At 68.0% G+C, this 110158-nt stretch carries 111 protein-coding genes, 1 tRNA gene and 3 pseudogenes (2 of these 115 running past the window's edge); 48 read left to right on the top strand and 67 right to left on the bottom strand.

From position 1 onward, the window contains the following. Positions 1-306 carry the 3' portion of an ABC transporter substrate-binding protein gene (locus NBE95_RS16110; RefSeq protein WP_289895252.1) on the top strand. 690 nt of this gene lie to the left of the window's left edge, so 306 of the gene's 996 nt are visible here — the last part of the coding sequence; its start codon lies beyond the left edge, outside the window; the stop codon is at positions 304-306. A 40-nt stretch (positions 307-346) separates the two neighbouring features. Then, positions 347-955 carry a YitT family protein gene (locus NBE95_RS16105; RefSeq protein ID WP_289895251.1) on the top strand — a complete coding sequence of 203 codons (609 nt, stop codon included), beginning with the start codon at positions 347-349 and terminating at the stop codon, positions 953-955. Positions 956-962: 7 nt separating this feature from the next. Here the strand turns inward: NBE95_RS16105 and NBE95_RS16100 are convergent, their stop codons facing one another. Together NBE95_RS16100 and NBE95_RS16095 are read right to left on the bottom strand one after the other, a co-directional pair. After that, complete coding sequence (locus tag NBE95_RS16100; RefSeq protein WP_289895250.1) at positions 963-1307, bottom strand: ArsC/Spx/MgsR family protein; 345 nt, start codon at positions 1305-1307, stop codon at positions 963-965. Positions 1308-1409: 102 nt separating this feature from the next. Next, positions 1410-2705 (bottom strand): DUF3422 domain-containing protein, encoded by a 1296-nt coding sequence (locus tag NBE95_RS16095; protein ID WP_289895249.1) that lies wholly within the window; start codon positions 2703-2705, stop codon positions 1410-1412. A 188-nt stretch (positions 2706-2893) separates the two neighbouring features. Here NBE95_RS16095 and NBE95_RS16090 point away from each other — a divergent pair, with 188 nt between their 5' ends. Both NBE95_RS16090 and NBE95_RS16085 read left to right on the top strand, forming a co-directional pair. Further along, on the top strand, positions 2894-3403 hold the full coding sequence (locus NBE95_RS16090; RefSeq protein WP_019351923.1) for a L,D-transpeptidase family protein: 510 nt from the start codon (positions 2894-2896) through the stop codon (positions 3401-3403). A gap of 148 nt (positions 3404-3551) precedes the next feature. Further along, a complete protein-coding gene (locus NBE95_RS16085; RefSeq protein WP_289895248.1) occupies positions 3552-3821 on the top strand; it encodes a hypothetical protein in 270 nt (89 codons plus the stop codon). Positions 3822-3890: 69 nt separating this feature from the next. Here the strand turns inward: NBE95_RS16085 and NBE95_RS16080 are convergent, their stop codons facing one another. From NBE95_RS16080 to NBE95_RS16055, 6 genes are all read right to left on the bottom strand, one after another. After that, a complete protein-coding gene (locus NBE95_RS16080; protein ID WP_289894029.1) occupies positions 3891-5330 on the bottom strand; it encodes an NAD(P)(+) transhydrogenase (Re/Si-specific) subunit beta in 1440 nt (479 codons plus the stop codon). A 13-nt stretch (positions 5331-5343) separates the two neighbouring features. Continuing rightward, positions 5344-6918: a Re/Si-specific NAD(P)(+) transhydrogenase subunit alpha gene (locus tag NBE95_RS16075; protein WP_289894028.1), complete on the bottom strand. Its 1575-nt coding sequence runs from the start codon at positions 6916-6918 to the stop codon at positions 5344-5346. A 95-nt stretch (positions 6919-7013) separates the two neighbouring features. Continuing rightward, complete coding sequence (locus NBE95_RS16070; RefSeq protein ID WP_289895246.1) at positions 7014-7694, bottom strand: D-lyxose/D-mannose family sugar isomerase; 681 nt, start codon at positions 7692-7694, stop codon at positions 7014-7016. 13 nt (positions 7695-7707) lie between these two features. Beyond that, a complete protein-coding gene (locus NBE95_RS16065) occupies positions 7708-8151 on the bottom strand; it encodes an isoprenylcysteine carboxylmethyltransferase family protein (protein WP_289895245.1) in 444 nt (147 codons plus the stop codon). After that, positions 8148-10298, bottom strand: a complete 2151-nt coding sequence (locus NBE95_RS16060) for a malate synthase G (RefSeq protein ID WP_289895244.1) — start codon at positions 10296-10298, stop codon at positions 8148-8150. Before NBE95_RS16060 ends, NBE95_RS16065 begins: the two co-directional genes overlap by 4 nt. Before the next feature lie 169 nt (positions 10299-10467). Further along, complete coding sequence (locus NBE95_RS16055; protein WP_289895243.1) at positions 10468-11103, bottom strand: hypothetical protein; 636 nt, start codon at positions 11101-11103, stop codon at positions 10468-10470. 154 nt (positions 11104-11257) lie between these two features. On the opposite strand from NBE95_RS16055, the gene pepN reads away from it, so the two are divergent. Then, a complete protein-coding gene (pepN, locus tag NBE95_RS16050) occupies positions 11258-13801 on the top strand; it encodes an aminopeptidase N (protein WP_289895242.1) in 2544 nt (847 codons plus the stop codon). A 53-nt stretch (positions 13802-13854) separates the two neighbouring features. After that, complete coding sequence (locus NBE95_RS16045) at positions 13855-14760, top strand: 1-acyl-sn-glycerol-3-phosphate acyltransferase (RefSeq protein WP_289895948.1); 906 nt, start codon at positions 13855-13857, stop codon at positions 14758-14760. Between the two features lie 131 nt (positions 14761-14891). Here the strand turns inward: NBE95_RS16045 and proB are convergent, their stop codons facing one another. Together proB and obgE are read right to left on the bottom strand one after the other, a co-directional pair. Then, on the bottom strand, positions 14892-16004 hold the full coding sequence (gene proB / locus NBE95_RS16040; protein ID WP_289895241.1) for a glutamate 5-kinase: 1113 nt from the start codon (positions 16002-16004) through the stop codon (positions 14892-14894). Then, positions 15992-17023 (bottom strand): GTPase ObgE, encoded by a 1032-nt coding sequence (gene obgE / locus NBE95_RS16035; protein ID WP_289895240.1) that lies wholly within the window; start codon positions 17021-17023, stop codon positions 15992-15994. The genes proB and obgE overlap by 13 nt, the downstream gene beginning before the upstream one ends. A gap of 142 nt (positions 17024-17165) precedes the next feature. Here obgE and NBE95_RS16030 point away from each other — a divergent pair, with 142 nt between their 5' ends. The 4 genes from NBE95_RS16030 (at position 17166) to eno (ending at position 21127) form a co-directional block, all read left to right on the top strand. Further along, entirely contained in the window at positions 17166-17504 is a 339-nt protein-coding gene (locus tag NBE95_RS16030) for an SMR family transporter (RefSeq protein ID WP_019352067.1), read from the top strand. Between the two features lie 62 nt (positions 17505-17566). Beyond that, positions 17567-18982 carry a protein adenylyltransferase SelO gene (locus tag NBE95_RS16025; protein ID WP_289895239.1) on the top strand — a complete coding sequence of 472 codons (1416 nt, stop codon included), beginning with the start codon at positions 17567-17569 and terminating at the stop codon, positions 18980-18982. 18 nt (positions 18983-19000) lie between these two features. Next, on the top strand, positions 19001-19783 hold the full coding sequence (locus tag NBE95_RS16020) for an endonuclease/exonuclease/phosphatase family protein (RefSeq protein ID WP_289895238.1): 783 nt from the start codon (positions 19001-19003) through the stop codon (positions 19781-19783). Between the two features lie 66 nt (positions 19784-19849). Continuing rightward, positions 19850-21127, top strand: a complete 1278-nt coding sequence (gene eno, locus NBE95_RS16015; RefSeq protein ID WP_289895237.1) for a phosphopyruvate hydratase — start codon at positions 19850-19852, stop codon at positions 21125-21127. 48 nt (positions 21128-21175) lie between these two features. On the opposite strand, the gene NBE95_RS16010 is transcribed toward eno, so the two are convergent. From NBE95_RS16010 to cysS, 3 genes are read right to left on the bottom strand one after another with little or no spacing between them, the layout of a single operon-like run. After that, positions 21176-21991 (bottom strand): squalene/phytoene synthase family protein, encoded by an 816-nt coding sequence (locus tag NBE95_RS16010; RefSeq protein WP_289895236.1) that lies wholly within the window; start codon positions 21989-21991, stop codon positions 21176-21178. Then, entirely contained in the window at positions 21988-23610 is a 1623-nt protein-coding gene (cimA, locus tag NBE95_RS16005; protein ID WP_289895235.1) for a citramalate synthase, read from the bottom strand. The genes NBE95_RS16010 and cimA overlap by 4 nt, the downstream gene beginning before the upstream one ends. A 32-nt stretch (positions 23611-23642) precedes the next feature. Next, a complete protein-coding gene (cysS, locus tag NBE95_RS16000; RefSeq protein WP_289895234.1) occupies positions 23643-25031 on the bottom strand; it encodes a cysteine--tRNA ligase in 1389 nt (462 codons plus the stop codon). A 155-nt stretch (positions 25032-25186) separates the two neighbouring features. On the opposite strand from cysS, the gene NBE95_RS15995 reads away from it, so the two are divergent. Further along, entirely contained in the window at positions 25187-25528 is a 342-nt protein-coding gene (locus NBE95_RS15995) for an MmcQ/YjbR family DNA-binding protein (protein ID WP_289895233.1), read from the top strand. A gap of 81 nt (positions 25529-25609) precedes the next feature. Here the strand turns inward: NBE95_RS15995 and NBE95_RS15990 are convergent, their stop codons facing one another. The 6 genes from NBE95_RS15990 to rmuC form a co-directional block, all read right to left on the bottom strand. Further along, a complete protein-coding gene (locus NBE95_RS15990; RefSeq protein ID WP_289895232.1) occupies positions 25610-26095 on the bottom strand; it encodes a pore-forming ESAT-6 family protein in 486 nt (161 codons plus the stop codon). A gap of 97 nt (positions 26096-26192) precedes the next feature. Beyond that, on the bottom strand, positions 26193-27290 hold the full coding sequence (locus NBE95_RS15985) for an ABC transporter ATP-binding protein (RefSeq protein WP_289895947.1): 1098 nt from the start codon (positions 27288-27290) through the stop codon (positions 26193-26195). 65 nt (positions 27291-27355) lie between these two features. Next, positions 27356-28162 (bottom strand): ABC transporter permease, encoded by an 807-nt coding sequence (locus NBE95_RS15980; RefSeq protein ID WP_289895231.1) that lies wholly within the window; start codon positions 28160-28162, stop codon positions 27356-27358. After that, positions 28159-29028, bottom strand: a complete 870-nt coding sequence (locus NBE95_RS15975; RefSeq protein ID WP_019351361.1) for an ABC transporter permease — start codon at positions 29026-29028, stop codon at positions 28159-28161. The genes NBE95_RS15980 and NBE95_RS15975 overlap by 4 nt, the downstream gene beginning before the upstream one ends. Positions 29029-29137: 109 nt before the next feature. Further along, positions 29138-29563, bottom strand: a complete 426-nt coding sequence (locus NBE95_RS15970; protein ID WP_289895230.1) for a secondary thiamine-phosphate synthase enzyme YjbQ — start codon at positions 29561-29563, stop codon at positions 29138-29140. Next, on the bottom strand, positions 29560-31023 hold the full coding sequence (gene rmuC / locus NBE95_RS15965; RefSeq protein WP_289895228.1) for a DNA recombination protein RmuC: 1464 nt from the start codon (positions 31021-31023) through the stop codon (positions 29560-29562). Before rmuC ends, NBE95_RS15970 begins: the two co-directional genes overlap by 4 nt. Before the next feature lie 141 nt (positions 31024-31164). Between rmuC and NBE95_RS15960 the strand changes: the two genes are divergently transcribed. Continuing rightward, entirely contained in the window at positions 31165-31713 is a 549-nt protein-coding gene (locus NBE95_RS15960) for an NAD(P)H-dependent oxidoreductase (protein ID WP_289895227.1), read from the top strand. Between the two features lie 61 nt (positions 31714-31774). Here the strand turns inward: NBE95_RS15960 and rpoD are convergent, their stop codons facing one another. The 3 genes from rpoD to NBE95_RS15945 form a co-directional block, all read right to left on the bottom strand. Then, entirely contained in the window at positions 31775-33769 is a 1995-nt protein-coding gene (gene rpoD, locus NBE95_RS15955) for an RNA polymerase sigma factor RpoD (protein WP_289895225.1), read from the bottom strand. Between the two features lie 139 nt (positions 33770-33908). Next, positions 33909-35837 (bottom strand): DNA primase, encoded by a 1929-nt coding sequence (dnaG, locus tag NBE95_RS15950; RefSeq protein ID WP_289895224.1) that lies wholly within the window; start codon positions 35835-35837, stop codon positions 33909-33911. A 16-nt stretch (positions 35838-35853) separates the two neighbouring features. Further along, positions 35854-36462: a TetR/AcrR family transcriptional regulator gene (locus NBE95_RS15945; protein ID WP_289895223.1), complete on the bottom strand. Its 609-nt coding sequence runs from the start codon at positions 36460-36462 to the stop codon at positions 35854-35856. Positions 36463-36562: 100 nt separating this feature from the next. Between NBE95_RS15945 and NBE95_RS15940 the strand changes: the two genes are divergently transcribed. Further along, positions 36563-36913 (top strand): hypothetical protein, encoded by a 351-nt coding sequence (locus tag NBE95_RS15940; RefSeq protein ID WP_289895221.1) that lies wholly within the window; start codon positions 36563-36565, stop codon positions 36911-36913. Between the two features lie 10 nt (positions 36914-36923). Beyond that, positions 36924-38087, top strand: a complete 1164-nt coding sequence (locus NBE95_RS15935) for an alpha-hydroxy acid oxidase (RefSeq protein ID WP_289895220.1) — start codon at positions 36924-36926, stop codon at positions 38085-38087. Positions 38088-38106: 19 nt separating this feature from the next. Here NBE95_RS15935 and NBE95_RS15930 read toward each other — a convergent pair whose 3' ends face one another. Continuing rightward, positions 38107-39099: an acyltransferase family protein gene (locus NBE95_RS15930; RefSeq protein ID WP_289895218.1), complete on the bottom strand. Its 993-nt coding sequence runs from the start codon at positions 39097-39099 to the stop codon at positions 38107-38109. A 180-nt stretch (positions 39100-39279) separates the two neighbouring features. Between NBE95_RS15930 and NBE95_RS15925 the strand changes: the two genes are divergently transcribed. The 3 genes from NBE95_RS15925 to gluQRS all read left to right on the top strand — a co-directional run bounded on the left by NBE95_RS15925 (position 39280) and on the right by gluQRS (position 42204). After that, positions 39280-39906 (top strand): 50S ribosomal protein L25/general stress protein Ctc, encoded by a 627-nt coding sequence (locus tag NBE95_RS15925; protein WP_289895216.1) that lies wholly within the window; start codon positions 39280-39282, stop codon positions 39904-39906. A gap of 115 nt (positions 39907-40021) precedes the next feature. Further along, positions 40022-41362, top strand: a complete 1341-nt coding sequence (gene trmFO, locus NBE95_RS15920) for a methylenetetrahydrofolate--tRNA-(uracil(54)-C(5))-methyltransferase (FADH(2)-oxidizing) TrmFO (RefSeq protein ID WP_289895215.1) — start codon at positions 40022-40024, stop codon at positions 41360-41362. Continuing rightward, complete coding sequence (gluQRS, locus tag NBE95_RS15915; protein ID WP_289895214.1) at positions 41359-42204, top strand: tRNA glutamyl-Q(34) synthetase GluQRS; 846 nt, start codon at positions 41359-41361, stop codon at positions 42202-42204. The genes trmFO and gluQRS overlap by 4 nt, the downstream gene beginning before the upstream one ends. On the opposite strand, the gene hisI is transcribed toward gluQRS, so the two are convergent. After that, on the bottom strand, positions 42193-42552 hold the full coding sequence (gene hisI / locus NBE95_RS15910; protein WP_289895213.1) for a phosphoribosyl-AMP cyclohydrolase: 360 nt from the start codon (positions 42550-42552) through the stop codon (positions 42193-42195). The two genes, gluQRS and hisI, sit on opposite strands and share 12 nt — an antisense overlap. Before the next feature lie 59 nt (positions 42553-42611). Here hisI and NBE95_RS15905 point away from each other — a divergent pair, with 59 nt between their 5' ends. Continuing rightward, positions 42612-43049: an iron-sulfur cluster assembly scaffold protein gene (locus NBE95_RS15905; protein ID WP_289895212.1), complete on the top strand. Its 438-nt coding sequence runs from the start codon at positions 42612-42614 to the stop codon at positions 43047-43049. A 323-nt stretch (positions 43050-43372) separates the two neighbouring features. On the opposite strand, the gene recG is transcribed toward NBE95_RS15905, so the two are convergent. The 4 genes from recG to NBE95_RS15885 all read right to left on the bottom strand — a co-directional run bounded on the left by recG (position 43373) and on the right by NBE95_RS15885 (position 48926). Further along, on the bottom strand, positions 43373-45484 hold the full coding sequence (gene recG / locus NBE95_RS15900; RefSeq protein ID WP_289895210.1) for an ATP-dependent DNA helicase RecG: 2112 nt from the start codon (positions 45482-45484) through the stop codon (positions 43373-43375). Continuing rightward, positions 45460-47742, bottom strand: a complete 2283-nt coding sequence (gene ligA, locus NBE95_RS15895; RefSeq protein ID WP_289895209.1) for an NAD-dependent DNA ligase LigA — start codon at positions 47740-47742, stop codon at positions 45460-45462. The genes recG and ligA overlap by 25 nt, the downstream gene beginning before the upstream one ends. 99 nt (positions 47743-47841) lie before the next feature. Next, positions 47842-48558, bottom strand: a complete 717-nt coding sequence (ctrA, locus tag NBE95_RS15890; protein WP_289895208.1) for a response regulator transcription factor CtrA — start codon at positions 48556-48558, stop codon at positions 47842-47844. Between the two features lie 83 nt (positions 48559-48641). Continuing rightward, the gene (locus NBE95_RS15885) at positions 48642-48926 is read right to left on the bottom strand and encodes a DUF1153 domain-containing protein (RefSeq protein ID WP_289895207.1); all 285 of its coding nucleotides are present in this window, start codon (positions 48924-48926) and stop codon (positions 48642-48644) included. Between the two features lie 167 nt (positions 48927-49093). Here NBE95_RS15885 and mnmA point away from each other — a divergent pair, with 167 nt between their 5' ends. Next, entirely contained in the window at positions 49094-50263 is a 1170-nt protein-coding gene (gene mnmA, locus NBE95_RS15880) for a tRNA 2-thiouridine(34) synthase MnmA (RefSeq protein WP_289895206.1), read from the top strand. A gap of 2 nt (positions 50264-50265) precedes the next feature. Here mnmA and NBE95_RS15875 read toward each other — a convergent pair whose 3' ends face one another. Then, complete coding sequence (locus tag NBE95_RS15875; RefSeq protein WP_289895204.1) at positions 50266-50673, bottom strand: SufE family protein; 408 nt, start codon at positions 50671-50673, stop codon at positions 50266-50268. 204 nt (positions 50674-50877) lie between these two features. Between NBE95_RS15875 and NBE95_RS15870 the strand changes: the two genes are divergently transcribed. Then, positions 50878-51321 (top strand): hypothetical protein, encoded by a 444-nt coding sequence (locus NBE95_RS15870; RefSeq protein ID WP_289895203.1) that lies wholly within the window; start codon positions 50878-50880, stop codon positions 51319-51321. A 319-nt stretch (positions 51322-51640) separates the two neighbouring features. On the opposite strand, the gene NBE95_RS15865 is transcribed toward NBE95_RS15870, so the two are convergent. Further along, positions 51641-51715, bottom strand: a tRNA-Val gene (locus tag NBE95_RS15865). A 43-nt stretch (positions 51716-51758) separates the two neighbouring features. Then, positions 51759-52625 (bottom strand): NAD(P)-dependent oxidoreductase, encoded by an 867-nt coding sequence (locus NBE95_RS15860; protein ID WP_289895202.1) that lies wholly within the window; start codon positions 52623-52625, stop codon positions 51759-51761. Between the two features lie 128 nt (positions 52626-52753). Here NBE95_RS15860 and NBE95_RS15855 point away from each other — a divergent pair, with 128 nt between their 5' ends. Further along, positions 52754-55213, top strand: a complete 2460-nt coding sequence (locus NBE95_RS15855; RefSeq protein WP_289895201.1) for a penicillin acylase family protein — start codon at positions 52754-52756, stop codon at positions 55211-55213. A gap of 60 nt (positions 55214-55273) precedes the next feature. Continuing rightward, the gene (locus NBE95_RS15850) at positions 55274-56221 is read left to right on the top strand and encodes a nucleoside hydrolase (RefSeq protein WP_289895200.1); all 948 of its coding nucleotides are present in this window, start codon (positions 55274-55276) and stop codon (positions 56219-56221) included. Positions 56222-56366: 145 nt separating this feature from the next. On the opposite strand, the gene NBE95_RS15845 is transcribed toward NBE95_RS15850, so the two are convergent. The 8 genes from NBE95_RS15845 to pyrH form a co-directional block, all read right to left on the bottom strand. Then, entirely contained in the window at positions 56367-57257 is an 891-nt protein-coding gene (locus tag NBE95_RS15845; protein ID WP_289895199.1) for an OmpH family outer membrane protein, read from the bottom strand. Further along, positions 57257-59593 (bottom strand): outer membrane protein assembly factor BamA, encoded by a 2337-nt coding sequence (gene bamA, locus NBE95_RS15840; RefSeq protein ID WP_289895197.1) that lies wholly within the window; start codon positions 59591-59593, stop codon positions 57257-57259. Before bamA ends, NBE95_RS15845 begins: the two co-directional genes overlap by 1 nt. 104 nt (positions 59594-59697) lie before the next feature. Beyond that, positions 59698-61026, bottom strand: coding sequence for an RIP metalloprotease RseP (rseP, locus tag NBE95_RS15835; RefSeq protein ID WP_289895196.1), 1329 nt, complete (start codon positions 61024-61026; stop codon positions 59698-59700). Further along, positions 61023-62195: a 1-deoxy-D-xylulose-5-phosphate reductoisomerase gene (gene dxr / locus NBE95_RS15830; RefSeq protein ID WP_289895194.1), complete on the bottom strand. Its 1173-nt coding sequence runs from the start codon at positions 62193-62195 to the stop codon at positions 61023-61025. The genes rseP and dxr overlap by 4 nt, the downstream gene beginning before the upstream one ends. 4 nt (positions 62196-62199) lie before the next feature. Then, complete coding sequence (locus NBE95_RS15825) at positions 62200-63054, bottom strand: phosphatidate cytidylyltransferase (protein WP_289895193.1); 855 nt, start codon at positions 63052-63054, stop codon at positions 62200-62202. Further along, positions 63051-63785 carry a polyprenyl diphosphate synthase gene (gene uppS, locus NBE95_RS15820; RefSeq protein ID WP_289895192.1) on the bottom strand — a complete coding sequence of 245 codons (735 nt, stop codon included), beginning with the start codon at positions 63783-63785 and terminating at the stop codon, positions 63051-63053. The genes NBE95_RS15825 and uppS overlap by 4 nt, the downstream gene beginning before the upstream one ends. A 4-nt stretch (positions 63786-63789) precedes the next feature. Next, positions 63790-64353, bottom strand: coding sequence for a ribosome recycling factor (gene frr / locus NBE95_RS15815; RefSeq protein ID WP_289895191.1), 564 nt, complete (start codon positions 64351-64353; stop codon positions 63790-63792). Positions 64354-64433: 80 nt separating this feature from the next. After that, positions 64434-65168 carry a UMP kinase gene (gene pyrH, locus NBE95_RS15810; RefSeq protein WP_289895190.1) on the bottom strand — a complete coding sequence of 245 codons (735 nt, stop codon included), beginning with the start codon at positions 65166-65168 and terminating at the stop codon, positions 64434-64436. A gap of 85 nt (positions 65169-65253) precedes the next feature. Here pyrH and miaA point away from each other — a divergent pair, with 85 nt between their 5' ends. Both miaA and NBE95_RS15800 read left to right on the top strand, forming a co-directional pair. After that, a complete protein-coding gene (gene miaA, locus NBE95_RS15805) occupies positions 65254-66156 on the top strand; it encodes a tRNA (adenosine(37)-N6)-dimethylallyltransferase MiaA (protein WP_289895189.1) in 903 nt (300 codons plus the stop codon). A gap of 99 nt (positions 66157-66255) precedes the next feature. After that, a complete protein-coding gene (locus NBE95_RS15800; protein WP_289895188.1) occupies positions 66256-67338 on the top strand; it encodes an AraC family transcriptional regulator in 1083 nt (360 codons plus the stop codon). A gap of 444 nt (positions 67339-67782) precedes the next feature. Here NBE95_RS15800 and NBE95_RS15795 read toward each other — a convergent pair whose 3' ends face one another. Next, positions 67783-68553, bottom strand: coding sequence for an RlmE family RNA methyltransferase (locus tag NBE95_RS15795; protein WP_289895187.1), 771 nt, complete (start codon positions 68551-68553; stop codon positions 67783-67785). A 1-nt stretch (position 68554) separates the two neighbouring features. After that, complete coding sequence (locus tag NBE95_RS15790; RefSeq protein WP_289895186.1) at positions 68555-69679, bottom strand: Ppx/GppA phosphatase family protein; 1125 nt, start codon at positions 69677-69679, stop codon at positions 68555-68557. Between the two features lie 133 nt (positions 69680-69812). On the opposite strand from NBE95_RS15790, the gene NBE95_RS15785 reads away from it, so the two are divergent. From NBE95_RS15785 to NBE95_RS15765, 5 genes are read left to right on the top strand one after another with little or no spacing between them, the layout of a single operon-like run. Further along, positions 69813-69977, top strand: coding sequence for a hypothetical protein (locus NBE95_RS15785; protein WP_289895185.1), 165 nt, complete (start codon positions 69813-69815; stop codon positions 69975-69977). Beyond that, on the top strand, positions 69977-71158 hold the full coding sequence (locus NBE95_RS15780) for a VWA domain-containing protein (protein ID WP_289895184.1): 1182 nt from the start codon (positions 69977-69979) through the stop codon (positions 71156-71158). Before NBE95_RS15785 ends, NBE95_RS15780 begins: the two co-directional genes overlap by 1 nt. Positions 71159-71185: 27 nt before the next feature. Continuing rightward, complete coding sequence (locus tag NBE95_RS15775; protein ID WP_289895183.1) at positions 71186-71872, top strand: M48 family metalloprotease; 687 nt, start codon at positions 71186-71188, stop codon at positions 71870-71872. Between the two features lie 54 nt (positions 71873-71926). Further along, positions 71927-73126: a hypothetical protein gene (locus NBE95_RS15770; protein WP_289895182.1), complete on the top strand. Its 1200-nt coding sequence runs from the start codon at positions 71927-71929 to the stop codon at positions 73124-73126. Further along, complete coding sequence (locus NBE95_RS15765; RefSeq protein ID WP_289895181.1) at positions 73123-74481, top strand: cytochrome P450; 1359 nt, start codon at positions 73123-73125, stop codon at positions 74479-74481. The genes NBE95_RS15770 and NBE95_RS15765 overlap by 4 nt, the downstream gene beginning before the upstream one ends. A 61-nt stretch (positions 74482-74542) precedes the next feature. Here NBE95_RS15765 and NBE95_RS15760 read toward each other — a convergent pair whose 3' ends face one another. The 3 genes from NBE95_RS15760 to NBE95_RS15750 are packed head-to-tail and all read right to left on the bottom strand — an operon-like array spanning position 74543 to position 77953. After that, positions 74543-76015, bottom strand: a complete 1473-nt coding sequence (locus tag NBE95_RS15760) for a carboxypeptidase M32 (RefSeq protein WP_289895180.1) — start codon at positions 76013-76015, stop codon at positions 74543-74545. Continuing rightward, entirely contained in the window at positions 76012-77157 is a 1146-nt protein-coding gene (gene ctaA, locus NBE95_RS15755; RefSeq protein ID WP_289895179.1) for a heme A synthase, read from the bottom strand. Before ctaA ends, NBE95_RS15760 begins: the two co-directional genes overlap by 4 nt. 55 nt (positions 77158-77212) lie before the next feature. Continuing rightward, positions 77213-77953 (bottom strand): RNA methyltransferase, encoded by a 741-nt coding sequence (locus tag NBE95_RS15750; protein ID WP_289895178.1) that lies wholly within the window; start codon positions 77951-77953, stop codon positions 77213-77215. Between the two features lie 75 nt (positions 77954-78028). Here NBE95_RS15750 and NBE95_RS15745 point away from each other — a divergent pair, with 75 nt between their 5' ends. The 3 genes and pseudogenes from NBE95_RS15745 to NBE95_RS15735 all read left to right on the top strand — a co-directional run. Beyond that, on the top strand, positions 78029-78640 hold the full coding sequence (locus NBE95_RS15745) for a thiamine phosphate synthase (protein ID WP_289895177.1): 612 nt from the start codon (positions 78029-78031) through the stop codon (positions 78638-78640). A gap of 188 nt (positions 78641-78828) precedes the next feature. Then, entirely contained in the window at positions 78829-80388 is a 1560-nt protein-coding gene (gene guaA / locus NBE95_RS15740; protein WP_289895176.1) for a glutamine-hydrolyzing GMP synthase, read from the top strand. A 153-nt stretch (positions 80389-80541) separates the two neighbouring features. Beyond that, positions 80542-80742, top strand: a pseudogene (locus NBE95_RS15735) (Arm DNA-binding domain-containing protein); the annotation flags it as partial. A 354-nt stretch (positions 80743-81096) separates the two neighbouring features. Here NBE95_RS15735 and NBE95_RS15730 read toward each other — a convergent pair. Further along, positions 81097-81312, bottom strand: a complete 216-nt coding sequence (locus NBE95_RS15730) for a DUF2274 domain-containing protein (protein WP_289895175.1) — start codon at positions 81310-81312, stop codon at positions 81097-81099. A 3-nt stretch (positions 81313-81315) separates the two neighbouring features. Beyond that, positions 81316-81546 (bottom strand): annotated as a pseudogene (locus NBE95_RS15725) (TrbI/VirB10 family protein); the annotation flags it as partial. Here NBE95_RS15725 and NBE95_RS15720 point away from each other — a divergent pair. Continuing rightward, a pseudogene (locus NBE95_RS15720) lies at positions 81544-82338 on the top strand (IS3 family transposase); the annotation flags it as partial. The pseudogenes NBE95_RS15725 and NBE95_RS15720 sit on opposite strands and share 3 nt — an antisense overlap. A gap of 117 nt (positions 82339-82455) precedes the next feature. Here the strand turns inward: NBE95_RS15720 and NBE95_RS15715 are convergent. Continuing rightward, positions 82456-83355, bottom strand: a complete 900-nt coding sequence (locus tag NBE95_RS15715; protein ID WP_289895174.1) for a LysR family transcriptional regulator — start codon at positions 83353-83355, stop codon at positions 82456-82458. A 102-nt stretch (positions 83356-83457) separates the two neighbouring features. Here NBE95_RS15715 and NBE95_RS15710 point away from each other — a divergent pair, with 102 nt between their 5' ends. From NBE95_RS15710 to NBE95_RS15695, 4 genes are all read left to right on the top strand, one after another. Then, on the top strand, positions 83458-83928 hold the full coding sequence (locus NBE95_RS15710; RefSeq protein ID WP_289895173.1) for a hypothetical protein: 471 nt from the start codon (positions 83458-83460) through the stop codon (positions 83926-83928). Positions 83929-84086: 158 nt separating this feature from the next. Then, a complete protein-coding gene (locus NBE95_RS15705; protein WP_289895171.1) occupies positions 84087-84776 on the top strand; it encodes a type 1 glutamine amidotransferase domain-containing protein in 690 nt (229 codons plus the stop codon). A gap of 303 nt (positions 84777-85079) precedes the next feature. Further along, positions 85080-85910: an alpha/beta hydrolase gene (locus NBE95_RS15700; RefSeq protein WP_354670372.1), complete on the top strand. Its 831-nt coding sequence runs from the start codon at positions 85080-85082 to the stop codon at positions 85908-85910. Positions 85911-86028: 118 nt separating this feature from the next. Continuing rightward, positions 86029-86778 (top strand): alpha/beta hydrolase, encoded by a 750-nt coding sequence (locus tag NBE95_RS15695; RefSeq protein ID WP_289895168.1) that lies wholly within the window; start codon positions 86029-86031, stop codon positions 86776-86778. Between the two features lie 208 nt (positions 86779-86986). Here the strand turns inward: NBE95_RS15695 and NBE95_RS15690 are convergent, their stop codons facing one another. The 5 genes from NBE95_RS15690 to NBE95_RS22430 form a co-directional block, all read right to left on the bottom strand. Continuing rightward, on the bottom strand, positions 86987-87421 hold the full coding sequence (locus tag NBE95_RS15690; RefSeq protein ID WP_289895167.1) for a hypothetical protein: 435 nt from the start codon (positions 87419-87421) through the stop codon (positions 86987-86989). Positions 87422-87505: 84 nt separating this feature from the next. After that, entirely contained in the window at positions 87506-87856 is a 351-nt protein-coding gene (locus NBE95_RS15685; RefSeq protein ID WP_289895166.1) for a hypothetical protein, read from the bottom strand. Positions 87857-87914: 58 nt separating this feature from the next. Further along, complete coding sequence (locus tag NBE95_RS15680) at positions 87915-88418, bottom strand: N-acetyltransferase (protein WP_289895165.1); 504 nt, start codon at positions 88416-88418, stop codon at positions 87915-87917. Beyond that, the gene (locus NBE95_RS15675) at positions 88415-88855 is read right to left on the bottom strand and encodes a hypothetical protein (RefSeq protein ID WP_289895163.1); all 441 of its coding nucleotides are present in this window, start codon (positions 88853-88855) and stop codon (positions 88415-88417) included. Before NBE95_RS15675 ends, NBE95_RS15680 begins: the two co-directional genes overlap by 4 nt. A 322-nt stretch (positions 88856-89177) precedes the next feature. Further along, positions 89178-89582: a sigma factor gene (locus NBE95_RS22430; protein ID WP_354670360.1), complete on the bottom strand. Its 405-nt coding sequence runs from the start codon at positions 89580-89582 to the stop codon at positions 89178-89180. Positions 89583-89764: 182 nt separating this feature from the next. Between NBE95_RS22430 and NBE95_RS15665 the strand changes: the two genes are divergently transcribed. Then, entirely contained in the window at positions 89765-90022 is a 258-nt protein-coding gene (locus NBE95_RS15665; protein ID WP_289895161.1) for a hypothetical protein, read from the top strand. Positions 90023-90332: 310 nt separating this feature from the next. Here the strand turns inward: NBE95_RS15665 and NBE95_RS15660 are convergent, their stop codons facing one another. Beyond that, the gene (locus NBE95_RS15660) at positions 90333-90671 is read right to left on the bottom strand and encodes a LysR substrate-binding domain-containing protein (protein ID WP_289895160.1); all 339 of its coding nucleotides are present in this window, start codon (positions 90669-90671) and stop codon (positions 90333-90335) included. Positions 90672-90758: 87 nt separating this feature from the next. Between NBE95_RS15660 and NBE95_RS15655 the strand changes: the two genes are divergently transcribed. After that, positions 90759-92114 (top strand): IS1380-like element ISPme1 family transposase, encoded by a 1356-nt coding sequence (locus NBE95_RS15655; protein ID WP_012112698.1) that lies wholly within the window; start codon positions 90759-90761, stop codon positions 92112-92114. A gap of 191 nt (positions 92115-92305) precedes the next feature. Here NBE95_RS15655 and NBE95_RS15650 read toward each other — a convergent pair whose 3' ends face one another. After that, positions 92306-92902, bottom strand: a complete 597-nt coding sequence (locus NBE95_RS15650) for a LysR family transcriptional regulator (RefSeq protein WP_289895159.1) — start codon at positions 92900-92902, stop codon at positions 92306-92308. A gap of 106 nt (positions 92903-93008) precedes the next feature. Between NBE95_RS15650 and NBE95_RS15645 the strand changes: the two genes are divergently transcribed. The 3 genes from NBE95_RS15645 to NBE95_RS15635 all read left to right on the top strand — a co-directional run bounded on the left by NBE95_RS15645 (position 93009) and on the right by NBE95_RS15635 (position 95565). Beyond that, on the top strand, positions 93009-93650 hold the full coding sequence (locus NBE95_RS15645) for a nitroreductase family protein (RefSeq protein ID WP_289895157.1): 642 nt from the start codon (positions 93009-93011) through the stop codon (positions 93648-93650). Continuing rightward, positions 93647-94540, top strand: a complete 894-nt coding sequence (locus NBE95_RS15640; RefSeq protein ID WP_289895156.1) for an EamA family transporter — start codon at positions 93647-93649, stop codon at positions 94538-94540. The genes NBE95_RS15645 and NBE95_RS15640 overlap by 4 nt, the downstream gene beginning before the upstream one ends. Before the next feature lie 215 nt (positions 94541-94755). Further along, a complete protein-coding gene (locus tag NBE95_RS15635; RefSeq protein ID WP_289895154.1) occupies positions 94756-95565 on the top strand; it encodes a GNAT family N-acetyltransferase in 810 nt (269 codons plus the stop codon). Here NBE95_RS15635 and NBE95_RS15630 read toward each other — a convergent pair. From NBE95_RS15630 to alr, 6 genes are all read right to left on the bottom strand, one after another. Further along, positions 95562-96497, bottom strand: coding sequence for a hemolysin family protein (locus NBE95_RS15630; RefSeq protein WP_289895153.1), 936 nt, complete (start codon positions 96495-96497; stop codon positions 95562-95564). The two genes, NBE95_RS15635 and NBE95_RS15630, sit on opposite strands and share 4 nt — an antisense overlap. Beyond that, entirely contained in the window at positions 96494-97018 is a 525-nt protein-coding gene (gene ybeY, locus NBE95_RS15625; protein WP_289895152.1) for an rRNA maturation RNase YbeY, read from the bottom strand. The genes NBE95_RS15630 and ybeY overlap by 4 nt, the downstream gene beginning before the upstream one ends. After that, the gene (locus NBE95_RS15620) at positions 97011-98108 is read right to left on the bottom strand and encodes a PhoH family protein (RefSeq protein ID WP_289895151.1); all 1098 of its coding nucleotides are present in this window, start codon (positions 98106-98108) and stop codon (positions 97011-97013) included. Before NBE95_RS15620 ends, ybeY begins: the two co-directional genes overlap by 8 nt. 115 nt (positions 98109-98223) lie before the next feature. Then, a complete protein-coding gene (locus tag NBE95_RS15615) occupies positions 98224-98961 on the bottom strand; it encodes an ATP-binding cassette domain-containing protein (protein ID WP_289895150.1) in 738 nt (245 codons plus the stop codon). Further along, complete coding sequence (locus tag NBE95_RS15610) at positions 98961-99719, bottom strand: ABC transporter permease (protein ID WP_289895149.1); 759 nt, start codon at positions 99717-99719, stop codon at positions 98961-98963. Before NBE95_RS15610 ends, NBE95_RS15615 begins: the two co-directional genes overlap by 1 nt. Then, positions 99716-100735 carry an alanine racemase gene (gene alr / locus NBE95_RS15605; protein WP_289895148.1) on the bottom strand — a complete coding sequence of 340 codons (1020 nt, stop codon included), beginning with the start codon at positions 100733-100735 and terminating at the stop codon, positions 99716-99718. Before alr ends, NBE95_RS15610 begins: the two co-directional genes overlap by 4 nt. A gap of 155 nt (positions 100736-100890) precedes the next feature. Here alr and NBE95_RS15600 point away from each other — a divergent pair, with 155 nt between their 5' ends. Continuing rightward, positions 100891-101283 carry a hypothetical protein gene (locus NBE95_RS15600; RefSeq protein ID WP_289895147.1) on the top strand — a complete coding sequence of 131 codons (393 nt, stop codon included), beginning with the start codon at positions 100891-100893 and terminating at the stop codon, positions 101281-101283. Positions 101284-101323: 40 nt separating this feature from the next. On the opposite strand, the gene miaB is transcribed toward NBE95_RS15600, so the two are convergent. After that, positions 101324-102655, bottom strand: a complete 1332-nt coding sequence (gene miaB, locus NBE95_RS15595; RefSeq protein WP_289895146.1) for a tRNA (N6-isopentenyl adenosine(37)-C2)-methylthiotransferase MiaB — start codon at positions 102653-102655, stop codon at positions 101324-101326. A gap of 69 nt (positions 102656-102724) precedes the next feature. On the opposite strand from miaB, the gene NBE95_RS15590 reads away from it, so the two are divergent. Beyond that, the gene (locus NBE95_RS15590; RefSeq protein ID WP_289895145.1) at positions 102725-103054 is read left to right on the top strand and encodes a TfoX/Sxy family protein; all 330 of its coding nucleotides are present in this window, start codon (positions 102725-102727) and stop codon (positions 103052-103054) included. Here the strand turns inward: NBE95_RS15590 and NBE95_RS15585 are convergent. Beyond that, entirely contained in the window at positions 103051-103518 is a 468-nt protein-coding gene (locus tag NBE95_RS15585) for a DUF2380 domain-containing protein (RefSeq protein ID WP_289895144.1), read from the bottom strand. The two genes, NBE95_RS15590 and NBE95_RS15585, sit on opposite strands and share 4 nt — an antisense overlap. Before the next feature lie 163 nt (positions 103519-103681). Here NBE95_RS15585 and NBE95_RS15580 point away from each other — a divergent pair, with 163 nt between their 5' ends. After that, on the top strand, positions 103682-105043 hold the full coding sequence (locus NBE95_RS15580) for an aminotransferase (RefSeq protein WP_289895143.1): 1362 nt from the start codon (positions 103682-103684) through the stop codon (positions 105041-105043). Between the two features lie 67 nt (positions 105044-105110). Here the strand turns inward: NBE95_RS15580 and NBE95_RS15575 are convergent, their stop codons facing one another. Both NBE95_RS15575 and NBE95_RS15570 read right to left on the bottom strand, forming a co-directional pair. Continuing rightward, the gene (locus tag NBE95_RS15575; RefSeq protein WP_289895142.1) at positions 105111-105488 is read right to left on the bottom strand and encodes a pore-forming ESAT-6 family protein; all 378 of its coding nucleotides are present in this window, start codon (positions 105486-105488) and stop codon (positions 105111-105113) included. Positions 105489-105608: 120 nt separating this feature from the next. Further along, a complete protein-coding gene (locus NBE95_RS15570; protein ID WP_289895141.1) occupies positions 105609-105878 on the bottom strand; it encodes a DUF3572 domain-containing protein in 270 nt (89 codons plus the stop codon). Between the two features lie 114 nt (positions 105879-105992). Between NBE95_RS15570 and NBE95_RS15565 the strand changes: the two genes are divergently transcribed. From NBE95_RS15565 to NBE95_RS15555, 3 genes are all read left to right on the top strand, one after another. After that, on the top strand, positions 105993-107396 hold the full coding sequence (locus NBE95_RS15565) for a diguanylate cyclase (protein ID WP_289895140.1): 1404 nt from the start codon (positions 105993-105995) through the stop codon (positions 107394-107396). Positions 107397-107529: 133 nt separating this feature from the next. Then, complete coding sequence (locus tag NBE95_RS15560) at positions 107530-107949, top strand: DUF983 domain-containing protein (protein WP_289895139.1); 420 nt, start codon at positions 107530-107532, stop codon at positions 107947-107949. Positions 107950-107990: 41 nt separating this feature from the next. Next, entirely contained in the window at positions 107991-108668 is a 678-nt protein-coding gene (locus NBE95_RS15555) for an NUDIX domain-containing protein (protein ID WP_289895946.1), read from the top strand. A 34-nt stretch (positions 108669-108702) separates the two neighbouring features. Here NBE95_RS15555 and NBE95_RS15550 read toward each other — a convergent pair whose 3' ends face one another. The 3 genes from NBE95_RS15550 to NBE95_RS15540 form a co-directional block, all read right to left on the bottom strand. Next, positions 108703-109473 (bottom strand): enoyl-CoA hydratase-related protein, encoded by a 771-nt coding sequence (locus tag NBE95_RS15550; RefSeq protein WP_289895138.1) that lies wholly within the window; start codon positions 109471-109473, stop codon positions 108703-108705. Between the two features lie 67 nt (positions 109474-109540). Continuing rightward, a complete protein-coding gene (locus NBE95_RS15545; RefSeq protein WP_289895137.1) occupies positions 109541-110005 on the bottom strand; it encodes a cytochrome c-type biogenesis protein in 465 nt (154 codons plus the stop codon). 6 nt (positions 110006-110011) lie between these two features. Next, on the bottom strand, positions 110012-110158 hold the 3' end of the coding sequence (locus NBE95_RS15540; RefSeq protein ID WP_289895136.1) for a heme lyase CcmF/NrfE family subunit. 1815 nt of this gene lie beyond the right edge of the window; 147 of the gene's 1962 nt are visible here — the last part of the coding sequence; the start codon falls outside the window, past its right edge; it ends in the stop codon at positions 110012-110014.

Below are 110158 nucleotides of genomic sequence, written 5' to 3'. Positions count from 1 at the left end.
CGCGGCTGGCACGAGGCCGTGGCCCGGCCCGAGGAGAGCGCCCGGCTGCTCCTGGGCCCCGATCCCGACGACGGCGCCCTGCGCCGCCAGGCCGGAATGCTGCGCGGCATCGCACCGCTGCTTTCGCCCAGCGGCGCCCTGGACGAGGCGGCATATCGCCGCACGGTCGCGGCGCTGCGCGCCGGCGGTGCCCAGGCAGTGCTGCGCCACGAGCCGAAAGACGCTTTTACCAATGAAATCAGCGATCTGGCGACGCCGTCCGAGACCACGGCCAGCACCGGGGCCAAGGCCACCCGAACCCCCTGACCCCTTGCCGCGGCGCAGCAGGCGGGGCATCACGGGGCGCATGAGCGACAATGGTTCCCCCGCCCGCCACAGCGTCATCGAGGATGCGCAAGGCCTCGCCTATGGCAGTTTCATGGCCGCCGTCGGCGTGCTGCTGCTGACGCATCTGGGCTTCGTCACCGGCCAGACCGCCGGGCTGGCGATCCTGATCTCTTATGCCACCGGCTGGGGCTTCGCGCCGGTGTTCTTCGCGGTGAACCTGCCCTTCTACTGGCTGGGCTACCGACGGCTGGGCCTGGCCTTCATGCTGAAATCCTTCATCGCCGTGGGTGCCATGTCGATTCTGGTGGCGCTGCTGCCGCACGGGCTGGAATTCGGTCCTGTCCATCCGGCGGTCGGCGCGCTGCTGGTGGGGCTGCTGACCGGCTCGGCGCTGCTGGCGCTGTTCCGCCATGGCGCCTCGCTGGGCGGGGTGGGCATCGTCGCGCTTTACCTGCAGGACGCCACCGGCTTCCGGGCCGGCTGGACGCAGCTGATCTTCGACGCGCTGATCTTCGCCGTGGCGCTGACGCTGCGCGACGAGACGACCGTGGCCTGGTCCTTCCTGGGCGCGCTGGTGCTGAACCTGGTGATCGCCATCAACCACCGCCGCGACCGTTACATCGTCTGAGCGGCGGCTAGGCCGCCACCCCCAGCGCGCGCTTGACGTTCGCGGTCCAGCCCAGCAAGCGCTTGTCGTCCTGGACGATGGCCGGGCGCTTCATCAGCGAGGGCTTGGCCGACAGCATCTGCAAGGGCGTGCCGGCGCGTTCCGCCTCGGACATGCCGCGCCAGGTCAGGCTGGCGCGGTTGACCAGCTTCTCGCCGAAATCCGCGATCATGCGCCGCCATTCGTCCTGATCCAGCGGCGCCTTGGCGACGTCGCGGAACTCGACCTGCCAACCCGCCGCCTCCAGCTCGGCCTGCGCCTTCTGGCAGGTCGAGCAATGGCCAAGGCCATACATGCTGAGCCGCCCCGCCATCAGACCAGCGGAACCAGGGGCACGCCGCAGCCCGCAAGGGCCAGCAGGACGCTGAAGAAGGGAACTAGTCGCAAGATCGGGCTCCTTTGCCGGTTGGGGGTCTCAATGCTGGGCGTCATGCAGCCGGGCCCGGATGCGCCGCATGCCCAGCCAGACGCTCAGCACCGCGATCGGGGTCAGCGCGGCGATCAGCACCGCCTTGTCGACATGCAGCGCATGGGCCAGCGGATAAAGCGCATAGCCCAGCAGCCCGACGGCGTAATAGCTGATCGCCACGACCGACAGCCCCTCGACCGTGTGCTGCAGCCGCAATTGCAGGTCGGCGCGGCGATCCATGCGCTGCATCAGCTCCTGGTTCTGGGCGCTGCGCTGCACATCGACGCGGGTGCGCAACAACTCGCCCGCGCGCTCGCTGCGGTCCAGCATGGCGGCCAGCCGCTTCTCGGCCGATTTCACCGTGCGCATGGCCGGGTGATAGCGGCGGGCCATGAATTCGGTCAGCATCTGCCCGCCCATGAAGCGCGATTCGCGCAGCGAGGTGACGCGGTCCATGACGATCGCCTCATAGGCGGCGGTGGCGCCGAAGCGGAAGGCCTGCTGCGTGGCCGTGCGCTCCAGCCGGGCCGAAACCATCAGCAGATCGTGCAGCACCGCATCGGCCGGGCGGGAATCGTCGCTCATGCCCTGGAGGATGTCGTTGAGCTTGGGGTCCAGCGCGTTCAGCTGTTCGGTCAGCTGCCGGGCGCCGCCCAGACCCAGCATGGACATGGCGCGATAGGTTTCCAGGTCGGTCAGCCGCTGCACCATGCGGCCGATGCGGCCCGATTGGGTGCCGGGCTTGACGAACAGCGCAAAGCGCATCCAGCCGTCCGGGTCGATGCGGAAATCGCCCGCGACCACCGCCGCCTCCTCGAGCACCCAGACCGAGGCGAGGCTGTCGGCGGCGAACCATTCCCTGAGCCGCGGCATGATCTCGGCCGGGTCGTCGGGCAGAAAATCGATCTGGATCATCACCGCGGCGATGCGCTTGCCCGGCGCATGATGCTGCCAGTCGTCGGGAAAGATCGCCCCGGCCGAGGGATCGAAGGGCCGCGGCGGCAGCCCCGGCGCAAAGGCGGCATAGGTCACGAATTCGGTATGGCTTTCCCAGCGCAACTGCTGCCGGCCCAGCTGCGCCGCGTAATGGCCGGCGCTGGCATCGGGATGCGGCGCGCCGTGGCGGGCGCAAAGCTCGGCCAGATGCGCCACGTCGCGCCTCCGGTCGCGATTGGCGGCGTCGCGCGGTTCCTTGATGGCCAGGAACACCGCCGTGCACGGCGCCTTCAGGCGCGGCGAAGGCCGGGCGTGAAGCTCGTTCACCAGGGCATAGCGCAGCGGATGTTCGTCATCGTCGGTCATGCCCGCATGTTTAGCGGGCGGCGTCTTTCCCGCAACAGGAAAGCCCAAGGATGCTGTCGATCTTGCAAATCTGCCACGGCTTCGAGGCGATGGACCGGGCCGCATCAGCACTTCGTGAAGGCCGACGTCATTGCCCGGCAGCGGCAAGACGGGCAAAATAAGGCAAAACACCGGATCGAGGGCATCGCATGACAGCTTGGCTGGGTCGTCTCATCGCCATGGCGCTTATCCTGGGACTCGCCGCCTGCGCGCCCAGCAAGTTCAAGACCTATTCCGGCCCGCCGGTCACGCAGATCGTGGTCAACAAGGGCGCGCGGCAGATGCTGCTGCTCAGCGGCAATACCGTGCTGAAGGCCTATCGCATCGGGCTGGGCAACGAGCCCATCGGCCACAAGCAGTTCGAAGGCGACGGCAAGACCCCCGAGGGGCTTTATTACATCGACCGCCGCAACCCCGACAGCCGCTACCACCTGTCGATCGGCGTCTCCTATCCGAACGTGCAGGATTCGGCGTTGGCGGCCTCGCTGGGACGCAGCGCCGGCAGCGACATCTTCATCCACGGCCAGGGCCCCGAGGGCCAGACACTGTCCAGGCTGCGCTCCGACTGGACCGCCGGCTGCATCGCCGTCACCGACGAGGAGGTCGAGGACATCTATTCCATGGTCCGCGACGGCACGCCGATCCTGATCACGCCCTGAACCGGTTCAGCCGCCGGGCGAAGTCATCGCCAGACTCACGCCTTTCACTTGTATGGCAGACCTGTGCAAAAGGGCAGATACAAATCCGCGCCGTGAAGGATTACCAGATTGGATGCGTCCAATTTTATCTTTCCGAGTCACCACCGCCATGTATCTGCCCCCCATCATCCATGATGCGCTGATCGATTCAGCCGAGACCGAGGGCTATGTGCCCGGCGTCATCGAAAGCGTCATGCGTTTCGGGCCGCATTCCCGCTGGCGGGCCGGGCTGATCGTGAAAAGCTCGGCCGCGCGGTCGCAAGCCCTTGCCACGCGCTGCGCGCTGCTGATCCCGCGCAAGGGCAGGCGCACCCGCAAGCTGGCGGTGCATCCCGCCCTGCCTGCCGAGGTCATCAAGTCGATGCTCGACGCCACCTGACGGCGGCGGTAACGCCAAAAGAAAAGCGGGCCTTCCGGCCCGCTTTGCTGTTTTTTTGCCGTGCTGGGTTCACTCGATCATGGGCAGGAGCTGGTCGAGGGACTTTTTGGCGTCGCCATAGAACATGCGGGTGTTCTCCTTGTAGAACAGCGGGTTCTCGATGCCGGAATAGCCGGTGCCCTGGCCGCGCTTGCTGACGAACACCTGTTTCGCCTTCCAGACCTCCAGCACCGGCATGCCGGCGATGGGGCTGTTCGGGTCCTCCTGCGCCGCCGGGTTCACGATGTCGTTCGAGCCGATCACGATCACCACGTCGGTATTCGGGAAATCCTCGTTGATCTCGTCCATCTCCAGCACGATGTCATAGGGCACCTTGGCCTCGGCCAGAAGCACGTTCATGTGCCCGGGCAGCCGCCCCGCCACCGGGTGGATGGCGAAGCGCACGCTCTTGCCCTGGGCGCGCAGCTTGCGGGTCAGCTCCGACACCGATTGCTGCGCCTGCGCCACCGCCATGCCATAGCCCGGCACGATGATGATCTCGTCGGCCTCGTTCAAGGCCGCCGCCACGCCGTCGGCGTCGATCGCCACCTGCTCGCCCTCGATCTCCATCGCCGGGCCGGTCTCGCCGCCGAAGCCGCCCAGGATCACGCTGACGAAGTTGCGGTTCATCGCCTTGCACATGATGTAGCTCAGGATCGCACCCGAGGAGCCGACCAGCGCGCCCACCACGATCAGCAGGTCGTTGCCCAGCGTGAAGCCGATCGCCGCCGCCGCCCAGCCGGAATAGCTGTTCAGCATCGACACCACCACCGGCATGTCGGCGCCGCCGATGCCCATGATCAGGTGATAGCCGATGAAGAAGGCCAGCAGCGTGATCAGCACCAGCCACAGCACCGGCGCCCCGGTGGTGCAGTAAAGGACGACCGCCAGCAGCGACAGAGCCGCCGCGCCGGCATTCAGCGCGTGCCCGCCGGGCAGCTTGCGGGGCTTGCCGTCGATCCTGCCGGCCAGCTTGCCGAAGGCCACGATCGAGCCGGTGAAGGTCACCGCGCCGATGAAGATCCCCAGCGCCACCTCGACCTTGAGCATGGCGATCTCGGCCGGGGTCTTGTGCGCCAGCACCGCGGCGAAGCCGTGGAACTCGGCCGCCGCGTCGGCGGCGCGGGCGCGCAGCACCCGCGAGAGCTCGAACTGGGCGTTGAAGCCGATCAGCACCGCGGCCAGGCCGACCAGGCTGTGCATGGCCGCGACCAGCTGCGGCATCTCGGTCATCTGCACCCGCTTGGCCACGACCCAGCCCACGGCGCCGCCGATGGCCAGCATGATCAGCGTCAGCCCCCAATTGCCGTAGCCCGGCCCGATCAGCGTCGCGACCACGGCCAGCGCCATGGCCGCGATGCCGTACCAGACCGCGCGCTTGGCGCTTTCCTGACCCGAGAGCCCGCCCAGGGACAGGATGAACAGCACGGCCGCGACCACATAGGCGGCGGTGGTGAATCCGTATTCCATGCGCCCTCTCCCCTTACGACTTCTGGAACATGGCGAGCATCCGGCGCGTGACCAGGAAGCCGCCGAAGATGTTGACGCCCGCCATCAGCACCGACAGCGCCGCCAGAGCCACCACCAGCCAGCCGCCCGAGCCGATCTGCAAGAGCGCGCCGACGATGATGATCGAGGAGATGGCGTTGGTGATCGCCATCAAGGGCGTGTGCAGCGAATGGCTGACGTTCCAGATCACCTGGAAGCCGACGAAGACCGCCAGCACGAAGACGATGAAATGCGACAGGAACGATGCCGGGGCGAACAGCCCGACCAGCAGCATCAGCGCCGCGCCCGCGCCAAGCAGCGTCACCTGCGACCGGGTCTGGGCGCGGAACGCGGCCGCCTCCTTCTCGCGCCGCTCCTCGGGGGTCAGCTCCTTCGGCTTCTCGCGCGGCTTCTGGGCGGCGATGGCCGCGACCTTGGGCGGCGGCGGCGGCCAGGTCACGTCGCCGTCAAAGGCGACGGTGGCGCCGCGGATCACGTCGTCCTCCATGTTCTGCACGATGACGCCGTCCTTGCCCGGCGTCAGGTCGGCCAGCATGTGGCGGATGTTGTTTCCATAAAGTTCCGAGGCTTGCGCGCCCATCCTCGACGGGAAATCGGTATAGCCGACGATCACCACGCCGTTTTCGGTGACGATGCGCTCGTCCGGGACGGTCAGGTCGCAATTGCCGCCGCGCTCGGCCGCCAGATCGACGATGACCGAGCCGGTCTTCATCGCCGCGACCATGTCGGCGGTCCACAGCTTCGGCGCGTCGCGGCCGGGGATCAGCGCCGTGGTGATGACGATGTCCATCTGCGGCGCCAGTTCGCGGAACTTCTCGAGCTGCTTTTCGCGGAACTCGGGCGAGGAGGGCGCGGCATAGCCGCCGGTGGCGGCGCCGTCCTGCACCTGGTCCTGGAAGTCCAGATAGACGAATTCGGCGCCCATGGATTCGATCTGCTCGGCCACTTCCGGGCGCACGTCGAAGGCATAGACCTGCGCGCCCAGGCTGACCGCGGCGCCGATGGCCGCCAGCCCGGCGACGCCGGCGCCGACCACCAGCACCTTGGCCGGCGGCACCTTGCCCGCCGCGGTGACCTGGCCGGTGAAGAAGCGGCCGAAATTGTTCGCCGCCTCGATCACCGCCCGGTAGCCGGCGATATTGGCCATCGAGCTGAGCGCATCCATCTTCTGCGCGCGCGAGATCCGCGGCACCATGTCCATGGCGATGGCGGTGACGCCCTGTTCGCGCGCCAGTTCCAGCAGCTCGGCGTTCTGCGCCGGCCAGAAATGGCTGATGAGCGTCTGGCCGCGCCGCATCTGCCGCAGCTCCGCCGGCTCGGGCGGCCGCACCTTGGTCACCACCTCGACCGCGCCGATCAGCGCCGCGGCGTCCGGCAGAACCGTCACCCCGGCCGCCTCATAGGCCGCATCGGAAAACCCCGCACGAACCCCCGCGCCAGCTTCCACGAACACCGAGTGCCCCAGCTTGCGCAGATGCGCCGCAGAGGACGGCGTCACAGAAACCCGGGCCTCCCCATCAAAACGCTCTCTCAATCCGCCGATCTTCACCAGGCGATCTCCCCTGTTAGCGACTTCCAACGTCCCCCATAGCAGAGCGCAATAATCTTTCACAAGGGCGCGACCGCGGGTCTAATCCGTAAATGTTACGCCACGTCAGAATCGTAATCGCTAACCAGAAGATGCAGCGGCGGCTCGTCCTCGACGACATTCGCGAACCTGCCGATCGGGGCTGCGAAGATATTGTCGGTCAGGTCGTCATTGACCGTCGACACCTCGCCGATCAGCACCGGCCCGCCCTCGGCCCAGAATTCGTGCCAATCGCCGGGCCGCAGGGTCACGGATTCGCCCGGCGCCAGCCGCAGCACCCCGCCCGGCGCCACCTCGCGCGCGATGCCGTCGCAATCGACCCGGCAGGGCGCAGCCCGGTCCATGCGCCCCTGCGCGTCAGAACCGCAGAGCCGGATCGCCAGCGTCGCGCCCCAGCGGTTGATGATATCCTCGGTCTTGATGACGTGGGTATGCATCGGGCTGATCTGGTTTTCCTGCGAAATCAGCAGCTTTTCGGCATAGACCATGCCGCGCCCGGCATGCAGGTCGGTCAGCCGGCCGTTGCGCAGGGTAAAGAGAAACAGGCCGAGCCGGTCGAAATCGCCCTGTCCGTAATCGGTGATGTCCCAACCCAGCCGACCGTCGCGGATGGCGGGGGTGGCGCGGGCGCGAAATTCGTCCGGGCTCCAATGCGCAAAGGGCGGCAGGTGAAAGCCCGCCCTGCCGATCAACTCGGCCGCCTCGGCCATGATCCTGTTGATGCGCGAGCGTTCCATGGGCCCCCTCCTGCTAGATCCAGCGCCTGACCCGCAGCCTATACCGGTCGTAGGCGGAACCGAAGGCGGCGGCGATCACTTCTTCCTCCTTCCGGATGAAGCGGTCCTGCAACAGCCAGACGAAGACCGGCAGCAGCGCCAGGCCCAGCGGTGCGGACAGTGCCAGCATCAGGCCGGCCAGCAGAATCACGTCGCCCAGATAGATCGGATTGCGGGAAAAGCGGAACGGCCCGGCCTCGACCAAGGCCTCGGGGCGGCGGCCGGGCATGACGGTGGTGCGGGCGCGGCGCATGGTCAGCGCCGCCCAAAGCATCAGCCCCAGCCCGGCCGCGACCAGAAGCAGGCCGGCGCCGCGCAGCAGCGGCGGCAGGTTCAGCGGCAGCAACCATCCCAGGCCCAGCCCGGCCGCTGCGAAAAGCACCAGCCAGGCCTGCGGCAGGGCGGCCAGCCGGGTCACGCCGCCTTCTGCGCCTGTTCGGCCTTGGCCTGCAGGCGGCGGGCATGCAGCACCGGCTCGGTATAGCCCGAGGGTTGCACGCGGCCCAGGAAGACCAGGTCGCAGGCGGCCTGGAAGGCCACGCCGTCATATCCGGGCGCCATCGGCCGGTATGCCGGGTCGCCGGCATTCTGGCGGTCCACCACCATGGCCATCTTGCGGAAGGCGTCCATGACCTGCCGGTCGGTGACGATGCCGTGATGCAGCCAGTTCGCCAGCGATTGCGCCGAGATGCGCAGCGTCGCCCGGTCCTCCATCAGGCCCACGTCGTTGATGTCCGGCACCTTCGAGCAGCCGACGCCCTGGTCGATCCAGCGCACCACATAGCCCAGGATGCCCTGGCAATTGTTCTCCAGCTCGCGGGCGATCTCGGCCGCGCTGTAGTTGCGGCCGCCGGCCAGCGGGATGGTCAGCAGGTCGTCGAGCCGCGCGGGCCGGCGCAACGCCGCGATCTGGGCCTGGCGGGCAAAGACATCGACCTTGTGGTAATGCGTCGCGTGCAGCGTCGCCGCGGTCGGGCTGGGCACCCAGGCGGTGTTGGCACCGGCCATGGGATGGGCGATCTTCTGTTCCAGCATCTCGGCCATCTTGTCCGGGATCGCCCACATGCCCTTGCCGATCTGCGCCTTGCCGGCCAAGCCGCAGGCCAGACCGATATCGACGTTGCGATCCTCATAGGCCGAGATCCAGGGCTGCGCCTTCATCTCGCCCTTGGCCAGCATGGCGCCTGCCTCCATCGAGGTGTGGATCTCGTCCCCGGTGCGGTCCAGGAAGCCGGTATTGATGAAGGCAACCCGATGCTTCGCGGCACGGATGCATTCCCCGAGATTGGCCGAGGTGCGGCGCTCCTCGTCCATGATGCCCAGCTTGACGGTATGGCGGGGCAGGCCCAGCACCTCCTCGACGAAATCGAAGATCTCGCAGGCGAAGGCGACCTCCTCCGGACCGTGCATCTTGGGCTTCACCACATAGATCGACCGGGTGACCGAGTTCCGGGGCCCTTCCTCGCGGTCCAGGTCGCGTTTGGCGCAGAGCGCGGTGACCATGGCGTCAAGCAGCCCCTCGTAGACCTCGTTCCCCTCGCGGTCCAGCACGGCGGGGGTGGTCATCAGATGGCCGACATTCCTGACCAGCATCAGCGCCCGGCCCTTGGCGGTGACTTCCGAGCCGTCGGGGCCGGTGAAAGTGACGTCGGGGTTCAGGCGGCGAGTGAAGGTCTTGCCGCCCTTCTCGACCTCTTCGGCCAGGGTGCCGTCCATCAGGCCCAGCCAGTTGGCATAGGCCAGCGCCTTGTCCTCGCCATCGACGCAGGCGACGGAATCCTCGCAATCCAGGATCGCCGACAGCGCCGACTCGATGACGATATCCGCGATTCCGGCCCGGTCCTGCGCGCCCACCGGCTTGGACGGATCAATCACGATGCGGATCAGCAGGCCGTTGTTCTTCAGGAAGATGTCGGTCGGCTTTCCCGCCTCGCCGCGATAACCGGCGAAGCGGCCGGTGTCGCGCAACGCGGGGACCAGCGTGCCATCCCTGACCGAGAGCGCCTCGATCCCGGCCCAGGAACCCTCGGCCAGCGGCGCGGCGGTGTCGAGAAAGTCGCGGCCCCAGGCGATCACCCGCGCCCCGCGGGCGGCGTCGTAGCCCTTGCCCTGCGGCAGGTCGCCGAGCGCATCGGTGCCGTAAAGCGCGTCATAAAGGCTGCCCCAGCGGGCGTTGGCGGCGTTCAGCGCATAGCGCGCATTGGTGATCGGCACCACCAGTTGCGGTCCGGCGATGCTGGAAAATTCCGGATCGGTCTCGGGCGTCTCGATCTGGAAATCCTCGCCCTCGGGGACCAGGTAGCCGATCTCGGTCAGGAAATCGCGGTATGCGCCGGCATCCTGCGGCTTGCCACGCTGCGCGACATGCCAGGCGTCGATGGCCGATTGCAGTTCGTCGCGCCGGGCCAGCAAGGCCCGGTTGCGCGGGCCGAACTCATGGATCAGGGCCGAGAGCCCTTCCCAGAAACGGCGCGGCTCGACGCCGCTGCCGGGCAGCGCACGCTCGTTGATGAAGGCGGCAAGCGTCTCGTCCACCCGCAATCCTGCCTTTTCCACGCGACCCATCGCACTTCCCCTTGCTTCATTGTCCGGCTGGTTTGGTGCACCGTGGTATGCCAAACCCAGCCCTGTTTCAACCGGCACCGCCCTTAAGGATTCCGCAATTCAGCATTCCAGAAAAATTGAAAATCCGCCGCCCGGGGACCGGACGGCGGCATGATCCTGCAGCCGCAGCTCAGTTGTTGGCGGGCGGCGTGGTCGTGGTGGTGGTGTCGGCCGGCGGCGGCGTCGTCGGCTCTTCGACGGTGATGGCATTGTCCACCGCCTCGCCCGCGTTCTGCATCGCCTCGCCAGCGGCATCGGCGGCGCTTTCGGCGGCATCCTGCGCGGCCGCGCCGGCCTCGCCCGCGGCATCGGCGGCGTTCTGGGCGGCTTCGCCAGCGGCATTCGCGGCATCCTCGGCCGCCTCGCCCATGGCGGCGCCGGCATTCTCGGCCGCGGTGGCGGCATCGTCGGCAGCGTCGCCGGCCGCGGTGGCGGCGGTATCGGCAGCGGTGGCAGCGTCATCCGCCGCATCCGCAGCCGCGTCGGCAGCGGGTTCGGTGGTGGTTCCGGTCACCGCCGGCGCGGTATCGGCCGGCTCGGTGGTGGTCACGGCGGCATCCTCGCCGGTGGTGCCCACCTCGCTGCTTCCCATGAAATACTGCAGCACGAAATAGGCGATCGCCAGCGCCAGCAGGATGCCGATGATCAGCGGCAGCGGCGAGGCGCGGCGCTCGACCGGCTCGACATAGTTCTCGGGCGCGGCGGCCGGGCGATGAGGATCGGTGCTTTCCGTCCGTTTCGGATCGTTCGGGTCGTAGTTGGCCATTGAGAGGTCCTCGCTCTTCTGCTTCTTGCTTGCGGCTGGGCGCCTAGGGGGCGAGGCCCCGGCTTGCGACCCGGCTATCCTGCGTCTAACACTTGGGTTTCGCACAAGTTCCCCTGTGCCCCCGTTTTTTTTCACCTGCCCGGAGGGTGCCCGCATGACCGTCACGCAATATCTCGCCGACTGGCGCCCCTATCCGTTCCAGATTGCCGAGACCCGGCTGGAATTCGATCTCGCCCCCCGCGCGACGCGGGTGCGTTCGCAGATCGACTTCCGCCGCAAGCATGCGGGCGATCTGGTGCTGGACGGCGCCGGGCTGAAGACGCTGGCCCTTGCCATCGACGGCCGCCCGCTTGACCCGCAGCGGGCCGAAGCCGGGCGGCTGGTGATCCCCGCCGCCGAACTGCCCGACGCCTTCACCTTCTCGGCCGAGGTCGAGATCGACCCCGAGGCCAATACCGCGCTGGAAGGGCTCTACCTTTCGGGCGGCATGTTCTGCACGCAATGCGAAGCCGAGGGCTTCCGCCACATCACCTGGTATCCCGACCGCCCGGACGTGATGGCACCCTTCCGCGTCACCGTCCGTTCCGACAAGCCGGTGCTCTTGTCGAACGGCAACCCGGTCTCCAGCGCGCCGGGCCAGGCGGTCTGGCACGATCCCTGGCCGAAGCCCGCCTATCTGTTCGCGCTGGTCGCGGGCGATCTGGTGGCGATTTCGGACAGCTTCACCACGATGGCGGGCCGCGCGGTGGCGCTGAACGTCTGGGTGCGGCCCGGCGACCAGGACCGCGCCGGCTATGCGATGGAATCGCTGATCCGCTCGATGAAATGGGACGAGGAGGCCTATGGCCGCGAATACGATCTCGACGTGTTCAACATCGTCGCCGTTGACGATTTCAACATGGGCGCGATGGAGAACAAGGGGCTGAACATCTTCAACTCCAAGCTGGTGCTGGCCAGCGCCGAAACCGCGACCGACGGCGATTACGAGCGCATCGAAGGCGTGATCGGCCATGAGTATTTCCACAACTGGACCGGCAACCGCATCACCTGCCGCGACTGGTTCCAGCTTTGTCTGAAGGAAGGGCTGACGGTGTTCCGCGACCAGCAGTTCACCAGCGACATGCGCTCGGCGGCGGTCAAGCGCATCCATGACGTGCAGACCCTGCGCGCGCGGCAGTTCCGCGAGGATGCCGGACCGCTTGCGCATCCGCCGCGGCCGGACAATTACCAGGAGATCAACAACTTCTATACCGCCACGGTCTATGAAAAGGGTGCCGAGGTCATCGGCATGCTCAAGCGGCTGGTCGGTGACGACGGCTATCGCCGGGCGCTCGACCTGTATTTCGACCGCCATGATGGCCAGGCCTGCACCATCGAGGACTGGATCAAGGTCTTCGAGGACGCGACCGGCCGCGACCTGACCCAATTCAAGCGCTGGTATACCGATGCCGGCACCCCCCGGCTGACATTGGCCGAGGACTGGCGCGACGGCCGGCTGACCCTGACCTTCCGCCAGGAAACCGCGCCCACCCCCGGCCAGCCGGAAAAGCCGCCGCGGGTGATCCCCATCGCGCTTGGCCTGATCGGCCCCAATGGCGACGAGGTGCTACCGACCACGGTGCTGGAGATGACCGAGGCCGAGCAGAGCTTCCGCTTCGACGGGCTGGGCGCCCGGCCGGTGGTCTCGCTGTTGCGCGGCTTCTCGGCCCCGGTGAGCGTCGCGCGCGAGATCGCCGCGGACGAACAGGCACTGCTGCTGGCGCATGACACCGACGCTTACGCGCGCTGGCAGGCCGGCCACGACCTGGCGCTGGACGGGCTGATCGCCCGCGCCACCGGAGCCGAGGGCGGGGCGGCGTTCAGCCGCGCCATCGGCGGGTTGCTCGACGATGCCGAGACCGGCCCGGCCTTCGCCGCGCTGTGCCTGGCGCTGCCGGGCGAGGAAGAGATCGCCACCACCATCGCCGCGCGCGGCGGCATTCCCGACCCCGACGCCATTCATGCCGGGCGCGAGACGCTGGCCCGCGACATCGCCCGGGCGCATGAGCCGGCGCTGGCGCGGCTTTACGAGGTGATGCAGACCCCCGGCCCCTACCGGCCCGATGCCGAGGGCGCGGCGCGGCGCAGCCTGCGGCTGGCCTGCCTGGGCCTTCTGTCGCGCCTCGACGACGGCACGCGGGCCGAGGCGCTGTTCGGCGCCGCCTCGAACATGACCGAGCGGCAGGGCGCGCTGGAATGCCTGATCGCCGCCGGCCGGGACGAGGCGGCGCTGGCCGGTTTTGCCCGGGAATTTTCCGGCAACCGTCTGGTCATGGACAAGTGGTTCATGGTCCAGGCGCTGCGCGCCGCGCCCGAACGCGCCGTGGCCCGCGCCCGCGAACTGGCCGGCCGGCCGGATTTCGACTGGATGAATCCCAACCGCTTCCGGGCCCTGATCGGCGGGTTGACCGCCAACCACGCCGCCTTCCACGCCGCCGACGGCTCGGGTTATGCCTTCACCGTGGACTGGCTGATGCGGCTCGATCCGGTGAACCCGCAGACCACGGCGCGCATGTGTTCGGCCTTCGAGACCTGGACGCGCTACGATGCCGGCCGCCAGGCCCGGGCCCGCGCCGCGCTCGGCCGCCTGGCGGCCATGAAGGGCCTGTCGCGCAACAGCGCCGAGATGGTTACGCGCATCCTTGCCGGTGGCGTCTGACCATGGCCGAACCACTCTTGCGGGCACCCGGCGGGCACGGCAATACTGGCCGCATGGATGCCCGCAAGGACATGACCCAACGCCTTGATCCGCTGATTGCCGAGCGGGCGCCGTGGCTTTTTTCCGGTCGACGGCACCACGCGCTGGCGCGCCAGGCGCTGATGTGGCTGTTGCGCTATCCGCGCACGCTGGACCTGGCAGCCGAATACCGCGACCTGCCGACCGACGAGATCATGCGCCGCCTGGCGGCGCTGATCCTGCGCGACCTGCAGGTCGAGGGGCTCGAGCATATCCCGGCCACCGGCCCGGCGCTGATCGTCTCGAACCACCCGACCGGCATCGCCGACGGCATCGTGCTGAACGCGGTGATCGCAGCGGTGCGCGACGACCTGTTCGTCTATGCCAATCACGACATCCTGCGCATCCTGCCGCAATTCGACAGCCTGATTGCGCCGGTGGAATGGCGGGTCGAAAAGCGCAGCCACGCCAAGACCCGCGCCACCATGGATTACACGCGCGAGGCGTTGGGCCGCGGGCGGATCGGGCTGATCTTCCCCTCGGGCCGGCTGGCCAAGCGCCAGGGCCTGACGCTGCACGAACGGCCCTGGATGGCCAGCGCCGCGATGATCGCGAAGAAATTCGACGCGCCGGTCATCCCGCTGCGCATCCGGGCCCGAAACTCGGCGCTGTTCTACCTGCTCGACGCCATCCACCCGACCCTGCGAGACGTGACGCTGTTCAACGAGGTGCTGAACAAGGCGGGCCAACCCTTCCGCGTCACGATCGGCGCGCCGATCCAGCCCGCCACCCTGCCCGGCCGCAGCGAGGACGGCATCGCACAGCTGCGCGATGCCGTTCTGGCCCTGCCGGCGCCGGGCCGGAATGCCGCGCGCATGTCGCAGATCCGCGGCCTGTTCCAGCGCCGCCACGCGCTCGCCAAGCCGCACCCGATCGAGTGAAGGGCTGCGGCGGTCCACCCCCGAAGGGTTGCATGGGTATTTGAGAAACGGTGAATGGCAGGGGCGCCGCACCGCTTTCACCGTTTCTCAAATACCCATGCGGCCTTGACGCGAAGCCCCCGGGGAAGCTGTCACACCACCATGTCGTCGCGATGGACCAGCGCGGCGCGGCCGGGATAGCCGAGGATGCCCTCGATCTCGTCGCTGCGATGGCCGGCGATGGCGCGCGCCTCGGTCGAGGAATAGCGCACGAGGCCGCAGGCCAGCCGCGCGCCCGCGCCGTCCTGCACCACCACCGGATCGCCGCGGCCGAAGCGGCCCGAGATCGCGGTCACGCCGGCGGGCAGCAGCGATTTGCCTTGTCCCAGCGCCCGCGCCGCGCCGGCATCGACGGTGATTTCGCCCTTGGGTTTCATGGCCACAATCCAGCGCTTGCGCGCCGCCTGCGGGTCGGTATCGGGCAGGAACCAGGTCGCCCGGGCGCCGTTCTTCACGGCGGAAAGCGGGTTCAGCACCGAACCCTCGGCAATCGCCATGGCGCAGCCGCCCGCCACCGCCGTGCGGGCCGCCAGCAGCTTGGTCTTCATGCCGCCCTTGCTGACGCCCGAGATCGGATCGCCGCCCATGGCCTCGATCTGGGGGGTGATCTGTTCGACCACCGGCAGGTGGCGTGCCGAGGGGTCGGTCTTGGGATTGGCGGTGTAGAGCCCGTCCACGTCGGAAAGCAGCAGCAGCTGGTCGGCGCCACAGGTCACCGCGATCTGCGCCGCCAGCCGGTCATTGTCGCCGAAACGGATCTCGTCGGTGGCCACCGTGTCATTCTCGTTCACGATCGGCACCACGCCGAGACCCAGCAGCGTCTGCATGGTGGCGCGGCTGTTCAGGTAGCGGCGCCGGTCGGTGGTGTCATCCAGCGTCACCAGCAGCTGCGCGGTCTTGACGCCATGCGGCGCCAGCGCCTCCTCATAGGCGCGGGCCAGCCTGATCTGGCCGACGGCGGCGGCGGCCTGCGACTGCTCGACCCGCAGGGGGCCGGCGGGCAGGCCCAGCACCTGCCGCCCGAGCGCGATGGCGCCCGAGGAGACCAGCACCACATCCGTGCCCCGCGCCCGCGCCTGGGCCACGTCGTCGCAGAGCCCGCGCAGCCATTCGGCACGCAGCCCGGCGCCGTCCACCAGAAGCGCCGAGCCGATCTTGACCACCAGCCGCTGCGCGCGGCCGAGTTCAGGCGTCACGGCTGCCACGGCTTGTCTTCCCGATCCTCGGCCGGCTTGCGCGAGGGCGCGATGCGCGACCAGAGCGCGCGCAGCACCTCGGTCACGCCTTCGCGCGAGACGCCGGACATCAAGAGCACCGGGCCGCCGATCTCGGCCTCGAGCGCCGCCTGGCGCTCGGCCAGCGTCTCGGGGTCGAGCGCGTCGATCTTGTTCAGCGCCGTCACCCGCGGCTTGTCCGCCAGCGCCGGGGAATAGGCTTCCAGCTCGGTCAGGATGGTGCGGGCGTCCTGCGCCACGTCCTCGGCGGTGCCGTCGACCAGGTGCAAGAGCACGCGCGAGCGTTCGACATGGCCCAGGAACTGGTCGCCGAGTCCCCTGCCCTCGGACGCGCCCTCGATCAGGCCGGGAATGTCGGCCATGACGAATTCATGCCCGTCCACACCCACCACGCCCAGATTCGGGTGCAGCGTGGTGAAGGGATAGTCGGCGATCTTGGGCCGGGCGTTCGAGACCGCAGACAGGAAGGTGGATTTCCCGGCATTGGGCAGGCCGACCAGCCCGGCATCGGCGATCAGCTTCAGCCGCAGCCACAGCGTGCGCTCGACCCCCGGCTGGCCGGGATTGGCGTGGCGCGGCGCGCGGTTGGTCGAGGATTTGAAATGCAGGTTGCCGAAGCCGCCATTGCCGCCCCTGGCCAGCAGCACCCGCTGTCCGGGCGCGGTCAGATCGGCGATCGCGGTTTCCTGATCCTCCTCGAGGATCTCGGTGCCGACCGGGACGCGCAGCACGATGTCGTCGCCCGAGGCGCCGGTGCGCTGTGCGCCCATGCCGTGGCCGCCGGACCTGGCGAAGAAATGCTGTTGGAAGCGGAAGTCGATCAGCGTGTTCAGCCCATCCACCGCCTCGGCCCAGACATCGCCGCCGCGACCGCCATCACCGCCGTCCGGCCCGCCATATTCGATGAATTTCTCGCGGCGGAAGGACACGCAGCCTGCGCCCCCGCCGCCCGAGCGGACATAGACCTTGGCGAGATCGAGAAATTTCACGGGGCGGCATCCTTGCGGCGGAAATGAGGCAGGGGTGGGATACGCGCTTGGGCCATTCGGTTCAAGGGCACGCTGCCGGGACGGCGTGACTTTCCCTCGTGCCTCTGGCTAGATGGGCCGGCGACGAACCAGTGGAGACGCCATGCCGGTCCTGACCTATGCCACGCTTTTCACCGCCATCACCCTGGAGGTTGTCGGCACCACCTTCCTGCAACGCAGCGAACAGTTCACCCGGCTGGTGCCGACGCTGCTGATGGGGCTGTGCTACGCGGCTTCGTTCTATTTCCTGTCGCTGGCGCTCAGGGCCATGCCGCTGGGCATCGCCTATGCGATCTGGAGCGGGCTGGGGATCGTGCTGGTGTCGCTGATCGGGCTGTTCGTCTTCGGCCAGAGACTGGATTTCGCGGCCGTGGTCGGGCTGACCATGATCGTCGCGGGTGTCATCATCGTGAACCTGTTCTCGGGCAGCGTGACGCATTGAGCCCGATACGCCCTTAACATTCCGGCAATCGCGGTTAGATAATGTCGAAATGGAGGGCCGCGATGATCCGCTTCGACAATAGCTATGCCCGACTGCCGGAAGGTTTCTTCACCCGCACCCGACCGACGCCGGTGCGCGACCCGAAGCTGGTGGCGCTGAACCGGCCGCTGGCCGAGCGGCTGGGCCTGGATGCCGACTGGCTCGCCAGCCCCCAGGGCGTGGCGATGCTGGCCGGCAACGCCCTGCCCGAGGGGGCCGAGCCCATCGCCCAGGCCTATGCCGGCCACCAGTTCGGCGGCTTCGTGCCGCAGCTGGGCGACGGGCGCGCGGTGCTGCTGGGCGAGGTGGTGGCGCCGGACGGCACGCGTTTCGACATCCAGCTGAAGGGCGCCGGGCCGACGCCCTTCTCGCGCCGGGGCGACGGCCGGGCCTGGCTGGGACCGGTGCTGCGCGAATACCTGGTCAGCGAGTTCATGGCGGCCTTCGGCATCCCGACCACGCGGGCGCTGGCCGCCGTCACCACCGGCGAGACGGTGATCCGCGAGACGCTGCTGCCCGGCGCGGTGCTGACCCGCGTCGCCGCCAGCCATATCCGCGTCGGCACCTTCGAGTTCTACGCCGCCCGCGGCGACCGCGAGCGGCTGCAGCTGCTGACCGATCACGTCATCGCCCGGCACTATCCCGATGCCTCGGGGCCCGGAGAGCTGCTGCAGCGCGTGGTCGAGCGGCAGGCGGCGACCATCGCCGGCTGGATGGCACTCGGCTTCATCCATGGGGTGATGAACACCGACAACATGTCGATCTCGGGCGAGACCATCGACTATGGCCCCTGCGCCTTCATGGACGGCTACCGGCCCGACAAGGTGTTCAGCTCGATCGACGCCCACGGCCGCTATGCCTGGAACGAGCAGCCGAACATCGCCGTCTGGAACCTGGCGCAATTCGCCAGCTGCCTGGTGCCGCTGATGGGCAATGACGACGCGGCGGTGGCCGAGGCGACGCGCATCGTCCACAGCTTCCCGAACCTGTATCAGGCCGAATGGCTGAAACGCTTCGCCGCCAAGCTGGGCATTGCCGCGCCGCGCCCCGAGGACCGGGCGCTGATCGAGCGGCTGCTGACGCTGATGGCGGCCGAGGAGGCGGATTTCACCCGCACCTTCGCCGGGCTGGCGGATGGCAGCGCCCGCGGCGCATTCGCCGCGCCCGAGCAGTTCGACGCCTGGGCCGAGGGCTGGCAGGCGCGCATCCGCGACCTGCCCGATGCCGCGCAGGTCATGGCGCGCGCCAATCCGCGCCGCATTCCGCGCAACCACCGCATCGAGGAAGCCATCGCCGCCGGGCGCGAGGGCGATTACGCGCCCTTCCACGCGCTCGACGCGGCGCTGCGCGCGCCTTTCGAGGACCGGTCGGATTGGCAGCCCTATGCGCTGGCCCCCGCGCCAGACGAAATCGTCCGCCGCACCTTCTGCGGCACCTGAGCGGCAGCGAAAGGCCCCATGTCGAAAAACCCCGACCAACTGAGACTGGCCAGCTACAACCTGCACAAGTGCCGCGGCATGACCGGCCCGCATGCACCCGAACGCAATCTCTCCGTCATCGCCGAGCTGGGCGCCGACGTGATCGCCCTGCAAGAGGTCGATTTCCGCTTCGGCGCCCGACCCGAGGCGCTGCCGCGCAAGCTGATCGAAAAGACCACCGGCATGGTGCCCGCGCCGTTCGTCGGCACCGGCGAGAATTCGCTGGGCTGGCACGGCCAGACCATCCTGTTGCGGCCGGAACTGCGCGACAAGGCCGAGATCCGCCGCCTGCCGCTGCCGGGGATCGAGCCGCGCGGCGCGCTGGTGCTGCGCCTGCCCGGCCTGACGGTGGTGGCGGTGCATCTGGGGCTGATCCGCTCGTCGCGCCGCGCGCAGCTGTCGCGCATCATCGCCCAAGCCCGGCGCATCGGCCACGACCGGCTGGCGCTGACCGGCGATTTCAACGAATGGCACGATTCGCGCGGGCTCGAGGCGCTGGAGGCGCTGCGCGTCGTCACCCCCGGCCCAAGCTGGCCCGCCCCCTTCCCGCGCCTGCGCTACGACCGCTTCGCCGTCTCGCGCAGCATCGAGGTGCTGGGTTGCGGCGTCCTCGACAACGACACCGCACGGCAGGCCTCGGACCATCTGCCGGTCTGGGCCGACCTGGCGGTCGATGCGCATGAGGAGGTGCCCTGCGGCTATCATCCGGCGCGCATCACCTCGCGCATTCCCGGCCAGGACGGGGTGGCCGGGGCAGAATGACGCTTTCCCGTCCGGCCCCCGTCGGCTAAACAGCGGCCAACACTCGTCAGGAAGAGGGACGCAGACATGACGGCCATCATCGACATTTTCGCGCGCGAGATTCTGGACAGCCGGGGCAATCCGACGGTCGAGGTCGATGTGACGCTGGAAGACGGCACCATGGGCCGGGCGGCGGTGCCCTCGGGCGCCTCGACCGGCGCGCATGAGGCGGTCGAGAAACGCGACGGCGACAAGGCGCGCTACCTGGGCAAGGGCGTGCTGGAAGCCGTCGCCGCCGTCAACGGCGAGATCGCCGAGAACCTGATCGGCGAGGACGCGACCGAACAGGTCGCCATCGACCGCATGATGATCGAGCTGGACGGCACCCCGAACAAGGGCCGGCTGGGCGCCAATGCCATCCTCGGCGTGTCGCTGGCGGTGGCCAAGGCCGCGGCCGAGGCCTGCTCGCAGCCGCTCTACCGCTATGTCGGCGGCGCCGGCGCCCGCGTGCTGCCGGTGCCGATGATGAACATCATCAACGGCGGCGAACATGCCGACAACCCGATCGACATCCAGGAATTCATGATCATGCCGGTGGCGGCGGAGAACATCCGCGAAGCCGTGCGCATGGGTTCGGAAGTATTCCACACGCTGAAGAAGGAACTCTCCGCCGCGGGCCTCGCCACCGGCGTCGGCGACGAGGGCGGCTTCGCGCCGAATCTCAGCTCGACCCGCGACGCGCTGGACTTCATCCTCAGGGCCATCGAGAAGGCCGGCTACCAGCCCGGCGACGACATCATGCTGGCGCTGGACTGCGCCTCGACCGAGTATTTCAAGGGCGGCAAATACGAGATGGCCGGCGAGGGCAAGTCGCTGAGCCCGGCCGAGAACGTCGCCTACCTGGAAGCGCTCTGCAACGACTACCCGATCCTGTCGATCGAGGACGGCTGCGCCGAGGACGACTGGGACGGCTGGAAACTGCTGACCGACACGCTGGGCGACCGGGTGCAGCTGGTGGGCGACGACCTCTTCGTGACCAACCCGGCCCGTCTGGCCGAGGGCATCGCCCGGGGCTGCGGCAACTCGCTCTTGGTCAAGGTGAACCAGATCGGCACCCTGACCGAGACGCTGGACGCGGTGCGCATGGCCGACCGGGCGCGCTATACCTCGGTGATGTCGCACCGCTCGGGCGAGACCGAGGACGCGACCATCGCCGATCTGGCCGTGGCGACCAATTGCGGCCAGATCAAGACCGGCTCGCTGGCGCGCTCGGACCGGCTGGCGAAATACAACCAGCTGATCCGCATCGAGGAAATGCTGGGCGCCACCGCCGAGTATGCCGGGCGGTCGATCCTGCGCGGCTGACTTCCGCGCCACCCGAATGACGCAGGGCGGCCCGGGGGGCCGCCCTTTTCATCTCCACCAGCGCTGCGTCAGCGCGAAACCGCCAAGCGCCAGGCGGCGGCGGAATTCCGAGGGCGCAACGCCGGCCAGCGCCTCGATCCCCCGCGGCGCCGCCTGCAAAACCGCCCGGATGCCGGCGCCCGGAAACAGCGCCGGCGCCAGCCGGCGCGGCATATGGCGGCGCTGCGCCTTGGCCTCGGCCAGCCGCGCGCCGGCCTGGTCAGCGATCCGCCCCAACGCCTCGGCCGACGGATCCCAAAGACCGAGCCCGAGCCCCTGCAGCGCCGGCAGCGCGGCCAGCCAATGCGCAAGCCCCACCCCCTCGGCCTGGGCGGCGATGACGCGCGCCGCGCCCGTGTTTCTCCGTTTGGAAAATACCCCGCGGGGGTCCGGGGGCGCGAAGCCCCCGGCGGTGCCCGCCAGGGCCTCGGCGGCAAACACGGTCAGCGGCACCGCCGTGTCCCGCACATAGGCAGCGACGGCATCCGGCCCGTCCAGCGGCTCGCGCGCCGCATCCCGGCGCCGCGCTTCCGCCAGCACGGCGAAAGCGGCGGCGCGCGGCCCCCAGGCCTCGGCCAGCGGCGTCAGCAACTCATGCGCTTGCGGCTTGCCGGCGCCGATATCCTCCAGCCGTTCGATCCACCATTGCAGGCGCATCTCGGCGATCAGCGGCTCGGCCGAGGCCAGCGGCGCCCGCGCCAGCTCAAGGTTCAGCGCATAAAGCGTCATGAGCTTCGGCCGGGCCCCGGCCGGCGCCAGCAGGCAGATGCCGAAACGGTCGGGATCATGCGCTCGCAGCGCCTCGGCGCAATCCTGCAGGCTCATGCCGGGGCCACCCGGTCGCGGATCAGCTTCCAGCGGATCGCGTCGACCAGCGCCTCGAAACTGGCATCGACGATATTGGGCGACACGCCGACCGTGGACCAGCGATGGCCCTGGCCGTCGGCGCTGTCGATGATGACCCGGGTCGCCGCCTCGGTGCCACCGCCGGTGATGCGGACGCGGAAATCCACCAGATGCATGTCGTCGATGGCCGCCTGATAGGGGCCCAGATCCTTGGCCAGCGCCCGCCACAGCGCGTTGACCGGGCCGCGGTCCTGACCCAGCTCGTCCATGCTTTCGCTGACCGAGAGCATGCGCTCGCCGCCGATCTGCACCACCACCACCGCCTCGGAAACCGAGATGCGTTTCCCCAGCGCGTTCCGGCGCCGCTCGACGGTGACACGGTAGCGCTCGACCGAGAAGTAATGCTGCATCCGACCCAGTTCGGCCAGCGCCAGCAGCTCGAAACTGGCTTGGGCGCCATCATAGGCATAGCCGGCATCCTCGCGCGCCTTGACCAGGTCGAGGATCCGCGCCAGCGCCGGATCGTCGCGGCCGACCTCGATCCCCGCCTCGCCCAGCCGGGCGCGCAGGTTCGATTGCCCGGCCTGGTTGGACATCGGGATGATGCGCTCGTTGCCCACCGTCGCCGGCTCGACATGTTCGTAGGTGGCGGGATTCTTCAGGATGGCGCTGGCATGCAGCCCGGCCTTGTGGGCAAAGGCGGATGTGCCGACATAGGGCGCGGCACGGCTGGGCGCGCGGTTCAGGATCTCGTCCAGCCGGCGCGAGATGCGGGTCAGCCCGGCCAGCCCCTCGGCCGAGACGCCGGTCTGCAGCACCGAACGATAGGGCGCCTTCAGCAACAGGGTGGGGATGATGCTGGTCAGGCTGGCATTGCCGCAACGCTCGCCCAGACCGTTCAGCGTGCCCTGCACCTGCCGCGCCCCGGCATCGACGGCGGCCAAGGTGCAGGCCACCGCATTGCCGGTGTCGTCATGGCAATGGATGCCCAGCCGCTCGCCCGGGATGCCACCGGCGATCACGGCGCGGGTCACCTGCCCCACCCGCTCGGGCAGGGTGCCGCCATTGGTGTCGCAAAGCACCAGCCAGCGCGCGCCCGCCTCCAGCGCCGCGCGCAGGCAGGCCAGCGCGTAATCGGGATCCTCGGCATGGCCGTCGAAGAAATGCTCGGCATCGAACAGCGCCTCGCGGCCCAAGCCGACCAGATGCGCGACCGAGGCGCGGATATTGTCGAGATTCTCCGCCAGCGAGATCCCCAGCGCCTCGCGGACATGGAAGGGATGCGTCTTGCCGACCAGGCAGACGGCGCGGGTGCCGGCATTCGTCACCGCCGCCAGCACGTCGTCGTTATCGGCCGAGCGGCCCGCGCGCTTGGTCATGCCAAAGGCGGTCATGGTGGCGCGGGTCGCGGGCGCCTGGGCGAAGAAATCGCTGTCGGTCGGATTGGCGCCGGGCCAGCCGCCCTCGATGTAATCCACGCCCAACTGGTCCAGCATCTGCGCGATCTCGGCCTTCTCGGCGGCGGAAAACTGCACGCCCTGGGTCTGCTGCCCGTCGCGGAGCGTGGTGTCGTAAAGGTAAAGGCGCTGGCGCGTCATCGGGGCGGCCCCTTCGGCTGGCTGATATGCGGTTATTCGGGCAGTTTCGCCGCGTCGAAATCCGGGCCGGGCAGAAGTTCGACCCCGGCCGGCCCCATGCGGACCTCGACCCCGGCGGAAACCAGGCATTGCTTGAGCGCATCGACGGCCGAGAAATCCTTGCGGGCCTTGGCCTCGGCCCGCAGCGCGTTCATGCGCTCGGCCCAAGGCGACAGGTCCGGGCCTGCGGCGATCCAGCCGCCCAGATCGTCGGTCAGCAGCCCCAGCATCCGGGCGCCGGCGAGCAGGCCGGGCGCATCGCCCTGCCCCGCCATCTCGTGCAGCGCCGCGATCGCCCCCGCGGTATTCAGGTCGTCGGCAAGCGCGGCCAGCACGGTGGGGGCCGGGCTTGGCGCGGGTTCGATGCCCGCGACAAGGCCGTGCCACTTGCGCAGCACCGCCTCGGCCTCGCGCGCCTTCTCGGTCGTCCAGTCCATCGGCTTGCGGTAATGCGTGGACAGCAGCACGAAGCGGATCACCTCGCCCGGGATGCCCTGATCCAGAAGATCGCGCACGGTGAAGAAATTGCCGAGCGACTTGGACATCTTCCGGCCTTCGACCTGCAGCATCTCGTTATGCAGCCAGATATTGGCGAAGCGCCCGTGCGGATGGGCGCAGCAGCTTTGCGCGATCTCGTTCTCGTGATGCGGGAATTGCAGGTCGATGCCGCCGGCATGGATGTCGAAGCTCTCGCCCAGAAGCTCGTAGGACATGGCCGAGCATTCGATATGCCAGCCCGGACGGCCGTGGCCCCAGGGGCTGTCCCAGCCGGGCAGCTCGTCGTCGGACGGCTTCCACAGCACGAAATCCATCGGGTCTTCCTTGAAGGGCGCCACCTCGACGCGGGCGCCGGCGATCATGTCATCGACGGAGCGGCCCGAGAGCTTGCCGTAATCGGCATAGCTGCGCACCCGGAACAGCACATGGCCGTCACGCGCATAGGCATGCCCGCCGGCGATCAGGGTCTCGATCATGGCGATCATCTCGGCGATATAGTCGGTGGCGCGCGGCTCATGATCGGGGCGCAGCGCCCCCAGCGCATCCATGTCGGCATGATACCAGCCGATGGTCTCATGCGTGCGCTCGCGGATCAGTTCCTCCAGCGAACCGGCGGCGCCGGCCTGCTTGCGGGCCAGGGCGGCGGCGTTGATCTTGTCATCCACGTCGGTGAAGTTGCGCACATAGGTGACGCGCTCCGCGCCGTGAAGATGGTGCAGCAGGCGCACCAGCACGTCGATCACCACCACCGGCCGGGCATTGCCCATATGCGCGCGGTCATAGACCGTCGGCCCGCACAGGTACAGCCGCAGGTTCTGCGGGTCGATGGGTCGGAAAACCTCTTTCCGCCGCGTCCTGGTATTCGTCAGCCTGATCTCGACCATGACTTCCCCTTTGCGGGCGTCAACTGGTCACCGTGAACCGCCCGCCTGAAATTTCAGCCGGTAATGATGCAGCGGATGGTGGCGGTTCTTGCCTTCATGCGCTCGCCATAACGCATTGTCTTGCCTATGCCAAGAGAGGCTGCAAAACTCGGGCCATGAGCCGCGAACTGGTCAACGAGATCTGCGCCGCGCAGCCCGGGGCCGAGTGGTCGGATCCCTGGGGCGGCGGCCATGATTGCTGGAAGATCGGCGGCAAGACCTTCGCGGTGACCGGCACGGCGGGCACGCATGTCTCGGTCAAGACCGACAGCGCCGAGACGGCCGAGTTCCTGTTCGAGACCGGCGTGGCCGAGCGCGCCGCCTATCTGCATCGCAGTTGGGTCGCCCTGCCGCTCGATTCGGCGCCCGACGAGCTGGCGCATCGCATCCGCCATTCCTATCGCCTGGTGCGCGGCAAGCTGCCCAGGAAGGTTCAGGCGGCGCTGCCGCCGCTCTGACGAAAATGGCCGGCCCCGGAAGGGCCGGCCAGCGGCAGGGGTCCGAGCGACTGGACCCCTGCCGTTCCCGTCAGATCCGGCTCAGGCCGGAACCTGCGAGGCGAGCTGCTGCAGCAGCGCGTCCATCTGCTTGCAAAGCGCGTCCTCGCTGGTGTTCTTCTCTTTCGCGGCATCGGCCAGGGTGCGCTCGACGCCCATGGCGGAAACCGTGCCTTCCTTGCCCTTCGCCTCGGCCGCATCGCCCTTGGCGGTGTCGCCGGCCGGGATCATCGCCAGCAGCTTGGTCTGGGTCTCGACCGCCTTGCCGTCGATATAGCCCTTTTCCTGGCAATAGCTCAGGACGCCCAGCTGGTTGCGCGCGCTTTCATAGGCGGCGCCGCTGTCCTGCGCGGCGGGGGCCGCGGCAGGGGCGGCCGCCGGTGCCTGGGCGGTGGCCGCGGGCGCACCCTCGGCCGGCGCCGCCGTCTCGGGGGCGGCGGCTTCCTGTGCGATGGCGCCGGCGCTCAGGCCGGCCACCGTCAGCGCGGACAGGATGGCGGTGCGGAATTTCGCGGAACGTGCGATCATGTCGATCTCCGTCTGTTGCATTGTGCGGGGACTGTGGCACGAGCGCCGCCGGGCCGCAAATCGGCTCGGCGGAATGTCGCGGCGGGTTTCGCGCCGATCAGCGGAAAAGCACCAGAGAGCCCGGGGACCAGCTCACATTCGCGCGGGTGCCGACATCCTGGACCTCGCGGCCGAAGACGTTGCGCATGGCGATGCGGACCGGGCGGGCCTTGCCGTCGAAACCGGCCGAGCCGTCCAGCCGCACGTCGTAATAGGTCATGTCGCCGTAATAGACGACCTCGTCCACCACGCCCTCGGCCACCCGGTTGCTGCCCTGCGCGCCGGGCGCCACCAGCGACACCGCCTCGGGCCGGAAGCCGACCGAAGGGCCGTCGTCGCCCGGATCGGCGCGGCTGACATTGGCCATGGGAATATCGACCCGGCCCAGGCCCGGCGCCTCGATCTGCACGGCGTCGCCCATCTCGCCCAGCACCCGGGCCGGCAGGAAGTTCATCACGCCGATGAAATTCGCCACCCGGCGGCTGGTCGGGCGGGCATAAAGCGCCTCGGGCCCGTCCATCTGGGCGATCTGGCCCTCGAACATCACCGCGATGCGGTCCGACATGACCAGCGCCTCCTCCTGGTCATGGGTGACCAGCACGAAGGTGATGCCGACCTGGCGCTGCAGCTTGATCAGCTCGACCTGCATCTGCTCGCGCATCTTGCGGTCCAGCGCCGAAAGCGGTTCGTCGAGCAGCAGCACCTTGGGCTTCAGGATCAGCGCCCGCGCCAGCGCCACCCGCTGGCGCTGGCCGCCCGACAGCGCATGGCTGGCGCGGTTGCCATAGCCTTTCAGGCCCACCATCTCCAGCGCCTCCTCGACCGCCGCGGCCTTCTCGGCGCGCGAGCGCGGGTCGCGGCGCAACCCGAAGCCGACATTCTCGGCCACGCTCAGATGCGGGAAGATGGCATAGGACTGGAACACCATGTTCGTCGGCCGCCGGTTCGCCGGCACGTCCTGCATGTCCTGCCCGTCGATCAGCACCGCGCCCGAGGAAATGTCCTCGAACCCGGCGATGGTGCGCAAGAGCGTGGTCTTGCCGCAGCCCGACGGCCCCAGCAGCGAAAAGAACTCGCCCGCCCGGATGCTCAGGTCGATGCCGCGCAGGGCGTGATAGTCGCCGTAATGCTTCTGCACCGCACGGATCTCGATCATCGGCTTCGCGCCGGCCATGGCGGCGCGATGGGCGGCGGTGCTTTTCGGGCCCGGGTTTTGGGTCGTCACAGGAAACCTCCGGTATCCTTGGCGCCGGTTTTCGCGATGCCGCGGCGGCGGAAATATTCGGCGATGGTCAGAAGCAGGATCGACAGGACCACCAGCACCGTCCCCAGCGCCATGATCATCGGGATCTGCTTGGGAAAGCGCAACTGGCTGAAGATATAGGTGGGCAGCGTCGGCTCGTTCCCGGCCAGGAAGAAGGCGATGATGAACTCGTCCAGACTGATGGTGAAGCTCATCAGCAGGGACGAGATGATGCCCGGCATGACCAGCGGCAGGATCACCAGCCGGAAGGCGCTCCAGCGGGTCTCGCCCAGGTCATAGGCCGCTTCTTCCAGCGAGCGGTCGAGCGAGTTGAAGGCGGTGGACAGGATCACCGTGGCATAGGGCATGCAGATCAGCGTATGGCCGACGATCACCGTCAGCACGCTGAGCGTGACCCCCAACGACAGGAGCACCACCAGAAGCGAGATCGAGACGATGATCTCGGGCAGCACCAGCGGCAGCATGATCAGCCCCATGATCGGGCCCTTGCCGGGAAATTCAAAGCGGGTCGAAGCGCGGGCGGCGAAAATGCCCAGGCAGGTGGCCAGGATCGAGGCGCTGACGGCGATGGTCAGCGAATTGGTCAGCGCCCGGCGCAGCGAGGCGTTGCCCCACATCTGCGCGAACCATTCGGTGGTGAACTCCTTCAGCGGGAAGGCGATAATGGTGCCCGAATTGAAGGCGAAGACCGGCAGAAGCAGGATCGGCGCGTAAAGGAACAGCAGATAGATGACCGCATAGACGCGAAGCCCGCCGCCCTTCATTGCCGCACCTTCAGGAAACGCCGGTTCATGGCGACGAAGATCAGGCTGAGCAGCGCGACGATCAGCATGGCGGTGACCGCCAAGGCCGAGCCCATCGGCCGGTTGTCCTGGTCGAGCATCTGGCTTTGGATCATGTTGGCGATCATCGGGATCTTGCCGCCGCCGATCAGCGCCGGGGTGACATAATCGCCGATGGTCGGGATGAAGACGATCAGCGCCGCCGCCACCACCCCGGGCATGGCCAGCGGCAGGGTGACGCGCCAGAAGGTCATCGCCCGGCTTTCGCCGAGGTCGCGCCCGGCTTCCAGAAGCGAGCGGTCGATCTTTTCCAGCGCGATGAAGATCGGCAGGATGGCGAAGGGCGCATAGGCATGGGCCAGCGTGATGACCATCGAGTTCACGTTATAAAGGATGAAGGTCAGCGGCTGCTCGATGATGCCCAGCGATTTCAGCCCCGAATTGATGACGCCGTTATAGCCCAGGATCACCTTCCACAGGAACACCCGGATCAGGTAGCTGGTCCAGAACGGAATGGTGATTAGGAACAGCCACATGGACTTCTTGCGCGGATCGACCGCAAAGGACAGGAAATAGGCCACCGGAAAGGCCAGCACCACCGTCACCAGCGTCACCAGCGCGGCGACCCCCAGCGAACGCAGCATGATCTTGTGAAAGATCGGATCGGACCAGACGGCGCGGTAATTCTCCAGCGTGAATTCGCGGATCACCGTCAGGTAGCCGTCCTTGAAGAAAGAATAGGCCAGGATGGTCAGCAGCGGCGCGGCCAGGATCAGCACCGCATAGGCCAGAGGCGGTGCAATCAGGGTCAGCCCCTGAGCCGCTTGCGATCGGTTGCCTGCCGCCATCCCTTGCCCTTGCCGTCTGAATCCGCCCGGTTTCCGCCCCGGTCAAGGCCGCAGGTTTCCACATCCGGCGCGCAAGGGAAAGGGCTTTCCTGCGCCCCGCCGCGCCGGTTCAGCCGGGCTGGAACCGCGCCGCCACCTCGCGCCGATGCGGGCTGGCGCGGTGCTCGACCAGATAGATGCCCTGCCAGGTGCCCAGCTCCATGCGGCCGGCAAAGACCGGGATCGACAGGCTGACCGGCAGCACCGCCGCCTTGAGATGCGCCGGCATGTCGTCCGGTCCCTCGGCGCGGTGGGTCAGATAGCGCATCGACGGATGATCGGCCGGCGGCGCGATCCGGTCGAGCCAGTTGAGCAGGTCGCGCTGCACGTCCGGATCGGCATTCTCCTGGATCAGCAGCGAGCAGGAGGTATGGCGCACGAACAGCGTCAGCACCCCGTCGCCGGCGCCGATGGCGCGCAGCCAGCCCGCGACCTCATGGCTGAAATCGTGGCAGGCCGGGCCGCGAGTCGGGATCACGAAACGGGTGGCGCTCATTCCGCCGCCTCGCCCGGTGCTTCCAGCGACTCGAAGCCGTCATGATCCAGCGCCAGCCGCTTCTGGGTGCGCGCGCCCAGTTCGCGCAGCATCTCGGCCTGGCGGATCACGTTGCCGGGGCCGCGGGTCAGCCGGTCCATGGCGGTGGCGTGGCTTTTCTGCGCCCGGTCCAGCGCCGTCCCGACTTCCTCGACGGCGCCGACGAAACCGTGCAGCTTGTCGTAAAGCTGGCCGGCACGGGCGGCGATGGCCATGGCGTTCGATTCGCGCCGCTCGACCGTCCAGATGTGATCGACGGTGCGCAGGGTCAGCATCAGGGTGGTCGGCGTCGCCAGCCCCACCCGGTTCTCCATCGCGTGCCGCGCCAGATCGGGATCGACGCGCAGCGCCTCGGAGAAGGCGCCCTCGACGGGGATGAACATCAGCACGTAATCGACCGAACCCTCGTCCAGCGCCTGGTAACCCTTGGCGGCCAGTCCGGCGACATGGGCGCGGACCGAGGCGACATGCCGGCGCAGCGCCGCGTCGCGGGTCGCCATGTCCTCGGCATTCACCGCCTCCTCATAGGCGTTCAGCGAGACCTTGCTGTCGATCACCAGAAGTTTCTTCTGCGGCATCTTCACGATCACGTCGGGCCGCCACAGCTTGCCGTCACCGTCGCGATGGCTGGCCTGCGTCTCGTAATGCGTGCCGGCGATCAGGCCGGAATCCTCCAGGATGCGTTCCAGGATCATCTCGCCCCAGGCGCCGCGCTTCTGGCTGTCGCCCTTCAGCGCCCGGGTCAGCGCCACCGCCTCGCGCGAGATGTCCTCGGAGCGCTTGTGCAGGTATTCGATCTGCTCGCGCAGCCGCGCACGTTCCTCGTCGGTGGTCTTGTTGCGGGCCTGCAGCTCGGTCTGGAAGCGATGCACCTGGTCGCGGAACGGGGTCAGCAGCGCCGAAAGCTGCTCGCCATGCGCCTTTTGCATCTCGCTGCCCTGGGATTTCAGCGTCTCGTTGGCCAGCAGCCGGAACTGGCCGCTCATCTCCTCGCGCAGCTCGCGCAGGGTGGCGATGTCGCGCTCGGCCGCCTCGCGGTCCTTCTGCGCCGCCAGCCGGGTCTCGGCCAGCTCGCGTTCCAGACGCGAGACCAGCTGGCGCTCGCGGTGCAGCGCATCCGCCAGGCCGTCGCGCTCCTCGACCAGTTCCTGAAGCCGCGCGCCGAGGGTCTCGTTGCGGGTTTCCAGCCGGCTCGCCGCCAGAAGCTGGGCGCGCAACTGCTCCGATTCGGCGGCAAGGCGGGCCTGCCATCCGGACTCGCGTTCCGCAGCGCCCGCGACGGCCGCCTCTGCCGAACGCCGCGTTCGGTGCAGGGCAACAAGGCACATGACCAGCACGGCCAGCACCGCGACCAGGATGATCTGAAGATTAGCCGAATCCGCCAGCCATGCCTGGATTTTTGCTGCTTCCCAGCCGGGCATTTCCGCCTCTCCGCTTTGTGCCTGCATTTTCGTGGCGCCGACTGTTCACCTTTTTCCCCCACAATGCAAGGGACGGCGCCCCTTTCATCCTGGTGGTCGCCACCCTAGCTTGCATCCGCAAACCGCAAAAGGAGATCGGGCATGGCCAAGACCGTTGCCGTCATGGTGGGATCGCTCCGCAAGGACTCGCTCAATCACAAGCTGATGCAGGCGCTGCAGAAACTGGCCGAAGGCCGGCTGGAATTCCACCTGCTGCATATCGGCGACCTGCCGCATTACAACGAGGAACTCTGGGCCGAGCCGCCGGTCCCGGTGCTGCGGCTCAAGGACCGGATCGAACATTCCGACGCGGTGCTGGCGATCACGCCGGAATACAACCGCAGCTATCCGGGCGTCATCAAGAACGCGCTGGACTGGGCGACCCGCCCCTATGGCGAGAATTCCTGGAAGGACAAGCCGGCCGCGGTCACCGGCACCTCGCCCGGCGCCATCGGCGCCGCCGTGGGGCAGATCCGGCTTAGGGCCGACATGCTGGGCATGGGCATGGTGGTGATGAGCGCGCCCGAGGCCTATGTGCAATGGAAGCCCGAAGCCTATGCCGCCAACGGCACCATCACCGACGAGACCACGGCGAAATTCCTGCAGGGCTTCGTCGACGCCTTCGCGGACTGGATCGAGACGCACGGCTGAGCCCGACGGGAAAAGGCCGCGCCCTGGGGCGCGGCCTTTTCGATTTCCTGCCCTTGCCGGTTTACTGATCCAGGAAGGAGCGCAGCTTGCGCGACCGGCTGGGATGCTTGAGCTTGCGCAGCGCCTTGGCCTCGATCTGGCGGATGCGCTCGCGGGTGACGCTGAACTGCTGACCGACTTCCTCCAGCGTATGGTCGGTGTTCATGCCGATGCCGAAGCGCATGCGCAGCACCCGCTCCTCGCGCGGGGTCAGCGACGCCAGCACGCGGGTGGTGGTTTCCTTGAGGTTTTCCTGAATGGCGCTGTCCAGCGGCAGCACGGCATTCTTGTCCTCGATGAAATCGCCGAGCTGGCTGTCCTCCTCGTCCCCGATCGGGGTTTCAAGGCTGATCGGCTCCTTGGCGATCTTCATCACCTTGCGGACCTTTTCCAGCGGCATCTGCAGCTTTTCGGCCAGTTCCTCGGGCGTCGGTTCGCGGCCGATCTCGTGCAGCATCTGGCGGCCGGTGCGCACCAGCTTGTTGATCGTCTCGATCATGTGCACCGGGATGCGGATGGTGCGGGCCTGATCGGCGATGGATCGCGTGATCGCCTGCCGGATCCACCAGGTCGCATAGGTCGAGAACTTGTAGCCGCGGCGATACTCGAACTTGTCCACGGCCTTCATCAGGCCGATATTGCCTTCCTGAATAAGATCAAGGAACTGCAGGCCCCGGTTCGTGTATTTCTTGGCAATCGAGATCACCAGCCGCAGGTTCGCCTCGACCATTTCCTTCTTGGCCTGGCGCGATTCCTTTTCGCCGCGCTGGACCTGGCTGACGATGCGGCGGAATTCCTCGATATCGACGCCGACATGCTGGCCGACCATGGCCATGTCGCCGCGCAGCTGCTCGACCTGAGTGCGCGAGCGGTCGAACAGCGCCTGCCAGCCGCGGCCCTTGTTCTCCATCATCCGCTCGACCCAGGTCGGGTCCAGTTCGCTGCCGCGATAGGCGTCGATGAATTCGCGGCGGTTGATGCGGGCGGCATCGGCCAGCTTGACCATGCCCGAGTCGATGGTGACGATCCGGCGGTTGATGCCATAGATCTGGTCGACCAGCGCCTCGATCCGGGCATTGTGCAGATGCAGTTCATTGACCAGCCCGACGATGCGCGAGCGCAGCACCTGATAGGCCGATTCCTGCGCGGCCGAGAAGGTGCCGTCCTCGTTCAGCGTTGCGGACATGCGGTTGTCCTGCATATGCGCCAGCTCTTCGTAGCCGCGGGCGATCGCTTCCAGCGTCTCCAGCACCTTGGGCTTCAGCGAGGCTTCCATCGCGGCCAGCGACAGGTTCTGGCCGTCATCCTCGTCCTCGTCATCCTCGCCCCGGCCCATCGGGTTGCCGTCGGCGTCCAGCTCCTCCTCCTCGCGCGCGGCATTGCCGGCGGCGGGACGCGGGCTGTCGGCGTCGACCACCTCTTCCTCTTCCTCGCCCTCCTCGTCCATCGAACGGCCGAAGGTGGTCTCAAGGTCGATGACGTCGCGCAGCAGGATCTCCTCGTCCAGCAGCTCCTGCCGCCAGAGGGTGATGGCCTTGAAGGTCAGCGGGCTTTCGCAGAGGCCCGCGATCATGGTGTTGCGGCCGGCCTCGATGCGCTTGGCGATGGCGATCTCGCCCTCGCGCGACAGCAGCTCGACCGAGCCCATCTCGCGCAGATACATGCGCACCGGGTCGTCGGTGCGGTCCAGCTTCTCGGTCTCGGCGGTGGCGACGGCGATTTCGCGCGAACCCGAACCCGAGCCGGTGGTGGCCAGCTCGCCGCCCTGCTCGGCCTCGTCGGCCTCCTCGTCGGTCTCGACCACGCGGATGTCCATCTCGGACAGCATCGACATCACGTCCTCGATCTGGTCCGAGCTGACCTGCTCGGGCGGCAGGACGGCATTGAGCTGGTCGTAGGTGATGAAGCCGCGCTCGCGCCCTTCGGCGATCATGCGCTTGACCGCGGCCTGCGACATGTCCAGCGAGTGATCGTCGTCCTTGGTGTCGGGCTTCTGGTCGTCGTCGTTGGCTGCCATGCTGGCTCCCTTGAAGCGGTGATTCGCGAATCGGCGAATCGGGATCGGCTATCGGCCGCTTCTATCCGAATCGCGGAGGGGATTCAAATCCGCGACCCGGCGCGGCCGGGGTGATTCGGCGCTGGCCTTCCCGCATCCGTCAGCGGCGCGGCTTGCGCCAGATCTCGTTCTTCAGCGCCGCGTCGAGAATGGCCCGATAGGCGTCGCTGTCCTCGCCCAGATCCGACAGGTCGGCCAGCGAGGGGTGGTCGGCCAGTTGCCGGGCGCGGGCGGATTGCGCCATGCGCCAGGTCAACCCCTCATCGGCCAGCCCCTCGATCTCGGCCTCGGCGCGGGCGATTTCCTCGCGCGCGGCGCGGCGCGCCTCGATCCGGTCCAGGGCATTGGCCAGGATTTCCGCGGCGGCATCGCCGTCATGCGGGCGCAGGATGGCCGGAGCCGCCCTCACATGGGGGTCGGCCAGGATGCTTTCAAGGGCGCGCTGGCCCGCCTGCGACTGCGTGCCCGAAAGCAGGTCGTGGATCAGCGCCGCGCGGTCGGCGTCATGCGGCTCCAGCCGCTCGAGGCGCGATTCCACCGGGGCGATCAGGCCGGGATGGGTGGCGCAGATCGCCAGCACCATGGCCTCGATCAAAAACTCGGCCTCATGCTCGTCCGCATCGGGCGCGGACAGGCGCGAGGCGCGGGTCGGCGCCGCCGGCGCGACGGGCTGGAAGCGCGGATTGCGGCCCTGGCCCTGCCAGCCCTCGCGCGGCGGGCGCGCCTGGGCCGGGTCGCGGCGGCGATTGCCGAACAGCTCCCATTTCAGGTTGCGCAGCACCGAATGGTAATGGTCGCGGGTATCCTTGTCGGGGATCTTTGCCACCGCCTCGCCAAGCGCCTTGTCCAGCGCCGCGCGGCGCTCGGGGCTGTCGAAGACCCGGCCGTCGGTCTCGCGCCGCCAGAGCAGGTCGACCAGCGGCCGCGCCTCCTCCAGCACCGCAGCCATGGCCGCGGCGCCGCGGGCGCGGATCAGGTCGTCGGGATCCTGGCCCTGCGGCAGGAAAGCGAAGCGCAGCGCCTGCCCCGGCCCGGTCATCGGCAGCGCCAGGTCGATCAGCCGCATCGCGGCACGCAGACCGGCATCGTCGCCGTCCAGCGCGATCACCGGCTCGGGCGAGATGCGCCACATCAGCCGCAACTGGTCCTCGGTGACGGCGGTGCCCAGCGGCGCCACCGCGCCCTCGAAGCCGGCGCGGACCAGGGCGATCACGTCCATATAGCCCTCGGCCACCACCAGCGGCCTGCCCTTGGCCACCGCCGCCCGCGCCGGGCCGACATTGTAGAGGTTGCGGCCCTTGTCGAAGAGCGGCGTTTCGGGAGAGTTCAGGTATTTCGCCCGCGCGTTCGGGTCCATCGCCCGGCCGCCGAAGGCGATGCAGCGCCCGCGCCCGTCGCGGATCGGGAAAATGATGCGGCCGCGGAAGCGGTCGAAGGCCGCGCCGCCGTTGTCGGGCTTGGCCGCCAGCCCGGACTCGACGATCAGCGCCTCGGCGATGCCCTTGGCGCGCAGGGCGTTGAACAGGCCCTGCCGCTGGTCGGGGGCGAAACCGATGCCGAAGCGTTCGCAGGCGGCCTCGTCCAGGCCGCGCTGCGCCAGATAGGCGCGCGCCTGCTCGGCCGCGGCCATGCCAAGCTGCATGCGGAACCAGCGCACCGCCTGTTCCATGACCTCGACCAGTTCCGTGCGCCGGTCGGCGCGCTGCACCTGGCGCGGGTCGCGTTCGGGCATCGGCAGCCCGGCCTCGGCGGCCAGCAGCTCGACCGCTTCGATGAACCCCAGCCCCTCGGCCTCGCGCAGAAAGGTCAGCGCGTCGCCCTTGGCATGGCAGCCGAAGCAGTAATAGAAGCCCTTCTGGTCATCGACATGAAACGAAGCTGTCTTTTCGCCGTGGAAGGGACAGGGCGCCCACCAGTCGCCCTTGGCCTGATTCGAACGGCGCAGATCCCAGACCACCTTGCGGCCGATCACGCGCGACAAAGGCACGCGGGCGCGGATCTCATCAAGGAATTGCGGCGGCAGGCTCATGCCATCCTATATCGGATCAGGACCGCCGGTTGAAAAGGGGATTCGCACCGACGGCGCCACGCACCAGATCCCAATAGACCGCGACCACGCGCTCCTGGTCCAGCCGCCCGCCCTCGCGGTACCAGTTGGTGACGCCGGTCAGCATGGCGATCAGCGCCATGGTGGCCAGCCGCGTATCGGGCACCGTCATCGAGCCCTCGGCCTCGCCGGCGATCAGGATCGCCTCCAGCGCGTCCTCGTAGCGGCGGCGCAGGCCGGCGATCTCGGCGCGGTTGTCCGGCGTCAGGTTGCGCAATTCCATATAGGACAGGAACACCGCTTCGGGCCGCTGCAGGCTGGTCTGGATGTGAAAGCGCAGGAAAGCCTCCAGCCGCTCCAGCGCCGGACGCGCCGGATCGTCGTGCCAGGCGGCCAGCAGCTCCTCCATATGCACCCGCAGCAGGTCGACCAGCAACGCCTGCTTGTCGGCGGTATAGGCATAGAGCGCGCCGACCTGCACGCCGACCTCGGCCGCGATCTGCCGCATCGAGACCGCCGCATAGCCGTGGCGCGCGAACAGCGTGCGCGCCGTGTCGCGGATCAGCGGTCCGGTGATCTCTGCCCGTGAGCCCTGGGTTCTTGCCATGCCGCCTTCTAGGAGGCGCCGCCGCGCAAGGAAAGAGCGCATCTTGCCCCCGGGGCTCGCCCCGCCCTATGGTCCGGCCGTGAAAGTTCAGGGGGACGGGATGAGCCTGGCGAAGATTTGCGGCGCGCTGGCGCTGGCGGCGCTGGCCGCATGCGGCGACGACACCAGCGACTATCCCGCGCTCATGCCCACCGACCGGCTGCTGGCGCCGCCCAGCCTGCCCGGCCATGCCGCGGATGCCGCCAACGACCCCGAGGCCGCCACGGCGGCGCTGGATGCGCGGGCGCAGGGTCTGGCGGGCCGCGCCGGATCGGGTCAGGTCGCCAACGATGCCGAGCTGCGCCGCCGGGCCGAGGCGCTGCGCGCCCGCGCCAGGGCGCTGTCCGAACGCCCGCTGGACGACTGCGCCCCGGACGATGCCGATTGCGCGCCCGAAGCCGCGCCGAACTGAGGAGACCCCAATGCCGGCCATCACCTGCATCGACGATCTGAAGACGCTCTATCGTCGGCGCGCGCCGCGCATGTTCTACGACTACGCGGAAAGCGGCAGCTATACCGAAAGCACCTTCCGCGAGAACTGCACGGATTTCCAGCGCATCAAGCTGCGCCAGCGGGTCGCGGTGGACATGACCGGCCGCACCACCAAAAGCACGATGATCGGCCAAGAGGTGGCCATGCCGGTGGCACTGGCCCCGGTCGGGATGACCGGCATGCAATGCGCCGACGGCGAGATCAAGGCGGCGCGGGCGGCGCGGGATTTCGGCGTGCCCTACACGCTGTCCACCATGTCGATCTGCTCGCTCGAGGATGTGGCCGAGGCGGTGCAGGCGCCGTTCTGGTTCCAGCTCTATGTGATGCGCGACCAGGAATTCCTCGAGGCGATCATCGAGCGGGCCCGGCGCGCCCGGTGCTCGGCACTGGTGCTGACGCTGGACCTGCAGATCCTCGGCCAGCGCCACAAGGATCTGAAGAACGGCCTGTCGGCGCCGCCGAAGCTGACGCTGCCGGTCCTGCTGGACCTGGCGACGAAATGGCGCTGGGGCATCGGGATGCTGCGGACCAAGCGCCGCTTCTTCGGCAATATCGTCGGCCATGCCAAGGGCGTGGGCGACACCTCGTCGCTGTCGAGCTGGACGGCCGAGCAGTTCGACCCGCAGCTCGATTGGGACAAGATCGCCCGCATCCGCGACCTCTGGGGCGGCAAGCTGATCCTGAAGGGCATCAACGACCCCGAGGACGCCCGCATGGCCGCCGGCTTCGGCGCCGATGCGATCATCGTCAGCAACCACGGCGGCCGGCAACTGGACGGCGCGGTCAGCGCGATCCGCATGCTACCCGAGATCGTGCAGGCGGTCGGCGACCAGGTCGAGATCCATCTCGACAGCGGCATCCGCTCGGGCCAGGACGTGCTGAAGGCGCTGGCGCTGGGGGCGCATGCCGCCCATATCGGCCGCGCCTATATCTACGGGCTCGGCGCCATGGGCGAGGCCGGAGTGACCCGGGCGCTGGAGATCATCCGCAACGAGCTGGACGTGACCATGGCGCTGTGCGGCGAACGCGACGTGACGGCGCTGGGGCGGCAGAACTTGCTGATCCCGCCGGATTTCCTGCAACCCTGGGCCTGAGCGGCGCCCGCCGCCACGCTCAGGCGCGGGGGCCGCGCTGCGCGTCGTAGCGATGTTTCGGCTTGCCGAAGCCGGGAATCGGCAGCCGCTGCAGCAGCAGCGCCGCCAGGGTCGGCAACCCGACCGCGAACAGCATCAGCTCGCCCAGATCCTGAAAGCCCAGCGAGCGCGCCAGATGCAGCGCCAGCACATGCATGAAATAGATCGAAGCCGAAATCGGGTCGAGCCGAAGCGGCGGCGCCGGCATGGCCGTGCCCAGGGTGGCGATGAACAGCGCCGGCGCCGCGACATAGGAACTGGCGGGAATGTCCAGCATCACCTGATCGCTGCGCCAGGCCTGGACCAGCCACGCCTCGGCCATCAACAGCCCCAGCCCGATGGCGGTCAGGGCCAGAACCAGCCAGCGCCCCGGAAGGCCCGGCATTCCCAGCCGCGCCACCCGCCGCCCGCAGAGATAGCCGATGGCGACGAAGGGAAAGCACATGAACAGGCCGTTCGAGAACTTCTTCACGCCGATATGCATGATCCCCGACAGGCTGACATATTGCAGCACCACGCCGATCAGCGCGCAGACCACCGCCGCCGCCATCAGGATACGATATTCATAGGCCGGCGCGATCCTGCGGGCAAAGCCGCGCAGCAACAGGATCACCGCCCCGGCGACCAGGATGCCGGCCATGAACCACAGGTGGAAATAGCCCCAGGCCAGGGTCTTGACCAGCGAGACCGGACCGTGCACCTCGTTCAGCCAGAAAGGCAGATAGACCGCCATCCAGAAACCGTAAAGCGCCGTCACCCGCCACAGCCACTTGCCGCCCTTGTCGCGGGCCACCGCCGAATAGAGGAAATAGCCGGCCACGATGCAGAAGGTCGGCACCATGGCCCGCATCAGCCCGTTCCCGACCATGTAGAGATAGGGCGTCATGTTGACCTGCAGCCAGTAGGTATGGCCAAAGGCAACCAGAACGGCCAGACCCAGCTTCAGATAGTCCAGTGAATGTATACGGTGCAACTCGCGAACCCCGGCACGACTTGAACTGCTTTGCTACCTCTCCGTGCTTCTGGCAAGGGTTTTTCGTGTCGCATGCTAGGCTTTTTCCACTTCACAACCGAATGACGTCGCGCTATAGGCCCGTCTTCGGCCATGCACCCTTGGAGGATGGCCGCAAACCACAACCAAAGGAATACCATCATGGCCAAAGAGATCCCGGATCTGGTGGCCGAGGCACGCGCGGGGACAGGCAAGGGGGCCGCCCGCCAAGCTCGCCGCGAAGGCAAGGTGCCCGGCATCGTTTATGGCGACGGCAAAGAGCCGCAGCCGATCCAAATCGAGTTCAACTCGCTGCTGACCAAGCTGCGCGCCGGCCGCTTCATGTCCACGCTGTGGAACCTGAAGGTCGAGGGCCAGGACGACGTGCGCGTCGTCTGCCGCGGCGTCCAGCGCGACGTGGTCAAGGATCTGCCGACGCATATCGACTTCATGCGCCTGCACCGCAACACCCGCGTGAACCTGTTCATCCACGTGAACTTCGAAAACCACGACGCCGCCCCCGGCCTCAAGCGCGGCGGCACGCTGGTCGTGGTGCGCCCCGAGGTCGAGCTGGTCGTGACCGCCTCGGACATCCCCGAGCAGATCACCGTGGACCTGACCGGCAAGCAGATCGGCGACACCATCCACATCGAGGACGTGGTGCTGCCGGCCGGCGTGAAGCCGACCATCGACCGCAATTTCGTCATCGCCAACATCGCCGCGCCCTCGGGCCTGCGCTCGGCCGATAACGAGGAGACTGCTGCCGAAGGCGAAGCCGCCGAGGCCTGATCGCGGGTCCAAGCAGCGAATCACGACGGGCGGCACCCTTGCGGGCGCCGCCCTTTCTCTTGCCTGAAGGCCCGGCGGTTGCTAGGACATCGCGCCTGACGCGAAGGGGAAACGCATGGAACCGATCCATATCATCGGCGCCGGCCTTGCCGGATCCGAGGCCGCCTGGCAGATCGCCCGCGCCGGCGTGCCGGTGGTGCTGCACGAGATGCGGCCCCAGGTCGCGACCTTCGCCCACCGCACCGGCGACTGCGCCGAGATGGTCTGCTCGAACAGCTTCCGCTCGGACGACGACCGCATGAACGCCGTCGGCCAACTGCATTGGGAGATGCGGGCGGCCGATGGGTTGATCATGGCCATGGCCGAGCGCCATCGCCTGCCCGCCGGCGGGGCGCTGGCCGTCGACCGCGACGCCTTCTCGCAGGCCGTGACCCAGGCGCTGCGCGACGAGCCGCTGGTCAGCTTCGCGCCGGGCGAGGTGACCGCGCTGCCCGCCGAGGGCCGCTGGATCGTCGCCACCGGCCCGCTGACCTCCGCGGCGCTCGGCCAGTCGATCCGCAGCCTGACCGGGGAAGGCTCGCTGGCCTTCTTCGACGCCATCGCCCCCATCGTCCATGCCGAAAGCATCGACATGTCGATCTGCTGGCGGCAAAGCCGCTACGACAAGGGCGAGACCGAGGAAGAGCGGACCGCCTATATCAACTGCCCGATGACCCGCGCCGATTACGAAGGCTTCATCGACGCGCTGCTGGCGGCGGAAAAGACCGAGTTCCACGAGGGCGAGACGGCCGGCTATTTCGATGGCTGCCTGCCGATCGAGGTCATGGCCGAGCGCGGCCGTGAAACCCTGCGCCACGGACCGATGAAACCCGTGGGCCTGACCAATGCGCACAACCCCACCGAAAAGCCCTATGCTGTGGTGCAACTGCGCCGCGACAATGCGCTGGGGACGCTCTATAATATCGTCGGCTTCCAGACCAAGATGAAATATGGTTCGCAAACCGATGTTTTCAGGAAGATTCCAGGATTGCAGAACGCCAGTTTCGCGCGTCTGGGCGGCATTCACCGCAACAGCTTCCTGAACTCGCCGCGGCTGATCGACGACCGGCTGCGGCTGCGCGCGCGGCCGAACCTGCGCTTCGCCGGCCAGGTGACTGGGGTCGAGGGCTATGTCGAATCCGCCGCCATGGGCCTGCTCGCCGGCCGCATGGCCGCGGCCGAGGCGCTGGGGCGCGACCTGCCGCCGCCGCCCGCCACCACCTCGATGGGGGCGCTGGTCAACCACATCACCGGCGGCGCGGATGCCAAGACCTTCCAACCGATGAACGTGAATTTCGGCCTCTATCCGCCGCTCGACGCGATGCGGGGCGGCCGCAAGGGCCGCAAGGACCGCTACCCGGCCTATACAGACCGCGCGAAAGCCGATTTTCAGCAATGGCTTGCGGGGCAGGCTTGAACCGGACCCGGTTCGCCCCCTCGCCGACCGGCCCCCTGCATCTGGGCCATGCCTTCGCGGCGCTGACCGCGGCGCGGCTGGCCGATCCCGGCCAGTTCCTGCTGCGCATCGAGGATATCGACCAAAGCCGCTGCCGCCCGGAATACGAGGTGCTGATCGCCGAGGATCTGCGCTGGCTGGGCCTTGACTGGCCGCGACCGGTCATGCGCCAGTCCGAACGCCTGCCGGCCTATCAGGTGGCCCTGGACCGGCTGGCGGCAATGGGGCTGACCTATCCCTGTCGGTGCCGCCGCGCCGACATCCGCGCCGCGCTCGCGGCACCGCAAGAGGACGCGGCGCAGGTGGTCGGCCCGGACGGCCCGGTCTATCCCGGCACCTGCCGCCACCGCCGCATGGCCGAGGCCGGGCCAGAGGAGGCCATCCGCCTGAACGCCGCCCGCGCGCTGGAGCATCTGGGCCTCGACGAGATCGCCTTTCTGGACGAGAACATCGCCCCCGGCCTGCCGCACCGGCTAAGCGCGCAGGACTTCATCGCCGGGGTCGGCGATGTGGTGCTGGCCCGGCGCGGCATGGGCACCAGTTACCACCTTGCGGTGGTGGTGGACGACGCCGCCCAAGGCATCACCCTGGTGACGCGTGGAAAAGATCTTTTGGATTCAACGTGGATCCATATCATTCTTCAGAAATTGCTAGAACTTTCGACGCCACGCTACCACCATCACCGGCTGATCCGGGACGCAGACGGCAAGCGACTGGCCAAACGCGACGATGCCCGGGCGCTGAAGCTGTTCCGCGACGAGGGCATCAGCGCCGCGCAGATCCGCCGCCAGCTAGGCTTCTGACGGCGCCATGATCTCCACCTCGCGCCCGTCGCGGATCGCGGTATAGAAGCAACTGCGCCGGTTGGTGTGGCAGGCCGGCCCATGCTGGTCGACCAGCAGCAGCAGACAGTCGCGGTCGCAATCCAGCCGCAGTTCGACCAGCCTCTGCACATGGCCCGAACTTTCGCCCTTGGCCCAGAAGCCCTGGCGCGAGCGCGACCAATAGGTCACCTGTCCCGAATCCAGCGTCCGGCGCAGCGATTCCGCGTTCATCCAGGCCATCATCAGCACCTCGCCGCTGCGATGATCCTGCGCGATGGCGGGAATCAGCCCGTTCGCGTCATATTTCAGGCTGGCAGGGTCGAACATCGGCTTTCCTTTCGGGTTTGCCGCACCTATCTAATCCCGACAGCAGCAAGGGAAAAGCCATGGCCGACAGCGACCTGATGCAGCTCTACTCGCGGCGCATCCTGGCGCTGGCCTCGGACATTCCGCATCTGGGCAAGCTCGATCACGCCACGGGCAGCGCGCACCGCCGCTCGCCGCAATGCGGCTCCTCGGTGACGGCGCATGTGGTGATGCACGACGGCCGGGTCGCCGAATTCGCGCAGGAGGTGCGGGCCTGTGCCCTGGGCCAGGCCTCGGCCGGGGTATTGGGCCGCACGGCGCTCGGCCGCACCCGCGACGAGATCGCAAGCGCCCGCGACGCATTGCAGGCCATGCTGAAATCCGACGGCCCCGCCCCGGCGCCGCCCTTCGAGGAACTCGAGGCGCTGCTGCCCGCCCGGGAATTCCCGAACCGCCACGCCTCGATCCTGCTGGCCTGGGAGGCGCTGCTGGGCGCCATCGACGCCTCGCCGGCCTGACCGTTCTCTGTTGCCCCAATACCCCCGCCGGAGGCGGAAAAAGAAAAGCCGGCCCACAAGGGACCGGCAGTTGCGCGCATGATCGTCCGGGGGAATGGTCCGGCCCCAGGCGAAGGGCCGTCGATTGCGCGGGGCAGTAAGATCAGGCCGCCAGGATCGAGGGCAGCGAAAACAGGATGATCGCGGTCACCGAAATCGCGATGGTGCCGAGCAGGTCAGAGAGGGATTCGCGGGTCATGGGTCTCTCCACAGTTCGTTTATGGTTTGTTCTCATGAACTGCGAACGAAGTAAAGAACTTTTTAGGAACATTATGCGAATATCCCTATCCGGCGCTGATCAGCCGGATGGCCCGGTCCTGCTCCATCAGCCACAGCAGCAGCCGCACGGCATGGCCGCGCTCGCTCTCCATGGCCGGGTCGCGCTCCAGGAAGCTCTGCGCGTCCTTGCGCGCCAGCGCCATCAGCCCCGACTGGCGCTCCAGGTCGGCGATGCGGAATCGCGGCAGGCCGGATTGCGCGGTACCGATTACATCGCCGGCGCCACGCATCGCCAGGTCTTCCTCGGCGATGCGGAAGCCGTCCTCGGTTTCGCGCAGGATCGTCAGCCGCCGCCGGCCGGTCTCCGACAAGGGCTCGTGATACATCAGCAGGCAGCTCGAGGCGCCCGAGCCGCGCCCGACCCGGCCGCGCAGCTGATGCAACTGCGCCAGGCCGAAGCTTTCGGCGTGTTCGATCACCATGATCGTCGCCTCGGGCACGTCCACGCCGACCTCGATCACCGTGGTCGCGACCAGGATGCGCGCCCGGCCGGCCGCGAAATCGGCCATGGCGGCGTCGCGCTCCTCGGGCGGCATCTGGCCGTGGACCAGCCGCACCCGCTCTCCGAACCGCGCCCGCAACGCCTGGAAGCGCGCCTCGGCGGCGGTCAGGTCGATCGCCTCGCTTTCCTCGACCAGCGGGCAGACCCAATAGGCCCGGGCACCGGCGTCGAGCGCGCGGGCCAGATGCTCGACCACCTCGCCCATGCGCCCGTCCGAGATCACCGTGGTGCGGATCGGCTGCCGCCCGGCGGGCTTTTCGTCCAGCACCGACAGATCCATGTCGCCGAATTGCGCCAGCGCCAGCGAGCGCGGGATCGGCGTCGCCGTCATCACCAGCATGTCGGGCGGCTGATGCCCGCCCTTGGTGCCCAGCTCCATGCGCTGGTTGACGCCGAACCGGTGCTGCTCGTCGACGATGGCCAGCCGCAGGTCGTGGAAGGCGACGGTCTTCTGGATCACCGCATGGGTGCCGACCAGGATGTCGATGCGCCCCTCGGCCAGGTCGGTCAGGATATTGGCGCGGGCATCGCCCTTGTCGCGGCCGGTCAGCGCCTCGAGCCGGATGCCGGCAAGCCGGGCCAGCGGCTCCAGCGCCCGGAAATGCTGGCGGGCCAGGATCTCGGTCGGGGCCATCAGCACGCCCTGCCCGCCCGCCTCGACCGCGACCAGCAGCGCCAGGAACGCGACCAGCGTCTTGCCGGCGCCGACATCGCCCTGCAGCAGCCGGTTCATCCGCCGCGGTGCGGCCATGTCGGCGGCGATCTCCTCGACGGCGCGGGCCTGCGCACCGGTCGGCGGCCAGGGCAGCCCGGCCAGAACCCTGGCCCGCAGATGCCCGCCGCCCTGCGTCGCCAGCCCCGCCTGCCGCCGCCGGTCGCGGCGCAGCAGCGCCAGGGTCATCTGATGCGCGAAAAGCTCGTCATAGGCCAGCCGGGCGCGCGCCGGATCGGTCGGCGACAGGCCGGCCGGCCCCTCGGGCGCATGGGCGCGGGCCAGCGCCTCGGCCCAGGCGGGCCAGCCCTCGCGCGCCACGACCGAGACGTCGATCCATTCCCCCGCCTGCGGCAACCGCCCCATCGCCGCTTGCACCGCCTTTTGCACCACGCCCTGCGTCAGCCGGCCCGACAGCGGATAGACCGGCTCGAAATCCGGCGGCGGGTCCGAGCCCTCGGCGCCGATATGGTCGGGGTGCACCATCTGCGCCATGCCGTCGAACAGCTCGATCTTGCCCGAGACCAGCCGCCCCGCGCCCACGGGCAACTGGCTTTCGATCCAGTCCCGGCGCGGGTGGAAGAACACCAGCTGCAGATCGGCACCGCCATCCGAGCAATGCACCCGCCAGGGCCGCCCCTTGGCCGTGGGCGGGCTGTGACGCTGCACGGTGACTGCCACGGTGACGATCTCGGGCGGACGGGCCTCGGCCAGCCGGGCGATGCGGCGGCGGCGGATGCCGGAATGCGGCAGGGTCAGGATCAGGTCGCGCAGCCGCGTCACGCCCATCTGGGCGAAGGCCTCGGCCGCGCGCGGCCCGACGCCCGGCAGGGTCTCGACGCCCGCGAACAGCGGAAACAGCGCCGGCGGGCGGCCCGTCACCCCTGGGCGATCGCCAGCCATTCGTCCTCGTCGATGACCTTGATGCCCAGTTCGGCGGCCTTCTTCGCCTTCGACCCGGCACCGGGGCCCGCGATCAGCAGATCGGTCTTGGCCGAGACCGAGCCCGCGACATGGGCGCCAAGCGCCTCGGCCCGCGCCTTGGCCTCGGCCCGGGTCATCTTTTCCAGCGTTCCGGTAAAGACCAGGGTCTTGCCGGTGATGGCGCTGTCGGTGGCGCGCTTTCCAGGAGGCAGCACGGTCAGGAAGCCGACCAGCCGGTCGATCGCCGCCCGCTCGCGCGCATTGGCGAAGGCGTCGGACAGCGACATGGCCAGCACCGGGCCGATGCCGTCGGCAGCAATCAGGCCGGCCCAGGCCGCGGCGGCATCGGCCGGCAGCTCGACCTGCGCCAGCACGGCGGCACGCGCCTCGGACGGGCGCGCGCGGCGGCTTTCGGCCAGCGCCGCCTCGCGCTCGGCCTGCGTGGCTTCCTCGACCAGGCGCTGCGCCAGCGCCGCCGGGCGCGCGGTATCCAGCGCCGCCTCCAACGCTTCCCAGCCGCCGTAATGGCGGGCCAGATCCTGGGCCGCCACCTCGCCGACATGGCGGATGCCAAGCGCGAACAGCAGCCGCGCCATCGGAATCTCGCGGCGCTTCTCGATGGCCTGGAACAGGCTGGCGGCGCTTTTCTCGCCCCAGCCCTCGCGGTTCTTCAGCTGGGTCAGCCGGCCGGGACCGTAGCGGTCCTGCAGGGTGAAGATGTCGGCCGGCTCGGCGATCCAGCCGTCGCGGAACAATTCCTCGACCAGCTTGGCGCCCAGCCCCTCGATGTCGAAGGCGGCGCGCGAGACGAAATGGCGCAGCTTTTCCACCGCCTGGGCCGGGCAGATCAGACCGCCGGTGCAGCGGCGGACCGAGTCGCCTTCTTCCCGGATGGCGGGCGAGCCGCATTCCGGGCAGGTCTCGGGGAAGGCATAGGGCACGGCCGCGGGCGGCCGCTTGGCCAGATCGACATCGGCGACCTTGGGGATCACGTCCCCGGCGCGATAGACCTCGACCCAGTCGCCGATGCGGATGTCCTTGCCGCCGCGGATCTCGCTGCCATCGGCGCCGCGGCCGGCGATGTAATCCTCGTTATGCAGGGTGGCGTTCGAGACCACGACCCCGCCCACCGTCACCGGATGCAGCCGCGCCACCGGGCTGAGCGCGCCGGTGCGGCCGACCTGGATGTCGATGGCCTCCAGCCGCGTCCAGGCCCGCTCGGCCGGGAACTTGTGCGCCAGGGCCCATCGCGGCGTCGTCGAGCGCATGCCGAGTCGCGCCTGATAGGCCAGATCGTTGACCTTGTAGACCACGCCGTCGATGTCATAGCCCAAGGTCGCGCGCATCTGCTCGATCTCGGCCCAGGCGGCCATCATCTGCTGGACCGAGGCGCAGATCCGGGTCAGCGGATTGGTCTGGAACCCGAAATCCTGCATCCGCCGCACCGCTTCCATCTGCGTGCCGGCGACGGGCGCGCTGACCTCGCCCCAGGCATAAGCGAAGAAGCGCAACGGCCGCGATGCCGTCACTGCCGGGTCGAGCTGGCGCAGCGAGCCCGCCGCCGCATTGCGCGGGTTGGCGAAGACCCGGCCGCCGTCGGACTGGTTCAGCGTCGCGAAATCCGCGTGCGACATGTAGACCTCGCCGCGGATCTCCAGAACCCCGGGCCAGTCCTCGCCGGCGAGACGCTCGGGAATATCGGCGATGGTGCGGGCATTGGCGGTCACGTTCTCGCCCACCGCGCCGTCGCCGCGGGTGGCGGCCTGGACCAGCCGCCCGCCCTCGTAGCGCAGGGATAGCGACAGGCCGTCGATCTTCGGCTCGGCCGTCAGTTCCAGCGTTGCGTCGGCAGCAAGGTTCAGGAAAGAGCGCACCCGCTGCACGAAGGCCTCGACATCGCCCGGGGTAAAGCCGTTTTCCAGCGACAGCATCGGCAGGCGATGCGGGATCTTGGCGAAGCGCGTGTCGGGCGCGGCGCCGACCTGCGCCGTCGGGCTGGCCGGATGCGCGAGCCCGGGGAAGCGCGCCTCGATCGCTTCCAGCCGCCGCTTGCCGGCATCGTATTCCGCATCGCTGATGAAAGGCGCGTCTTCCCGGTAATAGGCCAGGTTGGCGCGCGTCACCAATGCGCTCAGCCGCGCATGTTCCTCAGCCGCCGTCCCGGCATCCAGGCTGGAGACCGGCGGCAAGGCGGCTTCCGCTGCCGGAACGGCCCGATCCTCGTCTTCTCCGGCCATCCTGCCCTCCGCCTGTCTGCCGGCCCCTGCGGGCCATGATCCGGGGAAAGGTGATACCGGGGCCGGGGCCGGATTGTCCAGCACCCGGCCGTCTGGCGGTCAGGCGCGCAAGGCCATGCGCTCGGCGTTCTGGGTCTCGGCCACCGGGTCGCGCAGGACATATCCCCTGCCCCAGACCGTCTCGATATGGCTTTCGCCCTGCATCGCCGCAGCCAGCTTCTTGCGCAGCTTGCAGACGAAGACGTCGATGATCTTCAGCTCGGGCTCGTCCATGCCGCCATAGAGGTGGTTCAGGAACATTTCCTTGGTCAAGGTGGTGCCCTTGCGCAGGCTGAGCAGTTCCAAGATCTGGTATTCCTTGCCGGTCAGGTTGACCGGGCGGCCGCCCACCTCGACCGAGCGCGCATCCAGGTTCACCACCATCTCGCCGGTGCGGATCACCGACTGGCTGTGGCCCTTGGAGCGGCGGATGATGGCCTGGATGCGGGCGATCAGCTCGTCGCGGTTGAAGGGCTTGGTCATGTAATCGTCGGCGCCGAAGCCGAAGCCGCGCAGCTTGCTTTCGGTGTCGTCCGAGCCGGTCAGGATCAGGATCGGCGTATCGACGCGGGACATGCGAATCTGCCGCAGCACTTCCATGCCGTGCATGTCCGGCAGGTCCAGATCCAGCAGGATCAGGTCGTAGTCGTAAAGCTTGGCCAGATCGATGCCTTCCTCGCCCATGTCGGTGCGATAGACATTGTAATTGGCGTGGGTCAGCATCAGCTCGATGCTGCGCGCCGTGGTTGGATCATCCTCGACCAGAAGGATTCGCATAATTTGTCCCCTTGCTAACCAGCCCATTGGCAAAATTTCTACACAAAAGGTTAATATCACGTTACCAGAGAGGCAGTTAAGTCTTATTCAACTATCGGTTGACGAAATTTTTGCAGTTGGGTGACTTTCAACGCGTTGCGCCCGTGCCGGCGCACGGCGGCGGCCCAGCCGTCGAACTCTTCCTCGGTCAAACCGTAGCGGCGAATCGCCTCTTGCCGCGACAGCAGGCCGTAATGCACCGCATCGACCACCGCCGCCTTGCGGCTCGCCACCCAGCGCACCTGCGGGTCGGGCAGATCGGCCAGGGTCAGCACGCTGCCGTCAGGCAGAATCGCGGTCCGAGGCCCGGGGGTTTTCTTCAAGAACATCGGCAAGTCCCTGTCTTCCTTGCCCCGTTCTGCCGCAAACTTCTTAAGTCGCGGTGAAGTCGCGCCGGGTTTCTCGGCGCCCGCCCTTGAGAATTGCCGCATTTTTCCTATAAATGTATGGAACTGCGGCCGCGCGACCGATGGCGCGCCCGCGACAAGGACGATCCATGACAGCGCCAAGCACCCCTCTGCGCCACGATGCGCCGGACCTGACCATGAATTCACTGGGCTTCGCCAAGCCTCCGGCCCGGACGCGCGTGGTGGTCGCCATGTCCGGTGGCGTCGACAGTTCCGTGGTGGCAGCGATGCTGGCCGCACAGGGCTACGACGTGATCGGCGTGACGCTGCAGCTTTACGACCATGGCGCGGCGCTGGCGAAAAAGGGCGCCTGCTGCGCCGGTCAGGATATCCATGACGCCCGCCGGGTGGCCGAGCGCATCGGCTTCCCGCATTATGTGCTGGATTACGAGAACCGGTTCCGCGAATCGGTGATCGAGGAATTCGCCGACGCCTATCTGGCCGGCGCCACCCCGGTGCCCTGCATCCGTTGCAACGAACGGGTGAAGTTCCGCGACCTCCTGCAGACCGCGCGCGAGCTCGATGCCGATTGCATGGCGACCGGCCATTACATCCGCCGCTTCGACGGCCCAAGGGGCGCCGAATTGCACATGGCCGCCGACCCGGCCCGCGACCAGAGCTATTTCCTGTTCTCGACCACCCAGGAACAGCTCGATTTCCTGCGCTTCCCGCTCGGCGGGCTGGCCAGCAAGGCCGAGACCCGGGCGCTGGCGGCGCAATACGGGCTTTCGGTCGCCGACAAGCCCGACAGCCAGGACATCTGCTTCGTGCCGGACGGCAATTACGCCAGCGTGATCGAGAAGCTGCGTCCCGGCTCCGCCGATCCGGGCGAGATCGTGGACATGGACGGCAATGTGCTGGGCGCGCATCGCGGCGTGATCCATTACACCATCGGCCAGCGCCGCGGCCTTGGCATCGGCGGGCTGGGCGATCCGCTTTACGTCCTGCGGCTGGAGCCCGACACCCGGCGGGTCGTCGTCGGCCCCAAGCAGGCGCTGGCGACCAGGATCGTGCCGGTGACCGAGGTGAACTGGCTGGGCGACGAACCTTTCGAAGGCGAGATCGCCATCACCGCCCGCATCCGCTCGACCCGGCCGCCGCGGCCGGCGATCCTGCGCGCCACCGGCGACCGCCGGGCCGAGGTCGAGCTGCTGGCTCCGGAAGAAGGCGTCAGCCCCGGCCAAGCCTGCGTGTTCTACGCCACCGAGGGCACCCGCGTTTTGGGCGGCGGCTGGATCTCGCACCGCCGTGGCGGCTGAGGTCAGGCCGCCGCGGCCAGCTTCTGGATGCGTTCGACCATGGCGCGCAACCCATTGGACCGCTGGGCCGAAAGATGCTCCTCCAGGCCCAGCCGGCCCAGTTCGGCATTGGCATTGATCGCTGCCACCTCCCCGACCGGGACGCCGGAATAGAGCGCGTGCAGGATCGCGACCAGCCCGCGCACGATCAATGCGTCGCTGTCGCCCTGAAAATCGAAATGCCCGGCCTCGATCCGCGGCATGATCCAGACCTGGCTGGCGCAGCCCTCGACCTTGGTGGCCGGCACCTGCAGCGCGGGATCCATCGGCGGCATCGCCTTGCCCAGTTCGATGACATGGCGGTAGCGCTCTTCCCAATCCTCGAGAAAATCGAAGCTCTCGGCGATCTCTTCAAAGGCGGGGGTGGCCATGGGACGTCCTTTCGCATGCCCGCGATCGGGCGGGCGAAGATGGCATAGCGCGCAGCGGCCGCGAGGTCAAAGAGGCTTTCACCCCCGCCCGACTTGCCCTATCACTGCGGCAAAGCGATGGGACAAGCGGGGACAGCGTTCATGCGGACAAGGACATTGGGCACTCTTGCCTGTGCGATGCTCGTGCTGGCCGGATGCGGCCGCATGGGAGACAGCAGCCTGAACCCGATGCGCTGGTTCGGCGGTTCGCAGCAGCCGCAAACCCTGGAACCCGAGGGCGGCTATCCGACCGCGGTGCAGGACGGCCGCGTACCGCTGGCCCATGTCGCCGGGGCGAAGTGGGAGCCGCTCTACGAAGGCCGCATGCTGATCGTGACCGGGCTCGCCGCCAGCAAGGGCTGGTGGGACGTGGCGCTGGTCACCGAGGTGCCGATGCCGCGCGGCCGGATCCGCCCCGACGAGAACGGCGTGCTGCGGCTGCGGCTGGTCGGCAAGCCGCCCCTGGCCGACACCTTCGCCGCCGCCAATCCGCCCAACCCGGCCAGCGACACGGTGACGGTGGCCATGACCATCCCCAACGCCGTGCTGCCGAACCTGCGCGAGGTGGTGATCACCGGCGCGGCGAATACCGTCACCCTGCGCCGCTGAGCCGCAGCGCAAGGCGGCGGGCTTCGGGCTCGCCTCCGCAGCACGTCGCAAGCACCGTGCTGGCCACGCGCAAAGGGCACGGATGCCGCCCGCGATCCGCTCGCCGGATCAGCAGGGCGGCGATGCGCCGCCCCAATCCCCGGATTGCATTCCGCAGGACAGCCAAAAATGCCGGGCGGCAGCGGCCGGAGCCCTGCAAATCCTGTTCACCGCGGCGAGGGAGGCAAAAAGCCGCAACCGGCGCCATGGCTTGGAAGGGCAAGGTCGCGGCGGACAAGTGACCATCGACCCTGAAGGCCATGTCCGCCGGGCACGCGACTGGTGGGGCGGGAGGGGATCGAACCCCCGACCAACACGGTGTAAACGTGTCGCTCTACCGCTGAGCTACCGCCCCCGCCTTGGCTGATAGCCCGAGCCACCGGCGCTTGGCAAGCGCGTTACCGGCGCAGCCGCGCGATCAGCGAGGAGGTGTCCCAGCGTCCGCCGCCCATGCCCTGCACCTCCTTGTAGAACTGGTCGACCAGCGCCGTCACCGGCAGGCTGGCGCCGGTCTCATCCGCCGTCGCCAGGCAGATGCCCAGATCCTTGCGCATCCAGTCCACCGCGAAACCGAAGTCGAAACGGCCCTCGGCCATGGTCTGGTGGCGGTTCGCCATCTGCCAGCTGCCGGCGGCGCCCTGGCTGATCACCTCGACCACCGATGCGATCGAGAGGCCCGCCTTCTGGGCGAAATGCAGCGATTCCGACAGGCCCTGCACCAGCCCGGCAATGGCGATCTGGTTGCACATCTTGGTCAGCTGCCCCGCGCCCGACGGGCCCATCAGCCGGCAGATCTTGGCATAGGCGGCGATCACCGACTCGGCGCGGTCGTAATCGGCCGCCGCGCCGCCGCACATCACCGAAAGCTGGCCGTTCTCGGCCCCCGCCTGCCCGCCCGAGACCGGCGCATCCACGAAGCCGATGCCGGCCTCGGCCGCGACGGCGGACAGCTCGCGCGTCACCGCGGCCGAGACCGTGGTATGGTCCACGAAGACGGCGCCCCGGCCCATGCCGGCGAAGGCGCCGGCATCGCCCAGGCAGATCTGGCGCAGGTCGTCGTCATTGCCGACGCAGGCCATGACGAATTCCGCCCCCTCGGCCGCCTCGCGGGCCTTGCCGGCCACGCGGCCCTTGTGGCGTGCGGCCCAGGCCTCGGCCTTGGCGGGGCTGCGGTTCCAGACCGCCATCTCGTGCCCGGCCGCGGCCAGGTGGCCCGCCATGGGAAAGCCCATCACCCCAAGTCCCAGAAATGCCACGCGCGCCATCACTTTCTCCCCAAGCTGATGAAAGGCGCGTTGATCCGGCACGCGCCCTGCCCTATTCACCCCGATGAATTTCATCACCCGGCGCGGGGGTCAACCTCTCGCGCCCAAGCTCGGGACCGCGCCTTTTCATGGTGACACTTTTCCGCTGGCTTGTGCGTCTGACGGTCGGGCTGATCTTTCTGACCATCGCGCTGGTGGTACTGACCTGGTATTTCGCCATCCGCTCGCTGCCCGATTACGACGGCAGCTATGTGGTCGAGGGCATCTCGGCCCCGGTCGAGATCGTGCGCACCACCGAGGACGTGCCGCATGTCTTCGGCAAGACCGACCGCGACGTGTTCTTCGCGCTTGGCCTTGCCCATGCCCAGGACCGGCTGTTCCAGCTGACGGTGCTGCGCCGCGCCGCGCAGGGCCGGCTGGCCGAGATCTATGGCCCGGGCGCGCTGGCCGCCGACGACCTGGCGCGGCGCCTGGGCCTGTATCGCAACGCCCGCGCCTCGCTTCAGGCGCAGGATCCCGAGGTGCTGGAGGCGCTTCAGGCCTATGCCGAGGGCGTCAATGCCTGGATCGGGCAGATCAACCTGGGCGCGCGTGGCCGCGGCGCACCGGAATTCTTCCTTTACCCCGAGGATATCGCCTATTGGGAACCGGCGGATTCGCTGGCGATCCTGAAGCTGCTGGCCGCCTCCTCCAGCGTGCAGATGCGACGCGAGGTGCTGCGGGCCCGACTGTCCCTGGCCGCCCCGGATCGCGGGCAGGACCTGGTCGCGATGCGCGGCGAACCGGCCTTGCCCGCCTATGCCGGGCTGTTTCCCGGCGCCCGCTTCGCCGCGCCGGACCGCGGCGCCGGGCCGCAGGACTGGACGGCGACGCTGGCGGGCTACCTGGCGCCGGCGGCGGGCGCCTCGGCCAACGGCTTCGCCGCCGCAGCCGAGCGTACGGCGGCGGGCGGCGCGCTGCTGGCCAACGACCCGCAATTCGCGCTGACCGCGCCGGGCCTGTGGTATCTGGCGCGAATCGAGCTGCAGTCCGGCGGAGTGATCGGCGGCACCATCCCCGGCATCCCGGCCGTGCTGTCGGGCCGCAATACCGGGCTGGCCTGGGGCATCACGCCGGCGCAGATCGACGACCAGGATCTTTATGTCGAGGAAGTGCAGCCCGGCGATCCGAACCGTTATCGCGGCGCGCAGGGCTGGACCGCATTCGCGACCCGGCGCGAGACGCTGCGCGTCCGGGGCGGCGAGCCGCGGACCATCACCCTGCGCGAGACCGAGAACGGGCCGGTGATCCCGGCCGCGCATCTCGACCTGGCCGCCATCCTGCCGGGCGGCCATGTCGCGGCGCTGTCCTGGACCGGGGGCTATGGCAACGACCGCAGCATGACGGCGCTGATCGGCCTGATGCGGGCGCCGGACCGGGCCTCGGCGGCACGCGCGCTGCGCGACCTGATCGCGCCGGCCATGGTGGTGACGCTGGCCGACGGCCAGGGCGTGGGCCAGGTCATGGCCGGCGCCGTGCCGCGCCGCAAGGCCGGGCACCAGACCGCCGGCCGGATGCCCACCCCGGGCTGGATCGCCGCAAACCGCTGGGAGGGGCTGGACCCGGCCCCGGCGGCAATGACCGAGCTGGACCCGCAGAACGGCATCGTCGCGGCCACCGGCGCCGCACCGCCCGGCGGCGCGGCCGGGCTGGGCCATGACTGGGGCGACGGCTACCGCCAGGACCGGCTGCGCCACCTGATCGACTCGCGCGAGGTGCATTCGCGCGACAGCTTCATCGCCGCCCAGAACGACATCGTCAGCCCGGTGGCCCGCGCGCTGCTGCCGCTGGTCGGCGCCGATCTGTGGTTCACCGACGAGCCCGCCGCCCAGGGCACGCCCGAGCGGCAGCGCCAGGACGCGCTGGCGCTGCTGGCGAACTGGGACGGCGCCATGAGCGAGCACCTGCCCGAGCCGCTGATCTATGCCGCCTGGATGCGGGCCCTGCAGGACCGGCTGGTGCGCGACGAACTCGGACCCTTGGCCGACGACCTGACCGAGCTTTACCCGGGTTTCATCGACCGCGTCTTCCGCAACCGGAACGGCGCCGCGGCCTGGTGCGACATCCGCCAGTCCGCCCCGGTCGAGACCTGCACGCAGATCGCCCGCCAGGCGCTGGACGCGGCGCTGCTGGACCTGGGCAGCCGTTTCGGTCCCGACCTGGCCAGCTGGCGCTGGGGCGACCTGCACCGCGCCCGCCACGTCCACCCGGCGCTGGGGGACATGCGCGGGCTCTCGTATATCGTGAACCTGATCCAGCCCACCTCGGGCGGCGCGGCGACCGTGGCGCAGGCCGGTTTCCTGGGCCATGGCCGCAATCCCTGGCTGAACGTGACCGGCGCGGCCTATCGCGGCGTCTACGACCTTGCCGATCCCGACAGTTCGGTCTTCATCATCTCGACCGGCCAGTCCGGCCACCCCTTCTCGCGCCATTACGACGACATGGCCGAACTGTGGCGGCGCGGCGAATATGTCGGCATGTCGCTGGACCCGGCGCTGGCCCGGGCAGCGGCGGCCGGCATCACCCATCTGCAGCCGGCCGGGAACTAGGGGCTTGCATCCGCCGTCGCCAAAGGTTTCCTTGGCGGCGCAAGAGCATGAGAGGAATTCATGGCCCGCAAGATCATCATCGACACCGACCCGGGCCAGGACGACGCGGTGGCCATCCTGCTGGCGCTGGCCAGCCCGGAAATCGAGGTGCTGGCGCTGACCGCCGTGGCCGGCAACGTGCCGCTGCACCATACCGAACGCAACGCCCGGGTGATCTGCGAACTGGCCGGCCGCCCGGACCTGCCGGTCTATGCCGGCTGCGACGCGCCGCTCGCGCGCCCGCTGGTCACCGCCGAGCATGTGCATGGCAAGACCGGGCTCGACGGCGTCACCCTGCCCGAGCCGGGCATCGCGCTCTCTCCCGGTCATGCCGTCGATTTCCTGATCGAGACCCTGCGCCGCGAACAGCCCGGCACCATCACCCTGGTGCCCATCGGCCCGCTGACCAACATCGCCACCGCCTTCCAGCGCGCGCCCGACATCGTCCCGCGCGTGCAGGAGATCGTGCTGATGGGCGGCGCCTATTTCGAGGTCGGCAACGTCACCCCCACCGCCGAGTTCAACATCTATGTCGATCCCGAAGCCGCCCGGATCGTCTTTGCCAGCGGCGCCCCGATCACGGTGATGCCGCTGGACGTGACGCATCGGGCGCTGACCAGCCGGCCCTGGGTCGAGGGCATGCGCGCCATGGGCCGCATCGGCCAGGCCGTCGCAAGCTGGACCGATTTCTTCGAGCGCTACGACCGCGAGAAATACGGCAGCGAGGGCGCGCCGCTGCACGATCCCTGCACCATCGCCTGGCTGCTCAAGCCGCAGCTGTTCAGCGGCCGCTACATCAATGTCGAGATCGAGACCCGGGGCGAATACACCCTGGGAATGACCGTCGCCGACTGGTGGCGCGTCAGCGGCCGCGACCCGAATGCCACTTTCATCCGCGAGGTGGATGCCGAGGGTTTCTTCGCCCTGCTGACCGAACGCATCGGCGATCTGGACCGACGGGTCGGCTAGGCCGAAATGTCGGGGGGCGGGCGGCGCCAATCGCCGGCACGCCGTCGCCAGGACCGCTGGCGCTGGGATGGCGGCTGCCCTTGCAGCCTGCGATCAAGCGCGGACGAACCATCCCGCCCGTCCCGCCCGTCGCCCTCATGCGGAATCAGTCGCCCGCACCTTCGGCATCGTTCGTCGCCGGGACATTCTGTTGCGGCTCCGGCGTCGTGCCGGGCTGCGCGGCGGAATCCTCTCTGCCCGACGGCGTATCCGGCTGCGGCTGCCGGGAGGTGCCGGGCTCCGGCGGCGTCGGTCCCTCGTCGGCATTGGGGCGCGCGCCCGCCGGTAGGTCCGGCCCCGGCTGTTGCGGCGAACCGGACTGCTGCCTGTCCGCCGGTGCGGGATCGGACGGGGCTTCGGGCTCGACGGGACCGGCGCCGACGGTGCTGTCCATACGCTCGATCAACGCCTCGGTGATGTCGATGGATTGCGAGGCGACGAAGATGGCGCGCTGGTCCAGCACCGCGACCGCGCCCCGCTCCTGCATCAGCTTCGCCAGCACCGGCAGGACGGCGCGGAAGAAGGCCTGCCGTTCTTCGTCGGCGCTGACCTGAAGCTCGCGCGCCGCCGCGTCGCGGGCGCGCCGCACCTCGACCACCCGCTTGTCGAACTCGTCGGCGCGCTTGCGGAATTCGTCCGCCGGCAGGGTTTGGCGCAACACGGTCAGCTGCTGCTCCTCGGCGGCGAACTGGTCGGCCAGACGGTCGTTCTCAGCCGCGATCTCGCGGCCGCGCAACTCCAGCTCGCCCTGGACGCGCTGCCCCCATTTCGAGCGGGCGTAAAGCGTCTCCTGGTCCAGCGTCAGGACCGGCAGCACCCCCTCGCCCTCGGAGGGCGGGGTTTCGACCACCATCGGCGGCACGGCATGGTCGTCCGTCCCCGCCGGCGCCCGGGGTGCCGGCACCGGCTCGGGCGACGGCTGCTGGGCCGACACGCCGGTCGGAACCGCCAGCAGCACCGCCAGCCCCCAAGCCGCGATGCCCCGACCGCGCATCATCAGAACTTGGTCGAGATCGTCAGGTCGAAGGCCTGTTCTTCGTCGTAATCCTCTTTCTTGAGGGCCTTGGCGAAGTTGAAGCGCAGGGGGCCGATCGGCGTGGTCCAGAACAGCGAAGCACCGACCGAGGCGCGCACATGCATGCCGTCGTCGACCGGCGTCTCGAAGGCGCCCATGGTGTTGTCGAGACCCCAGACCGAACCGGCATCGGCGAACAAGCCGCCGGTGATGCCATATTCCTCGGGCAGGCCCAGCGGGAACTGCAACTCGGTGCGCAGCGCCCAGAAATAGTTGCCCCCCAGCGCGTCCTCGTTCGGCGCCGCCAGGTCGCGCGGCCCGATGCCGTTCGGCTCGAACCCGCGGATCTTGCCGTTGCCGGTGAAGCGGTTCATGAACCGGCTGTTCTGGTCGCCCAGCATGTGCACGGCGCCGGCCTCGAACTCGGCCAGCATGGTCACGCTCTCGCGCCAGGCCCGGCTTTCCACCCCGGCATAAAGCGAGGTGGTGACCGATTCCACGTCGCCGCCCAGCCCGGCGAAATCCTGGCTGAGACGCAGCCGGTAGCTGGTCAGCGGGTCCAGCCCGGCAACGCGGCTGTCATAGCTGTAGGTATAGCCAAGCGCCGAGGTGAAGAAGCCGCCCTGCTCGCCATAAAGGATCGGCGAGGAACCGACCAGCTCGCCGCTTTCCTCGTCGACGTGATACTGCTCGACGTCGAAGAGCGTGTCCTTGCTGAGCTTGTAGCGCAGCTCCAGCCGGCCGTTTTGGGAAACCGGGAATTCCAGCCCGGTCAGAAAGCCGACGGTGCGGGTGTTGTAATCCGAGTTCAACCGGTCGGTGGTGTTGTACCACACCTGCGCCCGGCCCTTCAGATCGCGGCCGAACAGATAGGGTTCGATGAAGGTCAGGCCCGAGCTTTGCGTCCCCGAGCCGGTGGCGAAGGACAGGTCCACCTGCTGGCCGCGGCCCAGGAAGTTCTTCTCGGACAGCGACAGGTTGAAGCCGACGCCGGTCGAGACGCCATAGCTGACGCCGAAGCCCAGGCTGCCGGTCGGCTGTTCCTCGACGTTCACGTCGACGATCACCTGTTCGGGCGAGGAGCCCTGGCGGCTTTCGGCCTGCACATCCGAGAAATAGCCGAGCGCGCGCAGGCGCTCGGCGGAATTGCGGATCTCGCGCGGGTTGAAGGGATCGCCTTCGACGGTGGTGAACTGCCGGCGGATCACCTCGTCCAGGGTGGTGGTGTTGCCCTCGATGTCGATGCGCTCGACGAAGACGCGCTGGCCGCGGGTCAGGGCGAAGGTCAGGTCCAGCGTCTGGTCGCGCTGGTTGCGGGTGATGCGCGGCTCGATGCTGACGAAATTCAGGCCTTTCTGCAGCGCCAGCGCTTCCATCCGGCGGATGGTGGTGTCCACCACCGTCGGATTATAGACCGCGCCCCGCTTGACCCGGTTCTGGGCGGCGAATTCCGCCGCGTCGACGCCCGGAATCTCGCTGACCGTGTTGACGGTGCCGAAGGTATAGCGCGGGCCTTCCTGGATCTGGAAGGTGATGTAGAAGGCGTCGCGTTCGCGCGCCAGTTCAGGCGCCACGGCCTGCACCTTGAAATCGGCATAGCCGCGCGAACGATAGAAATCGGTCAACAGCTTCTCGTCCACCGGCAGGCGGTCGGGCGCGAAGGTGTCGCGCTTGATGAAGGTGCGCAGGATGCCGGCCTGCTTGGTCTGCAGGACGTTGCGCAGCCGCTTGTCGGAAAAGGCCCGGTTGCCGACGAAGCCGATGCGCTCGATCTCGGTGACCTTGCCCTCGGCGATCTCGAAGACCAGATCGACCTGGTTGCTGCCGCGCCGGATGATGCGCGGATCGACGCGGGCGGCCAGCCGCCCTTCCGAGGCGTAGACCTGGCTGATCGCGGCGGCATCGGCCTCGGCCTGGGCGGGGGAATAGACGCGGCGGGACTGCGACTTGACGATCTCGGCCAGGTTCTCGTCCTTGAGCCGCTTGTTGCCCTCGAAGGCGATGGTGTTGATGGTGGGGTATTCCACCACCCGCACCACCAGCGTGCCGCCCGAGGGGACCAGCTCGACCGTCTCGAACAGGCCGGAGCCCTGCAGCCGCTGCAGCGCGTCGTTCAGCGCCCCGCCCGAGACGTCCTGGCCGCGCGGCAGGTCCAGATAGGACAGGATTGTCTGCGGCTCGATGCGCTGGTTGCCCTCGATCCGCACATTGCTGAAGACATAGGCCGCGGCGGGCGTCGCCACCGTCGCGACCGGCCCGGCCATCGCCAGCGCCGAGATCAGCGCCAGCGCGCCCTTGCCGAGTTTCCTGTCCGTCATCCGCCGCCCCTCGCGAGTAATGCGTTTCCCGGCGGGTTGACCCCACCGGATTTGCCTCGATGGATACAGCGAAGCGGGCGGGACTGTCAAAAGGTCAGGGCCGTTCAGGGGCAGAAAAGATCATTGGTGAGGCCGAATACCATCAGCGACAGCACCGCCGCCATGCCGAGCGCCGACAGAATGTCCACCACCCGGCTCGACGGCGGACGGCCCGCCACCGCCTCGTAAAGGTAGAACATCAGGTGCCCGCCATCCAGCACCGGCACCGGCAACAGGTTCAGGAAACCGATGGCGGCGGACAGCACCGCGATCCACCAAATGAAGTTGCCGCCGCCCGCCGAGGCCGCCTGCCCGGTGGTCTCGGCGATCGAGATGGCGCCGCCCAGGTTGCAGCTGCCGATCTGCCCGGTGACCATCGCCCAAAGCCCCGAAACCGACGAGGCGATGATGTCCCAGGTCCGCGCCGCGCCGATCCCCAGCGCCTCGCCCGGGCCGGCGGGGCGGGTGGCCGGTTCGAAATAGGTGCCGCCGCCGGTCACGCCGATCAGCCAGCGCTTCTCGTAGCCGGTCTCGGTGGGCAGATCCTGCTGGCGCGCGGCCAGGGTATAGTCGGCGATGCCCTCGCCCTCGCGCCAGACCCGCAGCAGCACTGGCCGCCCCTCGGCGTCCAGCACATGCCGCCGCAGATCGTCGAAGCGCGAGATCGGCTTGCCATCCGCCGCCAGGATCACGTCGCCCGCCTTCAGCCCGGCCGCGGCGGCGGGGCTGCGCGGCGCGATGCCGGTGATCAGCGGCGGCATCGGGTCCGGCCCCGGCACCGTCAGTTCGGCCCCGTCGCGCAGCACCGTCCAGTCATGGCTCGGGCGCGGCGGCAGGTCCGCAGCCAGATCGCCGATATCCTGCCAGTCGGCCACGGGCCGGCCGTCCAGCGCGATCACCCGGTCGCCGGGCCGAAGCTGCGTCTCGACCCCGGGCGGGGTGGCGTGCAGCCGACCGATCTGCACCTGCTCGACCGGCAGGCCCTGCCACATCGCCATGGCACCGAAGACCAGGATCGACAGGATGAAGTTGAACACCGGCCCCGCCGCCACGGTGGCGAAGCGCGCCCAGAGCGGCGCGCCGCCCAGCGTCTGCCGGGCGCGGGCCGGATCGACAGCCTTGCCCGAACCGGCGCTGGCCGCATTGGCGTCGCCCAGGAAGCGCACATAGCCGCCCAGCGGAACCGCCGCCACCTGCCAGACCGTGCCATGCCGGTCGCGGCGGGCGAACAGGCGCGGGCCGAAGCCCAGCGAAAACACCTCGGCCTTGATGCCCGAGAGGCGGCCGATGATGTAATGACCGTATTCGTGCACGGTCACGATGATCGACAGCGCGACGATGAAGGCGGCGGCGCTCCACAGGAACCCGCCCAGACTGTCCAGAATCACGCTCATGCCGCACCCCGCCATTGTGCCGCCGCCCGACGGGCGAAACCGTCCCAGGCCAGCACCGTCTCCAGATCGCCGGGGCTTTGCCCGAAGCCCGGCTCGCACGCCGCCAGGTCCAGCGCATGTTCCACCGCAGGGGCCATGTCGGTGAAGCGGATGCGGCCGGCGATGAAATCATCGAGCGCCTGTTCCTTGGCGGCGTTCAGCACCGCGCCGGCGGCGCCGCCGGTCTGGATCGCTTCGCGCGCGAGGCGCAGCGCCGGCCAGCGCGCCTCGTCCGGCGCGGCAAAGGTCAGGCTGCCAAGCGCCGCCAGGTCCAGCGCCGGCACCGGCAGCGCCGCGCGGGCCGGCCAGTTCAGCGCATAGCCGATGGCGTGGCGCATGTCGGGCGCGCCCAGATGCGCGATGCTGCCGCCGTCGCGATGCGTGACCATGGCATGGATGATCGACTGCGGATGCACCAGCACCCGCAGACGGTCGATGCCGATGCCGAAGAACTCGTGCGCCTCGATGACTTCCAGCGCCTTGTTGAACATGCTGGCGCTGTCGATGGTGATGCGCTGGCCCATGTCCCAGTTCGGGTGCCGGCTGGCCTCGGCCACCGTTGCCTGCGCCAGCCGCTCCAGCGGCCAATCGCGGAAGGCGCCGCCCGAAGCGGTAATGGTGACATGCTCGACAGAATCGAGGTTTTCGCCTTGAAGCGCCTGAAAGATCGCGGAATGTTCAGAATCGACCGGCAGGATGCGCGCGCCCGTCCCGCGGGCCCGGGCCATGACCAGCGGGCCGGCGGCGACCAGGGTTTCCTTGTTCGCCAGCGCCAGCGTGCCGCCGCGGGCCAGCACCTCCAGCCCCGGCGGCAGGCCGGCGGCGCCGACGATGGCCGAGAGCGTCCAGTCGGCCGGGCGCGCGGCGGCCTCGGCCACGGCGTCGACGCCGGCCGCGGCCTCGATGCCGCTGCCGGCCAGCGCGGCGCGCAGCTCGGGCAGTTTCTCGGGCCAGGCGGTGACGGCGATCCCGGCGCGCAGGGCGCGGGCCATCTGGGCCAGACGGCCGACCTTGGCGCCGCCGGTCAGGGCGACGGTGCGGAAGGCCTCCGGTCCGCCGGCCCGCATCAACAGGTCGAATGCGCTTTCACCGACCGATCCGGTCGCGCCCAGCACCGATACGCTGCGCATCTTCTCAGCCTCCGATCACCGGCAAGAGGTTCGCCATCAACAGCACCAGCGCCAGCAGCAGCGCCCCCGACATGGCGTCGAAACGGTCCAGCGCTCCGCCATGGCCGGGAATCAGCTCGGAACTGTCCTTGGCCCCGACCCGGCGCTTGAGCCAGCTTTCGGCAATGTCGCCGAACTGCCCGGCCACCGCGACCAGCGGCCCGACAATCAGCACCGCCCAGCCCGCCTGCCCGGCGACCAGCAGCCCCAGCGCCAGCAGCAGCGCGCCCGCCCAGCCGGCGATGGTGCCGCTCCAGGTCTTCTTGGGACTGATCGCCGGCCAAAAGCGCGGCCCGCCCAGCTTGCGGCCGACGAAATAGCCCAGAACGTCCGAAAGCACCACCGTGCCCACCACCCACAGCAATGTCGGCAGGCCCATCAGCTCGCGGATCACCACCAGCGCGTAACCGGCGCCGAAGAAGGCCAGCGTGAACAGCAGATAGGCTGGCCGCTCGTGCTCATGCGTGCCGTGCCAGCCGGCGATCATCGGCACCAGCACCAGCGCCATCGGCCAGTCGCCGGGCAGCACCAGCATCGCCAGCATGACCAGCCCGGCCAGAATGCCGATCAGCACCGGATGGCGCGGGCTGTGGAATTCGGGGTGGCGCCAGCCGGTCAGCCGCGCCAGTTCCCACATCATCAGCCCGATCACCGCCGCAACGCCGAAGCGCAGCCACAGTCCCGAGGTCAGCAGCAGCACCAGCCCCAGCACCGCCAGCACCAGGCCCGAGACGACCCGGGGCCACAGGTCGGCCCATTTGTTGCGTCCGCGCTGCAAGGCGCCGCGCAGGCGGCTTGGCTGCGGCCCGTCCCCGGTCATGCGCTGCCGAAGCGCCGCTCGCGCAGGCCGAAGCGGTCGAGGATCTCGGCCAGATGATCGGGGGTGAAATCCGGCCAGAGCGTCTGGGTGAACTCGTATTCGGAATAGGCCGCCTGGAAGGGCAGGAAATTCGAGGTCCGCGTCTCTCCGCTGGTGCGGATCACCAGGTCGGGGTCGGGATGGCCGGCGGTGTCCAGGCAATCGGCCAGGTCGGCCTCGGTCGGCTCGGCGATCTCGCCGCGGGCGATGCGTGCGGACAGGCGCGCCGCCGCCCGGGTCAATTCGTCCCGGCCGCCGTAATTGATCGCCACCGTCAGGTTCAGCCGGGCGTTGCCGGCGGTGCGCGTCTCGATCCCGGCCATCAGCCGCTGCAGCTTGGGGTCCAGCCGATCGCGCCCGCCGATGAAGCGCATCCGCACGCCCTCGGCCGAGAGCCCGTCGGCCTCGCGCTCGATATAGCGGGCGAAGATGCCCATCAGGCCCAACACCTCCTCGGTCGAGCGCTTCCAGTTCTCGGTCGAGAAGGCATAGACGGTCAGCCAGTTCACCCCCAGGTCCGGGCAGGCCCGCACGATCTGCTTGACGCGCTCGGCGCCGCGGCGATGCCCGACCAGACGCGGCCAACCCTTGTTCTTGGCCCAGCGGCCGTTGCCATCCATGATGATGGCGACGTGACGGGGCCGCTGGTCCCCCCCGGCGGATTGCGACAGGCTGGCTGCGGTTTCGGCCATCAGGTCAGACCTGCATGATTTCGGCTTGCTTCGTCTCGAGCGCCTGGTCCACCGAGGCGATCATCTTGTCGGTCAGCTCCTGCACGGCGGTTTCCCAGAACTTCTGATCGTCCTCGGACATGCCCGAGCCCTTGGCCTTCTTGATCTGGTCCATGCCGTCGCGGCGCACGTTGCGGATGGCGACGCGGGCGTGCTCGGCATATTGCGCGGCGACGCGAGTCAGTTCGCGCCGGCGCTCCTCGTTCAGCTCGGGGATCGGCAGCATGATGATGGTGCCGTTGAGCTGCGGGTTGATACCCAGGCCCGATTCGCGGATCGCCTTCTCGGCCTTGCCGACCAGCGCCTTGTCCCAGATGTTGATCGTCACCATGCGCGGCTCGGGCACGTTCACCGTGCCGATCTGGTTGATCGGCGTCAGCGAGCCATAGGCGTCGACCATGATCGGCTCGACCATGCTGGCCGAGGCGCGGCCGGTGCGCAGCGACGCGAATTCATGGCGCAGGGATTCCATCGCGCCCTTCATGCGGCGTTCCAGGTCGTCGGTATCGATCTCGATCTCGTCGGACATGCTCGGTCATGGCCTCTGTGCTGTGGTTTTCAGCGCTTTTAGCCGAGCGGCGCCCGCATGGCAAAGGCTATACGGGCATTTTACCCATGGACGCGCGTATAAGTGCCGCTGCCGGCCAGAATCCCCCGGAAACCGCCCGGCTCGTCCAGCGAGAAGACGATGATCGGCAGATCGTTGTCGCGCGCCAGCGCGATGGCCGAGGCGTCCATCACCCCCAGATGCTTCTGCAGCACCTCGTCATAGGTCACGGCGTCGTAGCGCTTGGCATCCGCGAACTTGTTCGGATCCTTGTCATAGACGCCGTCGACCTTGGTGCCCTTGAAGATCGCCTCGCAATTCATCTCGTTGGCGCGCAGCGTGGCGGCGGTGTCGGTGGTGAAATAGGGGTTGCCGGTGCCGGCGGCGAAGATGCAGACGCGCTTCTTTTCCAGGTGGCGGACGGCGCGGCGGCGGATATAGGGTTCGGCCACCTCGTCCATGCGGATGGCCGAGATCACCCGGGTGTGGATCTTCAGCGCCTCCAGCGCCGCCTGCATGGCCAGCGCATTCATCACCGTGGCCAGCATCCCCATGTAGTCGGCGGTCGCACGCTCCATGCCCTGGGCGCTGCCCTGCAAGCCGCGGAAGATATTGCCGCCGCCGATGACCATGCAGATCTCGACCCCCATGTCATGGACGGATTTGACCTCCTGCGCGATGCGGGCGACGGTCGGTGGGTGCAGGCCGTAGCCTTGGTCCCCCATCAGCGCCTCCCCCGAAATCTTCAGCATCACGCGCGAGTATTTTCCGGGGATCTTGGACGCGCTTTCCGACATGGGTTCACCTTTTCGCGGCTGTTTCATTGCCGGGCAAAATGTCGCAAACAGGGACCATGTTCAACTGCCGCCTTCCCAAGTCGCCATGACCCCGCGTCACGACCTTCCGGCCGGGCTCGATTCCGACCGCCATGTGCTGATCGCCGGGCCCACCGCCAGCGGCAAATCCGCCCTGGCGCTGCGGATCGCCGAGGCGCAGGGCGGCACCATCGTCAATGCCGATGCGCTGCAGGTCTGGTCCTGCTGGCGGGTGCTGACCGCCCGGCCGACGGTCGAGGACGAGGCCCGCGCGCCTCACGCGCTTTACGGCCATGTGGCGCCCGGGCGGCTCTATTCCGTGGGCGAATGGCTGGCCGAGGTCGCGGCATTGCGGGGCCGGCTGATCGTGGTCGGCGGCACCGGCCTTTATCTGAACGCGCTGACCCGCGGGCTGGCGGTGATCCCGCCCACGCCGCCCGAGATCCGCGCCCGGGCCGATGCGCTTCTGCGCGAGCCCGGCGGGCTGGCGCAGATGATCGCCGGGCTCGATTCGCTGAGCCGCTCGCGCATCGACCTGATGAACCCGGTGCGCGTGCAGCGCGCCTGGGAGGTGCTCAAGACCACCGGCCGCGGCATCGCCGCATGGCAGGCCGAGACGCCGGCGCCGCTGATCGCGCCCGAGACCGCGCATCTGCTGGTGCTGCAATCCGACCGCGACTGGCTGGCCGAGCGCATCGCCCGGCGCTTTCGCCTGATGCTGGACCAGGGTGCGCTGGACGAGGTGCGGGCGATGCTGCCGTCTTGGAATCCCGATGCGCTCTGGGCCAAGGCGATTGGCGCGCCCGAGCTGGTGGCGCATCTGCAAGGCGCGCTCGGCCTCGACGACGCCGTCGAACGGGCGATCATCGCCACCCGGCAATATGCCAAGGCGCAGCGCAGCTTCTTTCGCAACCGGATGCGCGACTGGCGTTGGATCGAGGTCGATCATCAAGCCGTCACACAAAAGTGACATATTAAACTTTCGGCAACCATAAGCTGTGTAAACCCTTCGGGAACTCCCGTTGGGAGTCTAGGTTGTGTTTATGGATTTGCTGAAAGCCGCGCCCTTATGAACAATGCCTTTCGCGCCTTCGACAGCACCGATTCCGATCCCGCGCTGGTCCGGTTGCGGGCAGCCGGCATCACCGCGCCGGGGATCATGGAACCGGCCGAGCAGGACCCGCGGTTGCAGCGGGAATCCTCCCGGCGGCCGGGAAACGCCCAGGCCCAGAAACCGCCGGCTCCGGCTCCGACCGTCGCAGGTGCGGCCGGGCGGTTCCGGCCGGCTCCGGCCGCCCTGCCCCGCGGGCGGCCCGGCGACGGCCTGCGGCTGATCCCGCTTTCCGGCTTCCATTGGGGCGGCGCCACGCGCGGCCTGACCGCGCCGGCCGCGCCGCGCGTCCGCGGCGACCACGTGCTGATTCGACCCGGCTCGGGCATGGTCACGGTGCAGTTCCCGCGCCACAATCATCTGGTCAGCGCCGGGCGCCTCGCCTTCATTCCCGCCGGCACCGCCTTTTCGCTGAAACCGCCGGCCGATGTCGCGGGCCAGGCACTGCTGATTCCACCCGACTGGTTCCGCGACCAGCCGCTGCCGCGAGGTTTCCGCTGCGGCTTGCCGGCGCTCGAGGATGCCGGGCTTCTGGACCCCGCCATCCTCGCCCTGGCCGAAGGGGCGGCGCGCCATCCCGGCGGCGACGCGGCGACGCGCCATCAGTTGGGCCTGATCGCGGTGGCGCTGTCCCGGCTTCAGGACCGGCCGGGCCCGTCCCGGCAGGCCGAGGACGATACGGCCGGGGCGCGATCGCTGGCCGAGCGCTTCCTGGACCTCGCCGGGCGGGAACTCGAGCGCAGCCAGACCCTGGCAGAAATGGCCCGCCGGCTGGGCTGCACACAGGCGCATCTGGACCGCGCCTGCCGTCAGAGCCGGGGGCGCGGCGCGCTGGACCTGCTCTATGACCTGCGGCTGCAATCGGCGACCGAGGCGCTGCGCGACAGCGCCAGGCCGATCCCCGAGATCGCCGAGGAACTGGGCTATGCCGGGCTGGGCCATTTCATGCGGGCCTTCCAGGCCGCAACCGGCCGCACGCCCGAAGCCTATCGTGCGCTGTTGCGGAATGCCCGCGGCGGCGGCGGCCCCGATCACGGCTGATCGGGCCGAGCGCCCAGAACCGCGCGCCCGCTGTCCCGAGCCGCCGCACCACCTCCGCATTCCCGACACGCAACGTGGGAAGGGCTGCAAGTCCAGCTCGCCAGAGAGCTTTTCGCACCAGAAGCCGCACCGCAACAGCCGGGACCGCAAAGGGATGGGGCCGGTCCGACCGGCCTGCCCGGCCAAGGTTCTCCGCGCCTTCACCGCACCCCGGCGATGCCCGCGACCGCCCGCTGTCCGGCCGCCGGAACGGTCAACCCCGCCGCGGCCTCCAGGACGGATGGCCTGACGCGTCGACCCGTTGCGGAGCAGCCGCGACACGAGTCCTGCAACGCAGTCTCGGACCGGACGCCCGGCCCCGGCGCCCAAGGCAGCGCCCTATCCAGCGGCCCCCTTCTCCCGCATCCGGTGCCACCACGACTCGCTTGGCGCGGCGCGGCCGCCTCAGGCCGGATCGGCCGGCGCCTCCTCTGCGTCGGCTTCGTCCTCCCGGCCGCGATATCCCTGCGCCACCACGAATTTCTCGGAGGAATCCGATCGGCTGGCCGGCGGCTTCACATTCGCCACCTTGCGGAAATTGCGCTTGAGCATGGCCTGCATCTCGTTTTCCGCGCCCCCCGCCAGCACCTTGGCGACGAAGGTGCCGCCCGGCTCCAGCACGTCGAAGGCCAGCTGCGCCGCCGCCTCGACCAGCGCCACGATGCGCAGGTGATCGGTGCCCTTGTGCCCCGACGAGGCCGCCGCCATGTCCGACATCACCACGTCGGCACGCCCGCCCAGCCAGGCCTTGACCTGCGCGTCCGCCCCTTCCGACAGGAAATCGAGCTGATGGATCTCGGCCCCGGCGATGGGATCGACCTCCTGCAGATCCACCCCCAGCACCCGACCGACCTTCTTGCCGGACTTCTCGCCAAGCGCGTTGACGCGCGCGACCGCCACCTGGCACCAGCCGCCGGGGGCGCAGCCCAGATCGACCACCCGCGCGCCCGGCACCAGGAAACGATACTTGTCGTCCAGTTCCAGGATCTTGAAGGCGGCGCGGCCGCGATAACCCTCGCGCTTGGCCCGCGCGACATAGGGGTCGTTCAGCTGCCGCTCGAGCCAGAGCGTGCTCGACAGCTTGCGACCCTTGGCCGATTTCACCCGCACCCGCAGGTCGCGCTGGCCGCGGCCCGAGCTTTTACGCCCCTCGCCCGGCTTCTTGCCTTCGCTCATCTCATGCCACCCCGTTCATACCATCCGGGGCCAAGACCCCGTCCTTGACCATCTGCGCGTAAAGCAGCCCCTCGCGCAGGCCGCGATCCGCGACGGACAGCCGCGTCGTCGGCCAGACCCGCATCAGCGTCTGCAGGATCGCGGCGCCCGACATGATCAGCGCATGGCGCTCGCGGCCGATGCGCGGATCGGCCCGCCGCCCCTCGGGGCCCAGCGACAGATAGTCGCGGATCACCCGGTCGATCTGCCCCGAGGTCATGGTCAGCCCGTCCACCTTGGTCCGGTCATAGCGGCGCAGGCCAAGATGGCTGGCCGCCACCGTCGTCACCGTGCCCGAGGTGCCGATGACCTGGAAATTCTCGGCGAAATCATGAGTCAGCGAATAGGGCGCGAAATCCGACAGCATTTCCTCGAAATGCCAGGACATCAGCGCGAAACGGCCCTGATCGTCCTCGACATCCTCGAACTGGTCGCGCAGCGTCGCGACGCCCAGCGGCACGCTGATCCAGTCGACCACCCGCGCGCCGCCCGGCCGGGCATCGCCGAACCCGTCGGCCAGCCGCATGATGGCGCGCGACCGCTCGGCGGGGTCGACATCCTCCAGGTCGATCCAGACCAGCTCGGTCGAGCCGCCGCCGATATCGACCACCAGAAGCTGCTCGGTGCGCTGGCTGACCAGCGGCGCGCAGGAGATGACCGCCAGCCGCGCCTCCTCCTCGGCGTCGATGATCTCGACCGGCAGGCCGGTCTCGCGCCGGATCATGCGCAGGAAGTCGCGGCTGTTCCGCGCCCGCCGGCAGGCCTCGGTCGCGACCAGACGCATGCGCGTGACCTTGTGCGCCTCGAGCTTGCGCCGGCACACCTGCAAGGCATGCACCGTCCGCGCCATCGAGGGGCGCGACAGCCTGCCTGATGCCTCGAGCCCGTGTCCCAGCTGGACCGGCTTCGAGAAACTGTCCACCACCTGGAACTGACTGCCCGCGGGACGGGCAATCAGCATCCGGCAGCTGTTGGTGCCAAGATCCAAAGCCGCATAGAGCGGCCCGTCCTCGGCCGGGCGGGTGACGAAAGGCTCGACCGTTTTTCTCGGGAACGCGTCCGCACCCGCAGGACGCCTGGGCGCCATGGTCACGCCCTCCGATAACAAGTTGCTCCGAACGTAACCCGCGCCCGCCATGCCTTCAAGGGGGCGCGCGAAAGCCGGGGCTTGCCGGGCCCTGCCCCTCGACAGCCGCGCAGGGCCGGGCTATGCCCGAGCCATGATCGTGATCGCCGCATTCCTTCTTGGCGCAGCGATCGGCTGGATGCGCGCCGCGAAAGCCGGCGGCAACCGCGCCGACAAGCTGCAATATGCCGCCGCCCATGCCTTGGCGCTGACCGTGCTGGGCCTGTTCCTGACCATATTCCTGACCCGGATGGGCTGATGTTCCGGCCCTTCCTCGACAGCCTGCGCAGGCATGGGGTGCCGGCCAGCCTGCGGGAATATCTGGACCTGCTGGCGGGGCTGCAGGCCGGGCTGTCGGACTGGACGCCCGAGGGCTTCTATCACCTCGCCCGCGCCACCCTGGTCAAGAACGAGGCGCATATCGACCGATTCGACCGCGCCTTCTCCGAAGCCTTCTCGGGCCTCGACCAGATCCCCATCGAGGCGCTGGTGAACGAGGTCTCGATCCCGCGCGACTGGCTGGAAAAGCTGGCCGAAAAGCTGCTGACCCCCGAGGAACGCGCCGCGGTCGAAGGCGCCGGCAGTTTCGAGGAGCTGATGAAGCGGTTGCGCGAGCGGCTGGCCGAGCAGCAGGGCCGGCACCAGGGCGGCAACAAGTGGATCGGCACCGCCGGCACCTCGCCCTTCGGCGCCTATGGCTACAACCCCGAGGGCGTGCGGATCGGGCAAGCCGAAAGCCGCCACCGCCGCGCCGCCAAGGTCTGGGACAAGCGCGAGTTCCGCGATTTCGACGATTCGGTCGAGCTTGGCACCCGCAACATCAAGGTGGCGCTGAAGCGGCTGCGGCAATGGGCCCGGCATGGCGCGCTGGAGGAGCTGGACCTGCCCGGCACCATCCGCGCCAGCGCCGAGCACGGCTATATCGACGTGCAGACCCGGCCCGAACGGCACAATGCCGTCAAGGTGCTGCTGTTCCTCGATGCCGGCGGCAGCATGGACGACCATTCCCGGCTGGTGGACGAGCTGTTCTCGGCCGCCCGCGCCGAGTTCAAGCACCTGGAGCATTTCTATTTCCACAACTGCGTCTATGAGGCGCTGTGGAAGGACAACCGCCGCCGCTGGACCGAGACCACGCCGACCTGGGAGGTGCTGAACCGCTTCGGCCGCGACTACAAGGCGATCTTCGTCGGCGACGCCTCGATGTCGCCCTATGAGATCGCGGTGCCCGGCGGCGCCAACGAACACTGGAATCCCGAATCGGGCGAGATCTGGCTCCAGCGCCTGCGCGAGACCTGGCCGGATCATGTCTGGCTGAACCCGGTGCCGCGCGCGCATTGGGGCCATACCCGGTCCATCGCCATGATCCGCGAGATCTTCGAGGACCGCATGCAGCCCCTGACGCTGGAGGGGCTGACCCAGGCCATGCGCCTTCTTGGCTGACCCCGCCGCATCCCCCATATTGCGGTCATGCTGAAGCTGACCCCGATCCTGCTGATCCTGCTCTATGCCGCCGCGATGTGGTTCTTTTCCGCATGGCGGCTGCGGGCCGAGCTGAACGCCAGGTCCACGCCGCTGCGCCATCCCCGGCTTACGCCGATGCTGGAGCGGCTGGGCCGGGCCATGGATCTGCCGCCGATCCGGGCGCATGTCTACGAGGTGGCGCCCGTCAACGGTCTGGCCGCGCCCGACGGCCGCATCTTCCTGACCCGCGGCTTCCTCGACCGGCTGGACCGCGGCGAGGTGACCGAGGCCGAGCTGGCTTCGGTCATCGCGCATGAGCTGGGCCATGTCGCCCATGGCCATACCCGCCGCCGCATGGTGGATTTCGCCGGCCAGAACGTGGTGCGCATGGTGCTGGCCGGGGTGCTCGGCCGCTTCCTGCCCGGGATCGGCGTCTGGATTGCCAATATCGCCGCCAGCGCCATCGCCGCCCGGCTGTCGCGGCAGGACGAGTTCGAGGCCGACGCCTTCGCCAGCGCCCTGATGGTCAAGGCCGGGCTGGGCACCGAGCCGCAGAAAAGCCTGTTCCGCAAGCTCGACCGGCTGGCGGGCGCGGCCGGGACCGGCGCACCGGCCTGGCTGCTTTCGCACCCGCCGGCCGCGGCACGCATCGCCGCCATCGAAAAGCTCGAGGCGCGCTGGCGCGTGGCCTGACTTGTCCCCTCGCCCGGATGGGTTATGCTGCGGCAGCAAAACAACCGCCGTGACATGACCCGCCCCTTTCGCCGCCGCGTCCTCTACCTTCCCGGCTATGACCCGATCCCGCCGCGCCGTTACCGCGAGCTTTACAAGCGCGAGGGCGCCGAGCAGGCGCGCATTTCGGGCTACGGGCTGAGCTTCGGCCCGCGCCGCGACCGCAACGGCTTCGGCTGGGGCGTCGCCGGCGATTTCGACGGCCGGCGCGCCGAGACCGAGATCGAGGTGCTGGTCTGGGCCGACATCGTGCAGGGCTCGATGGGCCAGGGCATTCTAGCGACCTATGGCCAGCTTGTCCGCACCGCCTGGGCCTATATCGGCTCGGGCGCGCTGTTCCGGCTGATGCGGCTGCGCCGCGGCCCGGTGATCGCGGCGCTTTACCCGGTGGTGGTGCTTCTGGCGCAACTGCTGGCCGCGGCGCTGGCCGCGGCGCTTCTCGGCTGGGCGCTGGGGCGGCTGACCGGACTCGGCTGGTGGCTGGGCCTGCCGGTGATGCTGGGACTGACCTGGACCGGGCTGCATCTGTGGCGGCGCATCGACGGCAAGATCTTCGCCTGGTACCTGATGCATGACTATGCCTTCACCGCCCGGAACCTCGGCGCCTATCCCCCGGCGCTCGAGGCGCGGCTGGTGCAGTTCGCCGACCGCATCGCCGAGGTGCTGACAGGCGATTGGGACGAGGTGCTGGTGGTCGGCCACAGTTCGGGCGCCTATCTGGGCGTCTCGGTGCTGGCCGATCTGATCCGCTCGGGCCGGGTGCCGGCCGGGGGCCCGCGCCTCTCCTACCTGTCGCTGGGCCATGTCGTGCCGATGGCGTCGTTCCTGCCGGGCGCGAACCGGCTGCGGGCCGACCTGCGCTATCTGGCGGCGCGCGACGAACTGGACTGGGTGGACGTCACCGCGCCGGGCGATGCCTGCTCATTCGGCCTGTGCGATCCGGTCGCGGTCTCTGGCGCCGAACCGCCCGGCCGCCGGCATCCGCTGGTGCTTTCTGCCGCCTTCACGCAGACGCTGTCGCCCGCGAAGCGGCGCGAATTGCGCGGGCGCTGGTTCCGGCTGCATTTCCAGTATCTCTGCGCCTTCGACCGGCCGGGCGACTATGATTACTTCGCCATCACCGCCGGGCCCTTGACGCTGGGCCGGCGCTTCGCCGGGCGCGGGCATTCGCCGGGCCGGATCGCGCGCGCCGTGAACCGCTGGACCGCGACATGATCCCGCCCAAGCCCCCGGCCCGGCAGGGGCGCGGTTCGGTCTGGCGCTTCATCCGCGATTTCCGCCGCGACATCCTGTCGGCGCAATCCGACCGGCTCTATCGCGCCTGGATGGCCGAGTTCCGCGGCCCCTTCATCCACAGCTTCACCTGCAACGACCCGGCGCTGGTGGAACTGATTCTGAAGAAGCGGCCGATGGATTTCCCGAAATCGCCGCGCATGGCGGCGGGGCTGCAACCGCTGCTCGGCAATTCCAGCTTCATCTCGAACGGCGAGACCTGGCTGCACCAGCGCCGCATCATCGACCCCGCCTTCGAGGGCGGCCGGCTGCGCGAGGCCTTCCCGGCCATGTGGGACGCGGCGCAGGCCGGCGTCGCCCGGCTGGCGCCGCTGGCCGACGGGGCCGAGATCGACATCGAGCCGCAGACCAGCCATGCCGCCGCCGATGTGATCTTTCGCACCCTGTTCTCGATCCCGATCGAGGACGCGACCGCCGCCCAGGTGTTTCAGGCCTTCCGCGAACACCAGGACGCGCAGCCGATGGTGAATCTGGGCGGGCTGATGGCGCTGCCCCGCTGGGCGCGGCTGCACACCCGCCAGGTGCGCGAAACGGCGCGGCGCATCCGCGGCCTGATCCGCCAGCTGGTTGCGACCCGCGCCGCCGAGATCCAGGCCGGCACCGCACCGCCCGACCTCGCCACCAAGATCATGACCACCCCCGATCCGCAAACCGGCCGGCGGTTCAGCGAAACCGAGATGATCGACGAGGTCGCGACCTTCTTCCTGGCCGGACACGAGACCGGCGCCTCGGCCCTGGCCTGGGCGCTCTACCTGCTGGCGGAAAGCCCGGAATGGCAGGACCGGCTGGCCGAGGAGGCTCGCCGGAACCTCGCCCCGGATTTCGCCGCGATCCGCACCCTGCCGCTGGCCCGCGCCGTGTTCCGCGAGGCGCTGCGGCTTTATCCGCCCGTCGCCATGACCGTGCGACAATGCCGCCGGGCCGAGTCCCTGCGTGGCCGCAAGGCCCCCCGGGGCGCGCAGCTGGTTCTGTCGCCCTGGCACCTGCACCGTCACGAGCGGCTGTGGGAGAATCCCGACGCATTCGACCCGGCGCGCTGGGAGACCGGGAACGGCAAGGCCTGCCAGCGCGACGCCTTCATCCCCTTCTCGGCCGGTCCGCGCGCCTGCCCCGGCGCCGGCTTCGCCATGATCGAGGGACCGCTCATCCTGTCGGCCCTGGTCCGCGCCTATCGTCTGGCCCCCGGCGCCGAACGCCCCGTGCCGATCATGCGGCTGACCCTGCGGGGCAAGAACGGCATCCGCCTGCGATTGCTGCCAAGGCAGATGGGTATTTAGACAACGAAGAAGTCCAGAAACAGTCCCGGCTTCTTCGTTGCCCCAATGCCCACGCCCGGCATCAAAGCCGGTAGATGGCCGAGAATTTCTCTTCCAGGTAGTCGAGCAGCGGCTTCTCGCTGACATCGGCGCCGGTGGCGCGCTCGATCAGCGCGCGCGGCGCGTAGAGCCCGCCATGGCGCTGCATGTTCTCGCGCAGCCATTCCACCGCCGGGTCGGCCTCGCCCCGCGCCAGCGCCTCGTCCAGATCCGGGACCGCGGCGCGCAAGGCGGCATGCAGGCAACCGGCATAGACATTGCCCAACGCATAGGTGGGGAAATAGCCGAACAGTCCCACCGCCCAATGCACGTCCTGCAGGACGCCATTGGCCGGACGGTCCACCGCCACCCCGAAATCGCGCAGGAAACGCGCGTTCCAGGCCTCGACCAGATCCTCGACATCCAGCCTTCCAGCGATCAGGTCGCGCTCCAGATCGAAGCGCAGCATGATGTGCAGGTTGTATTGCACCTCGTCGGCCTCGGTGCGGATGAAGCCCGGGGTCACGCGGTTCGCGGTGGCGTAGAAGGCATCGGCATCGGGGACCGACAGCCCGCCGAAGGCATCCGACATGCGCTGGTAGAGCCAGCCGGTAAAGGCTCGACCGCGGCCGAGCTGGTTCTCGTAGATGCGGCTCTGGCTTTCATGCGCGCCCATCGAAACGCCGCGGCCCAACGGCGTGAAGGCATAATCGCTGTCGATACCCTGCTCATAGCTGGAATGACCGACCTCGTGGACGGTCGAATACAGGCAGTTGAACGGGTCGGTCTCGACCACGCGGGTGGTGATGCGGCTGTCCTGCCAACGCCCCGAGCTGAACGGGTGCACGGCGATGTCCATGCGGCCGCGCGTCCAGTCATAGCCGAAGGCCGTGGCGCAGGTCCGCGCCAGGCGCAGCTGCGTCTCCTGCGGGAAATGCCCGGTCAGCGGCTGCGGCTGGAATGCGGCGCCCAGCACGTCCTCGCGCAGGGCCACCAGTCGCGGCCGCATGGCGTCGAACAGCGCCGCGATCTCGGCCTGGGTGGTGCCGGGCTCGTAATCGTCCAGCAGCGCGTCATAGAGATCGCCGCCATCGGCCAGCGCCGAGGCTTCCTCGCGCTTGAGCATCAGGATGTCGTTCAGCACCGGCAGGAAATCCCCGGGCGCGTCCTTGGCCCGGGCCTCGGCCCAGATGCCCTGCGCCAGCGAGGTCTGCCGCGCCAGTTCCGTGGCCAGCCGGGCCGGGATGCGCGAGGCGCGGCGATGATCGCGCGCGATCAACTCGATGATGCGGGCATCCTCGGCATCCTCGGGCTCGGCCCGGTCCAGCCATTCGCCCAGCCGCGGATCGGTGCGCCGCTCGTGCAGCACCGCTTCCATCGCCGCCATTTCCTCGGCGCGCTGCTCGGTCGCGCCGCGCGGCATCACGGTTTCCTGATCCCAGCCGAGACGTTCGGCGACCGAAGACAGCGCCTCGGTCTGGCGCTGGAAGGCAAGAAGTTCGTCGAAGGCGCTCATCGGACAGTCCCCCGGACCGAGGTTTCATAAGGATAGCGCGCATGGTGACGCGCGCGCAGGATCAGGGTGAACAGTGCCACGGCACCGATCTGATGCGCCAGTGCCAAAGGCAGCGGCGAGGCGTGCAGCACGTTCATGATGCCCAGAAGCACCTGCACGGCCAGGGCGACCAGCATCGCGACATAGGCGCCGCGCGTCACCGGATGCGGCGAGCGCCGGGCGCGCAGGAACACCACCACGGCGAACATCGCCAGCAGATAGCCGGTCATGCGGTGGATGAACTGCACCAGCGCCGGGTTTTCGAAGAAATTGCGCCAACCCAGCGCCGCGTCCCAGATCGCCGCGGGAATCCATTCGCCGCCCATGGTCGGCCAGCCGGTATACATGCGGCCGGCGTCGATCCCCGCGACCAGCGCACCCAGCAGGATCTGCAGGAAGGCCAGATGCATCAGCCCGGTGGTCATCGAGAAAAGCTTCGCCTCACCCGCCCGCCGGGCACGCAGCAGCGCCGCCTCCGAGCGCGACAGCGCCGAGGCATACCAGGCGATCAGGCCCAGGATGGCGAAGGCCAGCCCCAGATGCGTGGCCAGCCGATAGGAGGCCACCCGCACCATCTCGCCCGACAGTCCCGAATGCACCATCCACCAGCCGATGGCGCCCTGGGCGCCGCCGAGCACCCCCAGCGCCAGCAGCCGCGGCGTCCAGCCCGCGGGGATGCGCTTGGTTGCCAGGAAAAACAGAAAACCCAGCGCCCAGACCGCGCCGATCAGCCGCCCAAGCAGCCGGTGCGACCATTCCCACCAGTAGATGCGCTTGAAGTTCGCCAGGTCCATGTCGGAATTGACCAGCTGGAACTGCGGGATCTGCCGGTACTTGTCGAACTCGGCCTGCCAGGCGGCCTGGTCCAGCGGCGGGATCGTCCCGGTCACCGGCTTCCATTCGGTGATCGACAGGCCCGATCCGGTCAGCCGGGTCGCACCGCCAAGCGCGATCATCGCCGCGACCATGACAAACAGCAGGATCAACCAAAGACGGATCGCACCGCGCGCGCCCTTGTTGCCGGCGTCGATCATGCCGCCGGCGGGCGGGGTGCCCTGCGGCGGCGTCTCGGTGACTTCCTGAAAGACGGGACGTCTTGCCATGTCAGCTTCCTTCTCGATCGGGCGCGACCTTGGCCCGCGCGCGCCCGGAAATCAATCAACCGCGGCGGATCAATTGCCGCAACATGCCGTGGAAGATGCGCGTGTCGGCGCGGGTCAGCGGCAGCCGCGACCACAGGTTGCGCAGCGTGAGCTGCATCGCCGGCGCCTTCTCGGGCGGAAAGAAGAAGCCCGCCTCGGCCAGCCGCTCCTCCCAGTGATCGGCGAGACGCTCGATCTCGAGCCGCGTCGCGGGCGCCTCGCCATCGGGACGGCGGCCCTGCGGGGCAGGCTGGGCCGGCAGGTTGTCCCGCGCCCATTCATAGCCGGTCAGCAGCACCGCCTGCGCCAGGTTCAGCGAGGGGAAGTCGGGATTGACCGGCACCGTGATGATGGCGTTGGCGCGCGCCACATCGTCGTTTTCCAGGCCCGCGCGCTCGGGGCCGAAGATCACCGCGACCCGGCCGCCCTGCGCCACCCGCTCGCGCGCATCGGCCATGGCCGTCGCCGGGGTCAGGACCGGCTTGGTCAGCTCACGCCCCCGCGCGGTGGTGGCATAGGCGTGATCGACATCCGCCATCGCCTCGGCCAGGGTCGCGAAAACCTGCGCCCGATCCAGAACCCGACCGGCCGCGCCCGAGGCCATGGCCACGGCCCGGGGATTGGGCCAGCCGTCGCGGGGCGCCACCAGCCGCATGTCGGACAGGCCGAAATTCAGCATGGCGCGCGCGGCTGCGCCGATGTTTTCGCCCATCTGCGGGCGGACAAGAATGATCGCGGGTTCCATGCGCGCGGCCATAACCTTCCGCAGACCTACTGGCAAGGCGCGCGGCGCTGCGCTATCTGCAGACGGAACACGAGGAATGACAGCGCCATGACAGACCAGCCCAATACGCCGCAACTCTACCTGATCACCCCGGTCGGCGCGGCCGCCTCGACACTGGGGCCGATGCTGGCCGAGGTCATGGACCGCTTTCCCATCGCCTGCCTGCGTATCCCCGGCGCCGGCACCGAGGAGGAGTTGGGCCGCATCGCCGATCTCGCGCGCGAGATCGCCCATGCCCGCGACGTGGCGGTGGTGATCGAGGACCATGTGCAGCTGGCGCAGCGCCACGGGCTGGACGGGGTGCATCTGAGCAACGGCGCCCGGGGCGTGCGCCATGCCCGCAAGGAACTGGGCCAGGACGCCATCGTCGGCGCCTTCTGCGGCACCTCGCGCCATGACGGCATGAACGCGGCCGAGGCCGGCGCAGATTACGTCGGCTTCGGACCCTGCGGCGCCTCCGCGCTCGGCCAGGGCGAGACGGCCCCCCTGGAGCTGTTCCAGTGGTGGTCCGAGGTGATCGAGATCCCGGTGGTCGCCGAGGGCGCCCTGACCCCGGCGCTGATCGGGCAGCTGGCACCGATCACCGATTTCATCGCGCTGGGGGCGGAGATCTGGTCGGAACCGGACCCGGCCGAAGCCTTGGGCATTCTCTGGCGTTGACCCGCCTGGCGGCACCGCCGGGTGGGTATTTGGGCAACGAAGAAGCCGCGAGGAGCCTCCCCTCGCCTTCCTCGCTTCAGCTCTGCCGGGGTCCGCATCTTCTTCGTTGTCCAAATACCCATGCGACCGCGCCATCCTCGCCCCGCCTGCCCCTTGCGCAGCGCCATGCCGCAGCCTAAAGCCTTGCCATGACCCAGCATCAGCGCCTTCTCATCATCGATTTCGGCTCCCAGGTCACGCAGCTGATTGCGCGGCGCCTGCGCGAGTTGAACGTCTATTGCGAAATCCACCCGTTCAACGCGGTCGACGACGCCTTCCTGAAAGACTTCGCGCCGCAGGCCGTGATCCTGTCGGGCGGACCCGCCTCGGTCACCGAGGCGGATTCGCCGCGCGCGCCGCAGAGCCTGTTCGAGCTGCGGGTGCCGATCTTCGGCATCTGCTACGGCCAGCAGGTGATGATGGAGCAACTGGGCGGCCGCGTCGAATCGGGCCATCACGCCGAATATGGCCGCGCCTTCATCGCGCCGGCCGAGGGTCACAAGGGCGACGGCATCTTCGCCGGCCTGTTCGACACCGGCCGCGAGGAGGTCTGGATGAGCCATGGCGACCGGGTGACGCAACTCGCGCCCGGTTTCGAGGTCATCGGCACCTCGCCCAACGCCCCTTACGCCATGATCGCCGACGAGGCCCGCAAGTTTTTCGCCGTGCAGTTCCATCCCGAGGTGCATCACACCCCGAACGGCCGCCGGATGCTGGAGAATTTCGTCCGTATGGCAGGTTTTGCCGGCGATTGGACCATGGCCTCCTATCGTCAGGAGGCGATCCGCAAGATCCGCGAGCAGGTGGGCGACAAGCGCGTGATCTGCGGCCTGTCCGGCGGTGTCGACAGCTCGGTCGCGGCGGTGCTGATCCACGAGGCGATCGGCGACCAGCTGACCTGCGTCTTCGTCGATCACGGGCTTCTGCGGCTGAACGAGGCCGAGGAAGTCGTGACCATGTTCCGCGACAGCTACAACATCCCGCTGATCCATGCCGACGAAAGCGAGCTGTTCCTGTCGGCGCTGGAGGGTGTCGGTGACCCCGAGGTCAAGCGCAAGACCATCGGCAAGCTGTTCATCGATGTGTTCCAGAAATATGCGAGCGGGATCGAGGGTGCGGAATTCCTGGCCCAGGGCACGCTTTACCCGGACGTGATCGAATCGGTCAGCTTTTCGGGCGGCCCCTCGGTCACCATCAAGAGCCATCACAATGTCGGCGGCCTGCCCGAGAAGATGGGGCTGAAGCTCGTCGAGCCCCTGCGCGAGCTCTTCAAGGACGAGGTGCGCGCCTTGGGCCGCGAGCTGGGCCTGCCGGAGAAGTTCATCGGCCGTCATCCCTTCCCCGGCCCGGGCCTCGCCATCCGCTGCCCGGGCGAGATCACCCGCGACAAGCTCGAGATCCTGCGCAAGGCCGATGCGGTCTTTATCGACCAGATCCGCAAGCACGGGCTTTACGACGAGATCTGGCAGGCCTTCGTGGCCATCCTGCCGGTGCGCACCGTCGGCGTGATGGGCGACGGGCGTACCTATGACTATGCCTGCGCGCTGCGGGCCGTCACCTCGGTCGACGGGATGACGGCGGATTACTATCCGTTCAGCCACGAATTCCTGGGCGAGACCGCGACCCGGATCATCAACGAGGTTAAGGGCATCAACCGCTGCACCTATGACATCACCTCGAAGCCGCCCGGCACGATCGAGTGGGAATGATTCAGGCCTATCCAAAAGCCGCCGATTTTACGCTGCGGCCCTCCATTACCACTTTGAAATCACAGGAAAATTTGCCGCTCATGGAGGCCGGTTTTGGCCTGACGGTATAAATGATGGCTCTCTAGCGTTTTTTGAACGACTTCGGAGGGTCCAATGCTGACTGATTCCGCCATCAAGGCACTGAAACCAAAAGATAAATTGCACAAGGTCGCCGACCGTGACGGTATGTACGTCGCCGTTCAACCCTCGGGGGCCATCGTGTTCCGTTACGGCTACCGCATAAACGGGCGCCGCGAGACATTGACGCTCGGCCGATACGGCTCGGCCAACCTGTCTCTGGCGCGTGCGCGGGAGAGCGGGACGATCTCGCAGAGCTGATGCCGGCGGATGGTGCGCTTGGTTAGTGGAGGCGATTGGCTCATTTCCGCCCCCCGTCGTCCGCGGTCTACGTGGTGTGGCCCTACATATCTTCATTGTCGGTCGCTCCAACTTTCTGGGTCGCCATAGCGCGCCTCGCTCCTTCAGCACCGCGTCCAGGGTTTGCCGGGAGGCGGCCAGCAACGTGACTGCGATCTCCTTGGCGTATGGCGGACTCTGGAGGGCGATCGGCGGCGTATAGCGTGCCGTATTCGCGCCCATGCGCAGAAGGCACCCCGCGAAGGTCAGCGTTGAGAGCAGTGAGAGCGTAGCCGCCGCCCCCTAATGGCTTTAGCCCGTCTTGCGCCCGGCCTTGGCGAACCCGCGATCGGTGGCGATGAAGCGTTCGAGCATCGGCACAATCAGCTTGGCCGGCTCGATGGCCGCGCTGCCTTCGGCGAGCAGGCGGCCATATTCGATGAGATTGCGGTGGAGCGCCGCCGGCATCTCCAGCGCGATCTTGACGGGTTTGTCGTCGGCGATGGGCTCTAGCTTCAGCTTGGTCATGGATCAGCTCCTGTAGGGTTCGAGCACGAGATCGTGCGTGACGATGACGCGGACCGGAAAGCCGGGCCGGATGGTCAGGGTCGGTGCGACCTGCAACTGACGCTGGATGATCTGCTGACCGGCCTGATTGACGGTGTCCAGCGCGCCGCCGCGAATAGCGGCAATGAGGCGATCATTGTCGTCGGTGGCGAGTTCCGTGCCCATGCTGAGCAGCGTCGAGAGCGCGGCGGCCTTCCCATGGGGCGTGGGGACGAGGAACGGTTGACGGCGGACATTGTCGAACTGGCTCGCACCTATGGCCGCTATGGCTACCGGAAGATCGCAGAGCTTCTGCGATCCACCGCTGGCTGGGCGGTCAACGACAAGCGGGTGGAGCGGATATGGCGGAAAGAGGGGCTGAAAGTACCGCAGCAACAACCCAAGCGCGGCCGTCTCTGGCTGAATGATGGCTCCTGCATCCGTCTGCGGGCGGTATACCCAAACCACGTCTGGAGCTATGATTTTGTCGAAGATCGCACCCACGAGGGCAGAAAGTACAGGATGCTCAACATCATCGACGAGTTCACCCATAAATGTCTGGCGATCCAGACCGACCGGCGGCTCAAATCAATCGACGTGATCGATGTTCTCTCCGATTTGTTCATTCTGCGGGGCGTACCTGGCCACATCCGCTCGGACAACGGACCTGAGTTCATTGCCAGAACGGTACAGGAATGGATTGCCGCCGTGGGAGCGAAAACGGCCTACATCACGCCGGGATCACCCTGGGAGAACGGCTTCATCGAGAGCTTCAATGCCCGCCTTCGGGACGAATTGCTCGCTGGTGAAATCTTCTACTCCCTCGCCGAAGCCAGGATCGTCATCGAGAGCTGGCGGCGGCATTACAACACCGTGCGGCCGCACGGATCGCTTGGATACAAGCCGCCAGCGCCGGAAGTCTTTGTACCGGCCATGTCCGCGCGGTCGGCCCTACAACCCCGACCAGCAGCGCCGAACGCGCTGGCGATCAGACCGTCAAGGCACTAACATTCCATCCGGACCACTCAGTGGGGGCCGATCAGCACCATTAGGACACGATACCGCACCGCTCCCTTCTGAAAGGAACGCAACAAGCGCTGCAAAGAGACATTCTGTTTTGACGTCCTATCGCTGGCGACGATACCGCAAGAGCTCCACCAATGCCGAAAGTGCCGCCGATTTCTGGCTCCTGCTCGGATAGTAAAGGTGGTAGCCCGACCAAATGGGACAAAATTCAGCCAGGCATGGCTCCAGCCGTCCGGAGGACAAGTGCTCGGCGACATGCGATTCGAAGGTATACGCCAGGCCCAATCCGGCCAATGCAGCCTCGATCATAACCGGCGCGTCGTTGAAGTCTGCCGGCCCTTGGACCGGAATCTCGATGGTTCGTTCCCTCTGGTGGAACATCCAGCGGAATAGATCGCCATGGCTGGCGGTGCGGTAGTTAAGGCAGTCGTGCGCGGCAAGATCATCAAGCCGGTTGGGGTAACCCCGCCGGGCATAGTAGGCAGGAGCCGCGACTATCGCCGCCTTCATGTCGGGACCGACCGGAACGGCGACCATGTCCTTTTCAAGATGGGTGCCGAAACGGATGCCGGCATCGAAACCTCCCTTGACGACGTCTGTGAACCGGTCGCTGACATGAAGGTCGACCTTTACGCCGGGATGGCGCGCCAGGAATCGAGACAGTGCTGGTACAAGGATCGCGCGGGCCGGATACTCCATCGCCGTCAGCCGCAATGTGCCTGATGGCTGGCCACGCTCCTGGCGAATTTCCGACAATCCGCTCTCGATCTGGCGCAGGGCGGGAGCGACCTGTTGGAGCAGGCGCTGCCCGACCTCGGTCGGTCGGACGCTACGCGTCGACCGCGCAAGCAAGGTAATCCCGAGCCGCGCCTCCAGAGCGCCGACAGCCTGACTGAGACCGGATTGCGCACGCCCCATACGTGACGCAGCTCGGGTGAAACTGCCCGCCTCGACAACGGCTTGAAAGATAAGCAGGTCGGCAATGTCGCGACGATCCATTCATCACCTTTTGCGATAGGGCCAATCAAACAAATCACCCTAGCAGATAGCAGTGCGTGATCCCAGATTGTCGTTGAACTCACGTCCAGTCGGAAACTTGAAATGAAACAGATCGGAACCCTTCTGGCATCGCTCGGCATCGCGGTTGCCACCACGGTGATCCTTCCCAATACGGCGGCTGCACAGCGTTCGTTCCACGAGGCCGTTGCGTCGCTGAAGCCGTATGTTGCCGCTGGCCGCCTTCGCGTGTTCACCGACAATGCCAGCCCCATCCCTGGCTTCGGCTCGATCTTGCGCCCGGCTCACACAACCCGTCACAGCTCGATCGTCGTCGAGAGCAGGGGCGACACGTTCGTCGTTTGGGGCGACATCATCCACGGAGACGCCGTTCAGTTCGACGAGCCGAACACCGCCATCGACTTCGACGTGTACTCGCCCGTCGCGACCGTCACGCGGCGCGAGGCCCTGATCCATGTCGCCGAGCACGGTACCGGGTTGCCGGTGCAAACCTGCCGTTCCCGGGCATCAGCCATGTTCGAGCCGGCAACAACGAGTTCGATTGGGTGCCTGTGAACTATAGCGCTGCCGGCGGCTGACCACGCCTCGCGCCGTGGCGGGCATCAATGGCGAGCCGCAGTACCACTCACATCCGCCTGCGTCCGAACCAGGAACGGACAGGGCGAGAGGGAGGCGTCCCTGAACATCCAAGCAATGTAGAAAGGAATGACCCGATGAGAGCTATCATAGTACTGACATCGCACGACAAACTCGGAAACACCGGCAAGAAAACCGGCTTCTGGCTCGAAGAGCTTGCGGCGCCCTATTACGTCTTCAAGGACGCCGGCGCGGAAATCATCCTTGTCTCTCCGAAAGGCGGGCAGCCACCGCTTGATCCGAAGAGCAACGAGCGGGACTTCCAGACCGACGACACACGTCGCTTCCTAGCTGATCCCGAGGCGCTGGCGGCGCTGGCAAGCACCGCAAAACTGTCGGAAATCTCTGAGGTCGACTTTGACATCTTCTTCTATCCCGGCGGTCATGGCCCACTCTGGGACCTGACCGAGGATCGCAATTCGATCACTCTGATCGAAAGCGCTTATGGCGCGGGCAAACCTGTTGCCCTGGTCTGCCACGCGCCGGGTGTCCTGCGCCATGTGAAGGGCCGCGACGGGAAGCCGCTCGTCTCCGGCAAGAGGGTGACTGGCTTCACCAATTCCGAAGAGGCCGCGGTCGGTCTGACCGACGTGGTCCCGTTCCTGGTCGAGGACGCGCTCAAGCAGATCGGCGGGGACTTTTCCGCCGCTGACGATTGGAACGTGCACGTCGTCCGGGACGGCCAGTTGATCACCGGACAAAACCCGGCGTCTTCAGCGGAAGCCGCGCACCTGGCTCTTCGCGCTGTGGCGCGCGCGGCCCGATGACCGTTCCCCGATGACCGTTCATCGTCAAATCGTGCGAGCCGTCCACCAATTCCGCAGATCAAGGCCTTTTCAAGGGGCTGCGCCCGCCCGCGCTGGCGCTCGGAAGCAGCATGCAACAAGGAGCCAATTGTGACCACCCCATCCAACCATCGGCGCGGGAGCGCGGGTTTCCTTTCCCGGCGGCATGTTCTCGCCGTCGGCGCAGGGGCGGCGGCATTGCCTTTCCTCGCACCTGTCCTTGCCGGGGCGGCCGAACAACCGGCCGCGACGCCTATTCACCCCACCCACAATGGAGCAACGACTATGTCCACCATGACCACCTCCGACGGCACGCGGATCTTCTACAAGGACTGGGGGCCGAAGGATGCCCAGCCGATCGTCTTCCATCACGGTTGGCCGCTCAGCGCCGACGACTGGGACAGCCAGATGCTGTTCTTCCTGTCGCAGGGCTATCGCGTGGTCGCCCATGACCGCCGCGGGCATGGCCGGTCCGACCAGACCGACACGGGCAACGAGATGGACACCTACGCCGCCGACGTGGCCGAGCTGGCCCGCGCGCTCGATCTCAAGAACGCCGTGCATGTCGGCCACTCGACGGGCGGTGGCGAGGTCGTGCGTTATGTCGCCCGCGCCGAGCCCGGCCGGGTCGCAAAGGCGGTCGTGATCAACGGCGTGCCGCCGATCATGCTGAAGACCGAGGCCAATCCGGATGGTCTGCCGATGGAGGTGTTCGACGGCTTCCGCAAGGCTCTGGCCGCGAACCGGGCGCAGTTCTTCATCGATGTTCCCTCGGGGCCGTTCTACGGTTTCAACCGTGAGGGCGCCAAGGTCAGCCAGGGGCTCATCGACAATTGGTGGCGCCAGGGCATAGCGGGCGGCGTCAAGGCACAATACGATTGCATCACGGCTTTTTCGGAGACTGACTTCACCGAGGATCTGAAGGCGATATCCTTGCCGGTTCTGGTCATGCACGGGACCGATGATCAGGTGGTTCCGATCGACAACGCGGCTCACAAGGCGATCAAGCTGCTGACGAACGGCACGCTCAAGACCTATGACGGCCTGTCGCATGGGATGTTCTCGACCCACCCCGAACTGATCAACGCCGATCTGCTGGCTTTCGTCCGCGCCTGATCCAGTCCTTTGCCGGACCGCCTGCCCGGTCCGGCAAAGGTTGTTCCGGGCCTTGTGGCCCAAGACCCAACGTCCCCACAGGAGACTGACTGTGCCCAAACGGAAACTCGTCGCTGCGATGGCGATGACCCTGGCGACCGCCGCGCCGGCGCCGCTTGCCGCGGCCGAAAAGCCCGGCATTGTTCTGGTCCACGGCGCCGTCATGGACGGTTCGACCTGGCGGCCGGTCCACGACCGCCTGGCTGGAGAAGGATATCGCGTCAGCATCGTGCAGATGCCGCTGACCGGGTTCGACAAGGACGTCGCCGCCACAAAACGCGTGCTTGCCATGCAGGATCGTCCGGTCGTTCTCGTCGGCCACAGCTACGGCGGCGCCGTCATTTCGGTCGCCGGCGCAGATCCGAACGTCAAGGCGCTCGTCTACGTCGCCGCGTTCCAGCCCGACGCCGGGGAAAGCATCGCGGCTCTCAATGCCAGGTTCCCGATGGCAAGCCACATCAAGGACGTTGGCGGCGGCTATATGATCGTCGAGCCGACTGCGCTTCACAACGACGTTGCCGCCGATCTTTCCGAGGCTGACGCCGCCTTCCTTGCCGCGGCGCAGACAGCGACGGCTGTTTCATCCTTCGGGGCCGTATTGCCGGCAGCCGCTTGGCGCCACAAGCCCAGCTACGGCATCGTCGCGACGCAGGACCGGACCGTCTCGGCGGATCTGCAGCGCTTCATGTTCGAACGTTCCTACTTCAGGACCGCGGTCGCCGCCCGTGCGCTTGGCAACGGCATGACGGGCGCCGCTGCCAGGCCGCGTTCAACGAACCTGGCGTTCTCGACGCGATCACTGGCCCGGGATGCGGTAGGCGTCTTGTGACGCTCGTGGGAGTGGGTCACGCCGCTGGGGCGGCGTCCATCGCGCGATGGAGCCGCGTCAATTCCTCCAGCCCTTGTTGCCAACTTACCGGAGGGATGTAACCAAGCTCTCTCTCCGCCTTGGCAATGTCGAGCGTGATCTCGACCGCGCTGGTGGCATATTCCTGAAAGCTGAGCGGCCCGCGTATCCTTCCGCCGCTGATCCGGAACTAACCGTCCCCGATCCGCGCCATGACTTTCAGTAAGCCGCGCGGCACCGATTTTTCGGGCGGATGAAGGCCCTGGGTCGCCAGAAATCCCGTTGCGGTCTCGCGGAATGGTCGCGCCGGGCCATCGCTGATATGATAGATTTCTCCGCTTTTCCCGCGGATCAGGGCCACGTCCACGGCATGGCAGAGATTATCGATATGCATGGTCGAGCTGAGGTAACTGCCACCCGATATCCACGCAAATTTACCCGACCGGACGGTGCTAGTCAGTCTCGGGAGAGCAGTTCCATCGTCGCGACCCCAGACGAAACGCGGGCGAAGCACGACAACGCGGAACGCGTCGGACGCGAGAGCTCGGGCGATCTGCTCCGCGTTGGCCTTGCCTTGCGAATAGGCCCCGGCCGGGGTTCGGGGGTAGGGGGCCGTCTCGTTCACATTGCAAAAGGGGCGCCCCTTCTTGCAGGACCGAATCCGTGCTGAGATGAACGGCTACTGCGATCCCCGCCTCTCGTGCGGCTTCTAGAACGCGGCGTGTACCCGCAATGTTGTCGTATTCGGCCTTGCGGCCGGGGCCGTGCTCTCCACCATGCCGTGTTGATATCCGATCCGGATCACTTCGCGGATGTTAAGGTCCGTGCCGTTCCTGTTACCCTTCGGCCAGGATACCCAGAGCCGCCCTTTGGGCGCGACATGGGTTTTGAGGACAGGAAACTGCTCGTTCAGGTCCGATGCCGTCAGAACGAAGAGATGGACGTGATCAAACCTCCCGTCCAGGGAGGCTGGGACATCCAGTTCCGGCAACTTCATTGCGGCGTGCACATCAGCCGGCGCGCCGATGAAATAGGCTCGGGAACCCGCTTTCAGTCCCATTTTCTCCGCAACTGTACGCACCGGCGACCTCTTAACGCAGCTGGCTTCTGCACCGCATTCAGGACGCCGAAAATCCATCGTGGAAGGCAACGCTTCCAGATACTTCGGAACCGTCGAGAGACAGTTTCATGAAGTATTTCGGAGGAACCCCCTCGTATCGCACGGCGGGGTTTTGCTCGAACCCAAATCGCCGATAATAGGCGGGGTCGCCAAGGACGACGCAGCCGCTGGCCCCAGCAGCTTTCAACTGATCCAGACCCGCCCGGATCAGCATTCCGCCAATGCCGTTCCCTTGAAACTCGGGCCTGACGGAAACGGGGCCGAGACCGAACCAGCCAATCTCGGTGCCATTGATCGTGACCGGCGAGAAAACGATATGTCCGACTATGTCGCCTTCGGCTGTCGCGACAAGGGAAATGGTGAGAGCATTGCTTGCCCGCAGGGCGTCGATGATCGCTCCTTCGGTCCCGGAGCTGTGTTCGGCGCCCTTGAACGCGGCCTCCGTCACCTGGCGGATATCCCGCGTATCTCCCGGATGTTCAGGCCGAATCTGGCACTTCATTGCTTCTGTTCCTTTGAAGGCTCTTTCGGCTTGGCGACGCAGCCGAAATAGGTGAGGTAAAGGCCGATCGCGGTGAGCAACGCGAACCCGCCTCTCATGATACTCGAATGCGGGGTGGAGGCCGCAACGCCCTGCTCAATCAGCTCTGGCACCGCCATGAGCATGGCTCCGCGAATTGCCAGAAACCACCCGAAGAGCGAAACCAGGATGGCTGCGAGGCCGCGCCAAAGCTGGTGAAATGCGAAGATCGCAAGGCCGCTTCCAAGTAAGATGCCGCCCGACATCCACACCATGGCGTCGTTTTCGAAGTATCCGGCCAGGGCCGATGTCATTGTCGGTACGCGATAGATGACGATGATGGTCACGATCGTGATATAGGGCCCGATGAAGCGCGCGATGGCACGGGTGCGGAGATCATATTCGTTCCTGTCAAGCATCTTACCTCTCAGAACGGCAGTATATCGACCCTACACCAATCGCTGCCCGTCGTCACAGCACGAGAGGGAAAATCATGGAAGCGCTTAGGATCTTTGTATTTTTGATCGAGCATTGACAGCGGCGTGCTGTCCACAGATTACCTTTGTCGATCCTTCGGGGGCGAAGATCAGGACGGGTTCGTTATTGACCAAAGCTACTGCTCCCAAATCGAACACGCTCCGGATTCCGGCTCCAACGGCGCGCGTCCACCGCCAGCTTTCGCTGCCGCAGCTATGGTGACTTCATCAGCATCAAGCACGACATCGGGATCGAGAAGGGCCATCAACCCTTTGAAGTCCCCGTTGCGTGACGCGGCGACGAAGGCGGTAACGATTTCTCGGCGCCGGGCCCGCTAGCGCCGATCTCGGTTGGAGCCCCTGTGAGACGCCGCCGGGCCCGACTTGCGAGCTGACGGGTTGCTGCCGGTGACCGTCCGATTATCGGCGCAATGTGATCGAACTGCACCGCGAACAGGTCGTGAAGGACGAGGCAAAGCCGTGCGACGATCGTCGTGAGCCAATTGCGCAGGCTATGGACTTCCGAAACATCCGAATGCGCTATCCGCAGCCAGGCGTCTTGCACAGCATCATCCGCCTGGCCGTCCGAGCCGAGGATACGACGGGCAACAAATCGCAGGTAGTCGCGATGCTGCTCGAAATGCCGCACGAGGTCATTTTCGTCGCTCATATGCCCCTTACCGTCTGGTGTCCTCATGAAGATGACGCCTGGCCTTCGACAGATGTGACAGCCTGTCGAAAAAAGGTCCGGCGACGAGCCTGACCCTGCGTCCCGGCCATTGGTCACATCCGCCTCGCCGGCACCGTCACCCCTAGGACGGAATGGATCCGTGCCAAGGACAGGAGCGACCAATGAAAGTACGCATGGAAAACCCGACAGCCCACCTGACGGGTCCGGTGAACGCGATGAAAGCGATTCAGCAACTGGTGGGCCATCCACACAGCGCCGGTGTTGATGCCGGGGTCATTCACCTTACGCATCTGCGGGTAAGCCAGATCAATGGCGCAGTTTTGCGTTCACAGCGCGGCCAGGCATGGCCAGCAGTCCGGGATCGGCGAAGAACGGCTATTTGCGGTTGCAGCCTGGCGGGACGCCCCCTTTTTCTCTGACGCAGAACGGGCCGCGTTGGGCCTGGCGGAGGCCATGACCCGAATTGCCGACCGGGAGGCCCTGGTTTCAGACGGGATCTAGGCTGAGGTTCATGTGCATTTCGGAGAGCGGGAGGCTGCCGCTCTGGTGCTTCGGATTTCCACCATCAATCTGTTCAACCGCTTCAATGTCGCGACTCGGCAGATTGCGGGTTCGGCGGCGTGGTAGGATGCGCCTGATTCCGCCGGCTCCACGTCGCTGAGCCGAAAATGACAGCCGTTGGATGCCGTTATTTCGGCAGCCAACGGTATGCTGGGCTTGCCTGGAAAGCTATGCTTCATCCTGCGTTGCTTGAACCAGGAATTCAATGAAGGCGCGGACCTTGGGCAGAAGGTAGCGGCGCGACGGATAAACGGCGTAGATGGCGGTCTGCACCGGCGTCCAATCGTCCATGGCGGTGGCCAGACGGCCGGTGGCAATATCGTCCGCGACATACTGCCGAGGAATGAGGCTCAACCCAAAACCCGCCAGCAGGGCATCGCGAACGGCAAGCCCGCTTGTCACCTTGTACCGACCGTTGATCGGCACCCGCTCCATCTCCCCGCCTTTGGCGAACTCCCATTCATGCGCATGGTCCGACAGAGTGAACCGGATGCAGTCATCCCACATTCTCCAAGTAAGTCGCTGATTTCGCTGTCGTAATCGTGATATTTCGCATATAAATCATGGCGTTGACGGCTGCGAGGGGCGCGTTTCATGGATCACCTGGAGGGTGCGGGCTTGGCGCGGGGAGATCGGGTTGATTTCGACCGCCGTGTGCGTCTGGAGTTCCGTGGTGCGCAGATCAGTTCAGACGGTGGCCTGCTGGTGATGCGCGAGCTTGATGACGTGCTCGGCCTGTCCAATCTGGCGTCGGAGGCGCTGCGAGACAGCCGCACCGGGAAGAACACGCTCCATCGGCTTGACGGATTGTTCCGGCAATCGGTGTTCGGACGACTGGCCGGATACGAGGATGTGAACGATGCCGACCGCTTGGCCCTCGATCCCGTGATGCGTCAGGTCGTTGGCGGCAGGGCCGTCGAGGCGCAAGCTGCTTCGGCATCGCAGATGGGACGGTTCGAGACCGAGACGCTGGCTCTGGCCGCGAACCGGGCGGCGCTGGCCGATCTGAACGGCCAATGGATCGACCGGTTTCATGACCGCAACGGGTTGAAATACATCGTGCTGGACATGGACAGCTCGGTCAGCCCCACCCACGGCGATCAGGAAGGTGCTGCCTGGAACGGGCATTTCGACTGCACCTGCTATCACCCCATCTTCTTGTTCAACCAGTTTGGCATGCTGGAGCGCTGCGCCCTGCGTAACGGCAATGTCCACAGCGCCGATGGCTGGCGGGATGTCCTTGATCCCGTCATTGCCCGATATGCTGGCCGCGACCTTGGTGGACGCTTCTTCCGGGCCGACGCTGCCTACGCGATCCCCGCGATCTATATGCGGCTGGAAGAAGCCAGGTTCTTCTACGCCATCCGTCTGCCCGCCAACGCCGTCTTGCGCGAGAAGATCGCGCATCGGCTGACACGGCCCGTGGGACGGCCTTCGCTGACCAAGGTCAAACGGTTCTTCGAGGACTTCGAGTATCAGGCGGCGTCCTGGGACAAGCCGCGCCGCGTCATCGCCAAGATCGAATGGCATCCGGGCGAGCTGTTCCCCAAAGTCGGCTTCATCGTCACCAACCTGCCGATGGAGCCAGACTGGGTGGTGAGGTTCTACAACCAGCGCGGCACCGCAGAGCAGCACATCAAGGAAGGCAAATATGCCTTTCGCTGGACGCGGCTGTCATGCCGGAAGTTCCGGCACAACGAGGTGCGGCTGCAACTGCACGCGCTGGCCTACAACCTGGCAACCTTCCTGCGCTGCATCGAACTGCCCGAGGCCATGGCGGACTGGTCGTTGACCAGCCTGCAACTCAAGCTGATCAAGATCGGCGCCCGCGTCGTCCGCCACGCCCGCGCCATTACCTTCCAGTTGGCCGAGGTCGCCGTCACCGGCCCGATGGTGCGGGCCGTCCTTGCCGCCATCCGCCGTCTTCGAACGCCTCCGTCATGCGCATGACCACGATCCATGCCCAAGCTGAACGAAAGCGGCAGGACAGGTCCGTCTGCCGCGCGGAAAAGCGGCTCTGCCGGGCCAGAATGCTGCGGGTTCGAGGCTTGATCCACCCGACTTCGGCCGTTTGCGCGACGACAGACACCGCTCGGGGCGAAAAACGCTTGCCCAGCGAGCAAAATCAGGCGATCTTGAAGTCAAGCGGCAGGCCACTTGGGGAATGTCGGGTCATGTGCTTTCAAATCCTGCGGCACAAGCGGCTTGCCGTGGCGCTCGAAGTAATCGGGCGATGCGCAGACGACGTGATGGAGTGTCATGAGTTTCCTGGCGACAAGGCTGGAATCCTCAAGACGATCGCTGCCGCGAATGGCCAGATCGAACCCCTCCTTCACGACATCGACGCGCCGATCGTCGAGTTGAAGATCCAGAACGAGATCGGGGTATTCCCTCAGGAAGCCTATGATCCCTGCCGAGAGCCGAGTGAGAGTGAACGTCAGCGGTGCGCTGACGCGAAGCAATCCGCTGGGCTTGCGCTGCAGCGGCCCAAGCGATTGGTCCGCTTCGGCGAGGTCGTCGAGAATACGCGCGACCTGCTCGAAATACCGCTGACCGGCCTCGGTTAGGCTCATGCTGCGCGTGGTGCGGTTGATGAGCCTGATCTTCAGGTGTTCTTCCAGCTCCCTGACATTCTTGCTGACGGCCGCCGGGGACAAGCCCATGCGACGGGCGGCCTCGGCGAAGGAAGCATGTTCCACGACGGCGCGGAACACGTGCAGGGCAACCATGTGATCCATTATTATGCACCATAAGTATACAGTATCCAAACTGGATAGAAGATTATCAACTTTTCAGAAACATCCTAACGAAGGCGTAAGGAAATCGGCTGCAGAAAGGACCGATATGAACGACGCCGTCATCGCCGCCATCACCCGTCGCGTTTCCGCTGGTCGCTTCGCCCCGGACGGCAACGTCTCCGACAAGCAGATCCACGACCTTGCGGAACTCGCGACCCGCGCGCCTACTGCCTACAACCTGCAGAACTGGCGGATGATCGCGGTCCGGTCGGCCGCGGCGAAAGCACGGCTGAAGGCGGTGGCGTTCGGTCAGGCCAAGATTGAGGAATCCGCCGTAACCTTCATCATCTGTGGGCAGGCCCCGTCGCATCGGGAACTTGGCGAGCGTTTGCTGCCTGCCGTCGAAGCCGGTTTCCTGCCGTCATCCGTCGTCGAAAACTGGATCGCAGCGGTCAAACAATCCTATGACGGCAATGCCATGATGCAGCGCGATGAAGCGATCCGCTCGGCGACACTTGGCGCGGCCTTTCTGATCTTTGCGGCTGAAGCATACGGCCTCGCCTCATGCCATGGGAGGATTCGACGCCGAACGGTTGGCGCGCGCCTTCATGCTCGAGGAAGGGGAGACCCCGTTGCTCTTGGTCGCCATCGGACACGGCACCCGGGAGAACTAGCCCCAGAAACCGCGCATGCCCGTCGCGCGCTTCGTCACCACTGTTTAGGCGTATGGCCAAGGGTCCAGCCATGACAAAGACTTCGGATGTTTTCCTGACCGCAACTGCGCCGGCCGTGTGGGGCAGTACCTACATCGTGGCGACAGAACTGCTGCCAGACATGTCTCCGCTGGCGGTCGCTGCGATCCGCGCATTGCCTGCAGGGGTGCTGCTTCTTCTTGTCGTGCGGCAATTGCCAGCCGGAATCTGGCTTTTGCGTTCATTCGTCCTTGGCGCGCTCAACTTTTCAATCTTCTGGGCTCTGCTCTTTGTCGCAGCCTATCGCTTGCCTGGGGGAATCGCCGCGACAGTCGGGGCGGTTCAGCCGCTGATCGTGATCTTCGTCGCCGCCGCCATATTGGGCACGCGGATAAGGCCTCTCGCGATAACAGCGGCCGTCGCCGGCATTGCCGGCGTCGCACTCCTTGTACTGCGCAGCGAAGCGGCTCTCGACCCGATGGGAATTGCCGCGGCGGTCGCCGGTGCCTTCTCCATGGCTTTCGGAACCGTCCTCACGCGCAAATGGCAACCGCCGGTCTCGGCGCTGACACTCACCGCATGGCAGCTTTCGGCGGGCGGCTTGTTGCTGATGCCGGTGGTGCTGCTGACGGCCCCGCCGATGCCGGCTTTCACGATGGCCAATGCGATTGGAAGCGCCTATCTCGTGGTCTTCACCGCGCTCACCTACGTCCTGTGGTTTCGCGGCGTTGCAAGACTCGACACGACCGCTGTGTCGTCTCTGGGCTTCCTGAGCCCGCTTACCGCCATACTGCTCGGCTGGGCGGTTCTTGGCCAGGCCTTGGCCTCGCTGCAATTCATCGGCGCGGTGATCGTCTTGGTCAGCATATGGATAAGTCAACGAAGCGCGCGCCGGTCTTTGGCAAAGACCAGCTCGGGCAGCAGATCGCCCAAGCTCGCTGATTGACATGGCGAATCGGCAAGTGATCGGGTGCTGGGCGGGTCCGACGCCGCAATCGCAACAAAATGTGCCGCACAAATTGACAAAACCCGCCCGATGCCGCCCGATAGGGTCATCGCAGCGAACGGGTTTTGGGAACGGGATGCGGCGCCTTGGCGCTGGCGTCTCCGCAACCGGACCGTCCGTCGCTGCCCCAAGTGATAGAAACCAAGGAATTCGCCATGAGTTGCGCCTGCGGACATAACCACAATCACGCCCCCCCGATCGCCCGGGGCGGCGAGAAGATCCGGCTGGAACAGCCGCTGGTCTCGCTTTCCGGCCGGTTGATCTGCAAGGACGCCGCGCAGATGCTTCTGGCCCTGGACCTGCTGACCGAACATGTCGAGCTGAGCCGGGCCGAACCCGGCAATCTGCGCTTCGACCTTGCCCAGGCCGACGATCCGCTGGTCTGGGAGTTGAACGAGCTATATGCCGACGATACCGCGTTTCAGGCGCATCGCGACCGGCTGCGCGACAGCCGCTGGGGGCGGGAAAGCCACGGCATCGAACGCGACTTCACCCGCGCCGAGCCCGCGCCCCGCATTCGCGCCGAGGGGTCACATGACCGCGCCGCCATCGCCGCGCTGCTGACCCGCGCCTTCGACGGCGAGACCGAAGCGCGCCTGGTCGAGGCGCTGCGGGCCGAGGACAGCCTTGCCCTGTCGCTGGTCGCCGAGGCGGAAGGCACCGTCATCGGCCATGTCGCCCTGTCGCCGCTTCAGGCCGAAACGCCGGCCTTGGCGCTGGCGCCGCTGGCCGTGCATCCCGCCGTGCAATCGCGCGGGATCGGCGAGGCGCTGGTCCGGGCCGCGCTTGCCGCATTCGACGACCATGCCATCGTCGTCCTGGGCGATCCGGGCTATTACGGCCGCTTCGGCTTCACGCCGGCCGAACTGGATTCGCCCTATGCCGGGCCGCATCTGATGGCGCTGGGGCCGCAGCTGCCCGCCGGCAGCCGCATCGCCCATGCCCCGGCCTTCGCCGCGCTTTAATCCGCGGCCCCCGGCAGCGGCGTGGCCGTCGCCCGCGTCAGCCGCAGCCGCACGCGCTTGATGCGGCGCGGATCGGCGTCGACGATTTCGAACTCGGCGCCGCTTTCATGCGGGATCACCTCGCCGCGCACCGGCACCCGGCCGGTCAGCATGAAGATCAGCCCGCCCAGCGTGTCGATCTCGTCCTCCTCCTCGTCCGAGGCAAGGCGCAGGCCGGTCTCGGCCTCGACATCCTCCAGCGGGGCGCGGGCCTGGATCAACCATTGGCCGGGCTTTTCGGCGATGCAGAGCCCGCCCTCGATCTCGTCATGCTCGTCCTCGATCTCACCGATGACCTGCTCGATCAGGTCTTCGATGGTCACCAGCCCGTCCACGCCGCCATATTCGTCGATCACCAGCGCCATATGGGTGCGTTTCTGCTGCATCTGCTGCAGCAGCACGCCGATGGGCATCGAGGGCGGGACGTAAAGCAGCGGCCGCAGCATCGGGCGCAGCGCGAACTTCACCGGAACCTGGGCGCCGAAGCCGTATTTCAGCGCCAGATCCTTCAGATGGATCAGCCCCAACGGACTGTCCAGCGTGCCACGGAACACCGGGATGCGGGAAAAGCCATGCTCGCGGAACATCTCGACCAGTTCGGGCAGGGTGGCGTTCACCGGGGCGGCGGCGATTTCGGCCTTGGGGATGGCCACGTCATCGACCCGCATCCGGCGCAGATTGACCATGCCCGGAACCCCGGCCGGCGCCATGGCCGGGGCCTTTTCCTGGCGCTCGGCGGCGGTATCGGCCTCGTCCCCGGCGGCAAAGGCGCCCAGGATGCGCCCGAGAAAGCCGCGCGATAGCGGCAGGTCACGCCCGTCCCCGCCTATGCCATCCGCCCATGAGGCGGGGTCGGCGGAAACCGGCGTGTCGGGACTTCGGTCGTTACTCATGTCTCATGTTCCAGATAGGGGTCGGGGATGCCCAGCTTGCCAAGGATCGAACGCTCGGCATCCTCCATGGTTTCTGCGTCCTGGTCGTCTATATGGTCATAGCCTGCCAGATGCAGAATGGCATGGACCAGAAGATGCGTGGCGTGGTCGGCAAAGGGCTTGCCCTGCGCCTCGGCCTCGCGCTGGCAGGTGTCGTAGGAGATGGCGATGTCGCCCAGTTCCTCGATGCCCGGCAGGTCCGGACGCGTGCCCGGCGGCCGGGGGTCGAATTCCACCGCCGGCCAGCTTAGCACGTTGGTCGGCTTGGGCTTGCCGCGGAACTCGGCGTTCAGTGTCGCGATCCGATCATCGTCGCAGCCCATGACCACCACCTGGAACTCGCCCAGGTCCAGCCATTCGCCCACGGCGCGGGCGGCGCGCTCGGCCATGGCGGGCAGGCCCGCATCCTCCCAGCGGTCATCCTCCAGCACGATATCGACGATCTCCAGCGCCTCCTCGGCGGCGCCCCGGCTGTCAGGCATCGCCCGGCCCCCCGCTTGCCAGCCGCGGCTCGCGGCGCGGGATGCGCTGGCCGCGCTCGTCGAAGACTTCGCCGCGCGCCAGCGCCGCTTCGGCCTCGGAATCGTAAGCCTCGATGATGCGGGCGACCAGATGGTGGCGCACCACGTCCTTGGCGGTGAAGTAGCTGAAGCTGATGCCCTTGATGTCCTTGAGGATCTTCTCGGCGTCGGTCAGGCCGGAATGCACGCCGCGCGGCAGGTCGATCTGGGTGCGGTCGCCGGTGATGACCATGCGCGAGCCTTCGCCCAGACGGGTCAGGAACATCTTCATCTGCATGGTGGTGGCGTTCTGCGCCTCGTCCAGTACCACGAAGGCATTGGCCAGGGTGCGGCCGCGCATGAAGGCCAGAGGCGCGATCTCGATGCGCTTTTCCTCCATCAGCTTCTGCATCTGCTTGCTGGGCAGGAAGTCGTTCAGCGCGTCGTAGAGCGGCTGCATGTAAGGATCGACCTTCTCCTTCATGTCGCCGGGCAGGAAGCCCAACCGCTCGCCGGCCTCGACGGCCGGGCGCGACAGGATGATCTTGTCGACATGGCCGCCGATCAGCATGGTGACGCCCACCGCCACCGCCAGATAGGTCTTGCCGGTGCCGGCCGGGCCGATGCCGAAGGCCAGTTCGTTGGCGAACAGCGCCCGGACATAATCCTTTTGCGCCTCGGTGCGCGGCTCGACGGTCTTCTTGCGGGTGCGCAGCTCGATCGGGCCGGTCTGGAACATTTCCAGCTGCTCGGCCGGGCTGGGGCCGTCGGCCACCGTCTCGGCGCCCATGCGCAGCGCCGCCTCGACCTCGGCCATCTCGACCGGGCGGCCCTGTTCCAGCCTGGCGTAAAGCGCGCGCAGCACCTGCGCCGCCTCGGCCTGGGCATCGACCGGGCCGACGACCGACAACAGGTTGCCGCGTCGCAGGATATGCACCTTCAGCGCCTCCTCGATCCGGGCGAGGTGACGGTCATGCGGGCCGCAAAGGTCGATCAGCAGCCTGTTGTCATGGAATTCCAGCAGGGTTTCGCCGGGGGTCGCGGTCTCGGGGGGCGTGGGGGTCAGACCCAAATTTCACTCCGGGTTCGGATTTTCGGTAACCCATGGTTGCAACTGCGCGGGATTCGCACAAGGGGGGCAGACCGGCTGTTGCGGTTTTGCCAAGCTGTCGGCGGAAAAACGGCCGTCATGCGCCGGGCCCGCGCGCCATGGGCCGGGCGCGGCCGGCGATGAAATCGCGCAGATAGTCGTCCTCGGCCGCGTCCATCCCGGCCACCGGCCCCTGCCAGCGCAGCCGCCCGCGATCCAGCAGCGCCACCCGGTCGGCGATGGCGCGCACCGATGACATGTCATGGGTGATGGTGATGGCGGTGGCGCCGGTCTCGTCCACGATGCCGCGGATCAGCGCGTTGATCGCCGCGGCGCGGATCGGGTCCAGCCCGGTCGTCGGCTCGTCGAAGAAGATCACCCGCGGGTCGGCGGCGATGGCGCGGGCCAGGCCGGCGCGCTTGCGCATCCCGCCCGAGAGTTCCGCCGGGTAAAGATCCGCCACCTCGGGGCCAAGGCCGACGCGGGCCAGCTTTTCGACGGCGATGGCGCGGGCGCGGGTCTTCGGCATCGACCGCAGCAGGCGAAAGGCGACATTGCGCCAGATCGGCAGGCTGTCGAACAGCGCCGCGTTCTGGAACAGCATGCCGAAATGATCCATGAAGGCGCGCCGCTGCCCGGCCAGCGGCCGGCCCTGCCACAGGATCGTGCCGGCATCCGGCGTCTCGAGCCCTAGGATGCAGCGCAAAAGCACCGACTTGCCGGTGCCCGAGCCGCCGATCACCACCAGGCTCTCGCCCTCGGCCAGGTCCAGGTCGACGCCATCGAGCACCGGCTTGGCGCCGAAACTCTTGGACAGGCCGCGCACCGCCAGCATCAGAAGAACAGCCCGGTCAGGGCGAAATTGGCGGCCAGGATGCCGACCGAGGCCGCGACCACGGCATTGGTCGTCGCCCGCCCCACCCCGGCCGCGCCGCCGCCGGCGGTCATGCCGAACCAGCAGCCCGACAGCGCCACGATCAGGCCGAAGACCGTGCCCTTGAGCAGGCCCGAGACCACGTCCCAGCTTTCCAGATAGGCCCAGGAATTCGACAGGTAGGTGGCCGAATTGAATCCCAGCGCCTGCACGCCGATCAGCCAGCCGCCCATGATGCCGATCACGTCGCCCACGCCCACCAGCACCGGCAGGCACAGGATCGCCGCCCAAAGCCGGGGCGAGACCAGCCAACCGACCGGATCGGTCGAAAGCGTCACCAGGGCGTCGATCTGCTCGGTCACGCGCATGGTGCCAAGCTCGGCTGCGATGGCCGAGGCGACGCGGGCGGCGACCATCAGCCCGCCCAGCACCGGGCCAAGCTCGCGCGCCATGCCGATGGCGACGATGGCCGGCACCACGTCGCCGGCCTGGAAGCGCTGGCCGCCGGAATGGATCTGCAAGGCCAGCGCCGCCCCGGTGAACAGCGCCGTCAGCCCCACCACCGGCAAGGACAGCCAGCCGATATGCAGGATCTGCCGCGCCAGTTCCGAAGGGTGCTGACCCAGCCGCGCCAGGCCACGGCCGGCGAACAGCGTCACCCGCCCGGTCGCGCGGGTCAGGCCGATGGCCGCCCGCCCGATCAGCCGGACCGGGTTCACAGCCAGCGACGCTCGTAGCGCCGGCCCAGCAAGGTCAGGATCTCGTAGCCGATGGTGCCGGCCAGCGCCGCCAGGTCGTCGACCCCCTGCCGGGCGTTCAGGATCTCCAGCGCCGGGGGAACGTCGGGCAGATCGGTCACATCCACGGTGATCAGGTCCATCGAGATGCGGCCGATCACCGGGCAGGCCCGTCCGCCCGCCCAGAGGCGCAGCCGGCCCTCGCGCGCCAGCGCCCGCGCCAGACCGTCGGCATAGCCCGCCGCCACGGTGGCGACGCGGGCCGGACGCCCGGCGGTCCAGCTGTAGCCGTAGCCCACGGATTCGCCGGGCTTCACCTCGCGCGTCTGGATCACCGGCAGCGACAGCGTCACCACCGGCCGGGCCTCGGCGAAGGGCTCGCCGCCGTAAAGGCCGATGCCGGGGCGCACCAGATCGAAATGATAATCCGGCCCCAGCAGGATGCCGCCGGTCGCCGCCAGCGAGCGCGGCGCGGTCACGCCCTCGGTCATCGCCCGGAAGGCGGCAAGCTGCTGGGCATTGGCCGGATGGTCCGGCTCGTCGGCGCAGGCCAGATGCGACATGACCAGCTGCGGCCCGGCGGCCAGCGCCTCGGCCCGCACGGCGGCCCATTCGCCGGGCTCGAAGCCCAGCCGGTTCATGCCGCTGTCAAGCTGGATGCCGAACGGCCCGCGCGGCCGCAGCGCCCGGTCGCGGAAGAATTGCTCGGGACTGTTCAGCAGCGGAATCAGCCCGGCCAGATCCTCGCCCTCCATATGGCCCGACAGCACGAAGACGCGCGCGTCCTCGGGCAGCAGCGGCCGGATCGCCCGCCCCTCGGCCGCCAGGGCGACGAAGAAATCCCGCGCCCCCGCCTCGTAGAGCGCGGGCGCGACGCGCGCCGCGCCCAGACCATAGGCATCGGCCTTGACGACCGCCGCCGCCCGCGCGCCGGGGGCCCTGGCCGCAAGCGCCTTCCAATTGGCCGCGATGGCCGGAATATCGATGACGAGTCCCATGCCAGCGGCATGGCCCCTGCCCATCCCGTCGTCAAGATGCCGGGGCGAAGAATCTGCCCCAGGGCCGCGCGCCGGCCGGAAAGCTTGGTCTTTCCTTCGCGGTGCGGCACCGTTAGCCTCGCTACCAAAGACGGCATTCGACCAAGGGGCATGACATGAAACTCGGCTTGATCTTTGCGGGCAGCCTCTTGCTGCTGGCCGCCTGCGGCGTCCGCGACGAATACGGCGAAATCATCGCCCGCTCGACCCCGCCCAGCGCGGCGCTGCGGGCCGAACTGGCCGCTGGCGCCGCCCGGCTGGCCTATGACCCGGCCTCGATCCGCAATGCCGAGATCTCGAACGTGGCGAGCTTCGGCGACGGCGTGCAAGGGGTCTGCGTCCGGGCGGACAGCAAGAACGTCTCGGGCATCTATACCGGCGTGCACAATATCGGCATCCCGCTGCGCGACGGCAAGCCGGCCGGCGGGACGCTGGATCATCCGATCTGCAACCGCAGCGACGTGCCCTGGCACGAGTTCCCGGAACTGGAGCGGCTGGGCGCGAAATAGCCCCCGGCCCATCCCCGCAACCGCCCCTTGGGGCGGGGGGTCAGGCCACCAGCTCGCCCGCCAGCGAATTCGGGGCGCTGTGGGTGATGCGCACCCGGACCAGATCGCCGACCGCGGCCTGCGGCGCCTCGACGAAGACCGCGTGCAGATAGTCCGACTTGCCCACCATCTGGCCGGGCAGCCGGCCGGGCTTCTCAAACAGCACGCCCAGCTCGCGCCCGACCATGCCCTGCTGCGCCGCCTTCTGCTGGCTGGTCAGCAGCGCCTGCAGCTCGTGCAGGCGGGCATCGGCGGTGTCGCCGTCGATCTCGGGCCGCTCATAGGCCGGGGTGCCGGGGCGCGGCGAATACTTGAAGCTGAAGGCGGTGCCGAAATTCACCGCCCGCACCAGCGACAAGGTGTCGCGGTGGTCCTGCTCGGTCTCGCCGGGGAAGCCGACGATGAAATCGCTGGTCAGCATGATGTCGGGCCGCGCCTCGCGGATGCGGTCGATCAGCCGCAGATACTGGTCCACCGTATGCTTGCGGTTCATCGCCTTGAGGATGCGGTCGCTGCCCGACTGCACCGGCAGGTGCAGATAGGGCATCAGCTTCGGCTCGTCGCGATGCGCCGCGATCAGGTCGCCCGACATGTCGTTCGGGTGGCTGGTGGTATAGCGGATGCGGTCCAGCCCGTCGATTTCCGCAATCGCCCGGATCAGCCGGCCGAAGCCCCATTCGGCCCCTTCGGGCCCCTCGCCGTGCCAGCCATTGACGTTCTGGCCCAGCAGCGTGATCTCGCGCACGCCGCGGGCGACGAGATCGCGCGCCTCGGAGAGGATGCGCGACACCGGGCGCGAGACTTCGGCCCCGCGCGTATAGGGCACCACGCAGAAGGCGCAGAACTTGTCGCAGCCCTCCTGCACGGTCAGGAAGGCGGCGGGGGCGCGGCGAGTGGCGGCGGGTTTCGGCAGGTGCTCGAACTTGTCCTCGGCCGGGAATTCGGTATCGACGCCGCGCCCGGCGCGGGCCATGGCCGGCAGGCGGTGATAAGCCTGCGGGCCGACCACCAGATCAACGATGGGCATGCGGCGCTGGATCTCGGCGCCCTCGGCCTGGGCCACGCAGCCGGCGACGCCGATCTTCAGGTCCGGCCGCTCGGCCTTCAAGGGCTTCAGCCGGCCGAGGTCGGAATACAGCTTCTCGGCGGCCTTTTCGCGAATATGGCAGGTGTTCAGCAGCACCATGTCCGCCTCGGCCTGGTTCTCGGTCAGGACATAGCCCTCGGCGCCCATGGCCTCGGCCATGCGCTGGCTGTCATAGACGTTCATCTGGCAGCCATAGGTCTTGATGAAAAGCTTCTTCGCCGCCGGGGTATTGGCTTGGTCCGTCATGCCGTGCTGTCCTTGGAGTTGCGGCGCTGATACAGCAAGACAGGGGCTTTGGAAAGCGGGGCGCAAGGAATGACCGACCTGACCGAACTGCCGAATATCGGCCCCGCCACCGCCCGGGCGCTGGTCGCGGCCGGGGTCGCGGATGCGCGGGCGCTGCGGGCCATGGGCGCGCACGCGGCCTATCGCGCCCTGTTGCTGGCCGGGGAACGACCGCATTTCATCGGCTATTACGTCTTGCACATGGCGCTGCAGGGCCGGCCCTGGAACGATTGCCGGGGCGAGGAAAAGGCCCGGCTGCGCCGGGATTTCGACGCGCTGCTGGCCGAGATGCGCCGCACCGGCCCCGCCGCCATCGAGGCCGCCCTGCGCGAGATCGGCCTGGTTGCGCCTCAGCCTTAGCCCGCCTCGCGCAGCTGACGCGCCAGGAACCGGCCGGCGCGGCGCCACGCCTCATCATTGTCGCCGCGGAAGTTCAGTTCCTTGTGCAGGATCAGCCTCTCGTCCTTCAGGTCCACCAGCGAGGCGAAGATCTGCAGGATCAGCGTGCTGGATTTCTGCACCACCACGAACAGCCCGCGATCGCCGCCCTGGTCGCGCAGCAGCGTGACCAGGCAATCCGCGGTCTCGCGCGGGCATGCCGCGGCCACCTCGCCGGGGGCGACCGGCGTGCCCGCCATCTCCTCGGCCAGCACCGAGGCCAGCAGCGCCTGCCGGCGGTCGTGATCCGCGCTTTGGTCCCGGGCCTCGTGCGAGGTGTCGAGCAATTTCACCGGCGCGATCATCAGCCCCTCGGCCAGCGTCGGCAGCGGCGCAAGCAGCGAAAGCAGCGAAAGCAGCGACAGGGCCAGAAGCGGCTTGCGCATGGCATCCTCCTTGGCGGGGTTCGTCCCGACCATATTGCGCCCCGTCCCCGGATGCGGCAACCGGGCGGAAGGTCTGGACCCCTTCCCCCGCGGCGCGGGGCCCCATTGAACGGGCCGGGGTGGCCGGCTAGCCTCGACCGCAAGGATGATCATGGAGGCGGCAATGAACCAACCGCAAAGCTGGGAAGCCCGGGCCGAGGAATATTCGCTCTACGGCTTTACCGACATGCCCTCGGTGCACCAGCGGGGCACGGTCGTGGTGACGCATGGCGAGGGGCCCTATGTCTTCGACGTGCATGGCAGGCGCTACCTGGACGCCAATTCCGGCCTGTGGAACATGGTGGCGGGCTTCGACCATCGCGGGCTGATCGAGGCCGCCAAGGCGCAGTACGAGCGTTTCCCCGGCTATCATGCTTTTTTCGGCCGCATGTCCGACCAGACGGTGATGCTGTCGGAAAAGCTGGTCGAGGTCTCGCCCTTCGCCTCGGGCAAGGTGTTCTACACCAATTCCGGCTCCGAGGCGAACGACACCATGGTCAAGATGCTGTGGTTCCTGCACCGGGCCGAAGGCAAGCCGCAGCGCCGCAAGATCCTGACGCGCTGGAACGCCTATCACGGCGTCACCGCCGTCTCGGCCAGCATGACGGGCAAGCCCTATAACGAGGTGTTCGGCCTGCCGCTGCCCGGTTTCATCCACCTGACCTGCCCGCATTACTGGCGCTTTGGCGAAGCGGGCGAGACCGAAGCGCAGTTCGTCGCCCGCCTGGCGCGCGAGCTCGAGGACACCATCGCCCGCGAGGGCGCCGACACCATCGCCGGCTTCTTCGCCGAGCCGGTGATGGGCGCCGGCGGCGTCATTCCCCCGGCGCGCGGCTATTTCCAGGCCATCCAGCCGATCCTGAGAAAACACGGCATCCCGCTGATCTCGGACGAGGTGATCTGCGGCTTCGGACGCACCGGCCAGACCTGGGGCTGCGAGACCTATGACTTCATCCCCGATGCGATCATTTCCTCGAAGAACCTGACGGCGGGCTTCTTCCCGATGGGCGCGGTGATCCTTGGCCCCGACCTGGCCGGCCGCGTCGAAGCCGCCGTCGAGGCCATCGAGGAATTCCCGCACGGCTTCACCGCCTCGGGCCATCCGGTCGGCTGCGCCATCGCGCTGAAGGCCATCGACGTGGTGATGAACGAGGGGCTGGCCGAGAACGTCAACCGCCTCGCCCCGCGTTTCGAGGAGAACCTGCGCCGCCTGGCCGAAAAGCCGAATATCGGCGAGTATCGCGGCGTCGGCTTCATGTGGGCGCTGGAGGCGGTCCGGGACAAGCCCACCAAGACCCCCTTCGACGCGAAGCTGTCGGTCAGCGAGCGCATCGCCAACACCTGCACCGACCTGGGGTTGATCTGCCGGCCTCTGGGCCAATCGGTGGTGCTGTGCCCGCCCTTCATCCTGACCGAGGCGCAGATGGACGAGATGTTCGGAAAGCTGGAACAGGCACTCGACAAGGTCTTCGCCGAGGTCGCCTGACCGGCATGAAAAGCGCCCCCGCAAAGGTCGGGGGCGCCGTCCGCCAAGCGGAGCGTTGAAGGGGGCGTTACTGGGGCAGCTGCGCCGCAGCCTGCTCGACCGCCGCGGCGATCTGGGTGCAGAGCGCGGCCACCTCGGCGCCCTGCGCCTTGGCTGCGTCGGCCAGCGATTGCTCGACGCCCATGGCGCTGACCGTGCCGGTCTTGCCCTTCTCATAGGCGGCCTCGACCGCTGCGGCGTCCTGGGCGGCCGGCAGCATGGCCATGATCTTGCCCTGGGTCTCGGCCGCCTTGCCGTCGATATGCCCCTCGGCCTGGCAATATTCCAGCACGCCCAGCTGGTTCTTCGCCGCCGCGACCGCCATGTCGGGGTTCGGCGCGGTCTGCGCCAGCGCCGCGCCGCCAAGCAGCGCCAGCGTCAGGGTCGGGACAAGAATGCGTCTCATAAGGATCTCCTGAAAATCGGCCGGCGGCTTGCCGGTGCGCCATTGGCATGCATCGGCGCGGCGCCCGCAATGCGCAGCTTTACCGATAGGAGCCATCCCGCCGATCCCGGACCCGGCGCGCTACCACGGATCGCCGCCGCCCAGCACCGCGCGGGCCATCTGCACCCGCTCGGGGCGCAACCCCGCAGCCTGGACGAAATCCAGCACGCGCTGGTCCTGCTCCAGCAGGAAGTCCAGCACGAAAAGGGCGAATTCCGGCCGCACCGCCATGGCGCGCAACCCGGCCACGTCGCTGCCCGACTGCGCCAGCAGCGCCGCCACCAGGTCGGGCTCGGCCGCGATATGGGCAAAGCCCGAATCCGCGATGTCGCGCGCTTCTCTCGGTGTCATTCCGCTCTCGCTTTCGTGAAGGCCGGCAGCGATTTCTGCAGCGCCGGAAAGGATTTGTTAACCATTCCTGCGCAAGATGCGGGCCAGGGCAGCAGGTGTAAAGCGGGCGCAAGCATGGCGGGGCGGATTCTGGTCGTTGACGGCGTGCCGACGAACCGCATCACCATGAAGGTGCGGCTGGCCTCGGCCTGCCACGAGGTGGCGACCGCCGCCTCGGGCCAGGACGCGCTGCGCATGGCGCGGCTGATCCATCCCCGCATCGTGCTGATCGGCGCCAACCTGCCCGACATGGACGGGCCGGCGCTTTGCGCGGCGCTGCGCGCCCTGCCGCAGGGGGCCGAAACGCCGGTGCTGGTCCAGGCGCGGGGCGAGGACCGGGTCGCGGCGCTGAGCGCCGGCGCCTCGGGCCTGATCGAGCCGAACGACGCCGACCTCACCCTGCTGGCCCGCATCCGCGGGCTGATGCGGCACGAGCCGGGGGCAGAGACCGGGGCGCTGGAAGCCCCGGTGTCCGGCCTGGCCGAAGCGGCGGCGGGCTTTGCCCATGACGACCGGCCGCGCGCCGTCTTCGTCGCCGACAGCCCGGCCACGGCGCTGGGCTGGCGCCATGCCCTGCAGGGCCGGGTCGGCTTCGCCATCGCCATCGCCGAGCCCGAGCGCGCGCTGGCCGAGGCGGCCTCGGATCGGGTGGCCGATCTCTACCTGATCGCGGCGGATGTGCAGCAGCCGGGCGACGGGCTGCGGCTGCTTTCGGAACTGCGCTCGCGCCCGCATTCGCGCGATGCCGCCTTCGTCGTCGCCCTGCGCCCCGAGCGGGCCGAGATGGCGCCGGTGGCGCTGGATCTCGGCGCGGGCGACGTGCTGGCCTGGAGCCTGGCCAGCCCCGGGACGGCGCCCGAGGCGGCGATGCGGCTGGAAGCGCAGCTCGCGCGCAAGCGCGAGGCCGACCGTCGCCGGCACGAGACCCGGCGCAACATGCGCTGGGCGATGACCGACCCGCTGACCGGGCTGCACAATCGCCGCTATGCCCTGCCCCGCCTGGCCGAGCTGGCGGCCGAGGCGCAGGAGGCGGGCCGCGACTTTGCGGTGATGCTGCTGGACATCGACCGCTTCAAGCAGGTGAACGACGTCTACGGCCATCCCGCCGGCGATGCGGTGCTGGGCGAGGTGGCGACCCGCCTCGCCTCGGCCCTGCCCGCGGATGCGCTGCTGGCCCGCATCGGCGGCGAGGAATTCCTGGTGGCGCTGCCCGACTGCCCGGCCCGCAGCGCCCGCCGCGTGGCCGAGGCGCTGCGCCAGGCGGTGATGGCCGAGCCGGTCTGCCTGCCGCCCGGCTGCGACAGCGCCGCGCTGGGCGTCACCGTCTCGGTCGGTGTGGCGGTCGGACAGGCCGGCCCCGGCTGCGGATGGCCGGCCGAGCCGGAAACCCTGCTGGCCTGCGCCGACCGCGCGCTGCTGAACGCGAAATCCTCGGGCCGCAACCGCATCGTCGTCGCGCCGCAGATGGCCCACGCCTGATGCCCAAGCCGGTGCCGGGCCGGCCCCGCGTTCCGGCCTGCGACGCTTTGTCGCTTCCGACCGAAGCCGCGCTTTTCTTCAAGGCGGCCATGCCCTAGATAGGATGGGAACAGGAAAGGAAAGGAACGCGCGAATGTCCCACGCCTCTTCCCCCGCGACCGAAGCCGAACGACCGATCAAGCAAGCCATGCTGCGCACGGCGGTCGGGCGCTGTCCGGCCTGCGGCCATGGCCGGCTGTTCAAGGGTTACCTGACCGTGAACCCGTCCTGCGCCCATTGCGGCGAGGCGCTGCACCACCAGCGCGCCGATGACGGGCCGGCCTATCTGACCATCCTGCTGGTTTCGCATCTGGGGGCGCCGCTGCTGCTGGCGATCTACATGATGTATCGCCCCTCGGCCATGGCGATGCTGATCGGCTTCAGCCTGGGCGCGGTGATCCTGTCGCTGCTGCTGCTGCCGCTGATCAAGGGCGGCTTCATCGGCTTCCAATGGGCGCGGCGGATGCATGGCTTCGGCCAGCAGCCGGCCCCGGCCGAGGCCCGCGCCTCGTGAGCGGCGCGGCCGCGGCCCTGCACGAAAGCAAGCCGGCCGAGATGCCGGTCCGCGATGCGGCCACCGTCCTGGTGCTGGACCGCAGCGCCCCCGGTGGCCCTTCGGTGCTGATGGGCCAGCGCGGCGCCTCGGCGGTGTTCATGCCGTCGAAATACGTCTTTCCCGGCGGCGCCGTGGATGCCGCCGATGCCAGCGCGCGGCTGGGCGGCGCGCTTTCGGCCGAGACGGCGGCCCGGTTGGCGGTCGATCCGCTGCCCGGCACGACCGTCACCCCCGATGCGCTGGCCGCCGCCGCACTGCGCGAACTGGCCGAGGAGACCGGCCTGCTGACCGGCCATCCCGGCCCCGCCCCCCAGGGCTGGGACCATTACGCCGGCGCCGGCCTCGCCCCCGATCCCTCGACGCTGATCTTCCTGTTCCGGGCAATCACCCCACCCGGCCGGCCGCGCCGCTTCGACGCGCGTTTCCTGTTGCTCGATGCCGAACGCCTGCATGGCGACCGCAACGATTTCGGCGCCGCCTGCGACGAGCTTTCGCACCTGCATTGGGTGCCCTTGCCCGAGGCGCGGGCGCTGGACCTGCCCTTCATCACCGAGGTGGTGCTGGCCGAACTGGCCAGCCTGGTCGCCCAGGCCGGCAACGGCCCGCTGCTGCCGCCGGCCTCGGTGCCCTTCTTCGACAACAGCCAGTCGGCGCCGCGCTTCCGCCGCATCGGCTGAAACCGCATCAAAGGGCCGCATCGTTTGGTGCCGGTCAGCGCCCCTTGAACCGGGCCGCGCGCTTCTGCAGGAAGGCGGCGACGCCCTCAGCGAAGTCCTCGGTCCGCGCCATCTGGCCCTGCAGCCGCGCCTCGAGCCGCAGTTGCGCCGTCATGTCGTTGCCGCCCGATGCGCGCAGCGCCTGGCGAATCGCCAGGAACGCCGCCGTCGGCCCCTCGGCCAGGGTTTTCGCCCGCGCCGCCACCACGGCCGCGAATTCCGCGTCCGGCACCGATTCCCAGATCAACCCCCATTCCGCCGCCCGGGCCGCCGGGATACGGTCGGCGAACAGCATCATCCCCATGGCGCGCGGCACGCCCACCGAACGCGGCACGATGAAGGTGCCACCGGCATCCGGGATCAACCCGATGCGGCTGAAGGCCTGCACGAAACTGGCGCTTTCGGTGGCGACGACCACATCGGCGGCCAGCGCCAGATTGGCCCCCGCCCCGGCGGCGATGCCGTTCACCGCCGCGATCACCGGCACCGGCGCGTCCGAGATGGCGGCCAGCATCGGCTCGTATTCCTCGCGCAGGATCTCCTCGACGTCGAAGCCGGCGGTGGCGTCGGTCAGGTCCTGGCCCGAGCAGAACCCGCGGCCGTTCCCGGTCAGCACCACGCAGCGGGTGTCCTGCGGCAGGTTCATCATCGCGGCCACGATCTCGGCCCGCATGGTGCGGTTGAGCGCATTGACCGTGTCGGGTCGGTTCAGCGCCAACCGCGCGATGCCGTCCCGATGGGTGAATTCGATGGTCTGAAAGCTCATTCCTGCCCCCCGATGCTTTCGGCCATCCTGCCCAAGCACCGGCCAAGGGGAAAGGTCCGACCCTGCGTCAGTCGCGCATGATCCGGTCCAGCCGGGCCCTTTCCTCCTCCGACAGGCGCGCCGGGCCTTCCTCGGCCAGGTTGCGCGAGCGCACGAAGCGCCAGCCCACCAGCAGCGCCAGGACGGCCATCACCGGCCCGGCCAGGTAGAGCAGCCAGTTCACCCCGCGCGCCGGCGGCTGGAACAGGACATATTCGCCGAAACGGTCGGTGACGGCCTGCACCGCCTGGGCATCGCTGTCGCCTGCAACCAGCCGTTCGCGCAGGTAAAGCCGCAGGTCGCGGCTGATCGGCGCATTGGATTCGTCGATGGTTTCGCCCGCGCAGACCGGGCAGCGCAGGATCTTCGAGATCTCGCGCGCCCGCGCCTCCAGCGCCGGGTCGGTCAGCACCTCGTCGGGCTGCACCGCCCAGACCGGCAGGGCGGCCGGCAAGGCGAGCAGCAGCGACAGGCAAAGAAGCAGCGCGCGCATGACCTGTTACTCCGCCGGCTGGGCCGCGACGCGCGCCTGCCGCGCCCCGGCGGCGACGCGATAGCGCCGGTCCGACAGGCTGATGCAGCCGCCAAGCGCCATCAGCGCCGAGCCCAGCCAGATCCAGCTGGCAAAGGGCTTGATATAGCTGCG

It is taken from the genome of Paracoccus sp. TOH, assembly GCF_030388245.1.
Taxonomy (GTDB): domain Bacteria; phylum Pseudomonadota; class Alphaproteobacteria; order Rhodobacterales; family Rhodobacteraceae; genus Paracoccus; species Paracoccus simplex.
This window is presented reverse-complemented; position numbering and strand designations above follow the sequence as displayed.

Bases quoted from the DNA above. Each gene is read 5' to 3' on its own strand.
- NBE95_RS15550 (WP_289895138.1), bottom strand. From the start codon at position 109,473: ATGAGCTTTCAGACCATCGAATTCACCCATCGGGACGGCATCGCGCGG.
- cimA (WP_289895235.1), bottom strand. From the start codon at position 23,610: ATGACGCGCCAGCGCCTTTACCTTTACGACACCACGCTCCGCGACGGG.
- NBE95_RS15700 (WP_354670372.1), top strand. From the start codon at position 85,080: ATGTCCACCATGACCACCTCCGACGGCACGCGGATCTTCTACAAGGAC.
- NBE95_RS15750 (WP_289895178.1), bottom strand. From the start codon at position 77,953: ATGGCCGCGCGCATGGAACCCGCGATCATTCTTGTCCGCCCGCAGATG.
- NBE95_RS15800 (WP_289895188.1), top strand. From the start codon at position 66,256: ATGAACAATGCCTTTCGCGCCTTCGACAGCACCGATTCCGATCCCGCG.
- NBE95_RS16085 (WP_289895248.1), top strand. From the start codon at position 3,552: ATGTATCTGCCCCCCATCATCCATGATGCGCTGATCGATTCAGCCGAG.
- NBE95_RS15705 (WP_289895171.1), top strand. From the start codon at position 84,087: ATGAGAGCTATCATAGTACTGACATCGCACGACAAACTCGGAAACACC.
- NBE95_RS15860 (WP_289895202.1), bottom strand. From the start codon at position 52,625: ATGGCGCGCGTGGCATTTCTGGGACTTGGGGTGATGGGCTTTCCCATG.
- miaA (WP_289895189.1), top strand. From the start codon at position 65,254: ATGACCCCGCGTCACGACCTTCCGGCCGGGCTCGATTCCGACCGCCAT.
- NBE95_RS15650 (WP_289895159.1), bottom strand. From the start codon at position 92,902: ATGGATCACATGGTTGCCCTGCACGTGTTCCGCGCCGTCGTGGAACAT.
- NBE95_RS16010 (WP_289895236.1), bottom strand. From the start codon at position 21,991: ATGAGCCTGCAGGATTGCGCCGAGGCGCTGCGAGCGCATGATCCCGAC.
- NBE95_RS15685 (WP_289895166.1), bottom strand. From the start codon at position 87,856: ATGGGACTGAAAGCGGGTTCCCGAGCCTATTTCATCGGCGCGCCGGCT.
- mnmA (WP_289895206.1), top strand. From the start codon at position 49,094: ATGACAGCGCCAAGCACCCCTCTGCGCCACGATGCGCCGGACCTGACC.
- NBE95_RS15975 (WP_019351361.1), bottom strand. From the start codon at position 29,028: ATGGCGGCAGGCAACCGATCGCAAGCGGCTCAGGGGCTGACCCTGATT.
- NBE95_RS16045 (WP_289895948.1), top strand. From the start codon at position 13,855: ATGGATGCCCGCAAGGACATGACCCAACGCCTTGATCCGCTGATTGCC.
- NBE95_RS15905 (WP_289895212.1), top strand. From the start codon at position 42,612: ATGGCCGACAGCGACCTGATGCAGCTCTACTCGCGGCGCATCCTGGCG.
- guaA (WP_289895176.1), top strand. From the start codon at position 78,829: ATGACCCAGCATCAGCGCCTTCTCATCATCGATTTCGGCTCCCAGGTC.
- NBE95_RS15775 (WP_289895183.1), top strand. From the start codon at position 71,186: ATGCTGAAGCTGACCCCGATCCTGCTGATCCTGCTCTATGCCGCCGCG.
- rseP (WP_289895196.1), bottom strand. From the start codon at position 61,026: ATGAGCGTGATTCTGGACAGTCTGGGCGGGTTCCTGTGGAGCGCCGCC.
- NBE95_RS15985 (WP_289895947.1), bottom strand. From the start codon at position 27,290: ATGATCGAGATCCGTGCGGTGCAGAAGCATTACGGCGACTATCACGCC.
- NBE95_RS15995 (WP_289895233.1), top strand. From the start codon at position 25,187: ATGAGCCGCGAACTGGTCAACGAGATCTGCGCCGCGCAGCCCGGGGCC.
- NBE95_RS15825 (WP_289895193.1), bottom strand. From the start codon at position 63,054: ATGACCGGGGACGGGCCGCAGCCAAGCCGCCTGCGCGGCGCCTTGCAG.
- ctrA (WP_289895208.1), bottom strand. From the start codon at position 48,558: ATGCGAATCCTTCTGGTCGAGGATGATCCAACCACGGCGCGCAGCATC.
- cysS (WP_289895234.1), bottom strand. From the start codon at position 25,031: ATGGTCGAGATCAGGCTGACGAATACCAGGACGCGGCGGAAAGAGGTT.
- NBE95_RS15555 (WP_289895946.1), top strand. From the start codon at position 107,991: ATGCCGGTCCGCGATGCGGCCACCGTCCTGGTGCTGGACCGCAGCGCC.
- NBE95_RS15970 (WP_289895230.1), bottom strand. From the start codon at position 29,563: ATGAGCGCCACCCGTTTCGTGATCCCGACTCGCGGCCCGGCCTGCCAC.
- eno (WP_289895237.1), top strand. From the start codon at position 19,850: ATGACGGCCATCATCGACATTTTCGCGCGCGAGATTCTGGACAGCCGG.
- NBE95_RS15960 (WP_289895227.1), top strand. From the start codon at position 31,165: ATGGCCAAGACCGTTGCCGTCATGGTGGGATCGCTCCGCAAGGACTCG.
- NBE95_RS15615 (WP_289895150.1), bottom strand. From the start codon at position 98,961: ATGCTGGCGGTGCGCGGCCTGTCCAAGAGTTTCGGCGCCAAGCCGGTG.
- NBE95_RS15600 (WP_289895147.1), top strand. From the start codon at position 100,891: ATGAAACTCGGCTTGATCTTTGCGGGCAGCCTCTTGCTGCTGGCCGCC.
- NBE95_RS15765 (WP_289895181.1), top strand. From the start codon at position 73,123: ATGATCCCGCCCAAGCCCCCGGCCCGGCAGGGGCGCGGTTCGGTCTGG.
- NBE95_RS15640 (WP_289895156.1), top strand. From the start codon at position 93,647: ATGACAAAGACTTCGGATGTTTTCCTGACCGCAACTGCGCCGGCCGTG.
- NBE95_RS15990 (WP_289895232.1), bottom strand. From the start codon at position 26,095: ATGATCGCACGTTCCGCGAAATTCCGCACCGCCATCCTGTCCGCGCTG.
- NBE95_RS16030 (WP_019352067.1), top strand. From the start codon at position 17,166: ATGCCGGTCCTGACCTATGCCACGCTTTTCACCGCCATCACCCTGGAG.
- NBE95_RS15710 (WP_289895173.1), top strand. From the start codon at position 83,458: ATGAAACAGATCGGAACCCTTCTGGCATCGCTCGGCATCGCGGTTGCC.
- NBE95_RS15795 (WP_289895187.1), bottom strand. From the start codon at position 68,553: ATGAGCGAAGGCAAGAAGCCGGGCGAGGGGCGTAAAAGCTCGGGCCGC.
- NBE95_RS15575 (WP_289895142.1), bottom strand. From the start codon at position 105,488: ATGAGACGCATTCTTGTCCCGACCCTGACGCTGGCGCTGCTTGGCGGC.
- NBE95_RS15940 (WP_289895221.1), top strand. From the start codon at position 36,563: ATGAGCCTGGCGAAGATTTGCGGCGCGCTGGCGCTGGCGGCGCTGGCC.
- NBE95_RS15560 (WP_289895139.1), top strand. From the start codon at position 107,530: ATGTCCCACGCCTCTTCCCCCGCGACCGAAGCCGAACGACCGATCAAG.
- frr (WP_289895191.1), bottom strand. From the start codon at position 64,353: ATGTCCGACGAGATCGAGATCGATACCGACGACCTGGAACGCCGCATG.
- dxr (WP_289895194.1), bottom strand. From the start codon at position 62,195: ATGCGCAGCGTATCGGTGCTGGGCGCGACCGGATCGGTCGGTGAAAGC.
- NBE95_RS15885 (WP_289895207.1), bottom strand. From the start codon at position 48,926: ATGTTCTTGAAGAAAACCCCCGGGCCTCGGACCGCGATTCTGCCTGAC.
- NBE95_RS15850 (WP_289895200.1), top strand. From the start codon at position 55,274: ATGGCCCGCAAGATCATCATCGACACCGACCCGGGCCAGGACGACGCG.
- bamA (WP_289895197.1), bottom strand. From the start codon at position 59,593: ATGACGGACAGGAAACTCGGCAAGGGCGCGCTGGCGCTGATCTCGGCG.
- NBE95_RS16090 (WP_019351923.1), top strand. From the start codon at position 2,894: ATGACAGCTTGGCTGGGTCGTCTCATCGCCATGGCGCTTATCCTGGGA.
- NBE95_RS15945 (WP_289895223.1), bottom strand. From the start codon at position 36,462: ATGGCAAGAACCCAGGGCTCACGGGCAGAGATCACCGGACCGCTGATC.
- NBE95_RS22430 (WP_354670360.1), bottom strand. From the start codon at position 89,582: ATGAGCGACGAAAATGACCTCGTGCGGCATTTCGAGCAGCATCGCGAC.
- NBE95_RS15565 (WP_289895140.1), top strand. From the start codon at position 105,993: ATGGCGGGGCGGATTCTGGTCGTTGACGGCGTGCCGACGAACCGCATC.
- NBE95_RS16055 (WP_289895243.1), bottom strand. From the start codon at position 11,103: ATGGCCAACTACGACCCGAACGATCCGAAACGGACGGAAAGCACCGAT.
- uppS (WP_289895192.1), bottom strand. From the start codon at position 63,785: ATGGCCGAAACCGCAGCCAGCCTGTCGCAATCCGCCGGGGGGGACCAG.
- NBE95_RS16060 (WP_289895244.1), bottom strand. From the start codon at position 10,298: ATGGGTCGCGTGGAAAAGGCAGGATTGCGGGTGGACGAGACGCTTGCC.
- NBE95_RS15590 (WP_289895145.1), top strand. From the start codon at position 102,725: ATGACCGACCTGACCGAACTGCCGAATATCGGCCCCGCCACCGCCCGG.
- alr (WP_289895148.1), bottom strand. From the start codon at position 100,735: ATGGGACTCGTCATCGATATTCCGGCCATCGCGGCCAATTGGAAGGCG.
- NBE95_RS15875 (WP_289895204.1), bottom strand. From the start codon at position 50,673: ATGGCCACCCCCGCCTTTGAAGAGATCGCCGAGAGCTTCGATTTTCTC.
- NBE95_RS16080 (WP_289894029.1), bottom strand. From the start codon at position 5,330: ATGGAATACGGATTCACCACCGCCGCCTATGTGGTCGCGGCCGTGCTG.
- NBE95_RS15630 (WP_289895153.1), bottom strand. From the start codon at position 96,497: ATGAGTAACGACCGAAGTCCCGACACGCCGGTTTCCGCCGACCCCGCC.
- NBE95_RS15935 (WP_289895220.1), top strand. From the start codon at position 36,924: ATGCCGGCCATCACCTGCATCGACGATCTGAAGACGCTCTATCGTCGG.
- NBE95_RS15680 (WP_289895165.1), bottom strand. From the start codon at position 88,418: ATGAAGTGCCAGATTCGGCCTGAACATCCGGGAGATACGCGGGATATC.
- NBE95_RS15925 (WP_289895216.1), top strand. From the start codon at position 39,280: ATGGCCAAAGAGATCCCGGATCTGGTGGCCGAGGCACGCGCGGGGACA.
- NBE95_RS15770 (WP_289895182.1), top strand. From the start codon at position 71,927: ATGACCCGCCCCTTTCGCCGCCGCGTCCTCTACCTTCCCGGCTATGAC.
- NBE95_RS15780 (WP_289895184.1), top strand. From the start codon at position 69,977: ATGTTCCGGCCCTTCCTCGACAGCCTGCGCAGGCATGGGGTGCCGGCC.
- NBE95_RS16070 (WP_289895246.1), bottom strand. From the start codon at position 7,694: ATGGAACGCTCGCGCATCAACAGGATCATGGCCGAGGCGGCCGAGTTG.
- NBE95_RS15545 (WP_289895137.1), bottom strand. From the start codon at position 110,005: ATGCGCGCGCTGCTTCTTTGCCTGTCGCTGCTGCTCGCCTTGCCGGCC.
- NBE95_RS16020 (WP_289895238.1), top strand. From the start codon at position 19,001: ATGTCGAAAAACCCCGACCAACTGAGACTGGCCAGCTACAACCTGCAC.
- NBE95_RS15580 (WP_289895143.1), top strand. From the start codon at position 103,682: ATGAACCAACCGCAAAGCTGGGAAGCCCGGGCCGAGGAATATTCGCTC.
- ctaA (WP_289895179.1), bottom strand. From the start codon at position 77,157: ATGGCAAGACGTCCCGTCTTTCAGGAAGTCACCGAGACGCCGCCGCAG.
- NBE95_RS16095 (WP_289895249.1), bottom strand. From the start codon at position 2,705: ATGACCGACGATGACGAACATCCGCTGCGCTATGCCCTGGTGAACGAG.
- NBE95_RS15730 (WP_289895175.1), bottom strand. From the start codon at position 81,312: ATGACCAAGCTGAAGCTAGAGCCCATCGCCGACGACAAACCCGTCAAG.
- trmFO (WP_289895215.1), top strand. From the start codon at position 40,022: ATGGAACCGATCCATATCATCGGCGCCGGCCTTGCCGGATCCGAGGCC.
- NBE95_RS15665 (WP_289895161.1), top strand. From the start codon at position 89,765: ATGAAAGTACGCATGGAAAACCCGACAGCCCACCTGACGGGTCCGGTG.
- NBE95_RS15655 (WP_012112698.1), top strand. From the start codon at position 90,759: ATGGATCACCTGGAGGGTGCGGGCTTGGCGCGGGGAGATCGGGTTGAT.
- recG (WP_289895210.1), bottom strand. From the start codon at position 45,484: ATGGCTGGCGATCGCCCAGGGGTGACGGGCCGCCCGCCGGCGCTGTTT.
- NBE95_RS15675 (WP_289895163.1), bottom strand. From the start codon at position 88,855: ATGCTTGACAGGAACGAATATGATCTCCGCACCCGTGCCATCGCGCGC.
- NBE95_RS15660 (WP_289895160.1), bottom strand. From the start codon at position 90,671: ATGTGGGATGACTGCATCCGGTTCACTCTGTCGGACCATGCGCATGAA.
- dnaG (WP_289895224.1), bottom strand. From the start codon at position 35,837: ATGAGCCTGCCGCCGCAATTCCTTGATGAGATCCGCGCCCGCGTGCCT.
- ligA (WP_289895209.1), bottom strand. From the start codon at position 47,742: ATGGCCGGAGAAGACGAGGATCGGGCCGTTCCGGCAGCGGAAGCCGCC.
- NBE95_RS15760 (WP_289895180.1), bottom strand. From the start codon at position 76,015: ATGAGCGCCTTCGACGAACTTCTTGCCTTCCAGCGCCAGACCGAGGCG.
- rpoD (WP_289895225.1), bottom strand. From the start codon at position 33,769: ATGGCAGCCAACGACGACGACCAGAAGCCCGACACCAAGGACGACGAT.
- NBE95_RS15790 (WP_289895186.1), bottom strand. From the start codon at position 69,679: ATGGCGCCCAGGCGTCCTGCGGGTGCGGACGCGTTCCCGAGAAAAACG.
- NBE95_RS16100 (WP_289895250.1), bottom strand. From the start codon at position 1,307: ATGGCGGGGCGGCTCAGCATGTATGGCCTTGGCCATTGCTCGACCTGC.
- ybeY (WP_289895152.1), bottom strand. From the start codon at position 97,018: ATGCCTGACAGCCGGGGCGCCGCCGAGGAGGCGCTGGAGATCGTCGAT.
- NBE95_RS15570 (WP_289895141.1), bottom strand. From the start codon at position 105,878: ATGACACCGAGAGAAGCGCGCGACATCGCGGATTCGGGCTTTGCCCAT.
- NBE95_RS15635 (WP_289895154.1), top strand. From the start codon at position 94,756: ATGAGTTGCGCCTGCGGACATAACCACAATCACGCCCCCCCGATCGCC.
- NBE95_RS15645 (WP_289895157.1), top strand. From the start codon at position 93,009: ATGAACGACGCCGTCATCGCCGCCATCACCCGTCGCGTTTCCGCTGGT.
- hisI (WP_289895213.1), bottom strand. From the start codon at position 42,552: ATGTTCGACCCTGCCAGCCTGAAATATGACGCGAACGGGCTGATTCCC.
- pepN (WP_289895242.1), top strand. From the start codon at position 11,258: ATGACCGTCACGCAATATCTCGCCGACTGGCGCCCCTATCCGTTCCAG.
- miaB (WP_289895146.1), bottom strand. From the start codon at position 102,655: ATGACGGACCAAGCCAATACCCCGGCGGCGAAGAAGCTTTTCATCAAG.
- NBE95_RS15870 (WP_289895203.1), top strand. From the start codon at position 50,878: ATGGGAGACAGCAGCCTGAACCCGATGCGCTGGTTCGGCGGTTCGCAG.
- rmuC (WP_289895228.1), bottom strand. From the start codon at position 31,023: ATGCCCGGCTGGGAAGCAGCAAAAATCCAGGCATGGCTGGCGGATTCG.
- NBE95_RS15585 (WP_289895144.1), bottom strand. From the start codon at position 103,518: ATGCGCAAGCCGCTTCTGGCCCTGTCGCTGCTTTCGCTGCTTTCGCTG.
- NBE95_RS15845 (WP_289895199.1), bottom strand. From the start codon at position 57,257: ATGATGCGCGGTCGGGGCATCGCGGCTTGGGGGCTGGCGGTGCTGCTG.
- NBE95_RS16105 (WP_289895251.1), top strand. From the start codon at position 347: ATGAGCGACAATGGTTCCCCCGCCCGCCACAGCGTCATCGAGGATGCG.
- NBE95_RS15785 (WP_289895185.1), top strand. From the start codon at position 69,813: ATGATCGTGATCGCCGCATTCCTTCTTGGCGCAGCGATCGGCTGGATG.
- NBE95_RS15855 (WP_289895201.1), top strand. From the start codon at position 52,754: ATGGTGACACTTTTCCGCTGGCTTGTGCGTCTGACGGTCGGGCTGATC.
- NBE95_RS15695 (WP_289895168.1), top strand. From the start codon at position 86,029: ATGGCGATGACCCTGGCGACCGCCGCGCCGGCGCCGCTTGCCGCGGCC.
- NBE95_RS15715 (WP_289895174.1), bottom strand. From the start codon at position 83,355: ATGGATCGTCGCGACATTGCCGACCTGCTTATCTTTCAAGCCGTTGTC.
- NBE95_RS15745 (WP_289895177.1), top strand. From the start codon at position 78,029: ATGACAGACCAGCCCAATACGCCGCAACTCTACCTGATCACCCCGGTC.
- NBE95_RS15980 (WP_289895231.1), bottom strand. From the start codon at position 28,162: ATGAAGGGCGGCGGGCTTCGCGTCTATGCGGTCATCTATCTGCTGTTC.
- pyrH (WP_289895190.1), bottom strand. From the start codon at position 65,168: ATGTCGGAAAGCGCGTCCAAGATCCCCGGAAAATACTCGCGCGTGATG.
- NBE95_RS16025 (WP_289895239.1), top strand. From the start codon at position 17,567: ATGATCCGCTTCGACAATAGCTATGCCCGACTGCCGGAAGGTTTCTTC.